The organism is Alteromonas sp. ABM1_013, from assembly GCF_056160505.1.
Map to the genome: position 1 here is coordinate 57,672 of NZ_JBSWXH010000004.1, position 115,343 is coordinate 173,014.

The window sequence follows — 115,343 nt, forward strand, 5'->3', positions numbered from 1 at the left end:
AACGCAAGCAGGCACACGTAAAAAGTGCTTATATTGGCTCGCACAATACAGCGATATGGCTATCTGAGAAGGTCTTAGTTCAGAGCTTTACGCTATCTTTGCAAAGCTTACTTTTCTTTGTATAACTTGACAGTTCGCAACCAGCAGCAACTTTTTGCAGAAGCTCTCTCGACGGGGGATGTATTGATAAAATGCTGGTAGAAAAGAAACAAAAAAGCCTGCAAATGCAGGCTTTGAAAGTATCGTTTGTTTACGGCGTTAGTTATTCATACGAGTATGAAAGCGTCACACCGCTATATGATGAGTATGCGCGGATACCTATGTGCCAAGTACCCGATGCTGGTGCGTCAAATGTACATACTTCGCTATTACCGTTTTGATAAGGGCGACAATCGTAGCTATTGGTTTCTGGCTGTGAGCCAAACTTCACATAAAGGTCAGCATCACCTGAGCCACCAGAGGTACGAATGGTCATTTGCGATACACCTTCTGGGATAGTCCAAGTGTAGCGATCCCAGTTTCTGCGAGTGCCTGAAAGGCCTGTTAATTGACCTGATACTGGCTCTACGCCTGGCTCAGAGCCGCCACCACCACCCGTGCCGCTTCCATCACAGCCATTAGTGTTCAAGTAGTTATACGCATCAGCTAACTGCATCAAACCATAGCCATAAAAGTTATCGCGTCCAGCACTGCCTTTGTCTTCGGCTGTTGCATTTAGCGCATTACGTATTTGATTGTTTGAACACTGCGGGAAGTAGCTCCACACCAATGCTGCACCACCTGCGACGTGTGGCGTAGCCATTGATGTGCCGCTTAAAGACGCGTAGGTATTAGTTGGGTAAGTAGACTGCACGGCACTTCCTGGCGCAGCAATTTCAACTTGGTCGTTATACTGGCTGTAGCTTGCACGGTTTTCGTTTGAGTCTACCGCTGCAACCGACATTACTGCATCGTAAGAAGCAGGGTAAGACTTTGCACTGTTACCATCGTTACCCGCAGCCGCTACCAATAACATGCCGGCATCAGTGAAGCTCTGCATAGCATTTCGTTCGGTAGTAGATGAGCTGCCGCCCCCTAAGCTCATGTTAACTACGTTTGAGCCCGCGTCTTGACACTGAGTAATCGCATCAATTAGGTCAGACGCATAAGTCCATTGGCCATTATCGTTAAAGATTTTAACGATATGCATATCCACGCCAGGGTAAACGCCAACAACACCTTCATTGTTATCATATGCCGCAATGGTACCCGCTACGTGAGTACCGTGTCCGTTACCGTCGTTATACCAGTTACCAACAGCACTGTTGTTAGCTTGACCTGTAACTCCATCGTTGGTTCCAGGCAGATCTGGGTGACCTAGGTTATAACCCGTATCGATGATACATACCTTGCGAGCTGTAGTATCTGACTGACCAAACTGATTTGCTTGTACCATGGTGTAGCCGTAAGGGGTAGTTTGCGCCATAGGCTTACGGCGAACATCTACTTCAATACTTTCTACATTAGGGTTTTTACGAAGCTTGTTTAGCGCAGACTTACTCATAGTAGCCGCCACCATTTTATGCTTCTTAAGCTCTTTCTTAATTGAACCTCCGGCTTTTCTAACTTCGGATTTAGCTGAAGCAATGCTGAAAGGCTTCTTGTTTTTCAGTTTAGTCTTAACCTTTGACTTGGCTTTGCTGCTGGTAAGCGTATCACTTGAACTGGCTACCTCTACCGTTTCACTTATCATTTCGTCTTTAAACTTAATGATGTAGCGTTCTTGGTCTACTGTAACAAGGCGGTCAACAGTTAGCCTTTTGCCTAGCGCTTGTTTAAGGGTTTGCGGTTTTTCTTTGACTTTTACCAGACCTTCGCCTGCTGCCATTGCAGAATTAGTCATTAAACCAAATGATACAGCTAGTGCAGCTGCTGTTAGACATGTGTGTTTCTTATTTAATTTTGAGTTCAAAACTTATTTCCTGTTTTATCTGTCTTTATTAACTTCAGCACTGTTTTAGTTCATGCTTTTGAAGCTATTTGTTATTAAATGACATACAGGTATAACCATTACCTCATACGAAAAGCTCATCCATGACAACCGACGCAACAGCGTTGCAACGACCTACCCGTTTGTCAGGTTAATAGCTAACCAGCGATAAGCAGGTTAGCTACAGAGCTCATATTAGGCGGCTAATCAAACAGTTGAGTATGTTGCCTTAACCCTGGTGAGTATTTTTTATACCTTTAAAAATACTAAAAAAAACACCACACTTGATGAAAAGCGCGCCAAATGCGTTCTACGAGCAAATTCATGTTAGGAATAAAATTTCATAATTAACATTTATTTTACAATACAAAATGTAACAAAATATTAAAACTCTTATTATTTTTACTTAAAAGCAAAAAGCGCGTGACCCTCTCGGATCACGCGCTTTTTTCATAAGTATTATTATATTAGTTGCAATAAGCCAGCTAATACAGGCCGCTAGTCTTTACATACTGCGCTGCCTTACGATTTCGTATAAACACACGCCAGTTGCTACCGACACGTTCAAACTTGTTACGCTACCAGCCATGGGTAACTTAACCAATTCGTCACAGGTTTCTTTTGTTAGTCGACGCATGCCCTTACCTTCTGCACCCATCACTAGTGCAGTTGGGCCTTTCAGGTCTACATCATAAAGGGTTTTATCGGTTTCACCGGCGGTACCCACAATCCAAAGCCCTTTGTCTTGAAGGTGTTTTAAGGTTCTAGCAAGGTTTGTAATTTGGATTAGTGGCATAACTTCAGCTGCCCCACAGGCCACTTTTCGCACTGTACCGTTTAAACTTGCCGACTTGTCTTTAGGTACAACCACAGCGTGTACGCCCGCACCATCAGCTGTACGTAGGCACGCCCCTAGGTTATGAGGGTCGGTAATACCGTCTAACACCAAAATTAGTGGCTGCGACTCTCGCTCAAGTATTTTATCAAGGTCAGCCTCATCCAATACGCGAGCAGGCTTTGCTTTGGCAACAACGCCTTGATGCTGTTCGCCGTTTACTTTCTCGTCTAACGCTTTACGCTGGCTGAACTGAACTGAAATTCCGAAACGGCGGGCTTGGTTAACAATGTTGGTCAAGCGTTCATCGTTACGCCCTTTTAAAACCCACACTTCCATTACACGCTCGGGCTCTTTTTCAAGTACCGACTGCATGGCATGTAAACCGTATAACCATTCTTGCTGCGCCATTTAACGCTTACCTCTTTTATTCAATGACAATGTTTTTCCGCTGCTACCGCCTTTTGCGCTGCCGCGACTTGACGATTTTCCACCGCTTCGACTAGACGAGTTTGTGCCGCCTTTACCTTTGCTCCCCTTCTTGTCCGAACGGGAGTCTTTACCAGAGCGGGATTTGTTATCAAAGCGAGTAGGTTTGTCTGAAGCCTTTTTAGCTGTCTTCACTTTTACCTTCTTGCCTTTAGTGCTGCGCAGCATAGACTTATCGAGTAATAAATCAATCTTTCTTTCATCAAGATTTACCGCCGCAACGGTTACTTCAACCGTATCACCAAGTCTAAACTGACGATGGCCCGACTCACCCACTAGCGCTTGTTTAACATCATCATAGTGATAATAGTCATCATCTAGTGAGGTTATATGTACTAAGCCGTCAATATGGTATTCAGTAAGACGCACAAATAAGCCAAAGTTTGTAACCGAGCTCACTACCCCTTCAAAAGTGTCGCCTACGTGATCAAGCATGAACTCGCATTTAAGCCAGTCAGCCACATCGCGAGTCGCATTATCAGCGCGGCGCTCTGTCATTGAACACTGTTCACCAAGCTGCTCAATTTCTTCAACAGAGTAGTTTTTAGCACCGCTTACCGCCTTTTTACCCTGCTGTTTAGCAATAATGCCTTTCAGCGCACGGTGTACCACTAAATCAGGGTAACGACGGATAGGTGATGTAAAGTGGGCGTAAGCTTCTAGTGCCAAACCAAAGTGCCCTACGTTTTCGCCATCGTAAACCGCTTGCTTCATTGAGCGTAGCAGCATGGTTTGAATAAGCTCTTCGTCTACTCGACCGCGGGTTTTAAGCACTACATCGGTAAACGCGGCTGGCTCAGCATCTTCTACAATGGCATGAGGGATACCAATTTCACTTAAGTAGCTGGTAAAAGCAGTAAGTCTGTCGGCGTCTGGCTTATCGTGTACACGATATAGCGCTGGCGCTTCATGCTTTTCTAACATCAACGCCGCACTTACGTTCGCCATAATCATGCATTCTTCAATAAGCTTATGCGCATCGTTACGCACTAAAGGCACGATATTTTCAATTTTGCGCTGGGCGTTGAATACAAACTTCACTTCCTGGGTTTCAAACTCAATAGCACCACGCTTGGCACGGGCTTTTTTGAGCGCGCGGTACAAGTCGTGAAGATTACGTAAATGAGGTACATGAGGCTCGTAACGCTGATGTAGTTCTTTGTCGCCTTGAAGAATATTCCACACTTTGGTGTAGGTTAAACGGGCATGTGAATTCATTACCGCTTCGTAAAACTGGAATTCTTCCAGCTTGCCATTCGCGCTGATGGTCATTTCACACACCATGCAAAGTCGGTCTACTTCAGGGTTTAGTGAACACAAACCGTTAGACAATACTTCTGGTAGCATTGGAATAACTTGGTCAGGGAAATACACTGAGTTACCGCGCTGCTGCGCTTCATCATCAAGGGCAGAGCCTGTTCTTACATAATGACTTACATCGGCTATGGCTACCCATAGTTGCCAGCCACCATCGTCTAGCGGTTCGCAATATACTGCGTCATCAAAGTCGCGAGCATCTTCACCATCAATGGTAACAAGGGGAAGCTGGCGCAAGTCGATGCGACCTTCTTTGGCTTCATCTGGCACCTGGTCGGTAAGCTTTTCGACCTGTTTAGTCACGCCTTTCGGCCACTGGTGTGGAATATCGAAAGTGCGAAGCGCCATTTCTATTTCCATACCTGGTGCCATATGCTCACCAAGTACTTCAACAATTTTACCCACCGGGTTCATCTTACGGCGAGGGCGCTGAGTAAGTTCTACCACTACTACCTGCCCCATGCGGGCGCCGTTGGTGCTTTCTGGAGGAATTACAATTTCATGCTGCAAACGGCTGTCGTCTGGCACTACCATGCCAAAGCCCTGCTCAACAAAATAACGACCAACAATAGGCTCGCTGCGCGGCTCAATAACTTGCGTTACAAACGCTTCTTTTCTGCCGCGACGATCGGTACCGCTAATTCGCGCTTCTACCACGTCATCGTGAAGGAACAAGTTCATTTGCCCTGCACTTATAAATAAGTCACCGCTTTTGTCTTCAGGACGCAAGAAGCCGTAACCATCTCGGTGACCAATAATTCTGCCTTTTATGAGCTCATCACGGTTTTGAAGTATGTACTTTTTCTGCTTAGTGAATTGCACCTGCCCTTCGCGCTCCATGGCACGTAGTCGGCGTTGAATACCAATTCGCGCTTCTTCATCGAACGCGTTCACCAAATTACAGATATCAAGAAACGACAACGGCTTGTCGTGTTCTTTTAATAAACTCATTAAATATTCGCGGCTGGCTACCGGATTTTCGTACTTTTCTTTCTCGCGCTGATAATGCGGATCATCACTCATGTATTTTTAAATTACCTTTAATTACTTTGTTCACAATGTCTTCGATAGAGGCTTTGTTCTACAAAGCACTATGGAAAACATTGAAATATATTTTTTAGACATATAAACCATTTTTGGTTCATGTGGTTATTTGCTGCACAGTATAACAGTATTTGCACTAAAAGATTGTGCGTTATTGTGGAATCACAACCTGACATCTCTATGTCACAAACACTCAGTATAAAAATGAGTTTTGGTTTTTGTTGCATGAGCGTTCAACAAAACAATGACATCACCAGTTACCTTACAAACCTATAAAGAGCAGGCATATGGATAGAAGAACGTTTATAAAGCTGTCGTCATTCGCAGGTGCGAGCGTGGCAGTGTCTACAGGGCTAGCGGGCTGCACAGTGAGCAATTCAGCAAATAGCCAACCGCAAACTAACGCTACCTTTACCCATGGTGTGGCTAGTGGCGACCCGTTAAAAGACGCCGTTATTATCTGGACGCGCGCCGTGCCAAATCCAGGTTCGGGTTTAGCGAAAGCCGATATTTTATGGGAAATGGCAAGCGATGCTGATTTTGCCAACGTGGTAAGTAGCGGTATTGTTGAAGCGAAAGCAACGCATGACTTTACCGTAAAGGTAGACGTGGCAGGTCTTAGTCCTGCTAACCGTTATTTTTACCGGTTTAAAAGCGCTGATAATACAAGCCCTGTGGGTGAAACCCGTACACTGCCTGAAGCTGATGTGTCTGATGTCACGTTCGGCATATTTTCTTGCTCCAACTACCCTGCTGGCTTTTTCACGCCTTATATGGAAGCAGCGAAAAACGACAACATCGACTATGTATTGCACCTTGGCGACTACATTTATGAGTACGATGGCAAAGGTTATGCGACAGAGCATGCAAAAGAGATTGGCCGAACCTATGCGCCTGATAACGATACCGAGCTTTATACGCTAACCGACTATCGCAATCGCTATGCGCTATACCGCACGGATGAAGGCTTGCTGTCGTTGCATCAAAACAAGCCATTTATTGTTGTGTGGGATGACCATGAAATCACTAACGACACCTATAAAGACGGGGCGGAAAATCATCAAGCCGATGAAGGCGACTTTTATGAACGTCGTGCTGCGGCCGTTCAAGCTTATTATGAGTGGTTACCTATACGCCCGCCGTTTGGTACTGAGCGTTTAGAGATTTATCGCCAGTTTACCTTTGGTAAGCTTCTTGATTTATACATGCTCGACACCCGCGTTCTCGCCCGCGACAAGCAGCTTGAGTACGGCAACTACCGTGATGCTGAAACAAAAGCGTTTGACCAAGCACGCTTTATGAAAGACATCGGTGACCCGAACCGCGGTTTACTCGGTGAAACCCAACGCAACTGGCTGCACTCTTCTATGCAGCAAAGCCAGGCTAAATGGCAGGTATTAGGCCAGCAGCTATTGATAGGTCGCATGCTATTCCCTGTATCTATTTTTAATGGCGTTGAACGTAAAGAAATACCTGCTCATGTACATAGGCTCGCGAATATCAAACGCAAACAAAAGCAAGGTGGCGCACTTAGCGAACAAGAACTTGCGCTTATCAATACGGTAATGCCCTACAACTTAGACGCATGGGATGGATACCCTGTTGAACGTGAACAGGTTCTGATGCAGCTAAAATCCATCGGCAAACCCGTTATTGCCCTTGCAGGTGATACTCATAATGCATGGCATAATAAGTTAACCCTGAAAGATGGCACAGAAGTGGGTGTTGAACTTGCCACCCCAGGGGTGACATCACCCGGCATGGAACATTATTTAAGTATGGATGATGAAATGGCAGAAACCCTTGCCGACGATCTTCCCCTTCTTATTGAAGACTTACAGTACTGCAATCTTCACCAGCGCGGCTTTATGACATTGACCGTCAGCGAAGACAGCGCAAAAGCCACTTGGCACTATGTGGATGCAATTTTAACCAAGGCAGGAAAAGTGGTTAACACGCATAGCTTTGAGATTAAGGCATAGCTTTCTACTATTTTATAAGCGTGTATAGGCTTGAGTCTATACACGTTATTTATACAAGAAGAAACCACAGACGCTACCTTACAAGTCTCACAACGAGCTTAGTGCTTTCCACAAATAGTGTGTTTTTAATCTGCGTTGGGCCATTGCTGAGCATCATGAAGAACACGTAGTATTTCGATGCAATTTGTAATGATGTTTTCTCGATATATTACGATAAAAGGCAGGCTATTTATCACAAGCTCCCGCGTATTTTTCAATCGACCTAGGCGACCCGCTCTAGGGTATTCTGATAAGATTAGGTGCGAACTATTAATAATGTTCATGACAACGTCGATAGCAACAGAGGGGCTATTTTCTTTAGCAATATGAACTTCAATTTTCTCTAAATCGGTATCTGCAAGATCAGTCCATTTGAGCTGCACGCTTAGCCTCCCACTTAGCTTTAACGTCAGTATGGTCGGTCAAGCGTCCCTCATCAGCGGACTTCACTCCTTTTTCCACCTCTCGGATAAACCATTCTTCGCGAGCAACATACTGCTTGATAGCTTCGGCCATCAGCCACGCCCTAGGCCTGTCCATCGCTTTAGCCATTTCGCCTACACGTGCAAGTGTTTCGTCATCTAATCTTACTGAGGTAGCTTTTAAAGGCATAAAGATTCTCCGAGGTTCTTTGAGAATCTTTATTGTAACTGCACTAGCATTAAATGTCTTCTTTTGCTTTTCATCAACAAAGACAGTTTGCATGACATTATAGTTAAATTGCACCAACTAAAATCAGAGTCTCTAATAGTCCTTCTTATAAGCCATATAATTTAAATTACGTCCTATTCCCATCAAAGCAAGGGCATGTTGACGGGAATAGGTAATCTCTCATTCTTTATTTTTTAGAACTCGTAATAAACGCGCACACCAGCAATGCGTGGCATACCGCGAACGAAGGTAGGAATGCCTAAACCACCGCCGGTGTTACCTGCATCAATCAAGAACTCTTTATCAAACAGGTTGTTTACGTAAAACTCGTAGGCAAACTTGCTATTGTCTTGAAGCAGCTTCACCGAAACATCGGTAAGCGAATAAGTATCTTGAGAAAGACCTGGGTAATTACTGCTTTCAAAGAACACTTCAGACTGGAAGCTGGTGAGCCAGTTAACATCAATGTCGAAGTTATTCATGTTGAATACTTTGTTGATGTTGATGGCACCGCTGACCTCTGGCGCAAGGCGGAATTTGTTACCGCCGTACTGGAACTCAGAACCATCAGCAGTACTGTCAGCAAATTCAGCGTCAAGGAAACCTAGGCTTGCTGTTAACGTGAGTGTTTCGCTGTAGTTATAGGTCGCCATGCCTTCAATGCCCGACATGGTCGAATCGCCTACCGTTACAGTAATAGACTGCAAGGTTTCCGCATCGGTAAAGCTTTGCTGATAGTCGCTGTATTCGTAGGTAAAAATGGCGCCCGAGAACAGGAAGTTGGCGCTTTGATACTTAACACCCAAATCGTAGCTATCTACAATTTCAGCTTTTGTCACGTTAACGCCACCCGCGTTTGCATCCACAACCGGTGAACGACGACCTTTGGCGTAGTTCGCATACAAGTTCCAGTTGTTGTTCACGTCATAGCTTACCGCGAAGCGTGGCAGAGTATCGTCAAAGTCGCGCTCGGCATCAAAAGTAAATGCACCATCTGCAGTGGTAAAGGTATTGCGGGTATAACGGGTTTCATCAATGTAGCGTACACCAGCCGTTACGTTAATATTGTCGGTAACAAAATACGACACTTCAGCAACATAAGATGCAATGTCTAACTCAGCTTCAAAGATAAACGGCCCTTGTGTCAATATAGACGGCAGCGCAGGGTTAGAAATAGGCGAACCATCTGCATTAAATAGCTGCGACACCAACATAGCACGTAGCGTTTCAATGTCTTCTAACGATGCGTCGGTAGCGATATTTTGGTTAAGTGGAATGTTCGAGGTGGACTCAAGCTGTGCTTTTACCGCATCGAAGGTACCACGTATAAATGGGTCTACCATCACATAGTAAGGCAAAATCGATTCATCTTGAGTAATAGACGCGCCAACAAACGCTGCAAGCTTGTCACCTGAGTCATACACCAAACGCATTGACGCACCTTGAAGTGTGGCATCGTTATCGAAATAAGCATCTTGAATACGCAGTGCAGAACCGTCTGCATCAAAACCTTCGCTTACTTCTACATCTTTATAGTAGGCATCGGCGTGTAGGCTAAGCATTTGGTTGAAATCGTAGTTTACAGTTAAGTCGTAGGCTTGAAGCGTACGCTCAATACCTAACTCACTGCCCAAGCTGAACTCAGCATCGGTAAAAGGGCTAGTATCTCCATCATTTGGTGCAATAGAACCTGACTTGAAAGCAATGCCCGGCTGGTCATTATACTCCATGGCCGCACGAGCAATAATTTCTAGCTTCTCATAGCTTGCAAGCCAAGTTGCGCGAAGTGCTTGCACCGACACCCCCTGAAGATCTTCGCTATTGCACGGTACTTCTTCACCTAAATGATTATACATGTTGGCATTACCGTAGTATGAATCAGCGCTACAGGCATTGTTTTCTACAATGCCGTCCATTTCTCGGTAAAGTCCGGCAATTCGGAAACTGTGGTTGTCGTTAATAGGCTGGTTGTACATAAACTCAACTTCTTGACCTTGCTCTGAGTTATAGCCAACCTGCACTTTACCTTCCTGTTCCAAGGTAGGAAGATTAGAGTGAATGCTTACCGCGCCGTTGGCTGCAGCCACACCAAATAGGGTCGGCTGCGGGCCTTTTAAAACCTCTACGCGGGCAATATCGTAAAGCGCCACACTGGCTACGGTTTTTTTACTGATATCAAAGCCATCTTGGTATACCGATATACGAGGCGTTGCCGCCACTGACGAAACATCATCGGTGACACCGCGAATATTAAAAGATGGTAGGCTTACGGCTTGTTCCTGAATTTGAACGTTTGGCAATATTCGAGAAAGCTCGTCAAGCTCCATAATGTTGGTGCGCTCTAAGAACTCACTTCCGATTACATCCATAGTAACAGGCACATCCATTACGGACTGCTCACGCATTTGGGCAGTTACTGTAATCTCTTCTATATAGTCAGTTTCGTTTTCTGTGTCGGGCGCTACTTCTTGTGCAATTGCTGCGCTTGATAGAGCAAACGCAATCGTTGTAGCAAGTAAAGAGCGTGAATAAACGGATCTAGGGTACAGAGGACGCATCAAATCATTCCTTTCGTGTGCTTAGTGGGTGTTTTATGTGTTTTTATAAGCAGTTCACCGGTAGATTGGCGACATTGCCTACTTTTTAGAATTATCGAAGCACAAGAATGTAGAACGCTTTTGCGAAGGTTCGATGAAGCATAGGTGACAAGTCAAAGGCACTTTTGTGACAGATATATACCATTCGAAAAATCTAAGCCGCGATAAATGGCTATTGCAATATGCCCCTTTGAATCATAGAGCAAACTAAGTACACTCATTCCACGTAGGACAGAATTAACGTTTAACTAAAAAGCGAAATGGAGACTGCAATGAAAAAATTAATGATGGCTACGGCTATTGGCGCTGCGACCCTATTAAGTGCTTGTAGTGCAGAGCATGGCACTACGCAGTGTACTACTGCACCTGAAGCTGAATGGCAAAACCAAGATGCGTTTCAGGCTCAGCTGTTAGCGCAAGGTTATAAAATTAACGAGTTTAAAGTAACAGGTGGTAACTGCTACGAAATCTACGGCTTCGACAAAGAAGAAAATAAAGTAGAAATTTACTTCAACCCAGTTGATGGCAGCATTGTTAAGAAAGAAATGCACTAAGTGTGTTTTAGCAAACGGCTCATAGCTCGTTTGCTTTGAGACTTGATAAAAACGCTGCAAACTATTGCAGCGTTTTTGTTTTACCTTAAGAAAGTGATGTAATGTACAGACCTAAAGATACGCCTTCGGATATTTATATTTGGGATTGGGTAGTGCGCCTGTGCCACTGGGGCCTTGTCGCTACCTTTGTGACCAACTATTTTATTGTGGAGCCAGGTCGCCTTTATCACGAAATAGCTGGTTACACAGCGGTAGCGCTTATATCCATACGGGTTAGTTGGGGCTTTTTATCAACCAAATTCGAAGCTAGTAAAAAGGTTGCCACTAAATACGCAAGCTTTTCTAACGTGTCATTGCATCAACAAGCCTTCGCTGAACATATACAACACGTAAAACAAAAGAAAGTTCCCACTCATCATGGCCATAACCCTTTCGGCTGGCTAATGATAATGGCCGTTATCACGCTACTGCTGGGCTTGGGTATTACCGGTTTTATGATGGAAGAAATAGATGCCATGTTCGGTAATAGTACGCTGGAATGGATACACAGCATTATCGCCGATGTGCTTTACACATGTGTGCTAGTGCATGTTGCTGCAGTGTTTGCTGTGCAATATATGGGAAATATTCAGTTAGTTCGCCCTATACTCACAGGCTGGCGAAGGCGTTAAGCCCCTTTTTGAGTGAAAATGCACTGAAGCCATAAATGCACAAAGGCTATCGCTATTGCAGAAGCCAGCTCATGCTAACTGCTAGCTTTTTCCTGTTGCTCGGATTGCCTGCTGCCCGTTGTGTTTAAATCTACTCTCGTAATCAATTAGGCGTTTGATACCAATTAGGTACTAATGTCATTTAGCTATCTAAAGGACGCTTTGCTTCACGCACAGCTTTCGGATGCATTAATTTTTCTAAGCGAGCGAGGTAAGACGATATTTGCTGATGCTGTTTTTTATCGTTGGTCACAGAGTTATAAAGCCAGTGGTAGGCATCTTCATAATCGTAAGGGCTGCCGTGACCGTCTAAAAACAACTCGACCAAACGAATCTGCGCTTTTAGGTTTTTAAGTGCCGCGGCTTCTCGTAAGTACACCACCGCGCGTGCTTTATCCTGCTGTACCAGCGTGCCCTTTGCATAGTAACGTCCAAGCTGCTCAAGTGCCGCTGGCAAACCTTGATTCGCTGCGTCTTCCATATAACCAATTCCACGAGCGGGTTCAGCATCTACGCATACCCCCCACGCCAGCATATCGCCCCATAAAAATTGGTAGGCTGGAATTTTTAGCACATCGGCGCGAGCTTCGATGTCTTGAACAAGCTGACATCTGTCTTCTACCACTTTATCTAGGTGAGTATTCGCGTTAATCATGTCGATGAGCGCGTCTTGACTGTAAAGCTGAACTGCACGCAGTTCTTCTATCGTCTCACCTTCAAGCGCATGAGCAGAAAACCCCGCTACGGAGGCACAGATTAATAAAGCGGTAGATATAATTCGTTTCATAGCTAAGCAATAAATGTTGATAACGCAAACTTAGTTTAGTTATCGACCTATTATAGATTAACTTAACCAAGAGACGCTTTTCTTTACGTAAATAATCGCGAGCGGCCAAAGCCTATTTCACTTTGGCCTATCTGCTAAAAGATATAGCAAAAAACGTTTAGGCTAATGACTACTTTTTCGCGGGCACATGGCGGATTGGATATGACGGGCGTGGTCGGCTAAATCAATACCTAAATCAGTTAGGTAACCACCGTCTGGCTGGGTAATTAAGCCTTTCGAGTACAGCCTGGATGCTGCGTTCACCATGCTTTGACTGGCATCGTGATGAATTTTCAGCCCCTGAAGTAGACTGTCTGCAGGAAACTTCAGTAGCAAATTTAACTCGTCTAGCATGTCCTGATCGAATGAACTCATGTAACCACCTTAGGCAAAAAAAGGGTTATTAGGGTTTTAATGCACGCGCATTACTGCGGCGTGTTATCGCAAAGCACTAAAATAGAAGGGCTAAGTAAGAATACGCACGCCGTGCGCTATTGGCCCGTAATTGTTAAATTTCATAACATATTGCTATATCACACTTAAATGGCGCCACTGTAAAGGTTAATTTGTCTGTAGAACGTTTAATGTTGGTTTCACACCGCTTACTGATCGGACTTTGCACTAAAATGGTATATTCTTGCCATAAATAACGTGTGTGGATACGCCAAACAGATGAAGTACAAAGATTTACGCGACTTTATTCGCCAGCTTGAAGCAAAAGGCGAGTTAGTGCGCATTAGCCAGCCCATTGATACCGACCTTGAAATGACAGAAATTGCCGATAGGACTTTGCGTGCTGGCGGCCCTGCGCTGTTGTTTGAAAACCCTAAAAACCACGATATGCCGGTACTGGCAAATTTATTTGGTACGCCAGAACGCGTAGCGATGGGCATGGGGCAAGACTCTGTGGAAGCGCTACGCGAAGTGGGCAAACTGCTGGCGTACCTAAAAGAACCAGAACCGCCCAAGGGGCTTAAAGATCTTTGGGAAAAGTTGCCTGTGTTTAAGCAGGTGCTGAACATGCCCGCTAAAGTGCTAAAAAAAGCACCTTGTCAGGAGGTGGTACTTACTGGTGACGATGTAGACTTATCAAAAATTCCGGTTCAGCGCTGTTGGCCGGGTGACGCTGCACCCTTGGTAACCTGGGGTTTGAGTGTTACTAAAGGACCACACAAAAAGCGCCAGAATTTGGGGATTTACCGTCAGCAAGTTATTGGCAAAAACAAACTCATTATGCGCTGGCTATCACACCGTGGTGGTGCGCTAGATTTTCGTGAGTGGTGTCAAACTCATCCGGGTGAACCCTACCCTGTATCTGTTGCGCTCGGTGCAGATCCCGCCACTATTTTGGGCGCGGTTACTCCTGTACCAGATACCCTTTCAGAATATGCTTTTGCAGGCCTACTGCGCGGTGATAAAACCGAAGTGGTTAAATCTATCAGTAATGATTTGCAAGTTCCTGCTAGCGCTGAGATTGTACTTGAAGGCTATATTGCTCAGGATGAAACTGCGCCTGAAGGCCCTTATGGCGATCACACTGGGTATTACAACGAAGTCGACGACTTCCCTGTGTTTACCGTTACCCATATTACGCACCGTAAAGATCCTATTTATCATTCAACCTATACAGGCCGTCCACCCGATGAACCAGCCATTTTAGGTGTTGCGCTAAACGAAGTGTTTGTACCAATTTTGCAAAAGCAGTTCCCTGAAATTGTTGATTTCTATTTGCCACCGGAAGGCTGCTCTTATCGAATGGCGGTGGTAACGATGAAGAAACAGTACCCAGGCCACGCTAAGCGTGTGATGATGGGCGTGTGGTCTTTTCTAAGACAGTTCATGTACACGAAATTTGTGATAGTGTGCGATGACGACGTTAACGCGCGCGACTGGAATGATGTTATCTGGGCTATCACTACCCGTATGGACCCAGCCCGCGACACGGTGATGATAGAAAATACGCCTATCGATTACTTGGACTTTGCGTCCCCGGTATCAGGGCTAGGTTCGAAAATGGGCATGGACGCCACAAATAAAATGCCCGGCGAGACCGACCGTGAATGGGGCGTGCCCATTGTGATGGACGAAGACGTTAAAAAACGCGTTGATGATATTTGGGACAGTCTTGGTATTATGTAGCGACTCGATGTAGCGCTATTAACGATTATTAAAGCATGCGCTTGTCTTAAAGCGCATAAAAAGGCGACACGCTAAGCAAGAAGGTTTAAAGAAAATACATGTCAGAGATTAAGTGCAAGGTTGCAAGCATCACGCCTTTAACCGAAGTGGTACAAAAAGTTGAATTAACGCCAGAAAGCCCTGTTGAATTTAAGGCGGGTCAGTACGCTATGGTGGTAATGGGCGAAAAAGATATGCGCCCATTTTCTATTGCTAATGCCGCCTTCGATAATAGCCGCATTGAATTACACATTGGTGCAGAGCCTGGCAACAGTTACGCTGGTGAAGTGCTAGAGCGCATGCGTGCAGATGGCGAAATTACTGTAAACGTAGGTAATGGTAATGCCTTTTTGCAAAGCAATGGCTTGCCTATGGTGCTAATTGCTGGTGGTACTGGCTTTTCGTATACCTACTCAATTCTGCAAGAGCATCTTAATAGTGGTGACAAAACACCCCTTACCCTATATTGGGGTGGAAAACACGCGGCTGATTTATATTTAGCTGACAAGCTAACTGAACTCGCTGAAGCTAACGATCACTTCACTTTTGTGCCGGTTGTTGAGTTTGCATGTGATGAGTGGAAAGGCAGAACGGGCTGGGTACACCATGCGGTAATGGCAGACCATGCTGACTTTGCCAATATTCAGGTTTATGTTGCAGGTCGTTTTGAAATGGCTAAAGTCGTGCGCGACGACTTTACACAGCGCGGCTTAAAAGTTGAGAACCTGTTTGGCGACGCGTTTGCCTTTATTTAGGCGCTAGCGTAAACCTCATATTGTGAAAGCCGGCGAATGCCGGTTTTTTCGTTCTTTGTTACAGATCGTTTTTTATACTCAGCGCCTTACTCCGCTTTTCAATCGCAATAACTTGCGATGACCAACCATTAAACAGGTTTACTCCAATTGTAGACAAGCCACGTATTGGTTATGGTGAAAAGATAAACACTGGAGAAAACAATGATAAAAAACCTATCCGTACTTGCTAACTTAAGCGCAAAAATAAGTAAAAACAGTCTGCTGGCATCTGCTGTATTATTGAGCGGCACCGTTTCTTTCGCTGCTCACGCACAAAGCGAACAGCAGCAAGCACTTTACGATATTGCTAAAAATGTCTCTGCCGAAAACATTGAAAAAGATATTACTACGCTGGTGAACTTTGGTACTCGCCATACCCTTTCTGAAACCGAGTCTGATACCCGTGGTATAGGCGCTGCGCGTCGCTGGATTAAATCTGAATTTGATAAAATTTCAGCTGAGTGCGGTGGTTGCTTAGAAGTGTACTACCAATCAGAAGTGATTAGTGGTGAGAAACGTATTCCAGACCCAGTGGAAGTGGTTAGCGTAATTGCGATTCAGCGTGGTAGTACTGATCCGGACCGCTATGTGATTATGTCTGGCGACATTGACTCACGAGTATCTGATGTCATGGATTTCACGTCTGACTCACCGGGTGCAAACGACAACGCCTCGGGTGTTGCCGGTACTCTTGAAGCGGCACGAGTACTATCAAAGTACAAGTTTAACGGCAGTATCGTGTATGCTGCACTATCTGGCGAAGAGCAAGGGCTTTTCGGCGGGCGTATTATGGCAAACCAAGCCAAAAAAGACGGCTGGAGAATTAAAGCCGTGCTCAATAATGACATGATAGGCAACATCGAAGGGGTTAACGGTGTGATTAATAACACCACCGCTCGCTTATTTGCCGAAGGTACACGCGTAACCGAAACGGAAAAAGAAGCGCGAATGCGCCGTTTCACCGGGGGTGAAGTTGACTCACCAAGCCGGAACCTTGCCCGCTATATTGATAAAATCGCGGATAAATACATAGAGAATTTAGACACTATGGTGATTTATCGCCTAGACCGCTTTGGTCGTGGTGGCCACCATCGCCCATTTAATGATTTGGGCTACCCGGGTATTCGTATTATGGAAACTAACGAAAACTACACCCGCCAGCACCAAGACCTTCGCGTAGTAGACGGTATTGCCTATGGTGATACCTTAGATGGCGTTAACTTTGACTACGCCGCTAAGCTTACCGGTTTAAACGCTGTTTCTCTTGCAGCAATGGCGTGGGCACCGAACCCACCTGCAAACGTAGAAATTGCCGGTGCAGTTCAGCCTTCAACCTTTTTAAAATGGGATGCACTAGATGCAAAACAAAACCCGCAGCTTAGAGGTTACAAAGTATATTGGCGTCATACTGATGCACCGCAATGGGAATACAGTAAATTTGTGGGTAACGTTACCGAAGCAATGCTTGAGAACGTGGTTATCGACAACTACTTTTTTGGCGTTGCCAGCGTGAACAAAGACGGTGTTGAAAGCGTTGTGGTTTATCCAGGTCCTGCGGGAAGCTTCGGCGAATAAACGTTTAAATTGAGCGTTTATATTACGCGTACTTACACGCATTCAATTACGCCCTCAATTACGCACCCAATCAAATTCGTGGCGTTAAGCTGGTAATGAAACTAGCTTATCGTCACGAATGACTTTACTCAACAAAAGCCTGCCTAGACGTCAGCATTGCGCACAATCTATTGATGCCGCTTACATTTTGTTAATTTAAACCAATGCGGGTTTATTGGAATTAAGTGACTAACTACATTACAGTGTAATAAATGCATGACGGCAGTTCGGAGTTCACCTTTGGTAAGATTTAGCGCATTTTCGCTCTCTTTTTTTGCTCGACGCCTTTCCTTGTTAGGCATCATCCTTGCCCTTTGTTTAGTCAACATTTCGCCTTTACAAGCCGCCCCCACGACTTTAGGTGCCGCTTCCTTTGAAACTTATATAAGCGATGATGGTGAGCCTGCTCGAGTTAATGCTTTGCTTGAAAAGGTGTTTGAAAAGGCAGAGTTGGATATTCAACTCCAGGTTATGCGACAAGCTTTTTTAGGTAGTTCCGTACTAACTGGGAAGCTAAACGGTGAATTTGCCTATATCAACTTGGGTGAAGACAGCAGCAATTATTTTCTATCCGACATTTACTTACCTGTTTATCTTTACGCAGTAAGTAAGAAGGCAAACGTAGAAGACATAAAACTTTTCCCTCACTTAAAAGGCAATCGCGTCGCCATAGAAAATCGCTTTGCCAATACCCCCTCGTTCAGACTACTTAAAGATATAAAGTGGTCGCGCAACCCCACAACGTTTGATGCCTTTCGCCAACTTGCCGATGATAGAGCACCTTACTTAATTACCACTCAGCTTCTCGCACAAGAACTAAATATACTGCTTGCCAACGATAACGAAGAAACTTTGCACTTTTCAGCAAAGCCTTTAGCCAAAACGGGGTTTCAAATAGCTATCAGTAAAAATGTTGCCAGTGCTGAAAGCATTATTGCGAAATTTAACCAAGCCCTATCGGCGTTACAGAATAACGGTGAACTTAATCAGCCTCTTGCATTGGCATGGCTAACGAAAGATGTGAATGGAGATGGCGTAGCCGACTATATTGGACATAGCAGCATAACTACAACTGCGGACTTATTAGACACAGTTTACTCGCTAGATGGTAAGCCTACCTCTGAAAGCAGCATGTTTTATGTTGATGGTAAGCAATATGTATCGTTAGAAGAGGCACGCGCAGTACTCTCAGCTAAAGAAAGCTTATCGGCCCGCGAGTCACTTTTAGATAAAAGTGTCTATGAACAGCTGCTTCGCCGCTGGTAGATGAATTTTGAAAGCCTAACAGATCCTAACTCGCTGTTGGGCATCAACGGAGCCTGATTTAAGACTCTGTATTCAGGTTGTAGTCAATACAATGCCACGCAGTATGCACTTATCCGCGCGCTGAAGGCTGTCTAGACCTACAGGCGCGGTTTTCAGCTATTAGAGTGACGTTTCTGGCATGTACATTTCCAAAATAGTCAGCAACTCTTCTCCGTCAACGGGTTTAGATACGTAATTATTGAAGCCGGCTTTAAGGGCTTTAACGCGGTCTGATGTATAGGCGTATGCAGTAAGTGCCACAGCGTTGAGCTTCGCAATCTCGGGGATTTCGCTAGCTCTTATTTTTAACACTAGACCTAACCCATCCATTTCCGGCATGCCAATATCCGACAGTAATAGATCGAAAGCTTCGGGCATATCGTTTAGCTCTTTCCATGCGAGCAGCCCGTTTTTAACTACGTTGACGCGGGCACCGTTAGACTCTAAAAACAGCTTTATAAAGTCACGGGCGTCTTGCTCGTCTTCTGCTACCAAGATTCGTAAACCGCTTAAACGCAAAGACTCGGTTAAATCACTGATTTCGCTATTCTTGGTTTCGATAATGTCATCGTGCAAACTAAGAGGAGCAATAGGCAAAGATACAAAGAAAGTAGTCCCGGAATTTAGTCCATCGCTTTCGGCGCGAATTTCCCCGCCGTGCATTTCAACTAGGCTCTTTACAATAGATAAACCCAGCCCCAAGCCAAGTTTGTTATGAGAGTCTTTACCTTGGTAAAAGCGTTCAAAAACCCGGGCTATCTGATCTTGGGTCATTCCTTTACCGTTGTCTTTTACACGAAACAAGTAGTTAGAATGTTCCCTTCGCCCCCGCACATGTACGGTTCCACCTTTTGCTGTAAATTTAAGAGCGTTACTGAGCAGATTATTTATCACCTGCTTAATACGCAAATTATCACCCAGAATTTGAGTATGCTCATCTTCGCAATTGATCGACAAATGGATATTTTTACTGGCAAAGCCCGCTTCAAATGATTTAGCCACCTCAGAAATAGATGAAGCAATATTAAGTGAATGCGTGCTGAGCTTCATGGTGCCGGAGATAATGCGCGATAAATCTAAGATATCGTTAATTAACGCGGCCTGTGTAGACGCAGCGCGTTTGATAACGCCTAATGCATCGGACATTCTATCGACATTCGTCACATCCATCAGTGCTAAGTCCGTCCAACCTACGATAGAATTAAGGGGCGAACGAAGTTCATGGGAAATACTCGCCAAAAACTGATCTTTAGCTTTATCTAACTCTTCTAATTTACTAATTTGCTTATCGAGCGACGCTTTTAAGCTTAGCGCGTAAGGTATAAATAGGTGATCAAAACCTTCTATTATAAGCTGATCATCCTCGCTCCACTCTACCGACTCATCAGCAACACTTTGTAAGTACATATCAAAGGAATTACGAGGCGTTAGTACCTTACCAATATCTTTGTTTGCGGCCTCGCGGCCCGCCCATCGTATAGTTTTGTCTTTTTGCTCTCTAAACCAAACCGTGTAGTAACCAAGCTTGGCGGATACACAGGAAATATACATGCCGCGAATGCCATTAAGGTCACATTGTTCCGACACTTCTTCCGCCAACTTGCTAATAGCAATTGACTCTTCAGAGTTTGGAATGACGAATTTGTCAAGAAGGCGAGTTAATGTTTGTTCAGAGGGCGTTTTTCCTACTAAATACTTATCTACAGGGGTAATAACCGCCATACCACATGCATTGGCAACATCCAAAAGGCCTTTTTCTTTTTGGGTTATCGCCTCAAGCGGGTTAGCAAAGCCAGTAAGCTGGTGAATAATAGTGTTTAGCTTACGTTGGCGAATTTGAAACTGCTCTTTCTTTTCATGCAAGGCTTTAGTGTGTAGCTGCCACGCATAGAGATGACCGAGGGATTCGCATACCAAACGCTTTTTTTGGTCGATATATTTAGGCTCGTTATTGTGACAAGCAAGTAACCCCCAAAGTTTACCTTCAAACACAAGGGACACTGAAAACGATGAACGTATACCCATGTTTTTAAGATAAGTAATATGAACCGGCGACACTGAACGAACCATAGACATGGATAAATCCAGTGGCGGTCGCTCTGCTTCTTGCACTGTTGGCTTTAAAGCAATAGGGTTTTGTTCTACGTCAAATACGCAACGTACGCGATTTTTTAAGTACAGAGCTCGGGCTTGGCTAGGAATATCAGATGCCGGAAATTTCAAACCTTTGAAAGAGCGTGAAGCTGGTAATTTTGCTTCGCCAATTACTTCTCCGCTATAGGTTTTATCGAACTGATAAACCATCACCGAATCAAACCCTATGTAGCGCTTGAATACGCCCGCAATGGCGTCTGCGACATCACCGATAGACTCGCACCCATCCACATCAGGAAGCAATGTGCGAATATCTACGTCCATCGGTACCCATTGTTGGGCAGCTTCATAGCTAAGCTGCGGGGTAGGCTCTAATTCAATAACAAGTAAACCGTTTGAATCGAACGCGACACCGCTCCCCTCTTTTTCCCAGTTGTCTAAATGAAGCGCGTTGTCGGCAAATTTCCATTGATACGCTCGGCGCGTGTCTCCGCCTTTTACGCTTTGATAAATACTTTGAAAAGTGGGAGCATCTTCGGAAGGGGTATCTATGAGCTCAGTGATGAGAGTTTCACCCGCAATGATACTGACTTTAAATAGCTCATTAATGTTTTCACTGAACACCTGAATTTTTTTAGTTTCAGGGTCTACCGCTATAACGTAACCAAAGCTTTGAACACTTTCGATTAGGTGAATAGCTTCATCTTCGCAGTTCTGAAGCGTCTTTATCTTTTTATCTGTAACGTGCTGCATTGCCTTGGCCGAGAAATTTTGAAAGCGAACTTTCATGAGGGTTTTAATTACACAACCACGATAACAACTTATTGCAACCAAAGCATGCAATATCGTTGAAACTTTCCTAATTAACTTTTATTAAATTATCAATAAAATTTAGCTTACAAAGCACTTTATTGTTGCCTTTTTTGATCCTACACAATAAACTTTCAATAATTTCTGAAACTTCTGGAAAATAAGAATGAAAATGACGCCTTTAATTACATCTGCAGTCATGCACTTCGGCGAAATGGGAAGCCGCTGGGGTTTTAATCGTACAGTAGGGCAAATTCTTGCGCTTATTGTATTAAACGAAGAGCCCATTTCGGCACAAGAGGTTGCCGATGCGCTCAATATCTCCAGAGGCAATACCAGTATGGGTTTAAAAGAGCTTCAATCATGGCGCCTAGTAAAACAACATCACGTTCCCGGCGAGAGAAAAGAATTCTTTATTCCCGCTGGCGATATCTGGACATTAGCAAACCGGGTTTTTGAAGAGCGCAGGAAGCGCGAAATAGACCCAACAATGAGCCTGCTTCGGGATCTGCTTCTTGACGCACCTGCTAATGAAAAGGAGGCAAACGCCCAACATAAACTGAACGAAATTCATGATTTACTCGAATCAATTACTGCATGGTCTGAAGAGCTTCAAAATCTTGGACCTGAAAAGCTAAACACCTTGATGAAGTTGGGTTCTGGCGTGGGCCGTATGCTTGAGCTTAAAGACAAGCTACTTCCGGGGAAAAACAGCGTTAACTAAGGGGGCTCTCTGTGGATGCATTCTTGCTGTCTCGTTTACAATTTGCGTTAAATATTAGTTTCCATATTTTATTTCCAACCATCACCATGGCGATGGGTTGGTTTCTTTTTTATTTTAAGCTGCGCTCTAACACCTCAGGTCACCCTGTTTGGATGCGCATGTATCGTTTTTGGGTCCGTGTATTTGCCCTAAGCTTTGCATTAGGCGTGGTTAGCGGCGTCACCATGTCATTTCAGTTCGGCACTAATTGGCCTGGATTCATGGAGAAAGTGGGTAACGTGGCCGGTCCGCTCTTAGGTTACGAGGTACTGACCGCTTTTTTCTTAGAAGCCACGTTCTTGGGGATCATGCTATTTGGGATACGCCGTGTTCCTAACTGGCTACATACAGCGTCCACCCTCATTGTCGCTCTTGGCACCACAACGTCTGCATTTTGGATATTAGCGCTTAATAGCTGGATGCAAACGCCACAAGGTTTTGAAGTAATTGATGGTGTGGTTTATGCCACGAATTGGAAAGAAATCATCTTTAACCCATCTTTCCCCTATCGCTTTGCTCATATGATGTTGGCGTCTGGATTAACCGCTAGCTTCCTTATTGCCGGTCTTTCAGCATACCGTATGCTAAAAGGTGACGATAAACTTGCCCCCAAACTAGCGCTTAAAACAGCTACCTACACGGCGGCCGTGCTAATTCCTTTGCAAATTTTTGCGGGTGACATGCACGGTTTAAATACCCTTGAGCATCAACCTCAAAAAGTGGCGGCGATGGAGGGTTTATGGGAAACCACTGAAGGTGCACCTTTATTGCTTTTTGCTATTCCAGATGAAGAAAGCAAAGAGAACCACTTTGAAATTCCCATTCCCTACGGTGCAAGTTTAATTCTTACCCATGAGCTCAAAGGAGAGATAAAAGGGCTTAATGAGTTTGAGGGAGAGCACCCACCTGTAGCCCCTGTTTTCTTCGGCTTCAGAGTCATGGTAGGTATGGGCATGCTAATGCTGGCTGTTTCATGGCTTGGTAGTCTTTACCTTATTCGCAAGAAAGAATTTCCTGTGTGGCTGAAACGCACGTTTGCAGGTATGGCATTTAGCGGCTGGATAGCAACGTTAGCAGGCTGGTACGTTACAGAAATAGGTCGACAGCCTTATTTAGTGAGTGGCGTATTGAGAACCGCTGATGCTGTTACCCAATTGCCACCGGCCAATATTGCTCTGTCGTTCACGCTTTACCTCGTCATTTACACGGTGCTCTTAATCGCATACATGGGAACGCTTATGTTGATGTGTAGAAAAGCAGTGGAAATCGAGGAAATAACGACGGAAGAGCGCGAAGTAGCGAAGGCTAAGATGCAACCCTCTGAACCTGACCCAAGCACGGTATAAGGAGAGCGAACATGTTTGAAAATGTATCAGCAGAAATGCTTGGAAACATCTACGTCGGCTTACTTGGTTTATCTGTATTACTGTACGCTATTTTAGATGGCTATGACTTAGGTGTTGGCGTATTAATACCGCCAAGAAAAGAGGCTTTTCGCGACGATATGATAGCCTCTATTGGGCCTTACTGGGATGCCAATGAAACCTGGCTTGTGCTTGCCATAGGCTTGCTGCTTATCGCTTTCCCTGAAGCCCATAGCGAGTTTCTGCAAACTCTGTACTTACCTGCAACTTTCATGTTGTTAGGGCTTATTTTGCGCGGCGTGGCGTTCGATTTTCGCGCTAAAGTTGTGCAAGTGAAAAAGCGGAAATGGGATTTGGTATTTAAATACGGTTCGCTTTTAACTACGCTCGCGCAAGGTTACATGTTGGGCATTTACGTGACGGGCCTTCGCACTGATATTTGGGCTCAAGGCTTTGCTCTACTTGCGGCATTTGGAGTAACAGCGGCCTATGCATTTATTGGCTCATGCTGGTTAATACTCAAAGGCGAAGGAGAGCTTCAAGAAAAAGCATATTATTGGGCACGCCGAGGGTTGGTTGTACTGGCTGTGGGAATTACTGCAGTAAGTATCGCAAACTTAACCTTACACGATGATGTGCGAGACTTATGGCTATCAGCGCCCTGGGGCTATGTGCTATTCGCAATACCCGTAGCATGTTTTGCGCTTTTAGCCTTATGTGGCGTGTTGCTTAAAAAGCTGCCTGACGCTCAAGGTAAAGGTGAATGGCTTCCGTTCTTTATAGCCTTGCTTGTATTTTTACTTTGCTTTTGCGCATTTGGCATTAGCTACTACCCGTTTATTATACCTGGGCAGATGACGGTGATGGATGCGCTCAGTGACGCTAACTCCCTGCGCTTCTTGCTAGTCGGTGTAGTTATTGTTGTGCCTATCATTCTTGCTTATACGGCCATGGTATATAAAATTTTCTCCGGCAAGTCAGAGAAGCTTTCTTACTACTAGTATTCATTAATGGGATCCCAGCGGATCCTAATTACTCAAAACAATAGTGAACATCATTGAAAGTCAGTGGTGTTCACTTTCTATTCAGCGCTATTATGAGCGCTTATACGTTGTTAGTTTTTGCTGCCTCCAACGCTCTCCTGCCCTGTAGCGTTTTCGGCGACGACTATAACCTGCTCGGAAACTCAATCTGAAAACCTTCAGATCAAAATATGATCCTTTCTCTCGAACAATGTATACCAATGAATAGAGGGTGCTCAGTTGTACTTAGTCTATCCTTATCATGTGAACGAGATATCTAAATTGTTTAATGACAATTATTTTGTTGACATCAAACTGTAATATTACTATATTTTATTTGGGGCAATTTTTACTAGAAGGAGCCAATACTATGGAAAATGTATTCCATTCGTTCTCACGGTTCTTCAAACGCGCGCACCCCTATACAGTCGCTCATTACATCGGCCGTAAAAATGCGCAGCGTATCTTAGGATGTAAAATTAAAAAGAAATCCAAGATATTTGCCGACCAGCACGTTGAAGACCAAAATCATTAATTTATATGGGGCCCGTAAAACCGGCCCCATTTTTTTTGGCGTATTAAATGTGGTTTAAAGGGACTGAGGTTGTGTACTTAATCTGTTCCATGGCAAAGCTAGACGTAACGTCTGAAAACTCTATACCGTTAACCAATCGCTTATAAAAGTGGTCGAAGCAATCCATATCGGTGACGAGGACTTTTAGCAGATAATCGTACTCGCCAGACATACGATAACATTCAACAACTTCATCAAATGACGCAGCGTGCTTAGCGAAACTTGCTAGCCATTTTCCATCGTGCCTTCCTGCTTTCACTTGAACGAAAACCGTCATTGCAAGGCCTAACTGCTTTGCTTGCAACAGCGCCACTCGCCTAGAAATTACACCCTTATCTTCTAGCTTTTGAATGCGTCGCCAGCAGGGCGTGACCGTTAGCCCGACTTGCTCGGCGATTTCTGCAACAGGCGTATCAGCATTATTCTGAAGCATGGCCAAAATGGCTTTATCTATTGCGTCTATAACGCTCATTTTATCATTAGCCATAGTTGAATCTGGCCCTTAATCCCCAACACTTTCAGTTGTACATTTGTTTTGTTGCTCATGCTTTATTTAAAGCCACCAAGGCTTTGAAAAATCAACGTTTTCATTAGCAATTTCATACTGATAGGGGGGTTTGAATAAATCCCAAAACGCTTCGCCTAGGTCTTCATCCGCTATGTTAAGTTTACCCACATCACGATAGCGAGAGAGCAATTCGTTGTAAGCATCAATAGGCATTTGCGGGTTAGACTGACGAAAAACGACACGACCGCCAAACTCTTCGAACATAGCTTTTTCAGCTTGGAATTGCATTACCTGCTTAACCGCTATTTCTTCGATAGATTTAGATGAAGTTTCGCTAGATACCTGACTCTTAAACTTATCGATAAACTTATTTACTAGCGCCTGGTCAAGCGTAATACCTTTTTCCTTAACGTAATCCTCTAACACTAGTTCGAAAATTTTGTTAGACGCGTTTACATGAGCGACATATTCGAGCATTTCGGCGTAGTTATCTTTCGCCTGCTCTTTCATGTTTTGACGCTTTTCTTCACTGGGCATTACATCTACTACTCGAATTTCGGTGTTGAGCACTGTTGCCAAAACATTCTCGCCAACGATTAGCCCATCTGCTTGGGCGGCATAAGTAGAGTTTGAACAAAGAAGAAGTAGTAAAGCAGCTAGTGTGGTTCGAATTATTGATGTGATGCGCATAAAGCACTCCCTGAAGGCGTATTCATCGTTATATCGAGTAAAGCATTAAACACCATGACTACGCAATACTGTGGCGTACTGATATTAGGAATATGCTGCGAGCATCAAATTTATTGGGGTGAACGTGTGCTTTTGTGATCTGGTGCGGTGTAAACAAGAAACGGTAACGATAGTTACGCTGAAGACTGGCAATTGAAGAAAGCGCTATTCGTTAAAAGTGAGTTATACCAAAAGCGTTATAGACTAAAAGTGTTATGCACTAAAAGCCTAGTCAAGCATTTAGCGTGAGCGTGGGAAATGCAGACAATAGAAAGAAAAACGGCGGTCAGATGACCGCCGTTTTTGAATTCTTAGATAGCTTGCACGTTAGCAGCTTGAAGACCTTTTTGACCTTCTTCAACTTCAAATTCTACTCGCTGACCTTCTGGAAGCGTTTTGTAACCGTCAGAGATGATCGCACGGAAATGAACGAAAACGTCCTTGCCGCCGTTATCTTGAGTTAGGAAACCGTAACCTTTATCAGCGTTGAACCACTTAACTGTGCCTGTAACTTTAGACATGTCGTATAGACCTCAAATATCGTATTAAATTGCGCATAAGCGCGTGTAACAAAGTTCTTTAGAGTCTTTAAATTGGCGGAGTATTGGGTCTTACTTACGAATGGACAAACAACTTACAACAAATTACCGGGTAACTCGAGTGGTTTTACATATAGCAAATAATACAAAATCGCGTCTATTTAAAGACTTTGGCTTAGAGCCGTATCCACTATAACACTCTTCGGGACGATTACTATACAAATTAATTAATTAACTACGGATTTCATAAATATTTCACCCCAACGTAACAATAATCACAGTCCTTTTCGCCACGCTAAATACCAACAAATTGCGCCAATTACACCTGTACTTGCAGGGAAATACCAGGATAAGTCATAAATTGGCAATATTGCTGACATCAGTACAAAGGTTGCACCTACTAGGCTCAAGTGAGTGGTCTGAGTTGTTTTCTTTTGCTCTTGAATCAGTGCCAAATGTGCCCTTTGCTGTTGCAATGGCAAGCGCTTCATTTGCTGTAAACTGTCGTACAGCAGGTCTGGCATTTCAGGTAGTTTTTCAGACCAGAAAGGTAAATTGTCTTTTACTTTCCCCATCATAGCCGTAAAGCCAATCTGCTCTTTCATCCAGTTTTCAAGAAATGGCTTGGCGGTTTTCCATAAGTCGAGCTGGGGGTAAAGCTGACGTCCTAGCCCTTCGATATACAGCAAGGTTTTTTGCAGTAACACCAATTGCGGCTGTACCACCATATTGAAACGTCGCGCCGTGTTAAATAGCTGTAGCAGCACATTACCAAAGGATATTTCTGCCAAAGGCTTTTGAAATATCGGTTCACAAACCGTGCGAATGGCCATTTCGAACTCGTCAATATTGGTATCTTGCGGCACCCAACCTGAGTCGGCGTGAAGTTGCGCCACTTTGCGATAGTCGCGGTTAAAAAAGGCGATAAAGTTTTCGGCCAAATAGCGCTTATCTTCGCGATTAAGCGTACCAACAATGCCAAAATCGATTGCGATGTATTTTGGGTTTTCAGGATGTTCCGTAGATACAAAAATGTTGCCCGGATGCATATCAGCATGGAAAAAGCTATCCCGGAATACTTGGGTAAAGAAAACTTCAACCCCGCGTTCTGCTAACTTTTTCATGTTGGTGTTTTGGGTTAACAAAGCATCAATATTGGAAATAGGTAAGCCGTAAATACGCTCCATAACCAATACATTACTGCGACAATAATCGCTGTAGATCTTAGGTACGTATAAGGCGTCTGAGCCCTCAAAATTACGTCCTAGCTGGATACCGTTAGCTGACTCACGGAGCAGATCAAGCTCATCTACAATGGTTTTGCGGTATTCCACTACCACTTCTACAGGGCGTAAACGCTTGCCGTCTGGCAACCAACGCTGTAGGACATTTGCTAGGCTAAATAAAAGCTCCATATCCGCCACTATGGTATCGCGAATATCCGGCCTTAATACCTTTACTACAACATCTTCGTTATTGTGCTTTAACTTTGCCGCGTGAACTTGGGCGATAGAGGCCGACGCGAGTGGCGCGGTTTCAAATTCGCTAAACAACTCGTTCAGATCAGAGAGCCCTAGTGCCTGCCTGATGATGTCTTGCGCTACGTCTGACGAGAAAGGTGGTACTTTGTCTTGTAAGCGGGCCAGCTCATTAGCAATAGCTGGGGGAAGCAGGTCGCGGCGTGTAGAAAGCATTTGACCAAACTTGATAAAGACTGGACCAAGGTTTTGCAATGCAAGAGTAATGCGCTCGCCAGGAGATTTCCCTTTATGCTTATTGCGCACCCAAAAAATGGCATGGCGCATAATTCGCGCGTACCAGGGTAACCACTTTGCTGGAATAAGTTCATCTAAGCCGTGTTCCAACAATACCTTGTTAATTCGGTATAACCTAACAATACGCATTTATGAGCCTGTTTCTCTCAATCTTACTTAAATTTTTCTTCTAAACGGCGCAGTCGCGCATCGGCACTTTCTGCCCTGTCGCGAAGCGCATTCACTTCATCACTAAAGTGCATTACCGCAAGCTTATGTGCAGCTAGCTGTTTTTCTTCTACTACGGCATTGCCGAAGACTTTCGCCACAGACGCTAGCGCCGTCATCGATTTTTCATGCACTGTTTTTACCGTTTTCACGGTTTGGTGTGCGATAACGTCATTGGTCTTTTGAGCAATCAACTCTTCAATATCGATGTCGAGCTGCTGAAACAAAGCACTGACTTGCTGGGCAACGTTAAGCTCCCCTTCTAAAAAGAGTGCTTTTTGTTGAATAAGGCGGGTCAGCTGGCTGGTTTCTTTTAACTCAGGCAAGGTCTGTAGCGACGTTTTAATACAACAGTCTTTCGGCCCAAGGGACGCGACGGCGTCTTCAAACGAGCCTTGCTCGCTGAGTACGTCGACTCGGTCAGAAAAAGACAAGGTGATACCGTAAGGCAGCGGCGAAATAAACGCAGTGAGTCTGGCGCCGTTAAGGGCTTTTAACCTTTTTTCGCTGTCTTCATCTAAAGACAGCAGTTTGTTTAGAGCCGATTCAACCGTAGCGGTAACAAGCGCTGAAGTAGGCATTAAAACTTGTAGCCTCTATGCAGAGCCACAATACCGCCGGTAAGGTTCTGGTAATCACATTGTTCAAAGCCAGCCTGTTCAAACATGCCTTTTAATGTTTCTTGATCAGGGTGCATGCGAATACTTTCAGCAAGATATTGGTAGCTTTCTGCATCATTCGCCACCAGCTGCCCCATTTTCGGCAAGATGTGGAAAGAATACATGTCGTAAAGCTTACTTAGCTGCTCTGACGTAGGCTTAGAAAACTCTAAAACCAGTAAGCGACCACCGGGTTTTAACACACGAAAAATAGAATTCAGTGCATTTTGCTTTTCCGTCACGTTTCGAAGACCAAATGCCATGGTCACCACATCGAAATGGTTGTCAGGAAACGGCAGCGCTTCTGCGTCTGCTTGTACATAATCAATATTGCTAACCAAACCGCGGTCACGCAATTTATCACGCCCAACCTTAAGCATAGACAAGTTAATATCAGCTAACGTGACGCGGCCTGTAGGGCCCACCAAACGCGAAAACTTAGCGGTTAAATCGCCAGTACCACCTGCAATATCCAGTACTTTATTACCCGCACGCACACCGCTGCAATCAATGGTAAATCGCTTCCATAAACGATGTACTCCCATTGACATAAAGTCGTTCATTACGTCGTACTTCGCAGCAACGGAATCAAAAACATTAGCAACCAAAGAGGCTTTTTGCCCTTTATCTACCTGCTTAAAACCGAAGTGTGTCGTATGCTCGTTAGCATTGTCGATTGCAGAGTCTGCTTGCGTAGCGGGAGTTTGATTGTCGCTCATGACAGTCCTGTAATTTGAATATTTTTATTAATGCCGAAGTGTATAGGATTGTGTGCTGAAGCAAAAGCTTTATGCCTGTCTGCCTTAGCTTGAAAAGCAAACCGTTGGCTTGCTCTTTGCGTGAACCTGCGAGGCACATACCTGTTTACTAAATACATTAGAGGGCCCCATTCAACGCTAACCTGTATTAAGCAGTAAGATTATTCGTGCCCCAGCTAAATGCCACAATGGCACTGATTTCTTGTAGCGAACGGCCACTTTCTTTATGCCATTGGGCAAACGCTGAATTTGCTGCAGACAGCGACTTTTTCGATGTTAACCCGCCATCAATAACTTCGTTTTTTCGCAAGTAATCTTCAACGTCACGAGAGAACAAGAAAGTATCAATGCCTATTGCCCGAAGCATGTACGGGCCTGTATTTCCACCTAATCGCGCGCCGCGCTTTTTCAAAAACGCCCATAGTTCGGTGATGTTGTCTTTATCAAAGCTGGCGACAAACTTGCCAAAGCTACCGTGCTCCATAGCCACGTCTTTAATCATCATGGCGTTATCTCGCACAGTCATCACTTTTTTATAGTTGCGAACAATGCGCTTATCCGACGCTTTTTGTTCTAGCATCTCATCTGGCATCAGCAACACTTTATCCACGTTGAAACCGAAAAATACGGTTTCAAAATCTGGCCATTTTTGCTCGATGACTCGCCATACAAAGCCAGATTTGAAAACTTGCTTAGTCATAGCTGCTAAAAAGCGATCATCACTAATGGCTTCAGTTTGCGCTTTAGAAAGCGGAGCTTGAAGCATTGCCTCAAGCTCCCTCTCACCGCCTTTGCGCTCGCACGCACGGCGGTATATAGATTGGAAAGACTCTAACTTCGACTCTTTCATGTATGCCTAGCCCTTTATACCGCTATGACGAAGCAAAGCGTCAACCTTCGGCTCGCGCCCTCTGAAGGCAACAAATAAATCCATAGGAGGCTTGCTGCCGCCCATTTCTAGAATGTTTTCTAAAAAGGCTTTGCCTGTGTCGCGATTGAAGATGCCATCTTCTTCAAACTTACTGTAGGCATCGGCAGAAAGAACCTCAGCCCACTTATAGCTGTAGTAACCCGCTGCGTAGCCACCAGCAAATATGTGACCAAAGCCGTTTTGGAAACGGTTAAACGATGGAGGAATAACTACGGCAACTTCTTCACGCACTTTATCCAATGTGCCCTGTACGTCTACCTCGCTGCCCTTTTCGCTATGCAGTAAGAAATCAAAAAGACTAAATTCAAGCTGACGTACCATCTGCATAGCAGACTGGTAATCCCGAGCGGCAAGCATGCGATCGAGTAAATCAGCTGGAAGCGGCTCTCCAGTCTCATAATGACCAGAAATAAAGTTTAGAGCGTCTTCTTCCCAACACCAGTTCTCTAAGAACTGACTTGGTAGTTCAACAGCATCCCAAGGCACACCGTTAATGCCAGATACGCCAGCCACACTCATTTTTGTAAGCATGTGATGGATGCCATGACCAAACTCATGGAAAAGGGTGACGACTTCATCGTGAGTAAACAGCGCAGGCTTATCGCCAACAGGGGCATTGAAGTTACAGGTCAGGTACGCCACTGGTAGCTGTAGCTCGCCGTCTATCATTTCACGTCGTACTCGGCATTCATCCATCCATGCCCCGCCACGTTTTTTAGCACGGGCGTACAGATCTAAGTAAAAGCTGCCACGCAATGCGTCAGCATCGTCGGTTATAGTGAAATAACGTACATCTTTATGCCAGGTATCGATGCCAGGCTGCTCAATGATTTTCAAGCCATATAAGCGATGCACTACTTCAAAAAGACCTGATAGCACTTTGTCTTCAGGGAAATAAGGGCGCAGCATTTCATCAGAAATGGTGTACTTTTCTTGCTTCAACTTTTCGCTGTAATACGGTAAATCCCATGCTGCTAATTCGGTAACACCATGTTTGTCTTTGGCGTACGTTCTTACTTCTTCAAGCTCTTTTTCCGCCTGAGGTTTAGACTTAGCCGCCAAGTCGCGTAAGAAACCTATTACCTGATCGGTAGAGTCTGCCATCTTGGTAGCCAGTGAACGCTCTGCATAGCTAGCAAACCCTAACAATTCAGCGAGCTCTGTGCGCAGCGTTAAGGTCTCTTTAATAATGTCGGTGTTATCCCACTTACCCGCATTCGGACCTTGGTCAGACGCTTTTGTGGCATACGCACGATACATTTCTTCGCGTAGCTCACGATTATCCGCGTACAGCATAACAGGCAAATAAGACGGAATGTCTAGGGTAAATAACCATCCCTGCAAGTCTTTTTGATGCGCAGCTTGCGCTGCCGCTTCAAGTGCTGACTCTGGCATACCTGCAAGCTCAGTTTCATCGGTAATGTGTTTGGTCCAGCCCATGGTGGCGTCCATCACATTGTTTGAGAAGGTTGACGATAACTCACTAAGCTTTGCCTGAATTTCTGCAAAACGTTTCTTTTGTTGTGCAGGCAAGGCAACACCTGAGAGCGTAAAGTCGCGTACCGCGTTCTCAATGACTTTCTGTTGTTCTTCGCTTAGGGTGTCAAACTCGTCAGACGCTTTTAGTGAAGCATAAGCATTATAAAGGCCTTCGTGCTGGCCTACCCAAGTACCGTATTCAGATAAAAGCGGCAAACACGCATCATGCGCCTCTCGCAATTCATCGCTGCTTACTACGCTGTTCATATGAGACACAGGTGAGAACATTTTACTTAAGCGGTCGTCTACCTCTTCAAGGCGTAATACTAAATTCTTGTAAGAGTAATCATTCGACGCTACCACTTCTTCTATTTCACTTTTACAAGCTTCAATGGCTTTTTCGATAGCTGGCTTAATAGAGGCAGGTTCAATAGCAGAAAAAATTGGTAGGCCGTCTACCATCTCGATTGCAGGGGTTGTCATAATCTTTTTCACTCTTAACACGTTGATAGAATAATGATGGGGTTTCGTTGACTAAAAGCAAGCTATTGTTTAAGCCGCAGTTGACCTATCTTGAAGTTACTTCTAGTTTGAAAGTAAGGATCACGAAGATTTGTTGAGGTTAGTGTGCTTGAAGCGTACCTTAAATAAATATAAATAAGGTGGTTAGCCACTTGTGACCTCACGAAGCCCTCTGTCACAAATGTCACATTTCATCCTTTTGTCTACTTTGTCTCCATGTAGTACAACAGCTATAATTCTGATTAATAAATCTACAAGGCTTAGATATGAAAACCTTAACCTCTGGCGAAATAGCGTCGTATTGCGATGTGAACCTTCGCACTGTAATTCGATGGATTGAAAGCGGGAAGCTTAAAGGCTTTAAGCTTCCAGGGCGTGGTAACAACCGTATTCTAGTTGAAGACTTTATCGAGTTCCTTGAACGCCACGATATGCCTATTCCTGACGCACTCAAAGGCGTTGCTTCGCCATCTGTTCTTATTGTTGATGACGAGATGCCGGTAGCGAAATCAATACAGCGTGTGGCTAGACGTGCAGGGTTCGATTCATACATTGCGACCGGCGGATTCCAAGCCGGGATCATGTTAAGTCAGTACGAACCTAAAGTGATGACCCTCGACCTGAGTATGCCAGGCATGGATGGCTACAGTGTTATTGAATTCACTCGAGATCAGAGCAAGCACAAAGATTTAAAAATTATTGTTATCTCTGCCTTGGACGATATCAGTCTTGAGCGTGCGCTAGAAATAGGCGCTGACGCAACGCTTCAAAAGCCTTTCTCAAACCATGATCTAACGAATGTCTTAGAACAATTCATGTCGATGTAATTTTGATGAGAGGGTGTGCACTATGTCGCGGCTAGCAATGTTCATTTTAACAGCTCTATGTCTTACTGTTGTTACGCTCTCTTCTAACGCAAAAACGCTTACTTTCGCCGTCGTTCCACAGCAGTCAGCCAAAACTTTGGCTGAACGGTGGCAACCGCTTATTGATTATGTGAGTAATTATACTGGGCTTGCCATCGAGTTTAAGACAGCTAAAGATATACCCACTTTCGAAGCAAACTTGACTGCTGGGCTTTACGACATTGCCTACATGAACCCCTATCACTTTGTAGTTTTTAACGAATCTGCAGGCTATCGTTCTCTCGCGAGACAACGTGACAAGAAAATTCGCGGATTAATCGTGGTTCATCAGGACAGTACTATTCAATCAATTGAAGATCTAAATGGTGCCGAAATAGCCTTCCCAGCGCCCGCGGCATTTGCGGCCACTATTATTACCAGCGCCCACCTGCGAAACAACAATGTTGCATTCATTCCGCGTTATGTAAATTCGCACGATTCAGTGTACTTATCGGTTCAGCGCGATTTCTTTAAAGCAGGTGGAGGCATTCTTCGAACGCTAAACATCTCACCCGAGGCAGTGAAAAGTGATTTACGAGTACTTTGGGAAAGCAAAGGTTACACGCCACACGCTATAGCCACCCACCCCAAAATGGCGTTAGCAGATAGACAAGCTATTCTTAATGCATTGATTGCATTATCTAATGACACTAGCAAGTCATCAATTCTTCGCAAAATTGGGTTGAGTGAATTTGTTGAATCTAACGACAGCGATTGGAATGACGTTAGAGAGCTGGGTATTGCATCGCTTTCTAGACCACATCTATGAGAAACGAGCAGATGAAGCTGTCGTTACGATTTAAAACAATAACTGGCATCGCTAGCATCGCAGCACTCTTGCTGCTAGTGCTAATTGTGACCATATTCCAATTATTAAATGATCTTGTTGATAGCAACATTAAAAAGTCTGCCGATACCACTGTAGCGCTTTTCGTTTCTACAACAAAAAATGCTTTTTTAAGTTATGACCTAGCTTCACTCGACGCAGATGTGTCTGAAATTCTAACTAACCCGAATATTTCCTACGTGAAGGTAAAAGATAAACTTGGCAATGTGTTTGTAGAGAAAGGCAACGAGGTCGCGCTTAGCCGCCCTTTTGAGGCGGACTCGTCGGTGGCGGCAGCTGACGATGGGGTATACGATACCCGCGCTCCAATTATGGTCAACGATACTGTTTACGGCTATGTAGAAATTGGTTTAAACATCGCTTCTGTAACAGAGTCGGTCTCAAGAGTGAGAAACTGGACCGTAACGCTTGCTTTGATGGAGTTCGTTCTAGTTGGATTGTGTTCGTATTTGCTTGGTTCATTTTTAATGTCTCAGCTTCAGCAGCTTTTGAAGGGTGCTAAACACCTTGGTGAAGCAGTTCAACACAATAATTACAGGGAAGTCTTTGTTCCAGTTAGAGGCAACGATGAGTTAAGCGAGCTCGCCGAAGCTTTTAATCAACTTGTAGAGCGGTTAAAAGAGGAACACGAACAACGTCAGCGTGCGCAGGATGAACTCAAAGAGTTGAATACGCTGCTTGAAGAAAAAGTGCAAGACAGAACGGCTTTACTTAATCAGAAAAACTATCAGTTAGAAGAAACGAACAAAGATTTAAAAGAAACACAAGTGCAACTTCTTCAGGCAGAAAAGATGGCATCAGTAGGCCAGCTTGCCGCTGGCGTTGCCCATGAAATTAATAACCCCGTCGGTTTTGTAAGCAGTAATATTTCAACACTTAGTGAATACGTTGCTACTTATCAAATGATCTTTTCTCAAATTCAAGTTGTTATAGGCGAGAAAGATGAAAACAAACGGGCAGCATCACTGATTGAACTAGAGAAATTGCTAGATAAACAAGATATGGCCTTTATAAACGAAGACATTTCAGATTTACTGAGTGACTCTCGTGAAGGCTTGCAGCGCGTGGCTGAAATAGTTAAAGGACTTAAATTGTTTTCACGGGTTGATAGCGATCAAATGCAAAAACACAATATTAATGATTGTGTACGTACTACTTTGGCGATGGTTAACAATCAACTGAAATATATCTGTACGGTAGAAACCCATTTAGGAAGGATCCCGGATGTAGAAATGAACGTTGGTAAAATATCTCAAGTGATTACCAACCTGCTCATTAACGCCGGACAAGCTATAGAAGCCACCGGCAAAAACGGAAAGATAATTATCACAACGTGCACGGTTGGCGAGTTTGTAGAATTGCGGGTAGAGGATTCAGGCTGCGGTATTCCGCCTAGTCACCTTGATAAACTGTTTAATCCTTTCTTCACGACCAAGCCAGAAGGGCAAGGGACGGGGTTAGGTCTTTCAATTTCATTTGGTATCGCGCAAGAACACGGTGGGTCATTATCTGCCACCAGCACGGAAGGAGACGGCAGTACCTTTACGCTAGCGCTCCCTATCAACCCCGTATCCAAAGACTTACAAAGTAATGGTAACGCTGATAATGCATAAAGTAATAGTGTTAAAACATGCCATTGCGTGTGATAGTTGTTACGTCGCGTATAAGGATAATTTTTATGACAGAGCCTACTGAACAAGCTACAACCTATACCGTCCTATTTGTCGACGACGAACCTAATATTCTTCGTGCAATTAAACGTGCGCTCTTCACTATGGATATTACACTGCTGCTTGCTGATAGCGGTGCTAAGGCACTGGAGTTGATGAGCAACAACGAAGTCCACGTTGTGATCTCAGATATGAAGATGCCTCAAATGTCTGGCGCTGAGCTTCTTGAACAGGTGGCTATTAATTATCCCGATACATTTAGAGTAGTACTTACCGGCTATGCTGATATCGAATCCACGATTAAAGCAGTCAACCAGGGAAAAATTCATCGCTACCTTCAAAAGCCATGGGATAACGAAGAATTAAAAGCAGTAGTTGAGGAAGGGTTAGAGCGAGTTAAATTAAAAGCTGAAAATACGCGTCTTCAAAAACTTACACGCCTTCAGAATAGAAAGCTCAGAGATGTGAATGCATCGCTAGAACAAGTGGTCCAAAAGCGTACTCGTCAAATTAAAGCTGCACTTAACAAAATTGAAAAGCACAATATTGCCATGGAGCAAGTGCTGTTCAACGTGATTAGTATTAACCCGAACATTAACGGGAAATTTGCCATAGAGGTAAGTGATTTGTCTTCAAAGCTTGCGCGTATTGCACGTTTGGAGAAAGACGAAATAAAACAAGTTCGCTACGCAGGTCTCATATGTGAGCTTGGGCTATTAGGGCTTGAAACCGAAGATTTTAAAGCGCCGTTTTCAAAGCTTAAATATCAGCAGCAACAAAATTATTTATCGCAAACCAAACAGGCTGCGTTAATACTTGCTCCAGCTCACGAGCTGCATCAAGTTTCAGATATCATCGAGTTTCAATTCGAGCATTACAATGGCTCAGGTTTGTATAACAAAGTTGCTAAAGAAATTCCCGCAGGCGCGCGTATTTTAGCTATAGCCCGAGATTATTGGCGCTTAGTAACCGGCAGAATGAGCGGCGTTGAAATGAGCCCCCGCGATGCCAAATTAGAAATGAAAAAGCACCGAAATACCCGCTATGATGGCGAGTTTTTGGACCTTTTACTCGAAGCAGAAGATGTGACTACGTCAAAGCTACTTTCGACATCATTGAAAGCTTCACAGCTTAAAGCAGGCATGGTGCTTGCTCAAAATTTGTATAACGATAGTCACATCCTTATCCTTCCCGAGGGACATGTATTTAGTGACGCTACCATTCAAAAACTCGTGCAATTTGAAGAAGAGCGTGGAAAAGCGTTTAGTATTCAAATAGAACCAGAAGAGCTTTCTGCTACTATAAGTGAGTAAGTTCTGAAGGCATTGAGCTTAAATGGGGCTGGCGCAACATAAATTAAGGCGGGTTGCGCCACGCCCTTTTATTTAATCTGCATTGTCCCCATTGACTAACTAATTGAAACACTATTAGGCAAACCTCGGTCTTTTAATTAATCTTACAAACAGAACCGTTTAAAAATGATTTGCTGTGCGAACGTGTTTAAGCATTTGTGCTTAAGGTCACGATCGTAAAACCGATAAAGAAGGCTTTTTGAATGACACATTTTGATTATATTTGTATTGGCGGTGGCAGCGGTGGTATCGCATCTGCAAACCGTGCAGCTAAACACGGAAAGAAAGCCGCCATCATTGAAGCTAAAGATATTGGCGGCACTTGCGTAAACGTAGGCTGCGTACCTAAAAAAGCCATGTGGTACGGAGCCCAAATTGCTGAAGCTGTTCACCGCTACGCGCCTGAATACGGGTTCGATTTGTCGGTAAATCACTTTAGTTGGGATAGCCTTATTGCCAGCCGCCAAGCCTACATTGAGCGTATCCATGCCTCTTATGACCGCGTGCTCACTGCAAACGACGTTACCTTAATCCGCGGTTTCGCGAAATTTATCGACAACAACACGGTAGAAGTAAACGGCGAAAAGTATACGGCTGACCATATTACGATTGCCGTTGGCGGTCACCCAGTAATTCCGGATATCGAAGGCGCCGAGTACGGCATTGATTCTGATGGTTTCTTTGCATTAAAAGAGCAACCTAAACGCGCTGTTGTGGTTGGTGCTGGATACATTGGCGTCGAGTTAGCTGGTGTACTTCATGCGCTAGGAACAGAGTCACATTTGGTGGTTCGCAAACACGCTCCGCTTAGAAATTTTGATCCCATCATTCATGAGACCTTGGTGGATATGATCCACGCTGAAGGCTGCAAACTGCACGACCATGCCAGCGTAGAGAAGGTGGAAAAGGCTGACGATGGCGAACTATCAGTACATTTAACCAACGGTGAAGTGCTAAAAGCTGACTGCTTAATTTGGGCAATTGGCCGTAAGCCGTCTACCGACAAAATTGATATCGAAAATACTGATGTTGCATTGAGTGAAGACGGTACAGTTAAAGTAGATAAGTACCAAAACACCACAGCTAAAAACGTGTACGCGGTAGGTGATATTACTGGCGAGGCTGAACTTACTCCAGTAGCAGTAAAAGCGGGCCGCTTGCTAAGCGAACGCTTATTCAACGGCCAAAAAGACGCTCACATGGATTATTCAATGATTCCAACCGTAGTCTTTAGCCACCCACCTATTGGCACAATCGGCCTAACTGAACCAGAAGCTATTGAAGAATACGGCGAAGACAATATTAAAGTGTACACCTCTAGCTTTGCGTCTATGTACACCGCGGTAACCCGCCACCGTCAAATGACCAAGATGAAGCTAGTGTGTGCAGGTAAAGACGAAAAAGTGGTAGGTCTACACGGTATTGGCCACGGCATGGATGAAATTTTACAAGGCTTTGCCGTTGCCATAAAGATGGGCGCTACTAAAGCTGATTTTGATGCGTGTGTGGCAATTCACCCTACCAGCGGTGAAGAGTTTGTTACTATGACTTAAGTGTGTGCTCTTCACTGTTTGATTTAGTGTAGAAAAGCTTTTTTAGCGTTACTCTTTCAGGATAGCTACATAAAAGTTCACAGGTGAACGCACAATGAGTAGAAGACCTACTTGTTGAGCATACCACTGAAAAACGGCATTTACTTTTAAGTAGATGCCGTTTTTTTATATGTTTAACTTACTTTTTCTAGCTCAACGGGCACACCATTTAACACTGCATTACCAGACAGTTCATCAACCTGCATGTCGTCAGTAAGTATGTTGGTGTTAACCCCTGGGTGCTGACTTGCCACAGACAACTTTATGCCGTTTTTGTTGTGTCCCCATCCATGGGGAATAGATACCACGCCGGGCATAATTGCATCGGTTATCTCAGCCTCTATGGTTAGTTGGCCAACTCGCGATTTCACGCGTACCTCATCGCCATCTGCAATGCCGTATTTTGCCCCGTCATCAGGATGAAGCTGCAGCGTACAGCGGTTGTTGCCTTTCACCATGCGGGGGCTGTTATGCAACCAAGAATTATTGGTTTTAATATGCCGGCGCCCTATCAAAACGACGGACTGATTTTGCGGCGCAACACGGTTCGCTTTTCCAAAGAAATGCGTGTTAACCCTGTCTAAATCAGCCATGAAGTAATCAAAATCTAAGTGAATCTTCTTATCTTCATGGAACAAGGCGTGAGGCAAAGACGGCTGTAGCGGCCCTAAGTCTATACCATGAGGGTGTGCTTTAAGCACATCAATCGACAATCCATTTGTGGGACTAGCCTTTGAAATTTCGCTTGAGTTAGCCTCCGCGCCTTGGTTTTTATTTGCGCTTCGACCATAAAGACCTGCTTGCAACAAATCATCAACCACACCTTTAGGTTGCTTGTCCCAAAGTGCAGCATAGTGTGCGGTGCTTTTTCCATTTAACGCATCGAGCCTTTCTGCTAACGAAAGGTATATTTGCCAGTCGCTAAGCTGGTCTTCGTCAATGTCCACCACCGCTTCCGAATACTTAGCGAAATTTCGCACGGCAAAGTTGTGAAAAACAATGTCGTAGTGGTCGCGTTCTAGCGCGGTTACTGGAGGAAGAATGATATCAGCATGACGGGAAGTTTCGGTAACATAAAAGTCTACGGCAACCATGAAGTCGAGTTCTTCAAATGCTTTATCAAGCTGCTCTGCGTTGGGCGTAGTAACCACGGGATTACCTGCACCAATTACCATAGCTTTAATTTGCCCATCTCCGGGGGTTAAGATTTCCTCGGCTAAACACGCCACCGGATACTCACCAGCAAACGCCGGAAGCCCTCTTACGCGAGAGGTAAATCCGCCCATGCTCCCCCTACCCGAAACTGGCAGTACGTCAGCCGCTGGCTGAGTAAACATCATGCCACCCCGCTTATCTAGGTTTCCGGTGAGCATATTAAACAGCATGATGAGATACTGAGTGAGCGTACCAAATGCTTGTACGCTAGCCCCCATCCTTCCATAACAAACTGCAGACTCAGCATTGCAGAAGTCCAAAACAAGCTGAGTGATTTGTGAAGCTGTAATACCGGTAAGCTCACTCACCTTTTGTGGTGAATAATCGCGAACGTATTTTTCGACCGCTTTTATATCCTCGGCATAAGGTAAAATTTCATCCGCCTTGTATAACTGCTTTTCAAACAATACATGCAGCATAGCTAGCAGTAACAGCGCGTCACTGCCTGGTCGAATAAAGTAATGTTCACAGCTAATATCGGCAGTTTCGCTGCGTTTAGGGTCGATAGCGACGACCTTCCCCCCACGTTTTTGAATGCCCTTTAAACGCTTTTTCACGTTTGGTACGGTCATAATGCTGCCATTAGAGGCCAGTGGATTTCCGCCGATGATCATAAAGTGCTGCGTGTGATCAATGTCAGGAATGGGAATTTGGGAGATATGACCAAAAAGTCGTCGACTAACAATATGATGTGGCAACTGGTCAACGGAGGTAGCGGAGTAGCGGTTGTGCGACTTGAGGGCACGATAGAAATACGGTCCGAATAATATTGAGCCCATATTGTGCGCATTAGGATTTCCTAAATACACACCTACCGCATTATTACCGTGCGTCTGCTGGATGTGGTGTAACTTGCTTGCGACCAAATCAAAGGCTTCATCCCACCCGATCTCTTCCCAGGTGCAGTCTTCCGAGGTGCTGTCTTCCCAAGCACTCTCTTTTCCGTCGAGTCGTACCCTTTTTACCGGGCGCTTCAAGCGGTCGGGGTCCTCGTACAAATCTTTTAGCGCACTGGCTTTCGGGCAAACATGGCCTTGGCTAAAGGGGTTATCTTTATCCCCTTTTATTGACAGTATTTGACGGCCTTTCGTCGCTACCTCAATACCACACATTGCTTCACAAAGCGTACAAGTAGAATAATGCAATTGTTGTTCAGCGTTGCTCACGGTAATTCCTACACAATTCATTGTTAATGACTTGTTACGAAATTAGCGATTATTGCTGTAATAGACAAGCATCACTGAAAGTGATGGTGCATTCGTTGAACGTTAAATTTATACCCACGATCGCATTAGGTGAGTGAATCTATCCTACTTTGCAGTAAGATTAACCTTAGTTTTACAATTCAAGAGTACGTATCTTCATGTTAAGTCATGTACTCTGATGTAGACAGAAAATAAATAACAAGCGGTTGGAAACACCATTATGATAACGACAAAGAAAAGTTTACTGGCCATCACGCTAGTAAGCGCCCTGGGCTTGGGCGTGGCACCTACTTTATACGCCCAAACCGACAGTGAAGAAAAAACAGAATCCGAAGTCGAAAAGTGGGAAGTCAGCAACCCACCTTATGCATTAAACGAAGTCACTATCAAAACAAACGAAACCACCTGGTCTAGCTTAGACGTTGCACCAAACGGCGAGTTTATGGTTTTTGACATGCTGGGCGACTTGTACAAAGTGAGCATGAGTGGTGGCGATGCGACCCCGCTTACCCAAGACTTCGCATGGAATATTCACCCTTCAATTTCTCCTGACGGCAAACACATCGCATTTATCTCGGATAAAGATGGGTTAAGCAACGTATGGGTTATGGATATTGACGGCAGTAATCTTCGTCAGGTAACCAAAGAGAAAAGTAATCTTATCCACTCTCCCAAATGGAGCCCAGACGGCGAATACCTAGTGGTAACCAAAGGCATTATGTCTAGCCGTAGTATTCCGGCAGGCGAGATTTGGATGTATCACAAGTCAGGTGGTGACGGTCTACAGATTAAAGCTCGTAACAGCGGAAAGCGCGACCAACAAAACATTGCCGACCCTGTATTCTCTCATGACGGCAAGTATATTTACTTTACCGAGAATACAGTGCCGGGCGCCCGCTTTGAATATAACCGCGACCCGTTAGAAGGCATTTTCGCTATCACTCGCTACGACCGCGAAACCGGCGAAGAAAGCCGCTATATAAGCGGGACAGGCGGTGCGGTAGTGCCCACCCCTTCACCAGACGGTAAGTACATCGCTTTTGTGCGTCGCGTTAAAGATAGAACCGCGCTTTTCATCAAAGACATCAAAACAGGTGTAGAAACACCGCTGACGTTGGAATTAGAGCGAGATATGCAGGAAGGCTTTGGTTCGGAAGGTTACTTTGCCTACTTCGACTGGATGCCAGACAGCAGCAAAATCGTATATTGGACAGGCGGTAAGTTCCACACCATCAACGTGAAAGATAAAACCACCAGCACAATGAACGTGACCGTTGAAGGTACCGTGAAATTTGCTGATGCGCTTCGCTTTGACGTTGATGTAGCCCCTGAAGAATTTGACGTTCGTATGATCCGCTGGTCTCAAATGTCGCCCAACGGTAAATCCGTGCTTTTCCAAGCGTTAGGTAAACTATATGTGCGCGATGTGAAGTCGGGCAAAATTAAGCGTTTAACAAAACAAAACGATCACGACGAATACTATCCGCGTTTTTCTAACGATGGAAAGTCGATTGTTTATACGACGTGGAATGACCAAGATTTAGGCACCGTTCGCGTGGTTTCTGCTCGCGGCGGTAAAGGAAAAGTCATTACCCAGCAGCCAGGCCACTACATCGAACCGTCGTTCTCTGCCGATGGCGAGAAAGTAGTTTTCCGCAAGTTTACAGGCGGCTACCTGCTAGACCCGAAATATTCGGTTGAGCCAGGTATCTATGTGGCTGACCTTGAAGACGACACGGTAGAAAAAGTATCCGAAGGCGGCTACAACGCGCATTTCGCGGGTAACGACGACCGAGTGTATTTCACCGAATCAGCGGGCGGCGAAGCTTACTACGAAACCCAGCTTTCAAGCGTAAATCTTAAAGGTAACGACAAGCGAACTCATCTTTACGGCGCAGATAAGGTAAGTGAGTACAAACTTTCACATGATAAGAAATGGGTTGCGTTTGTTTACCAGTTCAAAACCTACGTGGCGCCTTTCGTCGAAAATGGCAAGCGCATTACCATAGGCCCGAACATGACCTCACTGCCGGTAACGCAGCTTTCAAGCCGCGCAGGTGAATACTTAACGTGGTCGCCTGATAACAAAACCCTAAGCTGGTTTAACGGCCCTACGCTATTTAGCCGTTCACTTGATGAAGCCTTTGCCTTTGTAGATGGCGCAGCGGAAACCTTACCTGAGCCGGTAGCTGAAGGTATGGATTTGTCGTTTACCACTAAAGCTGACAAGCCATCTGGTTACAAAGCTTTGGTTGGCGGTAAAGTGGTAACCATGCGCGATGCCGACAACACCCAAGAGGTGATTGAAGATGGTGTTGTGCTGATTAAAGACAACCGCATTGAAGCAGTGGGTAAACGTGGTGATGTGACCATTCCTGATGATGCAATGCAAATAGATACAACGGGTAAAACCATTATCCCAGGGCTTGTTGATGCGCACGCTCACGGCTCACAGGGCCGCAATGAGATTATTCCTCAGCAAAACTGGAGTCAGTACTCGAACGTGTCATTCGGTGTCACTACCATTCATGACCCATCAAACGACACGACAGAAATTTTTGCTGCGGCAGAATTACAGCGTAGAGGCGATATTGTTGCGCCGCGTATCTACTCCACCGGCACGATTTTATACGGTGCAGAAGGCCTAGGTTACAAAGCGATTATCAACAATTATGAAGATGCCTATTTCCACGTAGAGCGCTTAAAAGAAGCCGGTGCTATTTCAGTAAAAAGCTACAACCAGCCCCGTCGTGACCAGCGCCAGCAAGTGCTGTGGGCGGCAAAAAATCAAGAGATGATGGTAGTGCCTGAGGGTGGCGGTAAGTTACAACAAAACCTGACTATGCTAGTAGATGGCCATACGGGTCTTGAGCACAGCATTCCTGTGGAAAAAGGTTACAGCGACATCACTCAACTATGGAAAGCGACAGAGTTTGGCTACACGCCGACCTTCGTTGTGTCGTACGGCGGCATGATGGGTGAAGAGTATTGGTACGATAAAACAGAAGTGTGGAAGAACCCGCGCCTTCTTCGCTATACCCCGTCGACTATTCTAGACAGCCGTGCGATCCGCAGACCTACTGCGCCAGAAAATCAGTACAACCACCAAAACGTTGCAAGCTACGCCAAAGAGCTTCGAGATAATGGGGTCAGTGTACATATTGGCGCTCACGGCCAGCGTGAAGGCTTAGCAGCGCACTGGGAGCTGTGGATCATGGAACAAGGCGGCTTCACGCCTTGGGAAGCACTACGCGGCGGTACTATTGATGGCGCGAAACACCTAGGTATGGGCAAAGATCTGGGCAGTATCGAAAAAGGTAAACTTGCCGACCTAGTGGTGATTGATGGCGATGTACTAAGCGACATTAGAAAGAGTGAATTCGTAGAATACACTGTACTAAATGGACGCGTATATGAGTCGGCCACCATGAACGAAGTAGGCAGTAAGAAAAAACGTAAACCGTTCTTCTTTGAACAAGACAATGCGACCTTTATGCCGCAACAAACGGCTGATGAAGTGGAAGCGAAAGCGCACCACTATCATTGGGAGCATTAGTAAATGAACCGCTAAACAAAAGGGGCTTCACATAATGTGAAGCCCCTTTTTACTTTCCGTTAGTTAAATTTACTTGCTACCGGTTACGCCCATACTGTTCGTGTGACGACACCCAGTCTGACGAACTAATGGCTGACGCTAGCGATATCTCACCGGCCAGCACAACCGACGCCACGATTTCTGCAAATTTATACACGCGATCTCGCCCGTAGCAGTCTAACAGTTCCAAGCACTCTCGCTGGGTACCAATACCAGTACCACCGCCATAGGTAGCCACAATAAGCGATGGTATGGTGATAGACACATATAAGTCGCCATCGTCGGTAAGTTCGGAATACATCATGGCCGCTGACGATTCAGATACGTTGGCTACGTCTTGCCCTGTTGCTATAAACATAGCGGTAATACCGTTTGGCGAATGAAGACCGGTGTTATTTACACCAGATAAGAAAGACCCTACTCCAGCCACACGGCCGTGATAATCTATTTGTTTAGGGTCGACGCGCATTACCTCTAACAAATGCTCTCGTTTAATAGTGGCTTCAGCTGTCACCCGTTTACCACGGGTACGCATTATGTTTATTTGAGAGGCTTTTTTGTCGGTAGCAAAGTTAGATTCAAGATAGAAGTTTTCTATCCCCTCGTAATGGTCGAGTATCCATCCGCAGGCAGCAAAAGTTGCGCGCCCCACCATGTTCTGACCTGCAGCATCACCGGTTTTAAAGTTAAACCGTAAAAACGCAAATTTGTTAGACAGAAAGTGGTCGATATAGGTTAGCTTAGCCACGCTTGAGGTCGCTTCAGCTTCTTCTTTAATCTTTTCGAAGTTTGCTTTAATCCATTTAACGAAGTCTCTGGCACCTCGCGCATTTTCAAAGATAAATACCGGCGCGCGCTGCATGGCATCATCAACTACTGTTGCCGTTACGCCACCACTCATGTTAAGTAGCTTCATACCGCGGTTGTACGACGCTACCAATGTGCCTTCAGTAGTCGCTAGTGGTACTACAAAATCACCTTGAGCGTGTTCGCCGTTTATAGTCAACGGCCCAGCAATACCGATAGGAACCTGCGCCACGCCAATGAAATGCTCGATATTGCCTTTAAGCGCTTGCGGGTCGATTGAGTACTTACCTACGTGGTCAATTTTCTTGCCTGTAGCGCTTTCAAAATATTCTTGGCGTGTTTTTATAATGCTTTCGCCATAGTCGTCCATATCGTCACGGGGAATAAAAGCACTGCGTTGACCTGGCGCCGTAATATTATCTTCTACTTCAAATTTAAGCTTTCCAAAAGGTGATGCCGAAAAGCAAATACCCAATTTTCGTTTTTCAGGGCAAGGTGCTTCATCAATATCCAAGTGCACGGTAATAGTTTGACGCAATCCAAACGGCTCTCCGTCCGACTTATTTAACGCTTCAACAGAAATACAGGAATCGGGGGTAAGCTGGAGTGAAATTTTTTCTTCAGGGATTTTCTCTCCATCAAGGGAAATCCATTTTACTTCCTTGATTGTCGCGTCTTTTAATCTGTTTTTAAGAGAAAAAGATAAGCCTTTATTAGTTTTTGTAAGGCTTGCACGTGTGTAAAGTTGTTTTAAAAGTATGCTGGGTACAAACATCTTGCTTCCTTTTACGTATTCTTACCGTGTTATTTTCATATTTCCTTGTTTTTTATAGCACATTCTTTAGACACTTCTATGACTTCTTTGCATCTCTTCGCCGTTTTCTTGTGCAATATCAACTTTCAAATTTAGGCCAAGCGCTTTCAAAAATGCGCCAAGCCCAATGAGGCTGCATGCTACAGAAAAATAGACCTTAAGCACCATTCATCAAGTTCTCACTCCGCCTAAAGTAAATACCGTCACTGCAGTAACGTTGACCACAAGGTATCTGGTAGTAACAAAACGGAGGCGTCACGGATTACGATGCCAAGGATTAATCGCCGATATGGAAGCGGCAGCCAGATACTCTTTATGTGCAAACTAGCACCTAGAAAAAGGGTTGCTTTAACAGGACCCCAAGCGCAAGTAGCGAATTATATAGGGATGAAGATGAGAACAGGGTTGTTTAGAAAAGAAGTTATTGATGAGCAATCAAATGCCGTTGAGGGGAGCTTTTTAATGACCCCTAAACCAGCCTATTCAGCAATAGCAGGGCTGCTTGTCGTGTGGATTGTGGCGGTTGCTGCTTACCTGAACATGGAAAGTTATGCGCGAAAAGCTTCGGTAACTGGATGGCTAGAACCCAGCCATGGTGTTTTCAAGCTTTATTCAGACGCAAGGCGAGGAAAAGTGCTCGACGTTATAGTCAGTGAAGGTCAATTAGTCGAAAAGGGCGCACCGCTAATAAAAATTAGCTACAGCAGCGAGGATGCATTAGGCCATAGAGTCAGTATCCAGTTACTTGCCGAACTAGAATCGAAACAAAATCGCACTCACCAAAGTATTAAGCGCCTGCGCACTTTGCACCTAGCCCAGCAGCAGCGCTTGGAAGAGCAGCTTTCCCAGGCTAAACATACCTCAGAAACGTTGAAAGACATTATTGCTCTAACCCAATCACAGTGGCTTCTAGCATCTAAACAATGGGAAAAAGCACAAACCTTACTTAAGCAGGGACATATTAGCCGTGCCGACTTTGAAACCCATTCGCTTAATCGCTTAAATGCAGAGCAGAAACTAGCTTTAGCAAAAAAGGATTGGAATAGCGAGCAAGCCAACATAGCAGCAATAAATCATGAACTCGCTACCTTGCCTGAGCAACAAGCCAACGAGCTGGCAAATATAGAGAATACTTATAGCGATCTCACCCAACAAATTGTGAGTCACAAAAGTAATGCTGAAGAGATAATTTATGCCCCTCGCAGTGGCGTGATATCAGGCCTTAATGTTAAGACGGGATATACCGTTGACAGCGCTCGCCCTCTACTCACTCTACTCCCTCAAAATGCTGACATTCAAGCGCGAATCGCAGTACCCGTGCGCTCAGCAGGATTTTTACAAGAAGGCCAAGCCCTACATATACGATATGACGCCTTCCCTTATCAAAAGTTTGGTGTGCAGTTTGGCGAGATAGTCAATATTTCTTCGTCGCTTGTCTTACCGGGAGAACTTACCGATGTACCTATTTCAATTAGCGAGCCAGCCTACTTGGTTACTGCCACCTTAGATACAAACGAAGTATTGGCTTACGGCAGCAGTATTTCATTGAAAGCAGGCATGACATTTTCGGCAGATGTTCAATTAAGTCAACGCACGCTTATGGAATGGTTAATGGAACCGCTTTATAGCATTAAAGGGAAGCTGTAATCATGATGAGTTTAACACCCCCTCTTTCGGCACAGCTGTTTCATACAACAAGCAGGGTACCGGTTATTCTGCAAAGCGAAGCGGCTGAATGCGGACTTGCTTGTATGGCAATGATTGCACAGTACTACTCCGATAAGCGCGACCTTAACACTTTGCGTCAAAGCATATCCGTGTCATTACGAGGAACGACCTTAAAAGACGTAATGCGAATTGCCAGTGACCTGGGCTTTCAAACCCGAGCAGTTAAGATAGAAATGGAGCATCTTGCGCAGTTATCTTGCCCAGCCATTTTGCATTGGGATATGAACCACTTTGTTGTTTTGACAAAAGTGAGAGGGAAGCATATTTTCGTTCATGACCCCGCCCTAGGTAAAAGAAAGCTCAATTTTGAAGAAGCCTCAAAGTACGTTACGGGGATTGCGCTTGAGGTCTCACCAAGTGACACATTTAGCCCCAAAAAGTCTGCGCCTCAACTTGGGCTTACTCAGTTTTTCTCCCGTGCCATCGGCTTCAAACGTAACCTACTAACGCTTTTCGCATTATCAATAGTGCTGCAACTTTTTGCCCTTGCTGCACCTTACTACATGCAAACAGTGGTTGATGATGTATTAATTTACAATAACGAGGCCTTGCTCAAAGCTCTTGCTATTGGCTTTGCCCTATTACTGGTTATAGAAACCTTTACAAGCGGTATAAGAAAGTTCGTTATCTTGTCCGTTTCATCCCGCCTACAGCTACAGATGTCTGCATCTGTATTCAAGCATCTTTTAGCTCTTCCCTTAGACTATTTTGACAAACGTCATATTGGTGATGTGGTATCGCGCTTTGGTTCCCTGGCTAGCATTCGGGAATTTTTAACCACTGGGGTCGTTACCGCCATGCTAGATGGAATAATGGCAATCGTCACCTTGGCCGTGATGAGTTTATATTCCTTCAAGCTTACTTTAGTGGTCGTGGTGATAATGCTTATCTATCTGGCCATTCGTCTGGGACTTCTACCATTCATTAAAAGGCATACCACTGAGCGCATTGCCCTGGCCGCTACTGAACAGAGCCACTTTATGGAAAGTGTGCGGGCAATTTTACCTATTCGCGTGTATGGGCAAGAGATACAGCGCCATGGCCTATGGCAGAACAAGCTAGTTGCAACACTCAATAAAGACATCATCTTAGGGAAATTTAACATAGGTAGCACACTGGCAAACCAATTTCTGTTTGGCGTTGAAAACCTAGTCGTTGTTTATATTGGCGCGAACCTTGTCATGCAAGGTACCCTTTCAATAGGCATGTTGCTGGCCTTTATGGCATATAAGACAAGGTTTGTAGGTGCTATCGACGGTATAGTTAATAAGCTTATTGAGCTTAATATGCTAGGCGTTCATTTCAACCGCTTAAGCGATATTTTACTTACACCAGTAGAGCAAAAAACTAAAGTTCAGCCGCTATATAACACTGAGCGTTCGCTCGGCGTTCAAAGTACACAAACGCGTAACCGCTCGGCCTCTACCTCAGGTTCACCTAACTCTCGTCTATTCAACCTGTCCAATGCTGACTCGCCGGAAAGTAGCACATTCGATGGTAGCGCTTTTTCAGGAACTACCGCGCTTAGGGTGAAGTCACTTAGCTACCGCTATGGGGAAAATAGCGAGTGGGTATTTAAAAATCTGACACTTTCAGTAAAAACCGGTGAAATCGTGGCCATTATCGGCGGCAGCGGCTGTGGGAAAAGCACTTTGCTTAAGTGCTTAATGGGCCTTTATCCAGCTTCACAAGGCAGCATAGAGCACCCTAGTACTGTAAATCCTGTCATCGCTTCTGTGCTTCAAGAGGACGCCTGCTTAAGCGGCACTATAGGCCAAAATATCTGTTGTTTTGAAGAAGCCCCAAACCTCAAGAAAATGGTTTATGTAGCACAACTTGCCTGTATCCATCACGACATTATGCATATGCCTATGCAATATCACTCGCTAGTAGGCGATATGGGTAGCAGTTTGAGCGGTGGGCAAAAGCAGCGCCTGCTTTTAGCAAGAGCGCTATATCAAGAGCCTGACATTTTGTTCTTAGACGAAGCGAGCAGCCATCTAGATATGGCCAATGAAGCTCAGATAAATCATCACCTCAAATCCCTGAATATGACCCGAATTATTGTGGCACATCGCCCCCAATCTATCGCCATGGCAGACAAAGTTTATCGTCTGGAACAAGGCACATTACAACCATGCTCTCCCTCTGAAGTAACAGGAAGCGCAACATCTGGTAAACACGGAGAAACATTATGAAAAACCATGAAGTAAGAGAACCCGCAGTATTGATGACAACTGCTGAGCGCATGCAAATAGATGCAAGTGGCATAACCGCTCGTGGCGCCGTTATTCCCATGGACTGTTTGTCGAAACGTGAGCTACAGGTAGTACACAAAATAATGGAAGGCCGCTCTAACAAAGTGATCGCTTCGGAGCTATTTATCAGCGAGCGAACCGTTAAGTTTCACTGCGCCAACATTTATAAAAAACTCAATATCAGCAGCCGTTCAGCACTTATCGCCTGCTGTTTTCGAACCCTTTACCGAGAAGTGGTTTCGCTTTAAGCGCACCCACTTCTTCACTCAACACGCCACTACAAGGAGCGTACTTTATGAAACACCATCAACTAAATCACAACCAACCAAATCTAAGCCCACCAGCAAGCACCGAGCCCGTTGCTTTAGCGGAAGCGCAACTGTTTGAGGTATCCGGCGGTCTACGCGTTCGTTTAAGCGATACCTCACCGGTAGTTGGCCCTGCCCCCAAAGAACCGGTTTATATCACCATGGCCATTGGTGAAGGCGGCGGCAAACTACCAGATATTTTGTCATAGCTTTAACCCCCTTAGCGTCAGCATATGGATAGCCGGTGTTTACGAACTGTCTATATGTTGCGCTTTTTAAAAACAATACTCTTCACCCATAACCCGCTAGCAAGGAATGCGAATGCACGTTGCACTTTTAGGAAGTGAGCAAGACCCACAAATTCAACACGTAGCGAAGGCGCTTAGTCAAACAGCTACCCCTTTTTATATCGCTAATACGCAACAGTTCGGTTCAGCTTGGAGTATTAGCTATGACCCTGATTTTGATGACGGATTAGTCCATTTCAATTCACCGACACTCTGCGACCAACCTAGAGTGACTTTTTCGAACACCAAAGCAGCCTACTGGCACGAATATTTGCCGGGAGCTTCGTGGACAGCATCAGGTGAGAATAGTCGTCCCAAACGCGCCGTGAATAACAACATTAAGACCGAAAAGCCGAATGATAATCCATCTAAACTGCTAGCTGATGCAACTTGGACCGAGCAAGAACGGGCGAGCACATTACTTTGTTGGTTTAGCTATAGCGACATCAAGTGGGTCAATTCTATCGATGCCGTGAGAAGCCACCAATGTAAGCCTTATCAATCACGCATTGCTGGCAAGTTAGGTGCACATATACCCTACACCTTTGTTGGCAATGCCCCCGAAGTCGCCTCTCAGTTTTGCAACAACATGCGTGATGTTGTTTATAAGCCCGTGCGCGGCGGTCGCACGGTACAATTTGTAAATAAACTACCTAATATGCGCCCGCTCCTAAATTCACTTTTAAATGAGCGCCCTGTGACCTTCCAAAAATACATTGTGGGCGAAAATGTACGTAGCTATGTACTAGGCGATGATGTGCTAAGCGTACAAATCGACTCAAGCGAACTAGATTATAGAAACGACGACAATGCCAGTGTGTCTGTGACTATTATCCCAAACGAGGTGCAGCGTATGGCTATTAAAATTTGCCAAGCGTTAGGCATGCATTGGTGCGCAATCGACTGGCGCAGAAGTGCGAAGGGAAAGTACTTTTTTCTAGAGGCGAACCCGAGTCCCTACTTTTTAAAGGTAGAAAACGATACCGGTCTAGATATAACAGGCAAATTGGTGGCACTGCTTGTGGAGGTTTAGTTTTTATAACACTTTAATAAAGCCATTTGCTTCTAGGCGCTTTTGTAAACTGCCCTAGATGTTATCCACATCACTTTTGAAGATGCATATTGACAATACCCACCAAACCTATCAATATGATAGGTAATGGATTAATAATTATGGCCCTAAAGCCCCCCAAAGGCGTTAAGGAATTCCCTCTTAGCGCGGAAACTGCAAGGAAGAAAATGAGCGACCTTGCAGAAAACCATACTCATAGGATTCGATGGAGTAAACATGTTAAACAGCGTATGCATGAGCGAGGAGTAACTACAGGTCAGGTGATGACTTTACTCAAGAGTAAATACTCAGTTTTTAGGGAAGGACCATATCTTGAAATTACCGGAGATTGGAAATTTAATCTGAAAGGTTTGGCAGCGGGGAAAGTTATCGAACTAACCGTAGCACTAAAGAACCATCATGATAATCCAACTTCAGTTCTAGTTACTGTTTGGATAGTTTGAGAGGTTTATATGTACCATTACACTGAAAGTGGGTTATCAAATGTGTTTTTGAAAAATGGTGTTACTGTTGAGATTGTCGACGGCGAAGAATACACAAGTATTGACGACATGAACGGCCTCCATAGCGCGATCGCTCAAGCGATTGTAGACACCAGCAGACCTCTTGCACACGATGAGTTTAAATTCTTACGTATTGAATTGAATCTTTCTCAAAAAATACTCGCGACTCGGTTTGGTGTAGATGAACAGACCATTGCACGTTACGAGAAAGGTCAAACGAAAATTCCAAGGACGACAGATGCGGCTTTGAGAGCCCTTTACATGGAAAGCCAAGAGAAGAATAACCCTGTGAGTTACTTTCTTGATCTACTTGCCGATACTCAAGCTGAAGAAGCTGCGAGTATAATTCGCCTTGAAGAAATTGAAGCTCAATGGGAAAAAGTGAAAGACTAAATCTTATTTTTTCACATAAAAAAGCCGACTACATTCATAGAGTCGGCTTTTTACTATCTGTTTGTGTAGAAGTGAGCATTCACAACCGAACTACAGGAAGAGGCCTCTACTTAGCATTTATTTAAAGGATGAAACGCGACAGGTCTTCGTTATCTACCAAGGTTTCTAGGTGGCTATTAACGTAGTCTGCATCAATCACGAACGACTCACCACTTTTCTCTGAAGCATCAAACGAGATATCTTCCATAAGGCGCTCAAGCACTGTATGCAAGCGACGCGCGCCAATATTTTCAGTGCGCTCATTCACCTGCCACGCTGCCTCGGCTATACGCTGAATGCCAGAATCGTCGAAACTGATATCAACTCCTTCCGTTTTCATTAACGCAACATACTGCTGAGTTAATGATGCGTTTGGCTCGGTAAGAATACGTTTAAAGTCGCCCACTTTCAGCGCAGCAAGCTCAACACGAATTGGTAGTCGACCCTGAAGCTCTGGGATAAGATCCGACGGCTTGCTCATTTGGAATGCACCTGAAGCAATAAACAAGATATGGTCGGTTTTAACCATGCCGTGTTTTGTCGACACCGTAGAACCTTCTACAAGTGGAAGCAGGTCACGCTGCACGCCTTCACGAGAGACATCGCCTGAGGTATTGCCTTCACGCTTACAAATTTTGTCAATTTCGTCTACAAACACAATACCGTGCTGTTCTACTGACTCAATGGCTTTTTCTTTCAAATCTTCTTGATTTACAAGGCGTGCCGCCTCTTCTTCAATAAGCAGTTTGAACGCTTCTTTAATTTTCAGCTTCTTCTTTTTCTTTTGCGAACCCGACAAATTCTGAAACATGCCTTGAAGCTGATTAGTCATTTCTTCCATACCAGGAGGCGCCATAATTTCTACGCCCATCTGTGGAAGTGCCACATCAATTTCAATTTCTTTGTCGTCTAAGTCGCCTTGACGAAGCTTTTTGCGAAATGCTTGGCGGGTCCCGCGATCTTCAACGTCTTCTTTGTTGCCCCATGCGTCTTCTGGAGGAGGAAGTAAAACGTCTAAAATGCGCTCTTCCGCTGCTTCTTCAGCGCGGAATTTCACTTTCTTCATTTCGTTTTCTTTCGTCATTTTTACCGCGATGTCGGCAAGATCACGAATGATGGTTTCAACTTCTTTACCCACATAGCCCACTTCGGTGAACTTTGTCGCTTCAACTTTAATGAAGGGCGCGTTAGCAAGTTTAGCTAAACGGCGAGCGATTTCGGTTTTACCCACCCCCGTTGGACCAATCATCAAAATATTTTTTGGGGTAACTTCTTGGCGCAGCTCAGGCTCAAGCTGCATACGACGCCAGCGGTTTCTAAGTGCAATAGATACAGCGCGCTTGGCATCTTGTTGACCGATAATGTGTCGGTCTAACTCGTGAACAATTTCTCTTGGTGTCATCTCAGACATGAATAAACCCTTTTCTAACAATACTTGTTGTACTTGCTACGCAAACGAGCGACAACAAGCCAATAACAGCGTTCGCTATTACTTAGTAATCTAGTACATCAACCGTTTGGCTATGGTTAGTGAATACGCAAATATCACCGGCAATGGTCAGCGATTTTTCAGCAATTTCCTTAGCGCTTAGCTCGGTATTGTCTAAAAGTGCAGTAGCTGCCGCTTGTGCATAGTTACCACCAGAGCCAATCGCGATAAGATCTTGCTCTGGCTGCACTACGTCCCCGTTACCGGTAATGATAAATGACGCGGTTTCGTCGGCTACGGCAAGTAGGGCTTCGAGTTTGCGTAACGCCCTGTCGGTCCGCCAGTCTTTGGCAAGTTCAACCGCCGCCTTGGTTAAATGGCCTTGGTGCGCTTCAAGCTTGGCTTCAAAGCGCTCAAATAGCGTAAATGCGTCGGCCGTGCCGCCGGCAAAGCCCGCTAAAATTTTGTCGTGGTATAAGCGGCGCACCTTGCGCGCATTCCCTTTCATTACGGTGTTGCCCAGTGATACCTGTCCGTCACCGGCCATTACCACTTGATTCCCACGTCGTACAGATACAATCGTTGTCACGTTAATTCCCCGTTTAGCTGGGCGCTGCTGCGTTTTATATGTACCTTTTTCGCGGAACTAAGGCAGCAGCGTAATAATTCAATAACAAATAAGTGGGGGAAGGCTTTTTAATTTCAAGGGTAATACAAAAGAATGTGCCTTCAGAGGGGCCTACTATATGGGCTTTACACATACGTTGTTTATTGAATACGCTGTTTATAGAGTGCATACTCGCGGCAACACACCCTAAGGCCAATTGAGATAATGCCTAGGTGATAAAATGCAGATAAAGTAGCAATACTGAAGTCACTACATAAATGCAGCTCGCCTAGAAGCGAGCTCGTTCTTTGCTGTCTGATAGCGCTCTGGAAAGAACTGCTACAAATTCCAGTACCAAATTTGGCATGTGGCAATGTTTACTTTACGCAGACTATGCTTGGCTTTTTCCGCATCGCGCTTAGATTCATATGGGCCAAGAATAACGCGGAACCAATCGCCGTTGCTGCCGGTGCTGTGTCTGATAAGCGCTTCTAAACCCTGAAATGCAATTTTAGCTTTCATCTCTTCAGCCTGGGCGCGGGTTCTAAATGAGGCGCACTGCATAAGATAGCGTTTGTCAGACTTTTCCTGCTCTCTTACTTCAACTTCTACTTCATACCCTGGCAGGGTCTTAATGTACTCCCACTCTTCTTCAGGCAGCTCAGGTAAAGACTCTTCTGTTGGCGCAACAGGTCGTGAAGCTTGAGTATCTACGTCATCCTCTACATTGTCTTTTATCGACCATAAAAATACACCGAAGCCAATCACTAAAGCGAAAATGCCTATAAGGCGCACGATAGGAAGCTTCCCAGAAACTGGGGCGTTAGCTTGTGCGTTTGATCGCGTATTTGTGGCTGGCTTTCTACCTTTACCAGCGGGCTTCTTTTTTTGAGGAGAGCGTCCACGAGAGACATAATCGCGTTGAGCCATAGTCGGCAATATTCCTACTTGTTATCGTTGTTTGTATGCGTAAGAAAACGTCATATACCAAGTCTATTAGAAGGACTGGTGTTTCAGCCTCTTCAATCTTGTTAAAATTTTAACGTATTGCTACCTAACAAGCTAACTGAAATCGGTAGGATCGATATCAATCGACCACCTTACCTTCATAGCCTGTGGCAACGCCTGTAAAAATGGCAGCGCCAAACGCAGCGCATTGTGAAGCGGCGCACGCTTTTCATGGCTGCATACCAGCATAAACCGAAACCTGCCTTGCCGCTTTTCAATTAAACAAGGAAACGGACCGTTTATATCAATGGCGTGTTGTTGATTAAACACCTGCTTACTTTCCTGTAGGAAGCGATAAACTAAACTACTATCGGTAGCCTCTGCGCGAATAACAAACTGGCTAATAAAAGGGGGCAACCCTGCTGCCTTACGCTCCATTAAAGCGTGTCGTGCGAAATGCCCATAGCCATTGTGCACTAAATCTTGTAGCAAAGGGTGGTGAGGATTGTGGGTTTGAAGCCACATTTCACCAGGTTTGCTGGCGCGCCCCGCTCTTCCAGCAAGCTGAGTAACAAGCTGAGCGAGCTTTTCTGGCGCTCTAAAATCGGCACTAAAAAGGGCACCATCACAATCTAGCACTGCTACTAGAGTGACATGAGGAAAGTGATGACCCTTTGATAGTATCTGGGTTCCTACCAGCAACTGGAACTCCTGGCGATTAATAGCATCAAGGGTTTGGTGAAGCTTGTCTTTACCTCGCACAGTATCGCTGTCTATTCTTACCTGTTTAACGCCGGGAAATAAGCTTGCTAGCCCTTGCTCAACTTGCTCTGTCCCCGTACCTGCGGTAACTAATTCATTGTGATGGCACGCTTCGCAGTTTGATGGCATTGAACGCATGCCACCGCAGTGGTGGCACTGTAACCGGTTTTGGGCTTTGTGCACGGTATAAGGGCGATCACAACGCTTACACATTGCGGTCTCACCGCAGTGATGACAGAGTAGCGCTGGCGCATAACCTCTTCGGTTTACAAACACCAATACCTGATTCCCCGCGTTAATATGCTGACGCATTATCGTTAGCAGGCCTTGTGAAATCCCGTAATGAATAGGTTGGTCGCGTGCGTCCAGCACATGCTGATGTGTGCTTTTCGCCCCCCCTGCTCGCTTAGTTAGCTGTAAATGAGCATAGCGGCCGTTTAGTGCATTATTGAGTGTTTCAAGCGCGGGCGTGGCACTGCCTAGTAAAAGAGGAATATTGTGCTGCTTGGCACGCATGGCTGCTAAGTCACGAGCGTGATAGCGCAACCCATCCTGCTGTTTAAAAGACTCGTCATGCTCTTCATCCACAATTAACATGCCGGGGTTGTGTAGCGGCGTGAAAATAGCCGAACGAGTACCAATGATAATACCGAGCTCACCGGCTTTAGCACGCTGCCAAACATGTAAACGTTCTTTATCAGAGATCTGAGAGTGTAAAACACCCACCGCAATGCCAAAGCGCTTCTCAAAACGAGATACCGTCTGGGGCGTAAGCCCAATTTCAGGCACAAGGATTAGCACCTGTTTACCTTCACGCAGTAAGGGTTCGATAGCCTGAAGATAGACTTCCGTTTTACCGCTACCGGTAACCCCTTCAAGCAAACTTACGCCAAAGCTGCCTTGCTGGCGATTAAGTGCAGCAATGGCAACCGACTGCTCAGTGTCTGGAATTGGCTTTTCAGAAAGCGATAACGAGGCAAGCCAGCTGCCTGGCTTAAATTCAGGTGTTATTTCTTCGATACGTACCAAAGACTTTTCAACAAGCGCTTTAGCTGCAGGTGCACCATACTGTTTTCGCGCTTGCGACGCTAATAACGCTCCACCAGCCAGTGCAGCAAAGCAAGCTTGTTGCTTAGGCGCTCGCGATAGCGTTTCTGCAGCCGTTTGCATACCTTCTTCGGTAAGCATTAACATGTCTTGTGGCGTGGGCGCCGCCGACTCGCCTTTGCGTAATAAAACAGGCAACATGGCGTGCAGTACTTCACCCGGCGCATGGTGATAATACTGCCACAGCCACTGTGCCATTTTCAGCAACACATCATCTATAATGGGGCTATCGTCAAGTACCGACTCGATAGCTTTTAACTTGTCGACGTTGTCAATTTCACTTTCTGGTTTTTGGAGGGTTTCAACGACCACACCCACCAGTTTGCGGGGGCCAAAAGGCACAACCACTCTTACACCCGCACGGAGTGCGTTGTTGTGGGTATATGTGAAAAGTTGGCGCAGTGGCACTGGCACGGCAACTTGGATAAAGGCCATTGCGAACGTTCTACCTTACTTGATGGCTGTTACAGCGCGTAATGCGCTTACTAAGCTTCTTATATTGAAACTAATAATACTGAAGCTACTTGTAGACCTATATATTACAGCAGTTTGCGCTGCTAACAGTTAGCTACACATTTTGCTATAGCGCACAATTTTACTATTGACGCTAATGGGCCTAGCCTTGAAAGACAAATATTTAAACATACTTTACGATAAAGCATAAAAGGAATGTTTTTTGTTTAGCTCTCTTGGGTAGCCTTCTTGCCAAGCTGCTTTGTTTAACAATTGGGCAAAAACCACTTGATCATGCCACATCCATCCTATATTATGCGCCGCTCTTTTTGCGATGGGTTGTTCGTTGAACGACTCATCATTTGAATTATGTAACGTATGGTGTGCGACTTCGGGTTGTATAGCGATACGGCCTTATTATTTGAGGTAACCCAATGAAACAAGATATCCACCCTAAATACGAAGAAATCACAGCAACTTGCTCATGTGGTAACGAAATGAAGATTCGCTCTACGCTTGGTAAAGACATTAACCTAGACGTATGTTCTTCATGTCACCCATTCTACACTGGTAAGCAACGTAACGTTGATACTGGTGGTCGTGTTGATCGCTTCAAGAAGCGTTTCGGTGCATTGGGCAAAAAGTAAGCCTGATATCGAGTTCGAAAAAAGCGCCTTCTTGGCGCTTTTTTATTGTCCAGAGAAAACTATTCACGTTAGTAAACTAACATTGAATAGCTCTCACTTATGCAAGCACCTCTAATCAAAGCTAATTGATCATATCAATAACGCTTACACTTAAGATCAAAACACTCATTATAATTAATGAAGTTTTTCGACTCCTGACAAGTGTTTATCCCAGTCCCCTCTACTTTGTTTTTCACACGCTTCCTCACTGTCGAAATAAATTCCAGCTGGAATAGACTTTATCGATTCTAGGGCTATATTCACCTGGTTTATGAAGTCCATATCCCAACCGTTAATCAATGCTTGCTGCTTCTCTTGCTCCGTATTAAATACGGCAATAACTTTCGGCGCTTTCCAAGATCCTAAATGCGTAAGCCATACGAATCCATTATCGTCAGATTTTACGTTTTCACACACATCTGTTAGCACTGCGATTAGTTTTTTCTCTGTCATATTATTTATCTTCAAAACGGGTTTGAGAGGCCATTTATCGTATTTTATCAGAAAAACAATAGTGAAAATAAAGAGGTCTATCTTTGTGAAATATTATCCAAAGCTGTTTTTTCGAATATAAATCGATAAGCATCTTAGCATCCGCGCCTACATTTTAGCACCCGCGCCTATAATACACCTTCAAAATGAAATGAGACTTCAAAATAAATTTTATGAATGACAATTATAGACTTATTTTACTGGTCTAATTAGTATGCCTAACCTACATTGGTAATTGAGAATTCTGATCAGATATGTACACAGTGATTGGCTGTGTTAGAGTTGCGATCGGCACCTTAATAGTGAGCATTAACTTTATGAATAGTGCTTTACTGCTAAGGCTTGTGGCGCTTTTGGATATAAATTCAGGTCTAAATGTTAGACCTAGTATCAACAGCGATATGTGAGGGAAATCAGGAAGAGTTAACGCTAGGTCTGCAGTTTCCAACGTACCACACTGGTGCTAACAACTATTTATAATCACTTTTGTCATTAGTTAGTTGTAACGCGCTTATGTTTATCTATCTATAACTACAACGATAATAAAATAGCTACAGAGCGTGAACAAAAATACCGATGAACCCTACATCTAAGGATACCTTTTTACATGTCAGATTTTAGACAACGCGCACTCGACTATCACGCCAAACCCACACCTGGAAAAATTCGCGTAGAGCTATCTAAGCCAGCCGATAGCGTCGACGACCTTGCTCTTGCCTACAGCCCGGGCGTTGCCGAGCCGGTGAGAGAAATCGCCGAGGATGCAGATAACGCTTACAAGTATACGGGCAAAGGTAACTTGGTCGCTGTTATCAGTAACGGAACTGCGATTTTAGGCTTAGGTAATTTAGGCCCATTAGCTTCAAAGCCAGTAATGGAAGGTAAAGCACTTCTGTTTAAACGCTTTGCTGGTTTAGATGCCATTGATATTGAAGTGAAACATCGTACGACCGAAGAATTCATCAATACTGTAGCCAATATTGCTGATACGTTTGGTGGTATTAACCTAGAAGATATCAAAGCGCCAGAGTGCTTTGAAATTGAGCAAGAACTCATTAAGCGCTGTAAAATCCCAGTATTCCATGATGATCAACACGGTACCGCTATTGTAACCGCCGCAGGTATGCTTAACGCTTTAGAAATTCAGGGCAAAAATATAGAGAACGCTAAAATTGTTTGCATGGGCGCTGGAGCAGCAGCGGTTGCCTGTATGGAGCTACTGATTAAGTGTGGTGCCCAGCGTGAGCGTATCTACATGTTAGATAGAAAAGGCGTTATCCACACTCGTCGCGAAGATTTAACTGAGCACAAGAAGCTGTTTGCTAACAATACTGATAAGCGCACCCTTGAAGATGTAATGGAAGGCGCAGATATCTTTGTCGGTGTATCAGGCCCTGATGTTTTACCGCCAGAAGCGCTTTCCTTGATGGCTGAAAACCCAATTGTATTTGCATGTTCTAACCCAGATCCTGAGATAAAGCCTGAGCTTGCTCACGAAGTGCGTAAAGACCTAATTATGGCTACTGGCCGCTCAGACTATCCTAATCAGGTAAACAATGTGCTGTGCTTTCCGTTTATTTTCCGCGGTGCTTTAGATGTTCGCGCAACAGCCATTAATGATGAGATGAAAGTGGCGGCGGTTGAAGCTCTTCGTGCTATTACGAAAGAACCTGTACCACAGGAAGTATTGGCAGCGAGTAAAAGCGATAGTCTGACATTTGGTAAGGAGTATATTATTCCTAAACCTATGGACCCACGTCTGTGCGAGCGTATAGCTACCGCCGTATCTAAGGCGGCTATTGAGTCGGGTGTTGCACGAGTACCTGAAAGACCAGAAGAATAAAGTTCTGGCGCACAAGGCTAAAAAAGGTTGTGTTAACGCTCAACCAATATTTGCTAAAAAGTGCGCTTAAAGAATACAAGTACATAAAAAACGGCGCTGTGTTGTAGGCTATAAACTAGTAAAGTCTTACAACACAGCGCCGTTTCTCTTTAATACTAAATATCAGTCGTCTTCAGACACATCATTTTCGAAGCTTGGATCAATGCCCATTTCTTCCATAATGCGCCTAGCTTCAGCCGGCACGCGATTAGGATTGTCTTTACGCAGGTCATCGTCGTTAGGCAATGGCTGGCCAGTAAACGCGTGTAAAAACGCTTCACACAATAGTTCCGAATTAGTGGCGTGGCGCAAATTATTGATTTGGCGGCGGGTACGCTCATCAGTAAGTGCTTTAAGCACATTAATAGGTATAGAGACAGTGACTTTCTTTACCTGCTCGCTCTTTTTCCCATGCTCTGCGTAGGGGTGAATATATTTACCGTTCCATTCTGCCATTGTACTAACTCGGTCTACTCTTTTTATATTATGAAGAGAAATTCTAAACAAGTTCACGAAAAGGTCAATTGAGCAGTGTAAACCTCTTGACGTCTAGACATATATTCTTTAATTTAGACGTCTAAACGTCTATAAGATAACATTTTTGAGAGTATAAACCATGGTTTCTTACGCACAAGGTATCGATGCATTAAACCAGTCCCTGTCGGAACTGCGTGATATTGATGTATCTTTTGAATTCTTTCCGCCTAAAACGGAAGCCATGGAGCAAACCCTGTGGAAGTCGGTTGAACGCCTAGCACCGTTAAAGCCCAGCTACATGTCGGTTACTTACGGCGCCAATAGCGGTGAGCGTGACAGAACCCACGACGTGGTAAAACGGATTCAACAGCAAACTGGTGTGGCGGCAGTTCCTCACTTAACCTGTGTTGACGCTAGCCGTGATGAATTAAAGCAAATTGCAAAAGACTACTGGGATTCTGGTATTCGCCGTATTGTCGCCCTACGTGGCGACCTACCCAAAGGGGTAGACAAAACAGAGATGTATGCCTCTGACTTAGTTGCCTTACTAAAAGACGTTGCCGATTTTGACATTTCAGTTGCCGCCTACCCGGAAAAACACCCTGAAGCGCCAAATGCGCAGTTCGACTTGCTAAACCTTAAACGCAAAGCTGAAGCTGGCGCTACCGAAGCGATAACCCAGTTCTTCTTCGACACCAGTGTTTACCTGCGATTTAGAGACCGTGCAGCCGCCGCAGGTGTAGACTTAGACATAGTTCCAGGCATTTTACCTGTGACTAACTACCAAACGTTAGTAAGGTTTGCAGGCTTTACAGATGTTCACGTACCGGGATGGTTACACAAGATGTTCGACGGTCTTGATGCAGACGATCAAGCCACTCGTAACCTAATAGGCGCTAATATTGCTATGGATCAAGTGAAGGTATTGGCAAAAGAAGGGGTGAAGCACTTTCACTTTTATACCTTAAATCGCAGTGAGTTAAGCTATGCTATCTGCCACATGCTGGGTGTGCGCTCCGGCGACTGATTTCGTATAGCGGTAACAAAGCTATACAGTTAGATAATTAAAGGCGCATTCATGCGCCTTTGTTGTATAAAGATTGCATTAACCTTTTGCCACTGACGCCTTCGCCAGTTACCATTTGCTGCAATATGAATTGAACTATTGATACCGTAAGGTCTCCCATCAAAAGATCACGCTGTTTATCTGCCAGAGGGTATCGCCAGGAGAAGTCGAGTGGATTTAGACAAGGTTAAAACCTTATATAACAATGTTACCCCTCAACTAAGAGAGCTCTTCAGCATCTTTATAAAGCGCTGTAGAGAAGATAATATTACTATTTCTGCTGGGCACTTGGCTTATGTAACTTTGTTATCTTTAGTCCCCTTTATTATGGTGACCTTTACCATAATGTCGGCCTTTCCTGCCTTCGCTTCAGTAAGAAGTAAACTTGAGCATTTTGTTTTCAGTAACTTTGTACCTACCGCCAGCGATGTGGTGCATAAATACATGAGCGATTTTGTTGGCAACGCCTCGCAAATGAGCGCTATTGGTATTTTGTCACTGCTGGTCGTAGCGCTAATGCTCATATCAAACGTAGATAAAACCCTGAATAGAATTTGGCGCACGCAAAGTGACAGACCCATAGTGTACACTTTTGCTATCTATTGGATGGTGATCACTTTAGGGCCTATGCTTATTGGCTCTAGCGTAGTAGTAAGTTCCTATTTAACTGGCCTTGCTGCTTTTACCGAAGAGTACACGCCTGGATTGGGAACCTTCTTACTCAGCCTTGTGCCAAGCGGTGCTGCCATGCTCGCATTCACTATTTTGTACATGGTAGTGCCAAATAGAAGAGTGTTTGCCCGCCATGCATTTATAGGCGCGATTGTTGCCACTATAGCTTTTGAAATTACTAAATCAGGCTTTGCATTGTATGTAACAAACTTTCCTTCATACGAGTTAATTTATGGCGCGCTTGCGGTGGTACCTATTCTGTTTTTATGGGTGTATTTGTCGTGGATAATTGTGCTGTTCGGTGCAGAATTCACGTGCAGTTTAGGCGAGGCTTTTGAAAACCGTAAAGCAGAGAACGAGCCGCGCAAAGTTCCAAAAGAGTAGCCGACCTAAAGTATAGACGGGCGTAATTATGATTAACCTTACGCCTCGGCTTTCAAAAAAATGCATAAAACGAAAGAAGGGAGCTACAAGCTCCCTTCTTTATAATTAATGCCTAACTAACGGCTAGTTTTTCATCGAAGATATAAAAGCGTCAGACTCAGCGATAGCTGAATTCATTTGTCTGATAAGCTGAGCAACATTGTTTTCAATAGTAGAAAGTTCGCCCTGCAGTGCGCCAATGGCGCTAGCATTTAAGTTGTGCTTCAGGTACAACACATTATCTTGAAGTGCACTTAACACTGGCGGCATTTTGCTTTCAGCTTTGCGCATTGCTGTCATTAATGAAGAATAGCGACGCTTGGTTTCGCGAAGCTTCGCTGCGCTATCCCGTTTCAACGATGCGTTCTCATATTTTTCAAGCTCTTCAGCCCACTCATCAAATAAAGCTTCAGCAACGCTTTCCACTTTATCGATGCGTGAACTCACTTCTTCTGAAGCGGCAACGCTGTCTTCGTACTGACCGTTCAAGCGGTTGTAAACGTCTTCTAGCTCTCCCCCGTCAAACACAACTGCAGCACTGAATGCTTCTAATGCAGAGTTAAACTGCTCCTGTGCATCTTCCTGTGATTCTTTTGCGTTTTCAACGCGGTCAACTAAGATATCGCGCTTTTCAACGCCGACCTTTTCCCATGCTGCGTAATATGCAGACTGGCACCCACTAAGGGCAAGCATAGCAACAAATGCTGATGCGATTAACTTCATGCGGTTACTCCACCTCTAAAACGTGCTGCGCTTATAATACAAATTAAATGCAGAAGAGCCCCTAACGGCCAAAAGACAATGGCAAGCACCACAGTTGCAGCTAAGGCATAACACACGCCTACCGTGATAAAAAAGAACAATGCGCCTAAAATTCTTCCTTGGACTAGGTGTCCTAACCCAGGAATAAAGAAGTTACAAATTGCGGCGATTACGTTACCGCCCGATCCTTGACCTGCCATATAAACATCCTCGCATTTATGACTATAATATGATTAGCTAGCACGTAATGACACTTGTTCTATAGTATAGACTTAACGTTTATTACTTAATTTAAAAGCAAAAACGGCGTTGAAGCAGTCAGCACGCAAACGTTTGTATAACAATAAACTAAACTAAAACAGGCACTCACACAACGCGCAGAAACAAAATGAAACGACTTTACCCCGATGTTACCTACTATGAAAACGGATTTATCGAAGTGGGAAGTGGGCATTCGCTTTACTTCGAGCAAAGTGGCAATCCAAACGGTATCCCCGTGCTTTTTATTCACGGCGGGCCTGGCGCAGGCTTACCCCCTAACTACAAATGCTTTTTTGATAGCAACAAGTATCGCATTATAGGTTATGAGCAACGTGGTTGCGGCCGCTCTACCCCACTCGCCGATACATTAAACAACGACACTTGGTCTAACGTTGAAGATATAGAAGCACTACGAACTCACCTTTCTATACCAAAATTTTTACTATTCGGCGGCTCATGGGGCTCTACGCTCGCCTTACTTTATGCGCTCAAGTATACCCCGCGAGTAACAGGTCTCATTCTTCGCGGCGTATTTTTAGCCCGGCAAGAAGACAGAGATTGGTTTTTATCGCCAGATGGATGCGCTGCTCAGTTATTTCCTGAGTACTACCGCAAATTCACCAAGGATGTGCCTACACCGGTGACCTCAAGCGCAGTCTGCAGTTTTTATAGCGCTATGGTACGCTCTAGCAATGATGTACTGCGACACGCAGCCTTAAAGCGCTGGTATCAGTGGGAAGAGCGATTGTCGCGCATTACTTTACCCCCCGGCGTAGGTGATTCCACTGACAATTACCCCATGCAACTGGTCACTTGCCTTGCAACGTTGGAGTGCCACTTCCTTTCTAACAAATGCTTTTTAGATGAAAACTACATTCTTGAAAACATTGACAAAATAAGTCATATTCCGGGCACTATTGTTCATGGTCGCTACGATATGATTTGTAAAACCGAAGCCGCTGAAGCACTTCACAAAGCATGGCCTCAGAGCCAGTTACAAATCATCCCAGATGCGGGGCACAGCACATCCGAACCCAGTATAGGTTATGCCCTTTGCCGCGCTACTCGCGACATGTCACGTTTTATTCAGGAGTCATCTAAGTGATAGGACTTATCCAACGGGTATCAGAAGCTAATGTAACTGTAGACGGTAACGTTATTGGTGAGATTGGCAAAGGCATGTTGGTGCTGTTAGGTGTTGAAAAGGAAGACAGCGAAGCGCAAATAGAGAAGCTTGCGAATAAACTCTGTCGGTATCGCATGTTTAGCGACGAAGATGGCAAAATGAATTTAAATATTGAGCAAGTCGATGGCGAAATACTGGTGGTATCTCAGTTCACGCTCGTTGCAGATACTCAAAAAGGAAATCGTCCAGGCTTCTCTCGCGGAGCATCCCCAGAGCATGGCCAAGCTATCTATGAACAATTTGTGCAGGCCCTTAAAAATAAAGGCATGAAAGTAGCCACAGGCGAGTTCGGCGCAGACATGCAGGTTGGCCTTATTAATGACGGGCCTGTTACTTTTCAGTTTAGTGTCTAAGAGCTCAAAGGGGCGCGTCTCGCTGCACTAGGCGGCTAAACCTTTCTTTTTCCAGCTATGCGAAAGCAATTCGGGCATTCCTTGCTGTTTAGTCCGTAACTATTGGGCCCTTCGATTTACTGGTGACTGTGTACTTCTTCGGCATTCCAAGTTTGCTTACATAATTAAACTTGTACCTCATGGGTTCTTACGTTTAAATACTCCTTCATTCATTTAAGAAGGTCGGTTTATTGTGTACAAGGTAGTTACGCCTAAAAGCGACGCCGAATTTGAAGCCTATTTTCATTTTCGATGGGAGCACTTGCGCCAACCATGGAATTTCCCTCCTGGCTCTGAAAAAGACGAATATGAACAGGTCGCCGAGCATCGGATTATTACCAACCGTAAGAACGAAATCGTAGCCTGTGGCCGTGTTCATTTGAACACTGCTGAGGAAGCACAAATTCGACATATCGCAGTACACCAAGACCATCAACGTAAAGGCTTAGGTCAGATGATAATGGCAGCGCTGGAAAACGTTGCCAAAGACTTGGGTGCTGAGCGCGCAGTGACAAATAGCCGCGAAATATCTATCGACTTTTTTAGTGCCTGCGGTTTTGAGATTGAGCGTGAAGCCCCTAATGAACTAGGCATGCTTAAACGCCAGCAAATGGTTAAGAAATTCACCGAAAACAATTCCTTAATACTACACCCTAAATGGTGTAAATCGCTGCAGGAAACGTGGTCAGAGACCATACCTATTACTGAGCACATGGGTATAAAACTATACCAGTATACTGGGCGTACTCTGGAAACCCGCGCCTCACTGAATAAAAATATTAATATTCACGGCACCATGTTTGCGGGCAGTATTTTTTCTTTAGCTACACTGACCGGCTGGGGTATGATTTACTTGCAGCTTAAAGAGCGTGGTTTAGACGGTGATATTGTATTGGGCGATGGTGATATCCACTACCATAAACCTATCACTATGAAGCCAAGGGCCATCTGTAATATTGAAACCCTATCGGGTAAGTTCAAGCCCCTTGAAAGCGACAACAAAGCACGTTTTGAATTGAGCGTGGCTATTTTAGACGGCGATACACCGGTAGCGGAATTTGAGGGTGTCTTCTACGTTCTTCCCCCTTCAAAAAACGAAGAAGAGTAGCATTAGGGTTTAACGCCTAGTTGCTTACATGTAATTCCCAACATATCGATACATATATGACAGCTTCAACTGTGAATTGAGAGGTACTCTCCATTCTTTGCAAAGTGCTTTCATTACAATGAAAATCTACACATAAAAAAAGCGCCTTTAAGGCGCTTTTACGTAACTAAGCTGTTTGTAAGCTATGTACTGAGTCTACTACGCGACCATTGCAGCTTGAAGCTTTTTCATCGCGTTCTTTTCAATTTGACGAACACGCTCTGCAGAAACTTGATACTTATCAGCTAAGTCCTGCAGGGTGATTTTGTTGTCTGCCAACCAACGGGTTTCAATGATGTCTTGGCTTCGCTCATCTAGCGTTTTAATGGCTGAATACAAACGCTTGCTCGCTGCTGTATCCCAGTCATTGTTAATCACGTCAGTTTCAACATCTGAAGATTTATCTTCTAAATATTGGACTGGTGCGAAATTGCCTGTTTCATCTTCATCCGCAGTTAAGTCGAACGCTTGGTCTTGAGAACTCATACGCGCTTCCATCTGAAGCACCTCTTTTGTACTCACGCCCAATTCGTCCGCCACCGTTTGCACTTCAGCATGGGTAAACCAACCAAGACGCTTTTTCGCCTTACGAAGGTTAAAAAACAGTTTACGCTGCGCTTTAGTTGTCGCAACTTTAACTATTCTCCAGTTTTTAAGTACAAACTCGTGAATTTCTGCTTTGATCCAATGTACCGCGAAAGAAACCAAACGTACGCCCACTGTAGGGTCGAAACGCTTAACGGCTTTCATCAGACCAATGTTACCTTCTTGAATTAAGTCGGCTTGTGGTAAGCCATAGCCTGAGTAAGATTTTGCAATGTGCACTACAAAACGAAGGTGTGACATTACTAGCTTACGAGCGGCTTGTAAGTCTTCGTCTTCGCGAAGGCGCACTGCCAACTCGCGCTCTTCCTCAGCGCTAAGCATATCAATGCTGCTTACAGCTTGAATGTAGCCTTCAATGCTACCGCTGTGTGGCACTGACAGGGCCATAGATTGCAAATTGTTGCTCATTGTTCACCTCATTTATTGCCGCTTCATATTAGCAAAGTAACTGAAGCTGCGCGAGACCTAATTAAGATATGAAGTCTAACCGATATGTAGGTATAGTGACTATTTCTACAATATCAAGACCTAGAATAAGAAAAAAAGTTCAACTTCAAGAAAGAACTATGCATTTAGCGCTCTTTCAGTCAAAACCTCTCGCCATTCCTTATGAGCGCTAGCTCTTTTGACTTCATACTCCACTAACTCCACACCCGTTTAATGACTGGCCTGCACTTAGTGGTAGTTGGGTAGGTCATTTAACTACAAGACTATTATACTTTAATTACATAGCAAGAGTTAAAAGCTAATCTCACCGGTATGAATTCTAACGTTTATACGCTACCTACATTAGCGAAAGCATAAACATTAGCAACCTGCACTCTTAGCGCTTTTCAAGTTCTTGCAGTACCACCATACCCTTGCGATATTAGTATTTTAAACCTTGCTTTTCTGTTCGGAAATTGAAAATATTAGATTGTATTAATCGATTTTGCACTACGACCGCTGCATGGCATTTTCCAGACAACAATAATAAAAAACTGGAAGGGAAATACTTAAGGAAGGAGTAAGGCAAGTAAAGCAAAGAGGAACTCGATGTTTGCTTACGTCGCTAGACAACCCATATTTGATGTAAATCGAGAGGTTTATGCTTACGAACTGCTTTTTCGCGTGGGCGAGGAAAATTGCTTTCCGGATATCCCCCCCGATGAGGCCACCTCGAAAATTCTCACCTCTACTCACTTAAGCTTGGGCATTGAAGAAATTACCGGAGACAAAAAAGCGTTCATCAATTTTCATCGAGATACGCTAATGTTTCGCTTTCCCACGTCGTTAGATGCTGACAAAGTTGTGATTGAAATCGTCGAAACAGTAGAGGTGGATGACGCATTAGTTGCAGCGTGTAAACATATTCGAGGATTGGGTTACCCAATTGCTCTAGACGATTATGACATGAAAGGTAAATGGGAAGCCTTCATTCCATTTACCAGTGTGGTAAAAATTGATATCACAGAAATTTCTCACGATAAAATACCCGCCCTGGTAGCGCGTTTTAAATCAAACAACATTAAGCTTGTAGCTGAAAAGATTGAAACCTATGAAGAATTTCATAAATTCAAAGACATGGGCTTTGATTACTTCCAAGGCTATTTCCTAGCTAAACCAGAAATTGTTAGGCACAGGAAGTTGGGGCCAAGCAGCTTAACTATGATGGAGCTGCTCACCTTAAGCAGCCAACCCAAGCTTAATTTCGATGATGTGAATAAGATTATTGAAAGAGATCCATCGCTTACCTACCTGCTGCTGCGCTTTATCAATAACCCGATGGTAAATAAGCGCCATAAGATAACGTCACTTAAGCATGCGCTAACCTTTATGGGTGAAGTAGAAGTGAAGAAATTTATATCTTTACTTGCTCTTGCAAACTTAAGCGATGGTCAACCCACCGAATTGATGCAGATGGCACTGGTTCGTGCGAAATTTTGTGAGTTAGTGTTTACCCAACTTGAGACGTCTGACAATTCGCTGAAAGGCTTCCTTACTGGACTATTGTCTTTACTTGACGCCATGATGGAGCAACGTATTGATGATTTGGTAAGCAAGGTACCAATCAGTGATGATGTTAAGGACGCGCTTTGCGGTACTCCCGGTATGCTGCGTAACTGCTTGACGCTTATACAATATTTTGAGCGAGCTAAATGGGCTGGTGTTAAACAATTTGCGGCAAAATATGAAATGAAACAAAGCCTATTACACAGCTACTACAATGAAGCAATAAAGTGGGCAAAACACATTCATAACTCAGCATTGAAAGATGACTAACGAGCTCAATAAAAGAATAGGTTTTCAAAATAATCATTGATTTGTTGTTAGATTATACCTACATATCATAGACTAGGGTGTGGGCTTAATTTTTTCTAAGCCCATTTGATACCAATAAAAACCTCGTCAAACCATGTTGCCTCAGGATTAGTTTATGTTTGCGTTCATAGCTCGCCAGCCTATTTTAGACAAAAGCAAAAACGTATTTGCCTATGAACTCTTGTTCAGGGATGGTAAATCAGGCGCATACCCAGAACATAGCGACCAAAAAGCTAAGTATATTTCAGAGCACTTTCATCCACTAGGGCTTGACGATATAAGCGGTGAGAAAACATCCTTTATCACTTTCTCATCTGATACCATTATTTCACGCTTTCCAACTTCGCTTAACCCTGAGTCGGTTGTTGTTGAGCTGGCCGACCCTACCGATAACGCCAACGGCCTGTTCGAAGCATGTCAGCACATCAAGCAGCTTGGTTTCAAGCTCGCTATTGACGACCCTATGATGGTAGGCGCGACACATGATATCTTCCCGCTAATTGATATAGTAAAAGTAGATGTCACTAAGACCCGTTTTGAAACCATCGAAAAGCATATCCCCCGCTATCATGACGCGAATGTGAAACTTGTTGCTGAGCAGGTCGATACCCAAGATAACTTCTCTACGTGTGTAGACTTAGGCTTTGACTTCTTCCAAGGCTATTTCTTTTCACAGCCTGAAGCGCGCATACTTAAGCAGCTTCCAGCCTCTAAAATGAATATCGTAGATTTGATGGGAGAGAGCTCAAGTACTAGCTTTGATGTTGAGCGCATTAGCCAAATTATTGAACGCGACGCCACGCTTAGTTTCTTATTGCTAAAGTTTATTAATAACCCAACCATCAATAAGCGTTACAAAATTACATCGTTGAGGCATGCCCTGAATTACATGGGTGAAGTTGAAATTAAGAAATTTATCGCGTTATTAAGTCTGACTAATTTAGGCGATGAAAAGCCCCTAGAAATCATTCATATGTCGCTTGTACGCGCCAAGTTTTTTGATTTACTGGCCGAGCGCAGGGGCATTAAGAATAACCCGCCCATATCTTTCTTAGTTGGGCTATTTTCGTTACTTGAAGGTTTACTCGACCAGTCTATGACAGACATTGTGAAACAGCTTCCGCTGTCTGAAGAGGTGAATGACGCCTTGTTGGGCAAAAACCTAGAAATGAACAACTACATGACGTTAGTTCGCGCCTTCGAAAGTGCACTTTGGATGAACGTCATCAAGCAAGCAAAGTTGCTGAACATTGACCAAAAGCAACTACATATGCTGTACAACCAAGCTATTACATGGGGCAACGGTGTACGCAGTGCAATTTCTGCACACTACCCGCGCGCTACTGCTTAATTATTTAGGCTCGATCTCTTTTACGTGACGTTGCACTGAGATTAGAGATCCAAGCAAGCCTAATAGTACTGAAAGCCCTAGCATGGTTAGCAATGCTGAACCAGTCAGCCCAGTAATATTAAAATCTTTCTGATACATAGCAGCAAATGTGGTTATGCTGCTATCCATCCACCACAAAATAATAATTACGGCAAACCACGCCATTAATCCGCCTAGTAAGCCATACCAAAAACCTGTGTATAAAAAAGGACGGTGAATAAACGCATCGGTAGCTCCCACCAGCTTCATTACTACAATTTCATCGTATTTGTTGAGTATATTCAGTCGGATAGTGTTACCAATAATAAGCACTACAGCAATAAACAAGAGCAGGCCAATTAAGGTAACTAAGTCTCTTGCAATATCAATAACCGCGTACAAACGTTCTAACCACTCGATATCAAGCTTTCCGATGTCTACCTCGCGCTGCTGACGAAGCTTGTCTAACAGCGCTTTAGCAGCGGTAGGTGATGCGTGTTTTTCACCAGGCGTCACCAGTACGACATCCGGCAGCGGATTTTTCTCCAAGTATGCGATAGCATCGCCCAACCCAGATAGGTGCTGAAACTCTTTAAGTGCGTCATCGGCAGGAATGTAAACTACACTGTCTATTTCAGACCAAGTATTCAGTCTTGCGACCAGCTGTTGTGAGCTTGCAGCGTTAATACTAGGCTTTAGAAAAAGGGATATTTCTGATGCCTGATCCCAGCCTGCGGTAATTTTCTCTGTGTTTTTTACCATGATGTATAGCGTACTTGGCAAAGTTATACTTAAACCCAATACGCCAATTGTCATTAACGAGGCTAGGGGCTGCCGCCAAAGCTCACCAAGGCTAGACAAAGCTTGTCGCACATGGCTAACAAAGAACATGATAATAGTTTGTACCATGCCTACTTTTGCTGAAGATGCGCCTTGGGCGCGCCCTTTAAATAAAATGCTCACGACCACTCTCCTTCGCCATTACCTGAGCTCGCACCATCTATATCGTCGGTTAAACCATCAGTAATCATTTGTCCGTTTTTAAGAGTGAGCGTACGATAGCGCATACGAGCGATTAACCCTAAGTCGTGAGTTGCTATAAGCACGGATACTCCCGCTTGGTTAAAATCTTCGAACAAGCGGATAATTTCCATTGAAAGTTTAGGGTCGAGGTTACCGGTTGGCTCATCGGCTAGCAGTAAGGGAGGTTTATTTACCACTGCTCGCGCAATACCCACCCGTTGTTGCTCACCACCAGATAACGTAATGGGTAAGCAACGGGCTTTGTCTCTAAGCCCCACCATTTCAAGTGCGGCTTCTACACGCTTGCGAGTTTCTTTATGGGTGTACCCTTCAATGACAAGAGGTAACGCTACGTTGTCAAAAACCGATTTATCCATTAACAGCTGGTGACTTTGGAAGATCATCCCGATATCGCGGCGAATGTAAGCAATATCTCGACGGGAAATGGCGTTGAGGTCGTGGCCATTAATAAGAACGCGCCCTACTGTAGGGCGCTCCATTAGGCTGATAAGTTTAAGTAGCGTACTTTTTCCTGCACCCGAGTGCCCTGTTAAAAAGGCCATTTCACCCGGGGCGATATGAAAATTAACCTTACTAAGCGCGCGTTGCCCGCCCGGATAGGTTTTGCTTACCTGCTCAAACTTTATCATTATTTTTCCCTACCGCTTTGCTGGTTTTAGCTTTCAGGTGTGTCCATTTCGCTAAACAACGCATCAATAAATTCTTGTCCGTCGAACTGGCGTAAATCATCGATACTTTCGCCAACACCTATATACCTTATAGGAATTTTAAACTTATCGGCAATAGAGAATATAACACCGCCTTTTGCTGTACCGTCTAATTTGGTAAGGGTGATACCCGTTAAGCCCACGGCTTCATTAAACAACTTGGCTTGGCTAATGGCGTTTTGCCCGGTACCAGCGTCTAGTGTAAGCATAACTTCGTGAGGCGCGTTCGGGTTGATCTTTTTCATTACGCGAACCACTTTCTTAAGCTCTTCCATCAAGTTGTTCTTGTTCTGCAAACGCCCTGCGGTGTCAGCAATAAGAATATCTGTGCCCCGAGATTTTGCCGCTTCTAGCGCATCGTAAAGTACCGAGGCACTGTCCGCGCCTGTGTGCTGTGCGATAACGGGAATGTCATTGCGTTCGCCCCATACTTGAAGCTGTTCAACGGCAGCAGCTCTAAACGTATCACCCGCAGCAAGCATCACTTTCTTACCTTCTTGCTGGAACTGCTTAGCCAACTTACCAATAGTGGTGGTTTTACCTACACCATTTACGCCAACCATTAAGATAACAAACGGACCTTCACTTGAATCGTGCGCTTTCATGACTTCAGAAAGCGGTTGGTTAACTTCAGACAGCATACCCGACATTTGCTGCTTCATGATCTCCAGCAAGGCTTCCGCGTCTTTAAGATCTTTACGAGACGCACTATCAGTCAAGTGGTCAATAATTTTCTGAGTGGTATCCATGCCCACGTCGGCCACTAAAAGCTGTGTTTCAAGATCCTCGTACAGCTCATCATCAATGGTTTTGCCTTTAAATAAGCTAACGATACCACTGCCTAAATTCTCTTTTGTGCGAGATAGGCTTGCTTTTAAGCGTGCGAATAGTGACTTTTTCTCTTTTGGCTTTTCTTCCGCTTGCGCTTTAGCCTGTACTTCGGCTTCTGCCTTTACGCGAGCCTCTTCTTCCGCTTGCGCTTTCGCCTGTGCTTCGGCTTCTGCCTTTGCGCGAGCCTCTTCTTCCGCTTGGGCTTTGGCCTGTGCTTCAGCTTCTGCCTTTGCGCGAGCCTCTTCTTCCGCTTGGGCCTTAGCCTGTGCTTCAGCTTCTGCCTTTGCGCGCGCCTCTTCTTCCGCTTGGGCTTTCGCCTGTGCTTCAGCTTCTGCCTTTGCGCGCGCCTCTTCTTCCGCTTGGGCTTTGGCCTGTGCTTCAGCTTCTGCCTTTGCGCGCGCCTCTTCTTCCGCTTGGGCTTTAGCCTGTGCTTCAGCTTCTGCCTTTGCGCGCGCCTCTTCTTCCGCTTGGGCTTTCGCCTGTGCTTCGGCTTCTGCTTTCGCGCGAGCTTCTTCTTCCGCTTGGGCTTTAGCCTGTGCCTCAGATTCTGCCTTTAAGCGAGCTTCTTCTTCCGCTTGGGCTTTCGCCTGTGCTTCGGCTTCTGCCTTTGCGCGAGTCTCTTCTTGCGCTTTCGCCTGTGCTTCAGCTTCTGCCTTTACGCGAGCCTCTTCTTCAGCTTGCGCTTTAGCCTGTGCTTCAGCTTCTGCCTTTGCGCGAGCCTCTTCTTCCGCTTGGGCTTTCGCCTGTGCTTCGGCTTCCGACTTTAAGCGAGCTTCTTCTTCCGCTTGTGCCTTTTGTTTCTCTGCTTTCTTGTTCTTACTGAACCAGCCAAAAAGTTTCGACATCGTTAGGACAAATCCTTATAAATTCTTAGCAATTTCGGCTACACTTGCCGCCTAATGTATGAACGCATGATACCACTGTCGGCCACTATGAAGCGAGTTTCTCGCCCTACTCGGGCACCATCTTCTGCAAAAAAACCTCATTCACCAAAAAATGGTAGAGCCCAACGTGCAAATAGCACCGGTCAAATACGTATTATTGGTGGTCAATGGCGCGGTAGAAAGCTACCTGTATTGAATGCAGAAGGGTTAAGGCCCACTACCGACAGGAATAAAGAGACCTTATTTAACTGGCTAATGCCTTATGTTAACGACGCACGCTGTCTAGATGTATTTGCGGGTTCGGGTGGACTGGGCTTAGAAGCATTATCGCGCTATGCAGCGCATTGCGATTTTATTGAATTAGATAATCAGGCTGCTTCGCAGCTAGAAAGTAACCTTTCTTTACTTAAAGCAAATGAAGTAGCGTCAGCCAATGTCCATAAAGGTAATGCGCTAAACATCTTGAAGGGGCTCAACGGATCACCCTACGATGTAGTATTCGTTGATCCGCCGTTCGGCAAAGATTTAGTAGCACCTTCGCTTATATCGCTTGCAGAAAATAACCTAGTGCAAAGCGGCAGCGTAGTTTACTTAGAGCATGAGAGTACACTCACAACACCCACATTACCTACCCACTGGCAAGTGATTAAAGAAAAACACACCAGCGCACTGCGCTATATGTTAATAGAAGTGGGCGAATAAAACGTACCTACGTTTAGCGTAGCGCGAAGCCGTGAACTTACCTAGAGTGCACGGCCTAGCTCCTTTAAAGTTCAAGGCCTATGTTTGAGATACCCGCTTCCAGCGCGAGGGCTTTCATTTCGTCTGCTGCTTTTGCAGGATACTTACCCTGCTCAACGTAATCGAGCAGTTCGTTTTGTACCTCTACTTCAAATTCCATAAGCGGATGACCTTTCACTGTCTCATCATCAGCTTCTTCGCTTTCTAATAAATAAGCTTCAACGCTACCTTGAGATAGTTTGCTGATTACCACAGCACCTTGGGGGTCGTCACCTGCTATTAGGTTGAGTAGGCCAGCTAATCCGATGGCTGCATCAATAGCAGGGTACACGCCATAGTTATCGTGTTCGCTGGTATCCGGGGTGGCAACTTCTACTTTTTCAAGCTGTACCGCAATATTAAATTTACTTTTAGGAGACTTAAGTGTTTCCCAGACCAAGTTTAAGCAGTTGCGTAAGGCATTCGCATCACCACTTTCTGTAAGCTCACAAAACAGCGTGTAGTTAGGCAACATACGTTCAAGTAACGCAGCGCCGAATGCAACGGCTTTCCAGCCTTCCAAGGCGCGGACACGCCCAAAGGTATTAAGTTTTTGCTTTGCCATTTAAAGGGCTCCAGTGGCATGCATGAAATATTTGGTAACGCCATCTAACAACATTTGGATAGCGATCATAACGAGGATCATACCCATTAATCGCTCCATCGCAACTAGGCCACGTTCCCCTAAAATCTTATGAAATACGTTTGAAAATAATAAGATCACTGCGCTAATCGACCAAGAAGCGGCAAGCGCTAGTGACCAATCCACCATTCTATCCGGTGCTTGATTAGCAAGTAGAATTAACGCAGCTAACGTTGATGGACCTGCGATCATAGGAATAGCAAGAGGCACCAAGAAAGGTTCTTCACCCACAGCAAGTCCGCTAGGGTTACCAGACGACGGAAATATCATCTTAAGCGCGATAAGAAATAGAATAATGCCACCGGCAATACTTACAGTTTCTTGCTCTACATTTAAAAAATTGAGTACCGACTGACCGCTGAACAGAAATAAGAATAAAATACCAAGCGCAAACAATAACTCTCGAATAAGAATGAATTGTCGTCTTTTAGGCTCAATGGATTTAAGCACCGACATAAAAACCGGCAGATTACCGAGCGGATCCATGATCAAAAAAAGCATGACGGCAGCGGACCAGGTATCCATTTTTTTATTGTCTCCGATTGAGAGCGTAAGCCCAATTTATAGCGTGAATCGTAAAGTATAACTCAAGATTCATGCAGATAGGTGGTTATGGCGCGCAATGGTAAACCAAGCAGAGTGAGTAAAAAACACCTTTTAACACTCGACTGCTGCACTTTATATCTATCTAACGCCGATTTTTTAAATAATAAGCACGTGCCCATCATTGGCGAACATTAAAAGAATCGGGAAAAAAGACTCGAAAAATGACAAAAATGGGCTTAACTAAAACAATAGGAAGCAGTATGTAACAGGCGTAGCAACGATGACCTTATCTAACCTTTGGTTTATGCAATGCGTAAATAGGACCGCTTACCATAGCTGGAGGTTTAGTTTTTTATTCGCCTTTTAGGTAATGTCTTGTACACAGCGCTTCTGATGTAATGACAAGACCACACAGCCTTGACCAAAGTAGAGGCCTGGTTAAAACCTAACAAAAACAACCACAATAGGAAAAATTGTAATGAGTTTGATGACGGTAAAAGAAGTGGCGGCATTTCTGGGTGTGCAAGAAGTACGCGTTGAGCGTCTAGAGCGCGAAAGCCTTTTAGTATCAAAAGACAAAGATACCGACGGTAACCCACTTTTTGATAGCGGTGACGTTGAACGTTATAAGAAACTAGCTGAACGCTTAGGCGGGATCTAGCTAAATAAAAGGGGCGACACCCTGTGAAGCCCCCCTGTTTTTTTATTTATGCAGTGAAATCTTTCAGCATTCTGGCTATTGAACGAATGCCTTTTGCTGTAGCACCTACCGGCATTTCAGCGGTTGCACCACCGTGATAGGCCGCAGCCAAATCTAAATGCACCCAGCCTTCAGGCTTAACAAAGCGCGATAAGAAGCCCGCAGCGTTTGACGCACCGCCGCCACCACCACCTTTCATCGGTCGGCTATTTGCCGTGTCAGCAAACGCTGAAGGGCAACGGTCTGCGTGAAAGCCTTCAAGGGGTAATGGCCAAAAGCGTTCATTTTCTGCTTTTGCGGCTTTAAGCATTTGCTCGCGTGCATTATCATCGAGCGAGAATACGCCGTGATAATCAGAACCCAGTGCAACCACTGCTGCACCCGTTAACGTTGCTGCATCGATAATAAGCGGTGCGCCAGTTTCCGTGGCGGCCATCAAACCATCAGCCAATACTAAACGTCCTTCAGCATCGGTATTAACAACTTCAACGGTTACCCCATTTTTGTAGGTAAGTACATCACCCAACTTATAAGCGTGACCGCTAATTAGGTTTTCTGCACAGCACAAAATAAGCTGAATACGCTTTTCGCTGCCTTGAGAAATAGATAGCCCTAATGCCCCTGTAACAGTCGCTGCGCCACCCATGTCACATTTCATGTCTAGCATGCCTTCGCTAGATTTAATGCTGTAACCGCCGCTGTCGAACGTGATGCCTTTCCCTACTAGCACGGCATCGACGGGAGCATCTGCGTTGCCTGTGGGGTTGTAATCAAGAACTAACATTGCAGGCGGGCGTTCACTACCACGACCTACGTTATAAATACCTATCCAGCCTTGCTCTTTAAGGTCTTCACCTACAGTCATTGAGTAAGAGACTTTGTCCCCACCCAGTGATTTAAGCCACTGGGCAGCACGTGTCGCTAATGTCTCAGGGCTAAGGTCTTCCGGCGTTTCGTTTACCAGCTGTCGGGTAAATAATAATGCCGCATACTCCTGCTCTAAGGCGGCTTTGTCAGCCGTATCCGCCCATTGGATAGAGGCAGGCTTAAGTGCACGTGTAAAGCTAAGTGCAAAAGCCCACTGTTGCTCTTTATGCCAACTACCCTTAAGCGCAACGGCAGGCAACCCTAGACCATCTAACTTTCTCGCTGCTTGCTGAATTAATCGCTCGTTAAGCTTGTCATCTGGCAGGTGAATAACTGCGCCTGATTCAGTGAAAGAAAGCTTAGCGCTTTCGCCCCATACAGCTTCAGCACTATTGGTTGAAAGGCTTACGGTAAATTCTGCCATCGCGTTTTATTCCTTATACATCGTTATATTTTCGATAAGCGCTTTTTGCGCTTGCTCAAATCTTTGTTACTCTCTTTTGCCTGCATACCGCGAACATGTTGTGCGTTCCCTATAAACCCTATGCCATAGCACACGAGTATTGGCAGGGAGCGTCTACGCGGTGAACCTAATTTTCATAAAAAAGGCGATACATGAAGTTTTCACCTTCGTTACAACGTGGCACCTTGATTAAAAGGTACAAGCGGTTTCTTGCCGACGTCGAGCTAGACGACGGTTCAATCGTTACTGCTCATTGTCCAAATACAGGTGCAATGACCGGCTGCGCTGAACCGGGGTACACGGTTTTCTTAAGTGAGTCGACAAACCCAAAGCGAAAGCTTAAGTATACATGGGAACTAGCCCAAACGTTTGATGGTCACTTCATCGGCATTAACACACACAATGCTAATAAGTTGGTGGCAGAAGCACTAGATAACAAGGTGCTAGGTGAATTTTCCGATATCGGCGGTTGGAAAGCAGAAGTAACACCGCCAACTGCCAACAGCCGATTCGACTTCGCGTTAACAAGGGAAAACGCGCAGCGTCAAGAACTTACAGAATACATGGAAGTAAAATCCGTCACTTTAGCGGATAATAGTAAAGGCTACTTTCCCGATGCGGTAACCCAGCGAGGTGCAAAACACTGCTTGGAACTGGCTAGCCTAGCACAAGGCGGTATAAAGACCAGCTTGTTATTCTGCGTGCAACATACCGCTATTGAAAGTGTTCAAGTTGCCAAGCATATTGATCCAACTTATGCCGAAAGCGTACAGATTGCCGCTAATGCAGGCGTAACTGTACTTGCCGCAGGCTGTATAATTGATGAACAAAAAATCCTATTAAATCAATCACTCCCTGTGATTTTATAAAAAATAGGTTGATTTTTTTCATTTCGTCTTCATATTTGCGCCTTGTTTTAGTGGTAGAACGCACTAATGCGTTTGCTGGTAGCCAGTCGTATAAATGATTAAACATCTGGCAAATGTTAGAAACAACACACCAGCATAATAATTACATAGACACGATCGATTGCCTGAAGCTGTCGAGTCTGATATAGATATCGGTCCAATCAGGACAAGATGGATGTCGTAGTGTAGGAGATGTGGCAGATGCCAACAGGAAAAGAAACAAAATCCCTAGGACTATTAGCGCTGGCAGGTTTGCAGCCGTACGAGCCAAAAGCTGACGAAGAGTATATGGGCGAGCCCCAACTTGAGCATTTTCGTCTATTGCTTAAAGCGTGGCGCAATCAACTTCGTGAAGAGGTTGACCGTACGGTAACGCACATGAAGGATGAAGCAGCAAACTTCCCTGATCCTGTAGACCGTGCAGCTCAAGAAGAAGAGTTCAGCCTTGAGTTACGTACACGTGACCGTGAGCGTAAGCTAATAAAGAAAATTGAAAAAACGCTTAAGCGCATTGAAGAAGACGATTTCGGCTTCTGCGATTCTTGTGGTATCGAAATTGGTATCCGTCGCTTAGAAGCACGTCCTACAGCTGATTTGTGTATCGACTGTAAGACCATGGCTGAAATCAAAGAAAAACAACTTCAAGGTTAAGCTAATAACCGCGAGTATGTTGATATAGAAAGCCTCATCCCAAAAAGATGGGGCTTTTTGTTAAACCTTAATTATGCATAACCACTATGTAGGGCGCTTTGCTCCCTCACCCTCCGGCCAATTACATTTCGGTTCACTCGTTACTGCTGTTGCCAGCTACCTAGACGCGAAAAGCCATAACGGCAAGTGGTTGCTTCGCATGGAAGACATCGACGAACCACGCTGCATAGCGGGCGTCGACAAGGACATTCTTACCACGCTAGAAGCCCATGGTTTGTATTGGGATGGCGATGTCATTTACCAAAGTCAGCAACATCCTCGTTATCAAGCGATACTAGATGATTTACTTGCTCAAGAGCGAGCTTATCGTTGTACCTGTACACGTAAGCAAATTAAAGCTATGGGCGGTATCTATAACGGTAATTGCCGAGACAAGTTGTTGAGCATAGATACACAGGACTGTGCACTACGGTTAAAAGTAGATACACCACTTGAAGCTTTTGAAGATGTGCTCATTGGTAAGGTTACGCCTTCTAGTTCAAACGCCGAAGATGTAGTACTTAAGCGACGTGACGGTTTGTTTTCTTACAATCTTGTGGTCATTTTGGATGATGTATTTCAGCAAGTTAACTGTGTAATCAGAGGGTGCGACCTAATTGATGTAACGCCATTGCAACGCGCGGTGTATAAAACACTTGGTTACACCGCCCCTCAATACGGGCATGTGCCGGTAGCGGCTGTCGTGCCAGGCAGAAAACTCAGTAAACAAAACCGAGCAGCCCCCGTTAACAACAATACCGCGCTAAATAATGTTGTGCGTGTGATGGACTTTTTAGGCTTTTCCTTTCCAATTGCATCAGAATTTGATGATATTGATTCAGCGCTTAAAGCGGCTATTTCGATGTGGGATAGGAAAAAAGTAGTGAAAACACCCGAAATTATTGTTCCACAGCATGAATCCACTTATTATAGCGAACCTTTATAGTCTGCGGAGATACCATCATCATTCATCGTGTTTTTAAATCTGTTAAGCGCGCTTTTTCAAAAGAGAGCTCGTCCTCTGACGCTTTGAAGCCAAGGACAATGACCCGTGGAGAACACGGCATTTCTCGTGAAGATGTAAGCGCAAATGCATTGAAAGTAATGTATCGCCTTAATGGAGCTGGCTTCGAATCCTATTTGGTCGGAGGCTGTGTACGCGATATTTTGATGGGTCACGAACCAAAAGACTTCGATGTAGTGACTAATGCTACACCTGAACAGATTAAAGGTTTATTCAGAAACTGCCGCCTTATAGGCAGGCGCTTTCGCTTAGCTCATATTGTTTTTGGTCGAGAAATTATTGAAGTTGCCACATTCCGTGGTCACCACCAAGAGTCCGACGAAGACGAAAATCTGCCTAAGGGCAAAGCTATTGCTAAGCGTGACGCACATGGTCAACTAGTACGCGATAACGTTTTTGGCTCTATCGAAGAAGATGCTGAGCGCCGTGACTTTACCTTTAATGCCATGTATTACAGTGTGGCTGACTTTACGGTGAAAGACTTTGCAAATGGTCTAGCCGCCATAGAAAAGCGTGAAGTTGAGCTAATTGGCGACCCAGAAACACGCTACCGTGAAGACCCAGTGCGAATGCTACGCGCGGTACGTTTTGCCGTTAAACTTGGCATGAGCATCGAAGAAAAAACCGCGGCACCGATGAAATCTCTGGCGAATCTTCTTCAGAACATACCACCAGCACGTTTGTTTGAAGAAACTCTTAAACTGTTTTTATCGGGTAAGGGGGAAGAAACCTTCTTAATGCTGCACGAATACGGTTTAATTGAGCCTTTATTCCCTCAGCTTACGCCTTTTTTAAAAGATGAAAACAGCCGTGAGATGCAGTTTGTGCGCCGTGTGCTTGCCAATACCGATGAACGCATTAACAACGATCAGCGTGTTACGCCCGCTTTCCTTTATGCGGCACTATTGTGGTATCCGGTTGAAGAGCAGTCACAGCGCTTGCAAAGTGAGTCTGGCTTAAACGCACACGACGCATTTAACATTGCATCAGGCGAAGTTATTGCCCGTCAGACGCAACGCATTATGATACCTAAGCGCTTCTCTACCGTGGTACGTGACATCTGGATTTTACAGCAGCGTCTTCCTAAACGCTTTGGTCGTCGCGCGTTTCAATTGCTTACTCACCCTAAGTTCAGAGCTGGCTATGACTTCTTATTGGCTCGAGGTCAAATAGAAGGCGGCGATCTGCTTGAGCTAGCTCAGTGGTGGACGCACTTCCAGCACGCTGACAATGGTAAACAAAAAGGCATGCTTAACGCACTTCGCAAAAGCGAGGGTGGCGGAAAAGGTGCACCGCGTAAACGCAAGCGTAAACCAGCAGCGAAACGAGGTCCAGATGCATAAAGAGCACGTTTACATTGGCGTAGGTAGCAACCTTGGCAATAGCCAAGAAAAAGCGCAGCGTGCGTTTGATGCCATTAACCAATTAGAAGATACTCGCGTACTTAAAACCTCTTCACTTTATTCCAGTAAGCCGATGGGGCCGCAAGACCAACCTGACTATATTAATGCAGTATGCTTAATAGAAACGTCGCTTAAACCTCACGGACTATTAAAACAACTTCAGCGCATCGAGCTAGAAGAAGGCCGCGAGCGTAAGGGTGAACGCTGGGGCCCGCGCACGCTGGACCTAGATATACTGCTATACGGCAGTGAAACTATCGATACTGCAGATTTGATTATCCCTCACTACGGTATGGCAGAGCGTGAGTTCGTTATGGTCCCCTTGTTTGAAATTGCCCCTAATATGGTAATGCACGACGGTAAGCCTATTTCAGCGTGGGTTGCTAACTGCTCGCTAGACGGACTTAGTCGTCTGCGAGACTTCCAATTAGCAACAAAATCCGTATAGTTCGCCACACGATATCAACAAATATCAATCTGAGACATGTCATGAAGAAAGTAACAGTATCTGGCTTGCTTAAGAAAAAGCAGGCTGGGGAAAAGATCACCTCTTTAACCGCTTACGACGCCAGCTTCGCCAAAATGTTTGATGAACAAGGCGTAGACGCCCTTCTTATCGGCGACTCTTTAGGCATGGTTCTTCAAGGAGAGGACGATACCCTTCCGGTAACTATCGACGATATTGCCTACCACACAAAAAGTGTACGACGTGGTACCGAGCGCGCTTTCGTTTTAGCTGATATGCCATTCATGTCTTACGCTACACCAGAGCAGACCTACACTAATGCAGCAAAGCTAATGGCTGCCGGTGCTAGCATGGTAAAGATGGAAGGCGGAAGCTGGTTATGCGACACCATTAAAGGCTTAAACCTTCGCGGCGTGCCCGTGTGCGGACACCTAGGCTTAACACCGCAGTCAGTTCACGTATTCGGTGGGTTTAAAGTACAAGGCCGTGAAGCAAGCCAAGCGGAAAAGCTGCTTAGTGAAGCAAAAGCATTAGAAGAAGCCGGTATTCAGCTACTGGTACTTGAATGCGTACCTTCATCACTTGGAAAAGCAGTAAGCGAAGCCTTAACCATACCTGTAATAGGCATAGGCGCAGGTAAAGATACCGACGGCCAAATTCTAGTGATGCACGATATGTTTGGTATCAGCGCCAACTACATGCCTAAGTTTTCCAAGAACTATCTTGTAGAAACCGGTGATATGCGTAAAGCAGTGTCAAAATACATTGAAGATGTGCAAAGCGGTGCGTTTCCTTCTGCTGAACACAGCTTCGAATAACGGGGTAAAATATGAAGGTGCTTGATAGTATTTCAGCATTGCGCGACACCGTAAATACGTGGCGTCGACATGGTGAAACCGTAGGTTTTGTTCCCACGATGGGCAACCTGCACGACGGTCATCTTAAACTAGTCAAAAAAGCAAAAGCACACAACGACAAAGTGGTGGTAAGCATTTTTGTTAACCCCATGCAGTTTGGTGCGAACGAAGATTTAGACGCCTATCCACGCACTATTGAAGAAGATAAAGCTAAGCTTATTTCGGTGGGCGCAGATGCCGTATTTTTACCAAGTGTTGCTGAGATGTACCCGGCAGGTCTAGACGCGCAAACCTTTGTTGAAGTGCCTGGTATATCAGACTCTCACTGTGGGGCAAGTCGTCCAGGACATTTTCGCGGCGTGGCAACCGTGGTTACTAAACTGTTTAACATGGTACAGCCAGACGATGCCTTCTTTGGCGAGAAAGATTTCCAACAACTACAAGTTATTCGCGCTCTAGCGCGCGACTTGTCGATGGCGGTAACAGTTCATGGCGTACCTACCGAGCGCGAGACGTCAGGTCTGGCAATGAGCTCTAGAAATGGCTACCTGACAGAGGCAGAAAAAGCCACAGCAAGCGCTATTTTTGAAGAGATGCAGCGTATTAAAGCGAGCATCGAAAATGGTAATACTCACTTTGCTGAGCTTGAAAATATTATGGTTGCTAACCTTGAAGCGAAAGGCTTTAAGAAGGACTACTGTCAGGTAGTTAACGCCGCCACCTTTGAAGCGGCTAGCGATAGCGACAAAGAGTTAGTATTGCTAGTTGCTATGTTTATGGGTAAGACGCGCTTAATTGATAACATGCAAATTACTCGACGTTAAGCGAAAGTCAGTTATAAACGAAAAAACGCCCGATGCAACACTCTTAAACAGAGCCAGCACCGGGCGTTTTTGTTTGTTCGCTTTGAAACATTAGCTTTTTCGTTAGCCTAGAAACTACTCGAATTTAAAAAGCTAACACCTTAGAGGCTAGCATTTAAGATGCTTCACCTATGAAGCTAGAGTTTCTGTTTCACTAACAAAATCCATTAGCTCTTTCCAAGCCTGTGTCTCTTTCGCAATTAAGTGTTGCTCAGCCAAAATTGCTGCCAAGTCGTTATGGCTAGTAAGCGGATTCGCTAACACTACGCGAAATACGGTAATACACTGAGATGGGTAATCTGGCGCTTCTAAACGAGTACGAGATACGAATGACTTACCAGCTTCACGCTGCTGCTTTTGAACTGCGACAACGAGCGCGTCAACTTTTTGGTTAATTGCGTTACGCGTTTGGGCGTTAGCGTGCTTTAACTTTTCCTGTACCTCTTCAGGGCACACTCGATAGGTCAATAGCGATAACGTTGGCGTAGTAGTTAATTCAAAGTCACTCGCCTTATCTATCATTTGTGAAAAGTCTTTGGCTTTATCGATGCTGCGATCAATAAGGAGTTCGTAACCTTTGCGACCAAATATATGCAGCGCCGAGTAAACCATCATAGCCATACCGTTACGGGAGCCCTCTAGCGTGGTAGCACCTAAATCTTTAGAGCCTGCACGCAGAATATACTGAGCATGATGTCTTACCGCGTTGGCATGTTGTGGGTCTTTAAAAAGGGCCATGCCCGCGCCCATAGGCACATACATTTGCTTGTGAGCATCAATGGTGACTGAGTCTGCTCGCTCAATACCCTTTAATCGGTCGCGATAACGCGCAGAAAATAAGGTAGCGCCGCCCCAAGCTGCGTCTACGTGGAACCAGCAGCCAAGCTCTTTTGCAACGTCAGCAAGCTCATCCAGTGGGTCGACGTGACCGGTCTCAGTGGTACCGCCCACGCCAACGATAGCAAGAAGCTTATTCCCTTCCTCTTGATAACGTTTACCAATGCGAAGGGCTTTCGCTGGATCTAGGGTTTGTTTCGGCGCAGCGACCGTTAGTAACTGCTCACGACCTAAGCCTAGTACGTCTACTGCTTTTGATAATGAGTAGTGGCCGCGTTTGCTGCACATCACCCCTAAGTTATTAATATCGTAGTGACGATAAGCAGCGGCAAGACCCGCTTTAGCCACGCCTGAAAAGCCTTTTTGCGGGCCGAGTAATTTATTACGAGCTACCCACAAAGCAGTGATATTAGCGATAGTACCGCCTGAACAAAATGCGCCTAATGAGTGTGCTGCACTGTGCAAGTGCTCATCATAAAAACCTTGAGGCTGGTCATACACAAGGTTGTGCATCATCCCCAGCACTTGACGTTCTAGTGGCGTGAAGGCTTTAGAGGTCTCTATTTTAACCAGGTTCTGATTAAGCCCTACCATTAGCTTAGAAAGCGGTAGGTGAAAATAAGGTAGCGCAGAGGTCATGTGACCAATAAAAGTAGGCGAGTAAGTATTTACAGAGTGTGCAACGAGCTTATCAAGTAAGCTTTCAGCATGAGTAGACACAAACTCAGGCGACTCAGGCACTTTGGAGTCTGAAAAATCTTTTTCAATTTCTTCTAACGACGTTTTTTTTGTCACTACATGCTGCGACAAAAAATCTAAGATATTGTCAGATAAATGCTGCTCTATTTGAGCCAGCTTTGAGTCTTTGTGTTCAGGTTTGGTAAAGACCCTAAACAGGTGCTCTAAACTAACTTGCGCTTCACCCACTCAACACACCTCATACTTTAAACAATCACACATTTCGCTTACATTTATTGGGCGAAATAAACAGGCGGTTTTGTAGGATACCGGCCTGACACTTACTTTTCCTTTCAGCCATTTAGCATGCTTCTTAAACAGCAGCTATTTAACCCCTATACCTCGTTGCTATAAAAACTAGATATCGGCTAGGCTAATGCGCGTTGACGCGGTCCATTCGTTGCCAAACCTGAAACTTATCACAATACTTTCAGGGTGTGGCACTTTACATCAGATTGCAATGCTCGCCAAGAGGCAGAAACCGCCAATTCACTGTCTTATGTGAAACATTCAGACTAGTTAGTCAATTTTCATGGACATGACGGACACACTATACCTTTAGCTGTCTAGTGATGTGACCTGCAAGGATAAACAATACTTCTTTCAAATTAGTACCGCAAAATTTTGCACTCTCAACTATATTTAATTTATGAATAGTGCGAATGCGCAGTCTGCTATAGCTGTTAAGTACAGGTGTCAGCGACGTATCAGTCACTATTAGATACATTATTGCAAGGAGGTCGGTTTATGCCCATACGCGAAATATCCGAGGATTTCTCCATAGAAGATATTGTCCCCTACTTTCAACCCATCGTTGATTTAAATAGCCAAGGGGTATGGCGATACGAATGCTTGGCGCGCCTGATTACACGAGGGGATAAAACCTTTCTGCCCAGCGAATTTCTTTATCTTATTGAACGAGAGCAACATGTAAATTCACTTGCAGCAAGTATGTTCGTTCAGTGTGCCAGTTACTTTCACGATGTGAATATTCCTTGGAATATTAATATAAGTGCCAAAGATTTATATAACCAGGAACTTACCAACACACTTATAACCCACTTAGCGAGTTACCCTGCGCCAGAGCGAGTGAGCATTGAAGTCAGCGCATCTACCGCACTGTCTAACCCTAAAAGTTTAACCGCGTTTATAGAAAAAAGTATGCATGCCGGGCTTGGCGTGTTCATTGACAATGTCGGCTCTTGCCCAGGAAATATACGGGCGTTGATGAACCTGCCAGTTCGAGGCATAAAGCTAGCCGGTGGACTCATTAAACATTACGACGAACAAGAGGCAGTAAGAGAGTATGTGGACTATTTATTGTCGCTGTGTGAACGACATAGCGTAAGCACCATAGCTGAACACGTTGAAGATGAAGCGCATTTAGAACGCGTAAAGCGCCTGCCCATTCGCTATGCACAGGGCTATGTGTTTAGTCCGCCCATGGCGAATGTGCGAAGTGCCACAGCACGGCATTAATAGGCTAGTCGTTTAGCGATATAGACGAAAAAAGGGCGAGGTATTGAAGTAAGCTCCCCGCCCTTTTATCCAAAGTAAGCTGCCGCTCAAATATTGAGAGCCTTATTAACTTTCTTCGCTGCGACAATTTAGCTGCCAGCACGACTGCCCACTACCTCGGTACTTTCGTTCAAACGGCGTCATGTGATTGTCGCCGGTGACTTCAGATAAGTCTGACACCATGCCGTAGTGTTTAGCCGCTTGCGCAAATTCCATCAGGTAGATAAGCCAATTGCTTCGCACCTCTATGTTAGGGGTGATCGCCATCAAATCCACCATGGCCGCACTGCCGTGCCAACGCTTTTGAACCTGGGTCTTTTTGGGGTACGGGTTAGGGTACAGTAAAAAGTGCTGCGTCACCTTCCAGTTAGACTGTTTTACCAAGCGCCAAAAGTCATTTACATCAGCACGGATCACCCGATAGTTATCCTGCTGCGCGCTGTAATGCTCATGCTTATCTACCCGTAAAGCTGACTTATCAATGCCGATAACACGGGCATCGGGGTTAGCTCTTGCTATGTTTGCCGTACTTTCGCCAACACCACAGCAAGAGTCTAGAATAACCTCGCCGTTGAAGCCGTCGCCAGCATCAAGCCACACACTTACCTCGTCAAAGGCGGCTTGTGTATGCTCGCTAATGGGCCTCTTGTTTTCACTGACTTGGTACTTTTTTACTAAGTCGTCTAACTTATCGTGAATACCCACCTGCGATGTAGTGATTTCTCTAGAGTTACCGCTTGCCATTAGCTACGAATACCTTTACCGGTTTTAAGTAAATAGTACGCTACGCTAAATAGCAACGCGTTGAAGCCCACTAACAAAGTAAGCGATAGTGTCACGTTCACGTCAGATACACCTAAAAAGCCATAGCGAAACCCGTTTACCATGTATACAACAGGGTTCGCTTTGCTCACCCATTGCCAGAATTCAGGCAATAGAGTAAGAGAATAAAACACGCCGCCTAAATAAGTTAACGGCGTTAAAACAAACGTTGGCACCACGCTGATATCATCAAAAGTTTTGGCAAACACCGCATTAATCAGGCCCGCAGTGGCAAACAAGGTAGAAGTAAGTAATAACGTCAGCGCTATAATGCCTAAATGATGTATTTGTACATCAACGAAAAATAGCGATACCAAGGTAACAATAATGCCAATAAGAATAGCGCGAGCCACGCCCCCGCCAACATATCCAAGAATAATGACTGAGGTAGGTACCGGTGATACCAATAGCTCTTCAATATTGCGCTGGAACTTTGCGCTAAAAAATGAAGATGACACATTGGCGTAAGAGTTTGTGATCACCGACATCATAATAAGACCTGGCACAATAAACTCCATGTAGGTAAAGCCCCCCATTTCGCCAATACGGTTACCGATAAGGCTACCGAATATAACGAAATACAGGCTCATAGTAATAGCCGGTGGCACCAGGGTTTGTACCCATATGCGCAAAAAGCGCGTGCATTCTTTTATCCAAATAGTGGTTAGCGCCACATAGTTTTGCTTAAACCAACCCACGTTTTCTTCTGTGTTCATTTGTGTACTTTCAGTTTTCATGTTCTTCACCTTTTCCTGCTGTGGGCTTAGCTAGCTTGTTTAGCTGATTCAACTAAACGCACAAACAATTCTTCAAGGCGATTAGATTTGTTGCGCATGCTCATTACTTGAACGCCCTTTTCACTTAGCTGGGTGAAAACAGGGTTTAGTCCTTCGGTCTTCTCTACGTCAACTTCAAGGGTATGGTCGTCAATCAAACGGTGTTCAAAGCCTGTTAATAGGTCATCTGTTGTCGTCATGCCATCTGGGATTTTGATATCTAACACAAAGGTTTCTACATTAAGCTTAGACAGCAGCGCCTTCATACTGGTGTTCTCCACAATGGTGCCCTTATTTATAATGGCGATATTGCGGCACAGCATCTCTGCTTCTTCAAGGTAGTGAGTAGTGAGGATAATGGTAATCCCCTGACGGTTTATCTCTTCTAAGAAGCCCCACATAGAGCGCCGAATTTCAATATCTACGCCTGCAGTTGGTTCATCTAGAATAAGCAGCTTTGGTTCATGCATTAACGCACGAGCAATCATTAAGCGGCGTTTCATACCACCTGATAACTCACGGGCGCGGGCATCGCGTTTTTCCCATAGATCGAGCTGAGCAAGGTATTTTTTAGCGCGCTCTTTCGCAACACTGCGCGGTACGCCATAGTACCCAGCTTGGTTAAGCACAATTTGCAGCACGGTCTCAAACTGATTGAAGTTGAACTCTTGTGGTACCAGACCAATGCAGGCTTTAGCTTGTTCTTTTTGCGTGGTGAGATCATAACCAAACACCGAAACGCTGCCGTTAGTTTGATTAACAAGTGAGCTTATAATGCCAATGGTGGTCGATTTTCCTGCCCCATTTGGGCCAAGTAATGCAAAGAAGTCTCCTTCTTGTACTGTAAGGTCGACGCCTTTTAGTGCCTGTACGCCACCTTTGTAGGTTTTGGTTAACCCTTTAATGTCCAACGCTTTCATGATTTGCCCGTAGTGAGAGTGTGACTACTAAGACATACTGACCTTTGATAAAAGCCAAAGGTCAGTACGCCCTAACCAACTTTAGTGAGATGTCGTTATCTGTCGCTAACAATATATAGTCAACGAAGTGTAACCTAGTTCATGCTATTAAATGAATACACTCGCGTTTAGTGGTTGCTTTAAACAGTTAGAAAATGAGTGCGAAAAGACCTTTTTCAACCCTAATAAAAAAGCGCTGCGTACCGTTGGGGGAGCACGCAGCGCAAAGGGTAGCTTTATACCAGTCTGCATGGAAGTTCAGCCTTACCGCTTCCACGGTGCTGTTTGTCACTCTCTTGAGAATAAAAGAGACGTCAACAGCACAGTCTGCTTTAACCACATTGCACTTGCTAAAACAGACTAGGTATAGAAGCCTGTTTTGAAGCGATGCGCACTGTGTTCGACAGACAATATTTATTTAACACGGTACAAATGGCAGAAAAGGCGCCTAATTGTGGAAATGTAATGACGGTTTAATACCAGTCCACACAGACAGTACAATAGAACGCTAAGCCAGATAGAAGCTCGCGTTGCAGAATGCTCTATTTATAAAAATTTCGCTCAACGCTTCTCAAATATGGCGCAAATGAGGCAAGTTTGAGGATTTTATGTCGAACTTAGGCAATAGCTTTTGTTCATAGGTATAGTGTGCGTTCTATTAGAATTATAATTGTGGGTTAATGTATGCCAAAGACAATTGCATTAGTGGAAGATGACGCGGCCATTCGCGAAAACTACATTATGGCGCTTAAAGCGCAGGGATATAGCGTAAATGCCTATGAAGACAGACCATCTGCGGCCGAAGCGTTTAACCACACCCTACCCGACTTAGCCATTATCGATATTGGTTTGAAAGATGAAATTGAAGGTGGCTTTATGCTGTGCCAGCAACTGCGAGGCCTTTCTCAAACCCTTCCCATTATCTTTTTTACTGCGCGGGATAACGATGTCGATACTATTAGTGGCCTTAGAATGGGCGCTGATGATTATCTAACTAAAGATATCAGCATGGCCCACCTGCTAGCCCGAATTGCCGCACTGTTTAGACGTACAGATTTGCTTGCTGCTCCCACAGAGCAAAAAGATGAGCTAAAAGTAGGTGACTTAAAAGTAGATGTATCGAGAATGACGGTAAGCTGGCAAAATCAACCTGTTTTACTGACGGTAACAGAATTTTGGATGCTGCACGCACTCATCAAACGGCCAGGTCACGTGAAAAGCCGTCAACAGCTTATGGATGAGTCGAGAATGGTAGTCGACGACACCACCATTACGTCTCACATAAAACGTATGCGCAAGAAATTTGTGCAGCTTGACGCAAACTTTGATCATATCGATACCGTGTACGGTATGGGGTATCGCTGGCAGCTTTAAAGTACGTGGGTTTAACGCTGTGTATCATCAGTAAAAAATAGAGGCAACCGACTACACACATGGGATTTCGCTTTTCTATCCGCCTTCAGCTTATGGTGCTGTCGTTGTTCCTATTTACCATTCCCTACTTGGGCTATAACTACGTGTGGGAGCTTGAGCAGTACCTTAGAAATGGTCAAGAGCAAACCATGATAGGTACGGCGCGAGCCGTTGCCACTGCTCTTCACGAACGACCCGCTTTATTTGATAGTCAATCAGCTTATCTTCAAGACGTACGCCCCGGTACAGACCTTTACGCGCCGCCTATTCCTTATCCTATTCAGCTAGATGGCGAACTTAATGACTGGCAGCAAGTTAGCGAATTAATGAGCGAGTATGGCAGTAATGAAGTCATTGAGTATTACAACGGCTTTGCTGGCGAACCCACTAGCTTGTCATTTAAACATATGGTGGGACGCTACGGACAATTTCTGTATGCCATGTTTGAAGTGAGCGATGACGCGCTGTTATGGCGGCAACCCAATAGCTTAAGCGTAGAAACGGGCGACCATTTACTTATCGGCATGGAAACCCCAGAGGGCGAACTAGCAAGATACGTTGTTGCGCCTTATGAAAGTGGCTGGGTAAACGCGTACAAACTTGCGAGCAACACGTCTACAACGCGGGCAATAGAGAACGCCCTCTCAATTCAAGGTCGCTGGCAGGAAACCGCCAATGGCTACAATGTTGAACTGCGCTTCCCGCTGTCTATGACGACAGGCGGCTTAGCATTTTCACTCGTCGATGTTGATGATGAGAACAGCAGGTTGAAGCAATACGCGCTTGGCACGGCAAATACAAAAGTACTCGCCGAACTGGGTACTGTCATAACACCCTCCCCTGAAATTGAGCGTATTTTGGCAGGCTTGAAATATGCCGACTCAAGGGTGTGGGTTGTGGACAAGCACAAACGCGTGCTCGCTCGCGCTGGTGATATTCAATCGGCTACAGGCATTAAAGTCGATGAAAAAGAAGCCCCATCTAATGCGGTTTGGCATTGGATAGAAAGTGAGTGGTTACTTCCACTTTACTACCAAATTCTCACGCGCCCACCTGCCGACTTTATCGATGAGTTAGACGATGCCTATGCACTGGTGGGGCAGGATTTAGGTACGGCGTTAAATGGTCAGCCTGAATCATTGTGGCGCTTGTCACCCGATAACAAAGCCATTGTACTTTCTGCTGCCTACCCTATTTTTATTGAAGGCAATGTGATGGGGGCGGTAATTGTAGAACAAACTACTAATGGCATTCGCACATTGCGAAACCGAGCCCTAGAGCAACTTTTCCACGTTATTTTAGCAGTAATGACCATAGGTACATTAGGGCTACTGCTATTTGCTACGCGAATTTCAAATCGTATTCGGTCCCTTCGTGATAACACCGAAGCTGTTATTGATGACAATGGTAAAATTATTGGCACACTGCCGGTATCTAACCAACGTGATGAAATTGGCGATTTATCCCGTTCATTTGCTGACGTCCTTTCACGCTTACAGCAATACAACTCTTATCTAGAGAACATGGCCTCTCGTTTGTCACATGAGCTAAGAACACCTATCGCTGTGGTGAAGTCATCGTTAGATATGCTTTCTCACGTTAATGATGCTGACCAACAAGCGGTGTTTGTAGAAAGAGCTCAATCGGGCGTAAATCGTCTAAGTACCATATTAAACAGTATGAGCGAGGCTACGCGATTAGAGCAAGCGATTGAGCAGGAAGACTTAGAAACCTTTAATATTATCAAGGTGATTGACGGATGTGTTCAGGGCTATCAGCACGCTTATGCGCAAAGAAAATGGACCTTTATTTCCACTGACAATAGTTTGCTTATTAAGGGGTCACCCGAACTTATTGCCCAGCTTTTCGATAAAATCGTGTCAAACGCTGTGGACTTCAGCAAAGACAATGATGAAATCATCGTCAAACTAGAAAAGCAGGACAAATCCGTGCGGTTGTCGGTGAGTAACCCTGGGCCTTTACTTCCCAAAGGAATGAAGAGTCAGCTTACCCAATCCATGGTATCGGTAAGAAAAGAAAATGACGTGCAAAACGCTACTCACTCTCCTCATTTAGGGCTAGGACTTTATATCGCAAACATGATAGCCATTTTTCATAAAGGTCAGCTCTTATTAAATGACAGAGGAGATGGCACGGGTGTCATCGTTACCGTTACTCTGCCGCTTTAATTCTGATATAAGCCATTTTTGGCAAAGTTACTTGTTATAAATAGTCGGAGAATCTAATAGCAAAGCAAAAGTCTCTCCTCATGAGACGTCCTTTTTGTTAAGTGGCAAGCTATCTCACAAAAACAACTAACAGAAACATAAGGAATATTTAAATTAAGCGTTACTAAAAACTCTTTTAAATATATCAAATGAGAATGTTTATCATTTATATTTACATTGCTTTACATATTTCATAGACTTCGTCCTCCTTACACACACTCAAGGGAAACAGGATGAAAAACACTAAGTTAACTATGGGCGCACAGACTATTGCCGCTGCACTGGCATTTGGTAGTGGTGCAGTAATGGCGCAGGAAGAAGTAGAAACCTGTAATGGCACTACTTCAGCAGAATGTGAGGCTATAACTGACGAAGCAATAGAACTGATTAAAATCCACGGCGTACAGCAATCTATCTACCGCTACAATAAATCTGGCGATCCTCGTCGCTTAGCAGACCTTGTTGATACACCACAAACCATTAGCGTTCTTACTCAAGACCAAATTCAAGAAAGCGGAAGAACAGATCTTAGAGATATCTTGCAAGCACAGGCAGGTGTAACTTTAGGTACGGGTGAGAATGGTAATGCTTTTGGTGACCGCTATATAATTCGTGGTCATGAAGCACGTAGCGACGTATTCGTTGATGGGCTTCGCGACCCAGGTATGACAACCCGTGAAAGCTTCGCTACCGAACGCGTTGAAATTACCAAAGGTCCTAGCTCTACCTTTGCAGGCCGTGGCTCTTCAGGTGGTGCGGTTAACTCTATCACCAAAAAAGCGTCTACCGCTTATAACTTCGGCCGTATTGATGCCGCAGTAGGTACCGACGAGCACAAGCGAGTAACCGTTGATTTAAACAAAACGCTGACTGAAACCAGCGCTGTGCGCTTAAATGGCCTTTATTCTTCTGAAGATAAACCTGGACGTGAGGGTATTGAGCGCGATCGTGAAGGTGTGCAGCTTTCTTATGTGAATCAGCCTACTGACCGCTTGTCGTTCACTGGCGACTTGTATTACCTCAATGCAGAAGACATTCCTGACTTAGGTAGCTATTACGATCGTGATGCAGGCTACCCGCTTGAAGATATTCCTGTGTACGCACAAGATGAAGACTTCCAAGACTCGGAAGTAACCACATTCACCTTGCGTACTGAGTATGATATTAGCGATAACGTGCGTTTTTATAACGCTACCCGTGTAGGTAAAACGGAAAACGAATATATTACCACAGGGATGCGAGGCACAAACCGTGACGCAACCGACCCTACTGCGCCAGGTGCTTACACCCTATCGCTAAGCAACCACCAAGGTTGGCAGGAAGTTGACTATGTAACTACCCAGTTTAACTTATTCTGGGATACGGCTTTCGCAGGCGTTGATCACCGCTTTGTATTCGGTTTTGAATATACAGATGAGTCGGTAGACAACGGCGTGTTCAATATGGACTACACTAATCCATCAAACTGTTTAACCAGCGGTCGTCGCGGTGTATCTGAAAGCTATTGCTTACTAGATGGTGAAGGTAACATGGTCGATAACATTAACTCGCTAATGGGTAAAGCTTATACCCGTGGAGATGCTGATGCCCTATTCGACATTGAAACATACTCACTATACGTTATGGACACCTTTGAGCTGACCGATAACTTTAATGTTTTCGCCGGTCTTCGTGTAGACAGCTATGACTATAGCAACCAAACCTCTAGCGACCTTTACGAGTTCTCGGATGAACTATACAACGGTCATTTAGGGCTAGTTTATGATGTGACCGAGAACGGTAACATCTACGCTTCGTATAGCACGGCAACCAACATAAACGGCGGTGAATCAGATCTAGGTGCTAACTGTGGTTATGGCGGTATTTGTGGTACGCCAGAGCAAGCGTCTCAAGCTAACCCAGAGCAGGTTGAAAACATTGAGTTAGGTACTAAGTGGTCACTATTCAATGAAAAGCTTGTAGCAAATGCCGCGCTATTCCGTATCACTAAGAGCGACGTACACGAGAGTGTAGGCGACGCTTACTCAACACTAGGTACATTAAACACAGGTGAAAACCGTGTAGAAGGTATTGAGTTCGGCTTAAGCGGTGATATCACTGATAAGCTTAGCATTCAGGCGTCTGCTGCATTTATGGATTCAGAAATTCTTGAGTCTTACAGCGAAGATAATATCGGCCTTGCGCTAAGTAACTTCGCAGACGAAAGCTTCTACATTCAAATGCGCTACCAGCCTAATGAGAAGTTTGCCTTTGGTGGAGACTACAGCTACCAGTCAGAAATGTATGGCGGTCAACCAGATACTGCAGCGGGCTATAGCGCCGAAACCGGTGAGTACTCTATCGTAGTTCCTGACTATCAGGTGGTTAACCTATTCGCTAATTACTATCACTCAGAGTCACTGACTTTCCGTGTTAACATAGGTAACTTGTTTGACGAAGAATACTGGACGGCAGCCTACCGTTCTGGCGCCTTCATGTATATCGGTGATGGTCGCAACATTACAGGTACCGTTAGCTACGAATTTTAATGCTAGCATGACCTAGGCGGGCAACTGCCTAGGTCTTTTTATATTAAAAACACTCTCAAAAGCGTTGAAAACATGATTATTATTGATGACTTATTGACGAAAAATGAAGTTGCGCAGTTTCGTCAGCAGCTTAACGATGTGCCCTTTGTTGACGGTAAAAATACGGCGATGGGCATGGCTGCAGGCGTCAAAAATAATGGTCAGGCAGATGCACAGGACAAACGTGTTCAGCAGCTTGCTAACCAATTGCTGGGCAAATTAGGTAACCACCCCAAAGTTATCTCTGCTGCCCTACCCCAACGTATTTTTCCACCTTGCTTTAATCGCTACAGCGAATCGCAAACCTATGGCTATCACGTAGACGCCGCCATCATGCGTATCCCTAATACGCCCGATGTCTTACGCAGCGATATGTCGATGACGATTTTTCTTACAGATAAAGGTGACTACGAAGGCGGTGAACTTGTTATTCAGACAGGATTTGGCGAGCAAAAAGTTAAATGCGATGCCGGAAGCGCCATACTCTATCCATCTTCAAGTCTACACAAGGTGACGCCTGTCACTAAAGGCGAGCGCATTGCCGCTATCACCTGGCTGCAAAGTATGGTGAGTGACCAGCAAATGCGTGAAACCCTTTTCCAGCTTGACCAAAGTATACAGTCACTGGTTAACGCGGGCACCGCAGAGCGAGAGCAGCTTGATGGACTTCATCATGTTTACCATAACTTGGTAAGAAAGTTTTCTCAGCTTTAATTGCGATTAAACTCAAGCATAATCTGACACAAGTACAATTTGTCACAAGCATTAGCGCGAAGCTTTCTTGAAAACGAAATAAAGTCTCAGTCGATAGGGTCCTATACTAAAGGTGTAACGCAGTTGTATATTACTGGGTTTATTCTATGACTAATACCAATCCGCATAGATAAGTGCCCACTCAGAAGGCGCTGGCAAGTTTCCTAGCGAAGCGTGGGAATGCAGGAATGGCTGCTCCCTTTCAAATTCCCAGAATGAAGCTAGGAAGCTTGCCAGACCTTCCCGAAGGGCGAGTTTAAAATGTCCGTACTCTTTGTTGTGTCACCTTGATGTAGAGCCACTATACCTGCGGTAACACGCCGCGATTACGAACATTTTAACTCTCGCTGAGTGGGTAATTATCTATACGGACTGGTATATTCAACTGACGCTTTCTTTTTATGCTTTGTGCTGTGGTACTTGAATGAAATATAAAACACTTTTTACCGCCCTTCTTTTTATGGCTTGTTCAAGTATGGCCTTAGGACAAAACGGCGAAACCGCTAGCTTTTCTATCACACTGAATGATAGCGATGGTGAGCCTGTCGTTAACGGCGTATTTCTATTTGAGCCCCAGTTTGAGGTGGATGAGCATCAAATGCCACACCAAAAACCAGCCGTAATGAATCAAATAGATAAACAGTTTGAACCTCACGTGCTTGTGGTAAAAGCGGGTACTGAAGTGACTTTCCCTAATGCGGATAATTTGTTTCACCACGTCTATTCATTTTCACCTACGAAACAATTCGAACTAAAGCTCTATAAAGAGTTTACGGCAGAGCCTTTACGCTTTGAAAATGCAGGTATTGTGGATATTGGCTGTAATATTCATGATTGGATGCTGGGCTACATTGTAGTCTCAGACTCTCCTTATTTTGGTAAAACTGATAATGAGGGGCAGTCTTCAATTTCACTTCCTCATGGTGAGTACACCGTCCGTTTTTGGCACCCGCAAGTGGAAGGTGAAAAAGCGCTCCCTGCACAGTCCATTTCTTTGTCTGCCGATACTCAAGTAACATGGGCACTTAATACAAACATAATTAAGGATGACGGATTCGATTCTGGTTTCGGCGACTATTGATGCGGTTTGTCACTCAATCATTAGCCTTATTGTCGTTAGTTTTCTCTATCGCAAGCTACGCAGAAACAGACTTTTTGTTGCGCGGAACCTGGGCGCTGAAAGAAAACACACAAAGTTTTCAAGACTTTGGCCAAAACCACCAGCGATTCGAAGGTGATGGCTTACACCTTTCTCAAGCAGTTATCTCAACCAACCAGCGTCTGTTTGACGATTGGACATTATCTGGTGTTTTAAACGCTTACAGTGACGGTGAGGAACGACTCAACTTTTCTCAGCTCTATTTAAAATATCGGCCACTTAGCGCCTCATCTATAAAACCAGAAGTAAAAGTAGGTGCATTTTATCCTGCTATTTCAGCTGAAAATACAGACATTGCTTGGCTATCACCTCACTTCCTCACTAACTCAGCCATAAACAGCTGGATAGGTGAAGAACTAAGAACAGGTGGGCTTGAGATGAGTTTTCGGCAAAATGGCAGACAAGTACGAAGCAACTGGTCGTGGAAAGTATTGGGCAGCGTTTTTAAAGGTAACGATAGCACTGGAACACTACTCTCTTGGCGCGGCTTTGCACTTCACGATAGACAGTCACTTTACAACGATAGGGTGAATTTCCTGCCCATTCCGGGTGTAATCGATGAAGATAAACTAAATGCCCCTGCATGGACCGAACCTTTTAGGGAAATAGACAATCGCTTTGGCTATTACTTCGGAGCGCATTTGGCGTACAAGCGCAGCGCTGAAATGCGCTATTACTATTACGATAATAACGCAGACGCAAATGCAGTCGACCCCGACCGCATCTACGCATGGCATACACGCTTTCATTCGTTAACACTGCGCTATCTACCCCGCCCCGAATTAACGCTGTTTTCTCAATTTTTGTATGGCGACACCTTAATGGGCGAAAATATTGTCGATAATGGCTTTGCGAGCGCTTATGTTGCCGCTGCCTTAGATTTGAATGCGGTGGGACTAAAAAACTTAACCGCGGCAGCACGCATAGACTGGTATCGCGTGAGTGATAATGACAACACAATGTACGACCCAAATGGTAGTCGAGGTAACGCCTATACAATTAGCGTAAAGTACGACATTACCTCTCGCTTTTCAGTAACGACAGAATGGCAATTAAACTCAGGTGAGCAAGAAAATTTGCGCTTTTTTCGGCCTAGTGAGAATTTCACAGAACACCTTTTTCAAGTGGCGTTAACCGCAACACTCTGAACTATAGCTTTTTAAAGCTCAGTCTGGCGAAATCTAACTTTCGGCAACCTCGATTAAGTCAAATTTCGTCTCACTGTCTCCTTTAACCATAACCTGACATTGCCCCCAGCTTTGTGGGATGTGCCAAACATGAGCTTCGGCTACGGTGAACTTTTCTCGGTGGGAGTCACAGCGAACTTCCACAGTATCAAGTTCGCCTTGTATGTTATTAAAAGCAAACTTGTTTCTCACCAGCGTGTGGAACCAACGTCCGTTATCTCCCATGTCCACAGGTACCTGAAGATTCTTTTCAGACGCAATGAATGTTTCAATCTGATTTATTACGGCGGCAGTTTCTTCGATACGCTTTTGTTGTTCATCCATTTCTTGAAGCCTGCTATAAGACTTTAAGGCATCTGCAAAATACCCCCGCTGCGTATCTAGAAGGATTTTTCTTTGAAGCACGTAAGCCACGTAGTCGTCATCGAACACCGCATTGTCAAGGCGCTTTTGTCCATTGCTAGCAAGCAACCGCGTTAAGCTTGTCGCTTCTCTTTCGATGTCACCTTTAGCACCTGCAATCTGTGACTCCAAGTTGAGTAACCACGCATTCTCGTACCGATTTAACGTATCCCAGCTTAATAGCTCTTTAAGAGCTTCATCTGCCGCCTCTACGTCTCCGGCGTTAAATATTTCATCTACGTTTTTATAAGCTTTAATAAATTTACGAGTTGCGCCCGTTTTTCCGACTAATGCGAAATCCATTTGAACAGCTTGATGACACTGTTGTGTAGGTTCGCCGTCTTTTATTGCTGGATCATACTGCCACTTCTTAACGGCTGATAGTGCACTGCGCTTGAAAGAGGGGCTTCCGAAGAAATCTTCTACTACAGGGTCTTTCACCCTGCCTTCTTCATCAATAACATAGCTCAGCCTAACCCAGCCTTCACGGCCTTTTCTCGCTGCAGAAGAAGGATATCTAGGGTCAACGCGCTCTAACGGGGTCGCGGGTTTAAATGCACTTATCCGCTCCACTTCGTTAGTCTTGGCTTTTGCTAATGCTTTCTCTTCAACTTCATCACAGGGAATGCTCAACTCTTGTGCAGTTGCGCCAGCCATATAACCAGAAGTGAGTAAAACAGCTACCATAAAGGCGAGCGGTTTTTGCTCAGTCCTATACTTGTACATGGGTAGGAGCAATGGTGGGGCTTCACGTCGTTTAGCTTTTTTCAATATCGCTTTAAACATCACTATCATCCTTAATAACGGTTCAGGCCTTTGTTGCAATATAGGTTATTTTTTCCTCGATGATTTTTCAAGTGACGCATCGGGAACATTTTTAATCATCATCTGCTCCTTACGCTTTGTCATCATCTTCGCTAACCGACGCATACTCACTGTTGTATCTTTTTCGTCTACAATATCTACGCCCAATAAGCGTTCAAGCAAATCTTCTAAGGTTAAAACGCCTTCTAAGCCACCGTACTCATCTACTACCAACAACATGTGTACATGCTTATTAATGAAGTGCTCAAAAGTTACCGATAAAGGCATGGTGTTTAATACTGTGACCAAGTCTTTGGCGTATTCAGAAAGCGGCTTATCAGTGTTACCTCTCGCCTGCGCGACCAACAAGTCAGAGCGCATTACGTAGCCAGTAATGTTCTCTGAGTCACTATCTTCAAATACAGGTATACGTGAAAACTCAATATTGGCGTGTTTATGGAAAAACGCTTCCACCGTCATCGACTCTGATACTTTAAATAGCGCCGTTCGGTGGGTAATAGCATCTTTAACTCTAAGCTCGTGCAAGCTTAATAAGCTCTGCAGAAACGCCGCTTCATGATTAGCTAACTGCCCTTCCTGCCCTGACAGTTCAGCCATAGCGTGAAGCTCGCTGCGGCTCAATCCGCGAAGTGGGCTGTCTTCCTTAAACCCTTTAGTCATGAGCTCAGACATTTTAACGAACGGCATAAGCACAATTGAAAGGTATTTGAGAAAGTACGCTGTTACGGGCGCAAGTGTTCGCCAATAAGTAGCGCCAAGTGTCTTTGGAATTATTTCTGAAAAAATTAGAATAAGCAGAGTAAGGACAGCTGAAATAACACCTAAATAGGCGTCGCCGAATACGGCCGCTGCTTGCGCACCTGCGCCGGCAGCCCCCATGGTATGGGCAATGGTGTTCAGCGTTAAAATAGCAGATAGCGGAGTATTAATATTATCGGTTTGTTTACGAAGTAATGCACCGCTGGCTTTGCCGTCTTTTTCCAATACCGAGATATACGCTGACGAAACGCTCAGAATTACAGCCTCTGCGATTGAGCACAAAAAAGAAAAGCCCAGTGCAATGAAGACGTACACAATAAGTAAAAGCATGTAATTATTCCAAGCGTCCCTGTAGGTTTAAACGCGTTTTAATTTAAAGAAGTTGAGCGACTATTATGGATAATAGAGCGGGATATACAAGCGCTCTGTAAATAACATTCGAGCGCTTGAATGAGGAGAAGCAACTGCAGCGTTAAACCTAACCACAGCATGCCGAGTGCTGTTCGTGATTATGGCGATATTGCTGAAGCTTTTTCACACCCAGCCTTAACATCAATCCCGCCAGCAAAATTGCACATAAACCATAGATTATTTGAACATCTGCGCCGTGCTCATGAACGTGGCTGGCTGTTTTGATCATCGAAGATAGAGAAAACGAGGACACTAGGTAGTTTAGTGCGTAACCAAAGCCTATGCTTGCCGAGATAACGCTGAACAAATAAAGCGCAAGAGTTCGCGTACCCATTTCTTGTTTAATCATGCCCATAGTAGACACGTTAGTGGCAGGGCCTGCCATCAAAAACACAAGCACGGCACCAGGAGATAACCCTGCAGCCAAAAAGCCAACCGCAAGCGGTGTAGACGCGGTAGCGCATATGTACATAGGAATACCAATAAGTGCCATAACAAGCATAGCGACCACACCATCTCCCCACTGGGTAAGAAAATCGGTGGGCACCCAAGTTTTAATGGCGGCGGCGAGGGCTAAACCAATAAGTAGCCACACCACAATATCTTCTAGCAGCTTGCCACTTGCATAAGACAATACCTTAGCCACCTGAGATGATTTGCGCGGTAGATTATGATCATGCTGGCCAGCACGGTGATCGTGCTGATGGACAGACTCGCTGTCACAGCATTGGGTCTTATTTTCTGGTTTCTTAGCAGGCTCTGCTTTAGTGCTGCAACACGATGAAGTGGCTGAAGCAGGTACAGGTTCACTCTGCACTGCTAGCTCGCTGCGCTCCGCAAAAAAGCGTACCATCAAACCTGCGTAGATTGCACTCACCACCGCTGAAACAGGCCTAACTATAGCGTACAAAGGCCCCAACAATGCGTAAGAAACTGACACACTATCCACCCCCGTCTCCGGTGTAGACACTAGAAAAGATATCGTTGAAGACTTGGATGCGCCGCTTCGGCGCAAACCAAGTGCTGCCGGAATAACGCCACATGAACAAAGTGGTAAAGGCGCGCCGATAATAGCAGCTTTGCTAATAGAGCCAAATGATGCGCTACCCATATGCTTTTCTAAAAAAGATACAGGCACTAGCTCATGCATCACTCCTGCGACCAGTAAACCCAATAGCAGCCATGGCGCTGATTCCATGAATAGCGCTATAAAGTTTTGCCCTAGTAAAATGATATCTGACACATAGCCTCTCTTGTAACCTTGCCTTAAGCTTCAATGCTCATAGGCATACACTGCTTGCAGACAAAGTCACGTTGTCTTGAACACTATAGATAGTAACAGATATAAGGTGTGACAGAAAATCAACAAAACTGATTAGGTTGATTGTAGAGGCATAAAAATGGCCAGTACAAATGTACTGGCCGAATGTTGACTGTCTCGTGAGTGTGCTTTTTAAACTCAGAGGTCAACCATGAAAAATCGGATAATTGTTCAGTTAATCATTAAGCTGCTTATTCTTGTGTAACCTTATGTTGCTTCTCTTTTTTAAGCTTAGACACCACAGAGAAAGCTTCGAGCATTACGAGTACTGAAACCACCAGCACTACTGCGTCTAAGAAGACCAACAGATAGTTTCCTTCTACGTAGTACTCTTTAAGCTTTATCAGGCCAGCAAAGAAAGCCATGATAAGTACAAACACCATTGGAATGAGCGTATATTTCGCTGGTCGGCCTAATTTAATCAGCATCACCGAGATTACTAACAGGGTTAAACTAGCTAGTATCTGGTTAGTAGAGCCAAATAAAGGCCAAATAATCATACCGCCACTGCCTGACGCACCACCTGCGCCGAAGGCCAGCAATAGGCAACATCCAACGGCTACAAACGTCGCAACTACGCCATTTTTCAGTGCACCAATAGAATAAATATCACCCCATTCTTGTATGATGTACCGCTGTAAGCGTACACCTGAATCCATAGTAGTGCCTGCAAATAGAACAACCATTACAGCAAGGATCGTTGAAGAAAAGTCTACTGGCAGCCCCCAGCCCTGCTGAATTAAGTTCGCACCACCTGTGATAAATGCACCGACACTTCCAGCGCCTAAGTGGCTATAGACTTCGTGCCATTCTTCAGGTGACGCAGCGAACGCTACACCGCTAACCGCGACAATAGTAATAAGCGCAAGTGAACCTTCGCCCACGGCGCCAAGGTAACCTACGAAGCGTGCGTCTGTTTCTTTATCAAGCTGCTTGGAACTAGTACCTGATGACACTATGCCGTGGAAGCCAGAAACCGCACCACATGCAATGGTAACGAACAGCAATGGAATCAGGCTTGGTGAATCTACCGCCGTTTGCGTGTTAAACGCTGGCGCAGTGATGTCTGGCATAGCAAAGAATACCGCACCGTAAAGCAAAAATAGGCCCACTAATAGCTGCATGCCGTTGATGAAGTCACGCGGCTGAAGCAACATCCAAACTGGCAGTAGGGAAGCAATAGCGGCGTAAACAAAGAGAATAATGATCCAATTAGCTTTATCGGCTAAACCAAACATGGTTTCCGGTAGACTCAGAGGAATATAACTGCCTGCATATACCGATGCGTAAAGCACGATAATGCCGACAAGACACAAAGGAATAAGGCTGAAGTTACGCTTTAGTAGCTGACCAATAACTAATGCAACGGCAATCGCCATCCACGCAGGGAAAACCGCATTAGGTTGGGAAACAAAGGAATTAGCGATAACCACGCCGAAAACGGCATTAACCATTAAGAGTACAAGGAAGATCACTATCATGAAAAGAGAGCGAGACCGTTTACCTATAACGCTCTCAGAGAGCGCGCCCATGGATTTCCCTTTGTGACGTGCGCTGGCCCACAAGGCGCCCATATCGTGCACACCAGCAAACAAAATTGTTCCAAATACAACCCACAGAACAGCGGGAACCCAGCCCCAATAGACAGCAATAGCTGGACCTACTATGGGCGCTGCACCTGCTACCGAGGTAAAATGGTGACCCCATAACACTACTTTATTGGTGGGTACAAAATCCACTCCATCTTGCATGGTATGGGCTGGTGTTACAAAACTATCATCCAACTTAAAAATGCGGCTCGCAATAAACTTCGAATATACGAACCAACCGAGCAACATTCCGATGATGCCCAGTATAACAATGGCAATAGACTGCATACTGTCGTCCTAATTTTTTATCAATGAGCACCTAGCCGATTGATTTTCTTATTTTCAGTTCAAACATTACACCAATTACCGGTGCCGAAAGGTCATACCTGAATAAGAAAACACCTATTTAAGGTATGCCCAGTGTACTGCTGTGCATATTTAAACATGCGACAAGGCAAGGGCCTGGCACATTAGACTAAAGTCTAACTCAAAGTTTGAGATTTAGCTGTAAGGCTTTTGAGGTTTATTAGCGATGGTTCAGCGGTGAAACAGGAAAGCGTAAGGCAGACATTAATTACTGGTTGTTCTACACATTAGTAAAGGTCGCGGTGATAACGTCCTTCGTCAGCTAACGCATTGTAGGCTTGCGCTTCGAGTATGGATTGCAAAGCCATGTCTACGCCTTGACCCATTCCTTCAAAATGCCCACATACATATACTTGTCCCGTGTCGCCTAAGAAGGATTTGACTTCATCTCGCTGCTCAACGAGGCGCTGTTGAACATAGCCACCGTTTTCAAGTCGGGAGAAAATAACTGACTTTTTAAAAATACAGTCACTATTGTGGAAAGGCGATAGCGTTTTATCTAGCACGTCATCTTGCGTGGGATGACGCTCACCATAAAATATCCAAACTGGCCCAGCGTTCTCAAGCAATGCGCGTTTTGCAAGCTGAGCGCGTACCCCCGCAATGCCGCTACCCGCAGCAATTAATAACAATGGGCACTGAGTACTAGTAATAATTGCGCTGGTATTTTTACGAATGTAGGCCTGTACTGACCGAGATAAAGGTAAAGAACGGGTAAGTAATCCAGAACCTAGCCCAAGTTGGCCGTTGTCTTTAACCAGCTGTCGAACTACAAGCTTTACATCGTGCTCTTGTGGTACCGACGCAATGGTGTAGCTTCGGCTTACGATCGGTGACTGCCCTTGCTGAGGAATGAGTACTTCCAACACGTCACCCGCTTCCCATTGTTCATGTAATTCTTGTGTATGATTTAAATGGTCAACGCTCAAAGACAAGCCGAACAAGCCTGGCGACGCTGGGTTTGAAGGTTTGCTCTCAGAGTGGTTGGCGGGTTCGTTTGAAGTCTCGCCAGAAGCTAGACTTACTTCATTTAATTGAACCCGATTTTTCAGTGTGAAAGCATGGGTGGGATGCTGCTCATCCTGTGGCAATGAACCAAGCAAAGACAAATGCTCACCTTTCCCTGAATCTAATGTCGTTAGCGGAGAAAGCGCACGTGCACCTAGTGCACTGATATTATCGAACAGAGTGACTGCGAATTGGCAAAACGCGGCGTATTGCTTATCGCCTAACCCCACCACTTCAAAAGACAAATGGGACAGGTAGTCAGATTGATTCGACGACGCCTTTTTAAGCGCTTTACTAAAGGCTCTACCCGCATCAGGAGGCTCTCCTTCACCGTAGGTACTCACAACAAAAATGACTTTCGACACACTACTTAACGTGTTGAGTTTCAAAGATGCCATAGACACTACCGACGTTTGCTCTTGCTGTGATAGCGCCGCGGCCTTCGCGCGGGCAATTTTTTCAGCCGTACCGGTTTGACTTGCGTATACGACAAGGGTCTCCTCGCCTGATACCGCATAGTTGTTTTGCTTTCTATGTTTAAAAAATAACACCGCTACCCACAGCATATACAGGCCAATGCTTACTATTGCTATGAGTAGACGGTGTGTTTCTGTCATGTGCTTAACTTTTATGCCGTTGTATTGAAATGGCTAGAGACTTAAGAAGCTGTTGCTCTTTTAGTATTCAAAGAACGTTTACCGCCCCTAGCTGCGCAATAACACACGGTTATTACAGCGGAAGTACTTCAAATGTACCTGAGTAGCTACCGTTACGAGACGTTGCAGGCTTTTTCGCTTTATCGTCTTCATAGCCTATTTCTACAAAGTACATTCCGGCTTGTGGCCATGTAATTTCAATCTGGCCATTTTTGTCTGACGTAACTTTAATCGTTTCCTGATCATTTCTATAACGCATACCACCACGCACAACTTCCACCTCGGCGCCAACCGCAGGCTCACCGTCAATAAGTAGCTTGAACGTTGCAGTTTCGGTGGCGAATAAATCATTAGGGTGAGTCACTGGCACTAGCTCTAAACCCACGTTGTCAGGCGTAAACACCTTATTTGATGGCGCACCAAGAGTAACAAACGTCTCTACACGGCGAGAGCTTTGCGTTACACGAAGATCTTTTGCTTTCTTAGGCACGGCTGCTGCGAACTCTTCCAGCTTATATTCTTCACCACGGCCGGGCCACATCTTGCGCTTGCCTTCTTCATCTCGCCAAAAAGCGCGAATACCGTTGCTGGCAGACGTCAGTTTGTATGTACCTTCTTTATTTAACTTCAAATCAAAGGTAGTTCGATACTTACCGCGTGCCATATTTTCTACGTCTACGGCTTCACCTTCTGGCGATTGAACCACTAAGTTACTGGCATTCATTGCGAAGTGGTCAGGGTGAAAAATAGTATTTGAAATAGCAGCATCAAACGTCACGTAAGCTTCTTCACCTGATAGTACGGTAGAGCTTGGAAGTAACCACGCCCGATGCGCACTGGCTGAAAATGACACGGCAAGCGTTGCTGCTAGTGCAATGGCTGAAGCTTTTACTGATAGTTTTTTCATAATGTCCTCTTATTGTTACTCTACTGAGTGAGCGTTGAATTAGCGTCTCAGCAGATTAATCTTCCAGACGCAGTACTACACGCCCAAGTTCTGAATTTCCTTTCACTTCTACCGGTAGTGACGCAGCAGATAGCGGTAATGAAACTGGCAGTGACAGTACTTCTCTTCCGCCTACTTCTCGTGATGCCTCAACGCGAAGCGTGTAATCGCCCTCTGGCAGTTCTGCTAACGCTTTATTTAACTGCGAATCAAGGCTGTAATCACCTGGGCCTTTTGTTGCACTGGTAAGTCCATCGTACGGCAAATCAAGGCTGCGCCCACCACGACGCCACCATTGGCGTAAATCTTTAAGCCACTCTTTACCTTTGTCTTCACGCATTTCAACGTCGTACCATACTGCGACCTGAGTCGCCTTACGTTTACTGTCTTCAATCCACACCGCTAGATAAGGTTTGTGATATTCAGCCACATCAAGTTGAGGCAAGGTCACGTCTAATTTAGCTTGGCTCGCCGCGTGAATAGCACCAGAGGCAAATGTCATACTTAATAAAGTCGATGCGATAACTGCGCCTATTCGCACTTTCATGTAAACACTCCTTAAAATTGTGTAGGTAAGTGCACTAGCGTCGCGCTAGTGCACAAACAGTAAAATAATGACAAACGGGATGAGCACACCGAGCATAGTAATGGGCCAGGTAGACGCGCGCGTTTTCGAGTGGCGCATTAATAATTGCAGCCCAGTTACACTAAAAATAATGCAGGCAACAGCAAAGATATCGATAAACCAGCGCCAGGCATTTCCTGTATTCCGCCCTTTGTGCAGGTCATTGAAATAAGATACCCATCCTCTATCAACGTTTTCATAAGTCACGGTGCCAAGTTCAGCATCTAAGGCAATCCAACTGTCGGCACCGGGTCCAGGCCAAGCGGCATAAAATTCAATACCATCCCACTCTCCCGTCACCGATGAAGGTAGTAAAATGCCCTCTTGCGACTGCATAAACGCGACGAGTTCGCTAGGAATGGCTATTTCACCTGTGTCCAGAGAAACCAACTGTTCAACAACCAATGATGGTACACTTGATTCTGCTGACGTTACGGTTCTGTTGGCTGAAATATCTGCAGCGTGATTTAGCGTAATTCCCGTTATCGAGAATAAAATCATCCCGACCAGACAGACTGCGCCACTCATCCAGTGCCATTGGCGGATGCCGCCTAAAGAAAAACTCATAATTTCGTTGCTAACTCTCTGTATTACTCGGTGATATTGATTTATTTCAACGGGCTAAATAATACAGATATTTCCACCCTTTTCAATGTAAATGAGATTAATTCTCATTATTGTGTTTTTTGCTCAACGACCTTTAAGGATTACTTCACTTTTCGCGGAAACGAGGGCCCTCAAAAAAGCCGCGAGCAACAGATAATTACACAGCGCTTCATATTGTGTTCTTGACTAGGTTTTCCAGTGACTGGATGTTGCCAAGCAAATCAGAACGGGATGGGTACGATTTATAAACCTGTCGTAGAAGCGTAAGTGCATCTTGGTACTGACTCTGATCTATGGCAATTTGCGCACGCCCGAGCATGGCGCGTTGTTTAACGTCGGCGAGCGACTCAGCTCGCAGATAGGTCATTTTGGCACGTTCGACGTTATTCTGTTGCCGATAGAGTGAAGCAAGAGACAACAGCGCCTCACCATTGTCAGGGGCGTCAGCAACGGCTTTGGTTAACAGGGAAATTGCCGTTTTACTCTGCCCTTTGCCCATAGCCAACTGAGCTTTAAGTACATTAAGCGTAGCTGCTTGAGAGGTCGTGAGTTTTTTCACATTGTTGTCGGCAGCTTGTGTTAATTTACTTAAATCAGACCATTGCTCGTTGGCCGCTAAGTAAGCCGCTATTTTAGAATAAGCCTCAAAGCCTTCCCCTTCTTTGTCGGTGATGAAAGTCTTCGCGTGGGTAGCCAGTATGGCTGCGGCGCGGCGCGGACTGCCGTCAGATACGTGTAATTTCGCCACTGAAATTAAGTTCGACAGCGAGCGGTCGCCCAAAGAAAGCGCCGTCTCTAAACTGCTCAGAGCCTTGACCATGTCACCCTGCTTTAACGCTATTTGCCCCCGTTGGAGCCAAAGCTGCTGATTGCTTTCATCATCGACCAACATTTCGCTTAATAAGCTTTCAGCCTGTGCAAGTGCATTACTTTCAATAAGCGCGAACAGCAAACCTTGATACCATTGCTTGTTATCAGGTTCGAGCATCAACGCATTTTGATAAGCACTAATGGCAGTGACAGGTTTGCCAAGCTGAACATTGGTATAGGCTAGCTGCCCGAAAAGTTGGGCATCTTGAATACCGAGCTCAACGCTTTTAGTTAAATGAGTGCGTGCTTTGGCTAATTTATCTGTCATTAAATACGCCATGCTCAAACTTCTGTGCGCCGATGGAAGGTTTGGCATAGCGTCTATAACGTCTAACAGCACTTTTTCGGCAAGTGCGTAGCTTTTCTCATTCAATAGCACTTGTCCGTAAAGCTCACGTAAGCGTGGACTAAATTGAGAAATATCCTGCTTCGCAAATGCGCTGGCAACGTTTGAATAATTACCAGCTTGCAAGTCGGCCTGAATAAGCCCAATGAACTTACCTTCTTCGCGGGAAATACGTTCACGATGGTCATCTCTATGGTGATGACGCAGAACAAACTGCCAATCGGGTTCTTCCAATTCCATCGATATTTTTGCACTTACCGGCTTAATAAAAGCCAGCGCGCTCACTATACAGCTGAGGACAGTTACGGCTGTAATTTTTTTTAACATTGTCACAATCAACCTCTAAATTCTTTAGCTTCTATTTCGCTCTGTTACGCCAGACTAGGCCTCAATAACTACAGGCCAAATAAATCGGGCCTTCACCGCTTCATCTTCTTTGTAGGGCGACGTAAATTTGCTGGCTTTAACAAAGCGCATTATTTCCCTATTGAGCTCGTGATGCGGATTCTCGACAATATCCATCAGCTTTACGTTGCCATTTTCATCAATAATGACGTCGAGCTTTACAATCACCTGCTTGACCCCTTGCTTTTTAAGTCGCTTGGGGAAACGTATTTTGACCGGTGTAAGCAAAGTAGGCTTTGAGTCCAGTTCGCTTAGCCCAAAGGCATCTAACTCAATGTCAGGCATATCCCATTGGGTGTCGGTCACTTTGACAGTTGGCATATCGGGCTTTGGCACTTGAATATCCGGCTCAACACTTAAATCAGCCATTGTCATAGCTGCGCCACTGCCTTCTACCTGCATAACGAGTTCAGTTTCTTCTACTACGTTTTGCGTTTTAGGAGGCGGTGGTGGTGGAGGCGTTACCGCAATGTCTAATTTGCGCACTACCATAGTGTCGGGCTGCAGGTTAGACAAAAAGTGTCCTAGCCACATAACGCCAAGTGCACTAACGAGCACCGCACCGCTAAGTAGAGAAGGTTGAAGATTGTATTTCATTGAATTTTGCCTCGTTCGCTATGGCTTCAAAGTGGCGATATTTACCGTGTCGGCACCCGCCAGTTTGGCTTCATCTATGACTTCTACCAGTAATTCAGAGCGAACGGCTTTATCTACCTGAATGACTACTGGGCGCTTTTCTTTCATCAACAATTGCTCAACGGTAGAGCGCACACCGCTCACGCCGATATTGGCACTGTCATACACCACTTCACCGGTTCGGGTAATTGCCAGCATAATGGCCATTTGATCGAGCTTTTGTGCTGATATTGCCTGTGGTTTATCTACCTCTACCCCAGTCTCTTTTACAAACACTGTCGAAACGATAAAGAAAATTAAAAGTATAAAAACCACGTCTAGTAGCGGAGACATATCAATGCCTTGCGCTTGCTGGTTTTCAAGGCGTCGCTGTAATCGACTTGCCATGTTTACGCCTCCCTTGCTACGGCGCGCTTTACCGCACCATTAACAAACATCAACAAAAGCCAGCCAGGAATAGCCAAGGTTAAGCCAAGCTGAGTGGTAAAAAGTGCATCGGCAATGCCACCAGTGACGACTTGACTATCGACACCTAACGACATCATTCCGGTAAAACTCACTTGTAAGCCTGAAATCGTGCCTAATAGCCCCATCAAAGGAAGGGCACTGACCAATACGGCAGGTACCATTTCTCGCTTTTCTAGCTCTTTCTCTCCATCACGAAGCTTTTCATTACCACCACATTGAGCTATCTCTTTGCGCGAAGTAAACAACACAAAGATTTGCTGGTAAGCAAACCATGCCACCAGCAGCATCAACCAACACAGTGCGTTCCCCGCTAGCTGTTCAATCATTAGCTTGCGCTCGCTTGCTGTTGACCATCACTCTTTTGGTCGGTGTTCTTGCCAACGTCAGGCTCGTCATTGCTAAGTACAAGCGCGAAACTTTCGAGCTCTTCGTAGTAATGTCGCGCTTTGCGAGAGAGTACAGCATTTAAAATTAATGCCGGTATGGCCACAACTAAGCCTAACTCTGTCGTAACCAAGGCTTTAGCGATCCCGCCAGAAATAACTTCAGGATCGCTCGAACCAAACGCCGTCATCATTCTAAAGGTTTCAATCATCCCGCTTACCGTACCTAGAAGACCTAGCAAGGGGGCAACGGCAGCAGTTACAGCAATGGTGCCGTTGTATTTTTCTAGCTTGATTTTGTCTTGCTGGAGTGCAGAAAACAGTTCATCGTCGCGTTCAGTTGGCGTGCTTGCACGCTTAGTTATGTCATACAGCTCGCGCTGCATGCCATCAAAGAAGCCCACACCTGAACTGCCCACCATGTTTACCAGAGCTTTGCCTGATGCTACTTGCTTAACCATCGGTAGGCGCCATAGCTGAATAACTTTAAACAGTGCGATAAGCGTAGCGAGAAGGGCAAACAACACGATAGGGATCACCCACACTCCGCCTTTCACAACATGTTCAATTACCCCTTCTGACGCTTGCTCGCGTGTTGCTGCGCGGCCAAGGGTAGGATCTATTTTAATGCTTCCATTGCCGCTGCTTGCCAAGCTTGCAAGGCTTTCGATATCCGTATCTGAAAACGTGGACGTAGAGGTAAACAGATCTTGCTTACGCTCTGCCGTACCCGCAACGTTTTGTGCTTGCGCCAGATACCACGTCACCGGGCCAAGAGTAAGCACTTTTGCTTGGGTCACTTCGCCATTCGCCAGTACAACCTTTCCTGCAC

Annotated in this window: 101 protein-coding genes (1 of these 101 only partly in view); 50 read left to right on the plus strand and 51 right to left on the minus strand. The window is 44.9% G+C overall.

Annotated features, from left to right (window positions below; translation table 11 throughout):
- Positions 1 to 262: 262 nt before the first annotated feature.
- The 3 genes from ACXAGK_RS12180 to rnr all read right to left on the minus strand — a co-directional run bounded on the left by ACXAGK_RS12180 (position 263) and on the right by rnr (position 5,633).
- Entirely contained in the window at positions 263 to 1,951 is a 1,689-nt protein-coding gene (locus ACXAGK_RS12180; RefSeq protein WP_474804423.1) for a S8 family serine peptidase, read from the minus strand.
- Positions 1,952 to 2,474: 523 nt separating this feature from the next.
- Positions 2,475 to 3,215 (minus strand): 23S rRNA (guanosine(2251)-2'-O)-methyltransferase RlmB, encoded by a 741-nt coding sequence (gene rlmB, locus ACXAGK_RS12185; RefSeq protein ID WP_474856444.1) that lies wholly within the window; start codon positions 3,213 to 3,215, stop codon positions 2,475 to 2,477.
- Positions 3,216 to 5,633 (minus strand): ribonuclease R, encoded by a 2,418-nt coding sequence (rnr, locus tag ACXAGK_RS12190; protein WP_474856445.1) that lies wholly within the window; start codon positions 5,631 to 5,633, stop codon positions 3,216 to 3,218.
- Between the two features lie 308 nt (positions 5,634 to 5,941).
- Between rnr and ACXAGK_RS12195 the strand changes: the two genes are divergently transcribed.
- On the plus strand, positions 5,942 to 7,636 hold the full coding sequence (locus ACXAGK_RS12195; protein ID WP_474856446.1) for an alkaline phosphatase D family protein: 1,695 nt from the start codon (positions 5,942 to 5,944) through the stop codon (positions 7,634 to 7,636).
- Positions 7,637 to 7,761: 125 nt separating this feature from the next.
- On the opposite strand, the gene ACXAGK_RS12200 is transcribed toward ACXAGK_RS12195, so the two are convergent.
- The 3 genes from ACXAGK_RS12200 to ACXAGK_RS12210 all read right to left on the minus strand — a co-directional run bounded on the left by ACXAGK_RS12200 (position 7,762) and on the right by ACXAGK_RS12210 (position 10,884).
- Positions 7,762 to 8,058, minus strand: a complete 297-nt coding sequence (locus tag ACXAGK_RS12200) for a type II toxin-antitoxin system RelE/ParE family toxin (protein ID WP_474856447.1) — start codon at positions 8,056 to 8,058, stop codon at positions 7,762 to 7,764.
- Positions 8,039 to 8,287, minus strand: a complete 249-nt coding sequence (locus ACXAGK_RS12205) for a CopG family ribbon-helix-helix protein (protein ID WP_044583914.1) — start codon at positions 8,285 to 8,287, stop codon at positions 8,039 to 8,041. Before ACXAGK_RS12205 ends, ACXAGK_RS12200 begins: the two co-directional genes overlap by 20 nt.
- Before the next feature lie 233 nt (positions 8,288 to 8,520).
- Positions 8,521 to 10,884 (minus strand): TonB-dependent receptor, encoded by a 2,364-nt coding sequence (locus tag ACXAGK_RS12210; RefSeq protein ID WP_474856448.1) that lies wholly within the window; start codon positions 10,882 to 10,884, stop codon positions 8,521 to 8,523.
- Positions 10,885 to 11,195: 311 nt separating this feature from the next.
- On the opposite strand from ACXAGK_RS12210, the gene ACXAGK_RS12215 reads away from it, so the two are divergent.
- Both ACXAGK_RS12215 and ACXAGK_RS12220 read left to right on the plus strand, forming a co-directional pair.
- The gene (locus ACXAGK_RS12215; RefSeq protein ID WP_014950922.1) at positions 11,196 to 11,477 is read left to right on the plus strand and encodes a PepSY domain-containing protein; all 282 of its coding nucleotides are present in this window, start codon (positions 11,196 to 11,198) and stop codon (positions 11,475 to 11,477) included.
- Positions 11,478 to 11,578: 101 nt separating this feature from the next.
- Complete coding sequence (locus ACXAGK_RS12220) at positions 11,579 to 12,148, plus strand: cytochrome b/b6 domain-containing protein (RefSeq protein WP_474856449.1); 570 nt, start codon at positions 11,579 to 11,581, stop codon at positions 12,146 to 12,148.
- Positions 12,149 to 12,329: 181 nt separating this feature from the next.
- Here the strand turns inward: ACXAGK_RS12220 and ACXAGK_RS12225 are convergent, their stop codons facing one another.
- Positions 12,330 to 12,974: a tetratricopeptide repeat protein gene (locus ACXAGK_RS12225; protein ID WP_474804399.1), complete on the minus strand. Its 645-nt coding sequence runs from the start codon at positions 12,972 to 12,974 to the stop codon at positions 12,330 to 12,332.
- Between the two features lie 162 nt (positions 12,975 to 13,136).
- A complete protein-coding gene (locus ACXAGK_RS12230; protein WP_118491853.1) occupies positions 13,137 to 13,388 on the minus strand; it encodes a TIGR02647 family protein in 252 nt (83 codons plus the stop codon).
- Positions 13,389 to 13,685: 297 nt separating this feature from the next.
- On the opposite strand from ACXAGK_RS12230, the gene ubiD reads away from it, so the two are divergent.
- The 4 genes from ubiD (at position 13,686) to ACXAGK_RS12250 (ending at position 18,865) form a co-directional block, all read left to right on the plus strand.
- Positions 13,686 to 15,152 carry a 4-hydroxy-3-polyprenylbenzoate decarboxylase gene (gene ubiD / locus ACXAGK_RS12235; protein ID WP_179984729.1) on the plus strand — a complete coding sequence of 489 codons (1,467 nt, stop codon included), beginning with the start codon at positions 13,686 to 13,688 and terminating at the stop codon, positions 15,150 to 15,152.
- A gap of 98 nt (positions 15,153 to 15,250) precedes the next feature.
- On the plus strand, positions 15,251 to 15,946 hold the full coding sequence (gene fre / locus ACXAGK_RS12240) for an NAD(P)H-flavin reductase (protein WP_039226708.1): 696 nt from the start codon (positions 15,251 to 15,253) through the stop codon (positions 15,944 to 15,946).
- Positions 15,947 to 16,147: 201 nt separating this feature from the next.
- A complete protein-coding gene (locus ACXAGK_RS12245) occupies positions 16,148 to 17,560 on the plus strand; it encodes a M28 family metallopeptidase (protein WP_474856450.1) in 1,413 nt (470 codons plus the stop codon).
- Positions 17,561 to 17,839: 279 nt separating this feature from the next.
- Positions 17,840 to 18,865, plus strand: coding sequence for a substrate-binding periplasmic protein (locus ACXAGK_RS12250; protein ID WP_474856451.1), 1,026 nt, complete (start codon positions 17,840 to 17,842; stop codon positions 18,863 to 18,865).
- A 159-nt stretch (positions 18,866 to 19,024) separates the two neighbouring features.
- Here ACXAGK_RS12250 and ACXAGK_RS12255 read toward each other — a convergent pair whose 3' ends face one another.
- A complete protein-coding gene (locus ACXAGK_RS12255; RefSeq protein ID WP_474856452.1) occupies positions 19,025 to 21,751 on the minus strand; it encodes an ATP-binding protein in 2,727 nt (908 codons plus the stop codon).
- A 223-nt stretch (positions 21,752 to 21,974) separates the two neighbouring features.
- Between ACXAGK_RS12255 and ACXAGK_RS12260 the strand changes: the two genes are divergently transcribed.
- The 4 genes from ACXAGK_RS12260 to ACXAGK_RS12275 all read left to right on the plus strand — a co-directional run bounded on the left by ACXAGK_RS12260 (position 21,975) and on the right by ACXAGK_RS12275 (position 25,492).
- A complete protein-coding gene (locus tag ACXAGK_RS12260; RefSeq protein WP_136783374.1) occupies positions 21,975 to 22,532 on the plus strand; it encodes a GbsR/MarR family transcriptional regulator in 558 nt (185 codons plus the stop codon).
- A gap of 11 nt (positions 22,533 to 22,543) precedes the next feature.
- Positions 22,544 to 23,917, plus strand: a complete 1,374-nt coding sequence (locus ACXAGK_RS12265) for a cytochrome ubiquinol oxidase subunit I (protein WP_474856453.1) — start codon at positions 22,544 to 22,546, stop codon at positions 23,915 to 23,917.
- Between the two features lie 11 nt (positions 23,918 to 23,928).
- A complete protein-coding gene (locus ACXAGK_RS12270; protein WP_474856454.1) occupies positions 23,929 to 24,936 on the plus strand; it encodes a cytochrome d ubiquinol oxidase subunit II in 1,008 nt (335 codons plus the stop codon).
- Between the two features lie 391 nt (positions 24,937 to 25,327).
- On the plus strand, positions 25,328 to 25,492 hold the full coding sequence (locus ACXAGK_RS12275) for a hypothetical protein (RefSeq protein WP_014950935.1): 165 nt from the start codon (positions 25,328 to 25,330) through the stop codon (positions 25,490 to 25,492).
- Between the two features lie 43 nt (positions 25,493 to 25,535).
- Here the strand turns inward: ACXAGK_RS12275 and ACXAGK_RS12280 are convergent, their stop codons facing one another.
- The 8 genes from ACXAGK_RS12280 to prlC all read right to left on the minus strand — a co-directional run bounded on the left by ACXAGK_RS12280 (position 25,536) and on the right by prlC (position 33,599).
- A complete protein-coding gene (locus ACXAGK_RS12280; protein ID WP_474856455.1) occupies positions 25,536 to 26,018 on the minus strand; it encodes an Lrp/AsnC family transcriptional regulator in 483 nt (160 codons plus the stop codon).
- A 66-nt stretch (positions 26,019 to 26,084) separates the two neighbouring features.
- The gene (locus ACXAGK_RS12285; RefSeq protein ID WP_474856456.1) at positions 26,085 to 26,729 is read right to left on the minus strand and encodes a hypothetical protein; all 645 of its coding nucleotides are present in this window, start codon (positions 26,727 to 26,729) and stop codon (positions 26,085 to 26,087) included.
- A 350-nt stretch (positions 26,730 to 27,079) separates the two neighbouring features.
- Positions 27,080 to 27,289: a transcription antiterminator/RNA stability regulator CspE gene (gene cspE / locus ACXAGK_RS12290; RefSeq protein ID WP_012519905.1), complete on the minus strand. Its 210-nt coding sequence runs from the start codon at positions 27,287 to 27,289 to the stop codon at positions 27,080 to 27,082.
- A gap of 293 nt (positions 27,290 to 27,582) precedes the next feature.
- A complete protein-coding gene (gene ubiB, locus ACXAGK_RS12295; RefSeq protein WP_474856457.1) occupies positions 27,583 to 29,211 on the minus strand; it encodes a ubiquinone biosynthesis regulatory protein kinase UbiB in 1,629 nt (542 codons plus the stop codon).
- 23 nt (positions 29,212 to 29,234) lie between these two features.
- Positions 29,235 to 29,870, minus strand: a complete 636-nt coding sequence (locus ACXAGK_RS12300; protein WP_474856458.1) for a ubiquinone biosynthesis accessory factor UbiJ — start codon at positions 29,868 to 29,870, stop codon at positions 29,235 to 29,237.
- On the minus strand, positions 29,870 to 30,667 hold the full coding sequence (gene ubiE / locus ACXAGK_RS12305; RefSeq protein WP_118491819.1) for a bifunctional demethylmenaquinone methyltransferase/2-methoxy-6-polyprenyl-1,4-benzoquinol methylase UbiE: 798 nt from the start codon (positions 30,665 to 30,667) through the stop codon (positions 29,870 to 29,872). Before ubiE ends, ACXAGK_RS12300 begins: the two co-directional genes overlap by 1 nt.
- A 187-nt stretch (positions 30,668 to 30,854) precedes the next feature.
- The gene (locus tag ACXAGK_RS12310; RefSeq protein ID WP_474856459.1) at positions 30,855 to 31,556 is read right to left on the minus strand and encodes a DNA-3-methyladenine glycosylase I; all 702 of its coding nucleotides are present in this window, start codon (positions 31,554 to 31,556) and stop codon (positions 30,855 to 30,857) included.
- 6 nt (positions 31,557 to 31,562) lie between these two features.
- On the minus strand, positions 31,563 to 33,599 hold the full coding sequence (gene prlC / locus ACXAGK_RS12315) for an oligopeptidase A (RefSeq protein WP_474856460.1): 2,037 nt from the start codon (positions 33,597 to 33,599) through the stop codon (positions 31,563 to 31,565).
- Positions 33,600 to 33,904: 305 nt separating this feature from the next.
- On the opposite strand from prlC, the gene ACXAGK_RS12320 reads away from it, so the two are divergent.
- The 5 genes from ACXAGK_RS12320 to gorA all read left to right on the plus strand — a co-directional run bounded on the left by ACXAGK_RS12320 (position 33,905) and on the right by gorA (position 39,965).
- Entirely contained in the window at positions 33,905 to 34,465 is a 561-nt protein-coding gene (locus ACXAGK_RS12320; RefSeq protein ID WP_474856461.1) for a response regulator, read from the plus strand.
- A 22-nt stretch (positions 34,466 to 34,487) separates the two neighbouring features.
- A complete protein-coding gene (locus tag ACXAGK_RS12325; RefSeq protein ID WP_474856462.1) occupies positions 34,488 to 35,312 on the plus strand; it encodes a phosphate/phosphite/phosphonate ABC transporter substrate-binding protein in 825 nt (274 codons plus the stop codon).
- Positions 35,313 to 35,323: 11 nt separating this feature from the next.
- Entirely contained in the window at positions 35,324 to 37,003 is a 1,680-nt protein-coding gene (locus tag ACXAGK_RS12330; protein ID WP_474856779.1) for a sensor histidine kinase, read from the plus strand.
- 65 nt (positions 37,004 to 37,068) lie between these two features.
- On the plus strand, positions 37,069 to 38,373 hold the full coding sequence (gene nosR / locus ACXAGK_RS12335; RefSeq protein WP_474856463.1) for a response regulator c-di-GMP phosphodiesterase, NosR family: 1,305 nt from the start codon (positions 37,069 to 37,071) through the stop codon (positions 38,371 to 38,373).
- Positions 38,374 to 38,615: 242 nt separating this feature from the next.
- The gene (gorA, locus tag ACXAGK_RS12340) at positions 38,616 to 39,965 is read left to right on the plus strand and encodes a glutathione-disulfide reductase (RefSeq protein WP_474856464.1); all 1,350 of its coding nucleotides are present in this window, start codon (positions 38,616 to 38,618) and stop codon (positions 39,963 to 39,965) included.
- A gap of 173 nt (positions 39,966 to 40,138) precedes the next feature.
- On the opposite strand, the gene ACXAGK_RS12345 is transcribed toward gorA, so the two are convergent.
- Positions 40,139 to 42,385, minus strand: a complete 2,247-nt coding sequence (locus ACXAGK_RS12345; RefSeq protein ID WP_474856465.1) for a molybdopterin oxidoreductase family protein — start codon at positions 42,383 to 42,385, stop codon at positions 40,139 to 40,141.
- A gap of 259 nt (positions 42,386 to 42,644) precedes the next feature.
- On the opposite strand from ACXAGK_RS12345, the gene ACXAGK_RS12350 reads away from it, so the two are divergent.
- A complete protein-coding gene (locus tag ACXAGK_RS12350) occupies positions 42,645 to 45,980 on the plus strand; it encodes an amidohydrolase family protein (RefSeq protein WP_474856466.1) in 3,336 nt (1,111 codons plus the stop codon).
- Between the two features lie 76 nt (positions 45,981 to 46,056).
- Here ACXAGK_RS12350 and ACXAGK_RS12355 read toward each other — a convergent pair whose 3' ends face one another.
- Entirely contained in the window at positions 46,057 to 47,601 is a 1,545-nt protein-coding gene (locus tag ACXAGK_RS12355) for a hydroxymethylglutaryl-CoA reductase (RefSeq protein ID WP_474856467.1), read from the minus strand.
- Positions 47,602 to 48,033: 432 nt separating this feature from the next.
- Here ACXAGK_RS12355 and ACXAGK_RS12360 point away from each other — a divergent pair, with 432 nt between their 5' ends.
- From ACXAGK_RS12360 to ACXAGK_RS12390, 7 genes are all read left to right on the plus strand, one after another.
- Positions 48,034 to 49,287 carry an HlyD family secretion protein gene (locus ACXAGK_RS12360; protein ID WP_474856468.1) on the plus strand — a complete coding sequence of 418 codons (1,254 nt, stop codon included), beginning with the start codon at positions 48,034 to 48,036 and terminating at the stop codon, positions 49,285 to 49,287.
- Between the two features lie 2 nt (positions 49,288 to 49,289).
- Positions 49,290 to 51,566 carry a peptidase domain-containing ABC transporter gene (locus ACXAGK_RS12365; RefSeq protein ID WP_474856469.1) on the plus strand — a complete coding sequence of 759 codons (2,277 nt, stop codon included), beginning with the start codon at positions 49,290 to 49,292 and terminating at the stop codon, positions 51,564 to 51,566.
- Positions 51,563 to 51,874 (plus strand): helix-turn-helix domain-containing protein, encoded by a 312-nt coding sequence (locus ACXAGK_RS12370; protein ID WP_474856470.1) that lies wholly within the window; start codon positions 51,563 to 51,565, stop codon positions 51,872 to 51,874. Before ACXAGK_RS12365 ends, ACXAGK_RS12370 begins: the two co-directional genes overlap by 4 nt.
- A 47-nt stretch (positions 51,875 to 51,921) precedes the next feature.
- Positions 51,922 to 52,143 (plus strand): hypothetical protein, encoded by a 222-nt coding sequence (locus ACXAGK_RS12375; protein ID WP_474856471.1) that lies wholly within the window; start codon positions 51,922 to 51,924, stop codon positions 52,141 to 52,143.
- A gap of 112 nt (positions 52,144 to 52,255) precedes the next feature.
- Positions 52,256 to 53,254: an ATP-grasp domain-containing protein gene (locus tag ACXAGK_RS12380; protein ID WP_474856472.1), complete on the plus strand. Its 999-nt coding sequence runs from the start codon at positions 52,256 to 52,258 to the stop codon at positions 53,252 to 53,254.
- A 206-nt stretch (positions 53,255 to 53,460) separates the two neighbouring features.
- Complete coding sequence (locus ACXAGK_RS12385) at positions 53,461 to 53,736, plus strand: DUF4258 domain-containing protein (RefSeq protein ID WP_474856473.1); 276 nt, start codon at positions 53,461 to 53,463, stop codon at positions 53,734 to 53,736.
- 9 nt (positions 53,737 to 53,745) lie between these two features.
- Positions 53,746 to 54,189 (plus strand): helix-turn-helix domain-containing protein, encoded by a 444-nt coding sequence (locus ACXAGK_RS12390; RefSeq protein WP_474856474.1) that lies wholly within the window; start codon positions 53,746 to 53,748, stop codon positions 54,187 to 54,189.
- A 121-nt stretch (positions 54,190 to 54,310) separates the two neighbouring features.
- Here the strand turns inward: ACXAGK_RS12390 and hslU are convergent, their stop codons facing one another.
- The 4 genes from hslU to priA form a co-directional block, all read right to left on the minus strand.
- Entirely contained in the window at positions 54,311 to 55,639 is a 1,329-nt protein-coding gene (hslU, locus tag ACXAGK_RS12395; protein ID WP_118491788.1) for an HslU--HslV peptidase ATPase subunit, read from the minus strand.
- Between the two features lie 82 nt (positions 55,640 to 55,721).
- Complete coding sequence (hslV, locus tag ACXAGK_RS12400; RefSeq protein ID WP_025257580.1) at positions 55,722 to 56,246, minus strand: ATP-dependent protease subunit HslV; 525 nt, start codon at positions 56,244 to 56,246, stop codon at positions 55,722 to 55,724.
- A gap of 357 nt (positions 56,247 to 56,603) precedes the next feature.
- Complete coding sequence (locus tag ACXAGK_RS12405; protein WP_474804324.1) at positions 56,604 to 57,194, minus strand: SPOR domain-containing protein; 591 nt, start codon at positions 57,192 to 57,194, stop codon at positions 56,604 to 56,606.
- A gap of 132 nt (positions 57,195 to 57,326) precedes the next feature.
- The gene (priA, locus tag ACXAGK_RS12410) at positions 57,327 to 59,516 is read right to left on the minus strand and encodes a primosomal protein N' (protein ID WP_474856475.1); all 2,190 of its coding nucleotides are present in this window, start codon (positions 59,514 to 59,516) and stop codon (positions 57,327 to 57,329) included.
- 452 nt (positions 59,517 to 59,968) lie between these two features.
- On the opposite strand from priA, the gene rpmE reads away from it, so the two are divergent.
- Positions 59,969 to 60,181, plus strand: a complete 213-nt coding sequence (gene rpmE / locus ACXAGK_RS12415; protein WP_120963305.1) for a 50S ribosomal protein L31 — start codon at positions 59,969 to 59,971, stop codon at positions 60,179 to 60,181.
- Between the two features lie 174 nt (positions 60,182 to 60,355).
- Here rpmE and ACXAGK_RS12420 read toward each other — a convergent pair whose 3' ends face one another.
- Positions 60,356 to 60,673 carry a hypothetical protein gene (locus ACXAGK_RS12420; RefSeq protein ID WP_474856476.1) on the minus strand — a complete coding sequence of 106 codons (318 nt, stop codon included), beginning with the start codon at positions 60,671 to 60,673 and terminating at the stop codon, positions 60,356 to 60,358.
- A 646-nt stretch (positions 60,674 to 61,319) separates the two neighbouring features.
- Here ACXAGK_RS12420 and ACXAGK_RS12425 point away from each other — a divergent pair.
- Positions 61,320 to 62,555: a malic enzyme-like NAD(P)-binding protein gene (locus ACXAGK_RS12425; RefSeq protein WP_474856477.1), complete on the plus strand. Its 1,236-nt coding sequence runs from the start codon at positions 61,320 to 61,322 to the stop codon at positions 62,553 to 62,555.
- A 162-nt stretch (positions 62,556 to 62,717) separates the two neighbouring features.
- Here ACXAGK_RS12425 and metJ read toward each other — a convergent pair whose 3' ends face one another.
- Positions 62,718 to 63,050 carry a met regulon transcriptional regulator MetJ gene (gene metJ / locus ACXAGK_RS12430; RefSeq protein ID WP_014950979.1) on the minus strand — a complete coding sequence of 111 codons (333 nt, stop codon included), beginning with the start codon at positions 63,048 to 63,050 and terminating at the stop codon, positions 62,718 to 62,720.
- Between the two features lie 160 nt (positions 63,051 to 63,210).
- Between metJ and metF the strand changes: the two genes are divergently transcribed.
- Positions 63,211 to 64,098 (plus strand): methylenetetrahydrofolate reductase, encoded by an 888-nt coding sequence (gene metF / locus ACXAGK_RS12435; RefSeq protein ID WP_269918543.1) that lies wholly within the window; start codon positions 63,211 to 63,213, stop codon positions 64,096 to 64,098.
- Between the two features lie 210 nt (positions 64,099 to 64,308).
- A complete protein-coding gene (locus ACXAGK_RS12440) occupies positions 64,309 to 65,193 on the plus strand; it encodes a virulence factor BrkB family protein (protein WP_474856478.1) in 885 nt (294 codons plus the stop codon).
- Positions 65,194 to 65,316: 123 nt separating this feature from the next.
- Here the strand turns inward: ACXAGK_RS12440 and ACXAGK_RS12445 are convergent, their stop codons facing one another.
- Both ACXAGK_RS12445 and ACXAGK_RS12450 read right to left on the minus strand, forming a co-directional pair.
- Positions 65,317 to 65,955, minus strand: a complete 639-nt coding sequence (locus ACXAGK_RS12445) for a DUF2959 domain-containing protein (protein ID WP_474856479.1) — start codon at positions 65,953 to 65,955, stop codon at positions 65,317 to 65,319.
- The gene (locus tag ACXAGK_RS12450) at positions 65,952 to 66,194 is read right to left on the minus strand and encodes a hypothetical protein (protein WP_025257569.1); all 243 of its coding nucleotides are present in this window, start codon (positions 66,192 to 66,194) and stop codon (positions 65,952 to 65,954) included. The genes ACXAGK_RS12445 and ACXAGK_RS12450 overlap by 4 nt, the downstream gene beginning before the upstream one ends.
- 188 nt (positions 66,195 to 66,382) lie before the next feature.
- Here ACXAGK_RS12450 and pip point away from each other — a divergent pair, with 188 nt between their 5' ends.
- The 3 genes from pip (at position 66,383) to ACXAGK_RS12465 (ending at position 68,941) form a co-directional block, all read left to right on the plus strand.
- Entirely contained in the window at positions 66,383 to 67,360 is a 978-nt protein-coding gene (gene pip / locus ACXAGK_RS12455) for a prolyl aminopeptidase (RefSeq protein ID WP_474856480.1), read from the plus strand.
- Positions 67,357 to 67,794, plus strand: a complete 438-nt coding sequence (dtd, locus tag ACXAGK_RS12460; RefSeq protein ID WP_474804305.1) for a D-aminoacyl-tRNA deacylase — start codon at positions 67,357 to 67,359, stop codon at positions 67,792 to 67,794. The genes pip and dtd overlap by 4 nt, the downstream gene beginning before the upstream one ends.
- A 232-nt stretch (positions 67,795 to 68,026) precedes the next feature.
- Entirely contained in the window at positions 68,027 to 68,941 is a 915-nt protein-coding gene (locus ACXAGK_RS12465) for a bifunctional GNAT family N-acetyltransferase/hotdog fold thioesterase (RefSeq protein ID WP_474804303.1), read from the plus strand.
- Between the two features lie 198 nt (positions 68,942 to 69,139).
- On the opposite strand, the gene rpoH is transcribed toward ACXAGK_RS12465, so the two are convergent.
- Complete coding sequence (gene rpoH, locus ACXAGK_RS12470; RefSeq protein ID WP_179984771.1) at positions 69,140 to 69,994, minus strand: RNA polymerase sigma factor RpoH; 855 nt, start codon at positions 69,992 to 69,994, stop codon at positions 69,140 to 69,142.
- A gap of 627 nt (positions 69,995 to 70,621) precedes the next feature.
- Here rpoH and ACXAGK_RS12475 point away from each other — a divergent pair.
- Both ACXAGK_RS12475 and ACXAGK_RS12480 read left to right on the plus strand, forming a co-directional pair.
- Entirely contained in the window at positions 70,622 to 71,848 is a 1,227-nt protein-coding gene (locus ACXAGK_RS12475; RefSeq protein WP_474856481.1) for an EAL and HDOD domain-containing protein, read from the plus strand.
- A gap of 154 nt (positions 71,849 to 72,002) precedes the next feature.
- Complete coding sequence (locus ACXAGK_RS12480) at positions 72,003 to 73,238, plus strand: EAL and HDOD domain-containing protein (protein WP_474856482.1); 1,236 nt, start codon at positions 72,003 to 72,005, stop codon at positions 73,236 to 73,238.
- On the opposite strand, the gene ftsX is transcribed toward ACXAGK_RS12480, so the two are convergent.
- Genes ftsX through ftsY form a run of 3 tightly spaced genes read right to left on the minus strand, consistent with a single transcriptional unit; the run spans position 73,239 to position 76,683 of the window.
- Positions 73,239 to 74,219: a permease-like cell division protein FtsX gene (gene ftsX / locus ACXAGK_RS12485; protein WP_474856483.1), complete on the minus strand. Its 981-nt coding sequence runs from the start codon at positions 74,217 to 74,219 to the stop codon at positions 73,239 to 73,241.
- Positions 74,216 to 74,929, minus strand: coding sequence for a cell division ATP-binding protein FtsE (ftsE, locus tag ACXAGK_RS12490; protein ID WP_474856484.1), 714 nt, complete (start codon positions 74,927 to 74,929; stop codon positions 74,216 to 74,218). The genes ftsX and ftsE overlap by 4 nt, the downstream gene beginning before the upstream one ends.
- 26 nt (positions 74,930 to 74,955) lie before the next feature.
- Positions 74,956 to 76,683, minus strand: coding sequence for a signal recognition particle-docking protein FtsY (ftsY, locus tag ACXAGK_RS12495; protein ID WP_474856485.1), 1,728 nt, complete (start codon positions 76,681 to 76,683; stop codon positions 74,956 to 74,958).
- 66 nt (positions 76,684 to 76,749) lie between these two features.
- Here ftsY and rsmD point away from each other — a divergent pair, with 66 nt between their 5' ends.
- Positions 76,750 to 77,424 (plus strand): 16S rRNA (guanine(966)-N(2))-methyltransferase RsmD, encoded by a 675-nt coding sequence (gene rsmD / locus ACXAGK_RS12500; protein WP_474856486.1) that lies wholly within the window; start codon positions 76,750 to 76,752, stop codon positions 77,422 to 77,424.
- Between the two features lie 64 nt (positions 77,425 to 77,488).
- On the opposite strand, the gene ACXAGK_RS12505 is transcribed toward rsmD, so the two are convergent.
- Together ACXAGK_RS12505 and ACXAGK_RS12510 are read right to left on the minus strand one after the other, a co-directional pair.
- A complete protein-coding gene (locus ACXAGK_RS12505) occupies positions 77,489 to 78,067 on the minus strand; it encodes a YjaG family protein (protein ID WP_474856487.1) in 579 nt (192 codons plus the stop codon).
- Positions 78,068 to 78,670, minus strand: coding sequence for a YhgN family NAAT transporter (locus ACXAGK_RS12510; RefSeq protein WP_118491750.1), 603 nt, complete (start codon positions 78,668 to 78,670; stop codon positions 78,068 to 78,070).
- 499 nt (positions 78,671 to 79,169) lie between these two features.
- Here ACXAGK_RS12510 and ACXAGK_RS12515 point away from each other — a divergent pair, with 499 nt between their 5' ends.
- The gene (locus ACXAGK_RS12515; RefSeq protein WP_118491748.1) at positions 79,170 to 79,352 is read left to right on the plus strand and encodes a helix-turn-helix domain-containing protein; all 183 of its coding nucleotides are present in this window, start codon (positions 79,170 to 79,172) and stop codon (positions 79,350 to 79,352) included.
- Between the two features lie 46 nt (positions 79,353 to 79,398).
- Here the strand turns inward: ACXAGK_RS12515 and pepB are convergent, their stop codons facing one another.
- Positions 79,399 to 80,682 carry an aminopeptidase PepB gene (pepB, locus tag ACXAGK_RS12520; RefSeq protein WP_474856488.1) on the minus strand — a complete coding sequence of 428 codons (1,284 nt, stop codon included), beginning with the start codon at positions 80,680 to 80,682 and terminating at the stop codon, positions 79,399 to 79,401.
- Positions 80,683 to 80,873: 191 nt separating this feature from the next.
- On the opposite strand from pepB, the gene sfsA reads away from it, so the two are divergent.
- The 7 genes from sfsA (at position 80,874) to panC (ending at position 86,893) form a co-directional block, all read left to right on the plus strand.
- Positions 80,874 to 81,590, plus strand: a complete 717-nt coding sequence (gene sfsA, locus ACXAGK_RS12525; protein ID WP_474856489.1) for a DNA/RNA nuclease SfsA — start codon at positions 80,874 to 80,876, stop codon at positions 81,588 to 81,590.
- 240 nt (positions 81,591 to 81,830) lie between these two features.
- Positions 81,831 to 82,280 carry an RNA polymerase-binding protein DksA gene (gene dksA, locus ACXAGK_RS12530; RefSeq protein WP_012519849.1) on the plus strand — a complete coding sequence of 150 codons (450 nt, stop codon included), beginning with the start codon at positions 81,831 to 81,833 and terminating at the stop codon, positions 82,278 to 82,280.
- Positions 82,281 to 82,353: 73 nt separating this feature from the next.
- Complete coding sequence (gene gluQRS, locus ACXAGK_RS12535) at positions 82,354 to 83,265, plus strand: tRNA glutamyl-Q(34) synthetase GluQRS (protein WP_474856490.1); 912 nt, start codon at positions 82,354 to 82,356, stop codon at positions 83,263 to 83,265.
- 98 nt (positions 83,266 to 83,363) lie between these two features.
- Complete coding sequence (gene pcnB, locus ACXAGK_RS12540; protein WP_179984782.1) at positions 83,364 to 84,686, plus strand: polynucleotide adenylyltransferase PcnB; 1,323 nt, start codon at positions 83,364 to 83,366, stop codon at positions 84,684 to 84,686.
- Positions 84,679 to 85,194 carry a 2-amino-4-hydroxy-6-hydroxymethyldihydropteridine diphosphokinase gene (gene folK, locus ACXAGK_RS12545; protein ID WP_474804270.1) on the plus strand — a complete coding sequence of 172 codons (516 nt, stop codon included), beginning with the start codon at positions 84,679 to 84,681 and terminating at the stop codon, positions 85,192 to 85,194. Before pcnB ends, folK begins: the two co-directional genes overlap by 8 nt.
- Positions 85,195 to 85,235: 41 nt before the next feature.
- Entirely contained in the window at positions 85,236 to 86,030 is a 795-nt protein-coding gene (gene panB, locus ACXAGK_RS12550) for a 3-methyl-2-oxobutanoate hydroxymethyltransferase (RefSeq protein ID WP_014980494.1), read from the plus strand.
- Positions 86,031 to 86,041: 11 nt separating this feature from the next.
- Positions 86,042 to 86,893: a pantoate--beta-alanine ligase gene (panC, locus tag ACXAGK_RS12555; protein WP_474856491.1), complete on the plus strand. Its 852-nt coding sequence runs from the start codon at positions 86,042 to 86,044 to the stop codon at positions 86,891 to 86,893.
- A gap of 168 nt (positions 86,894 to 87,061) precedes the next feature.
- Here panC and panP read toward each other — a convergent pair whose 3' ends face one another.
- On the minus strand, positions 87,062 to 88,696 hold the full coding sequence (panP, locus tag ACXAGK_RS12560; RefSeq protein ID WP_474856492.1) for a pyridoxal-dependent aspartate 1-decarboxylase PanP: 1,635 nt from the start codon (positions 88,694 to 88,696) through the stop codon (positions 87,062 to 87,064).
- A gap of 558 nt (positions 88,697 to 89,254) precedes the next feature.
- On the opposite strand from panP, the gene ACXAGK_RS12565 reads away from it, so the two are divergent.
- On the plus strand, positions 89,255 to 89,986 hold the full coding sequence (locus ACXAGK_RS12565) for an EAL domain-containing protein (RefSeq protein WP_474804260.1): 732 nt from the start codon (positions 89,255 to 89,257) through the stop codon (positions 89,984 to 89,986).
- 105 nt (positions 89,987 to 90,091) lie between these two features.
- Here ACXAGK_RS12565 and trmB read toward each other — a convergent pair whose 3' ends face one another.
- From trmB to ACXAGK_RS12580, 3 genes are read right to left on the minus strand one after another with little or no spacing between them, the layout of a single operon-like run.
- Positions 90,092 to 90,769, minus strand: coding sequence for a tRNA (guanine(46)-N(7))-methyltransferase TrmB (trmB, locus tag ACXAGK_RS12570; RefSeq protein ID WP_474856493.1), 678 nt, complete (start codon positions 90,767 to 90,769; stop codon positions 90,092 to 90,094).
- Entirely contained in the window at positions 90,769 to 91,584 is an 816-nt protein-coding gene (locus tag ACXAGK_RS12575; protein WP_474829535.1) for an ABC transporter permease, read from the minus strand. Before ACXAGK_RS12575 ends, trmB begins: the two co-directional genes overlap by 1 nt.
- Positions 91,585 to 91,610: 26 nt before the next feature.
- Positions 91,611 to 92,543: an ABC transporter ATP-binding protein gene (locus tag ACXAGK_RS12580; protein ID WP_474856494.1), complete on the minus strand. Its 933-nt coding sequence runs from the start codon at positions 92,541 to 92,543 to the stop codon at positions 91,611 to 91,613.
- A gap of 151 nt (positions 92,544 to 92,694) precedes the next feature.
- On the opposite strand from ACXAGK_RS12580, the gene ACXAGK_RS12585 reads away from it, so the two are divergent.
- The 7 genes from ACXAGK_RS12585 (at position 92,695) to ACXAGK_RS12615 (ending at position 101,850) form a co-directional block, all read left to right on the plus strand.
- Complete coding sequence (locus ACXAGK_RS12585; RefSeq protein ID WP_474856495.1) at positions 92,695 to 92,946, plus strand: hypothetical protein; 252 nt, start codon at positions 92,695 to 92,697, stop codon at positions 92,944 to 92,946.
- Between the two features lie 320 nt (positions 92,947 to 93,266).
- Positions 93,267 to 93,956 (plus strand): proteobacterial dedicated sortase system response regulator, encoded by a 690-nt coding sequence (pdsR, locus tag ACXAGK_RS12590; RefSeq protein ID WP_179984790.1) that lies wholly within the window; start codon positions 93,267 to 93,269, stop codon positions 93,954 to 93,956.
- Positions 93,957 to 94,015: 59 nt separating this feature from the next.
- Entirely contained in the window at positions 94,016 to 96,184 is a 2,169-nt protein-coding gene (pdsS, locus tag ACXAGK_RS12595) for a proteobacterial dedicated sortase system histidine kinase (RefSeq protein ID WP_474856496.1), read from the plus strand.
- Between the two features lie 272 nt (positions 96,185 to 96,456).
- A complete protein-coding gene (locus ACXAGK_RS12600; RefSeq protein ID WP_474856497.1) occupies positions 96,457 to 98,751 on the plus strand; it encodes a TonB-dependent receptor in 2,295 nt (764 codons plus the stop codon).
- Positions 98,752 to 98,823: 72 nt separating this feature from the next.
- Entirely contained in the window at positions 98,824 to 99,504 is a 681-nt protein-coding gene (locus tag ACXAGK_RS12605; RefSeq protein ID WP_474856498.1) for a Fe2+-dependent dioxygenase, read from the plus strand.
- Positions 99,505 to 99,967: 463 nt separating this feature from the next.
- Positions 99,968 to 100,624 (plus strand): methylamine utilization protein, encoded by a 657-nt coding sequence (locus ACXAGK_RS12610; protein WP_474856499.1) that lies wholly within the window; start codon positions 99,968 to 99,970, stop codon positions 100,622 to 100,624.
- Positions 100,624 to 101,850: an outer membrane beta-barrel protein gene (locus ACXAGK_RS12615; RefSeq protein WP_474856500.1), complete on the plus strand. Its 1,227-nt coding sequence runs from the start codon at positions 100,624 to 100,626 to the stop codon at positions 101,848 to 101,850. The genes ACXAGK_RS12610 and ACXAGK_RS12615 overlap by 1 nt, the downstream gene beginning before the upstream one ends.
- A 33-nt stretch (positions 101,851 to 101,883) precedes the next feature.
- Here ACXAGK_RS12615 and ACXAGK_RS12620 read toward each other — a convergent pair whose 3' ends face one another.
- From ACXAGK_RS12620 to ACXAGK_RS12680, 13 genes are all read right to left on the minus strand, one after another.
- The gene (locus tag ACXAGK_RS12620; RefSeq protein WP_474856501.1) at positions 101,884 to 103,077 is read right to left on the minus strand and encodes an energy transducer TonB; all 1,194 of its coding nucleotides are present in this window, start codon (positions 103,075 to 103,077) and stop codon (positions 101,884 to 101,886) included.
- Between the two features lie 45 nt (positions 103,078 to 103,122).
- The gene (locus ACXAGK_RS12625) at positions 103,123 to 104,205 is read right to left on the minus strand and encodes a CNNM domain-containing protein (RefSeq protein ID WP_179984797.1); all 1,083 of its coding nucleotides are present in this window, start codon (positions 104,203 to 104,205) and stop codon (positions 103,123 to 103,125) included.
- 148 nt (positions 104,206 to 104,353) lie between these two features.
- Entirely contained in the window at positions 104,354 to 105,529 is a 1,176-nt protein-coding gene (locus ACXAGK_RS12630; RefSeq protein ID WP_474856502.1) for an SO_0444 family Cu/Zn efflux transporter, read from the minus strand.
- 269 nt (positions 105,530 to 105,798) lie between these two features.
- Positions 105,799 to 107,484 (minus strand): carbon starvation CstA family protein, encoded by a 1,686-nt coding sequence (locus ACXAGK_RS12635; RefSeq protein ID WP_474856503.1) that lies wholly within the window; start codon positions 107,482 to 107,484, stop codon positions 105,799 to 105,801.
- 305 nt (positions 107,485 to 107,789) lie between these two features.
- Complete coding sequence (locus ACXAGK_RS12640; RefSeq protein WP_474856504.1) at positions 107,790 to 109,187, minus strand: flavodoxin domain-containing protein; 1,398 nt, start codon at positions 109,185 to 109,187, stop codon at positions 107,790 to 107,792.
- A gap of 112 nt (positions 109,188 to 109,299) precedes the next feature.
- The gene (locus ACXAGK_RS12645) at positions 109,300 to 110,133 is read right to left on the minus strand and encodes a DUF4198 domain-containing protein (protein ID WP_474856505.1); all 834 of its coding nucleotides are present in this window, start codon (positions 110,131 to 110,133) and stop codon (positions 109,300 to 109,302) included.
- Positions 110,134 to 110,188: 55 nt separating this feature from the next.
- Complete coding sequence (locus ACXAGK_RS12650; protein WP_474856506.1) at positions 110,189 to 110,719, minus strand: DUF2271 domain-containing protein; 531 nt, start codon at positions 110,717 to 110,719, stop codon at positions 110,189 to 110,191.
- A 45-nt stretch (positions 110,720 to 110,764) separates the two neighbouring features.
- Positions 110,765 to 111,364, minus strand: a complete 600-nt coding sequence (locus tag ACXAGK_RS12655) for a PepSY-associated TM helix domain-containing protein (protein ID WP_474856507.1) — start codon at positions 111,362 to 111,364, stop codon at positions 110,765 to 110,767.
- A gap of 208 nt (positions 111,365 to 111,572) precedes the next feature.
- Positions 111,573 to 112,946, minus strand: a complete 1,374-nt coding sequence (locus tag ACXAGK_RS12660) for a tetratricopeptide repeat protein (RefSeq protein ID WP_474856508.1) — start codon at positions 112,944 to 112,946, stop codon at positions 111,573 to 111,575.
- A 54-nt stretch (positions 112,947 to 113,000) separates the two neighbouring features.
- Positions 113,001 to 113,621, minus strand: coding sequence for an energy transducer TonB (locus tag ACXAGK_RS12665; RefSeq protein ID WP_474804218.1), 621 nt, complete (start codon positions 113,619 to 113,621; stop codon positions 113,001 to 113,003).
- Positions 113,622 to 113,639: 18 nt separating this feature from the next.
- On the minus strand, positions 113,640 to 114,047 hold the full coding sequence (locus ACXAGK_RS12670; protein WP_474856509.1) for an ExbD/TolR family protein: 408 nt from the start codon (positions 114,045 to 114,047) through the stop codon (positions 113,640 to 113,642).
- Positions 114,048 to 114,049: 2 nt separating this feature from the next.
- The gene (locus ACXAGK_RS12675) at positions 114,050 to 114,454 is read right to left on the minus strand and encodes a MotA/TolQ/ExbB proton channel family protein (RefSeq protein WP_474804213.1); all 405 of its coding nucleotides are present in this window, start codon (positions 114,452 to 114,454) and stop codon (positions 114,050 to 114,052) included.
- On the minus strand, positions 114,454 to 115,343 hold the 3' portion of the coding sequence (locus ACXAGK_RS12680; protein WP_474856510.1) for a MotA/TolQ/ExbB proton channel family protein. Its footprint extends 487 nt past the window's final position; only the last 890 of its 1,377 coding nucleotides appear in the window; the start codon falls outside the window, past its right edge; it ends in the stop codon at positions 114,454 to 114,456. Before ACXAGK_RS12680 ends, ACXAGK_RS12675 begins: the two co-directional genes overlap by 1 nt.

What these genes read in the sequence shown, in the direction of transcription:
- gorA (WP_474856464.1), top strand. Translation starts at nt 38,616, where the DNA reads ATGACACATTTTGATTATATTTGTATTGGCGGTGGCAGCGGTGGTATC.
- ACXAGK_RS12365 (WP_474856469.1), top strand. Translation starts at nt 49,290, where the DNA reads ATGATGAGTTTAACACCCCCTCTTTCGGCACAGCTGTTTCATACAACA.
- cspE (WP_012519905.1), bottom strand. Translation starts at nt 27,289, where the DNA reads ATGTCTAAAGTTACAGGCACAGTTAAGTGGTTCAACGCTGATAAAGGT.
- ubiD (WP_179984729.1), top strand. Translation starts at nt 13,686, where the DNA reads ATGAAGTACAAAGATTTACGCGACTTTATTCGCCAGCTTGAAGCAAAA.
- ACXAGK_RS12215 (WP_014950922.1), top strand. Translation starts at nt 11,196, where the DNA reads ATGAAAAAATTAATGATGGCTACGGCTATTGGCGCTGCGACCCTATTA.
- ACXAGK_RS12280 (WP_474856455.1), bottom strand. Translation starts at nt 26,018, where the DNA reads ATGGCTAATGATAAAATGAGCGTTATAGACGCAATAGATAAAGCCATT.
- ACXAGK_RS12350 (WP_474856466.1), top strand. Translation starts at nt 42,645, where the DNA reads ATGATAACGACAAAGAAAAGTTTACTGGCCATCACGCTAGTAAGCGCC.
- ACXAGK_RS12360 (WP_474856468.1), top strand. Translation starts at nt 48,034, where the DNA reads ATGAGAACAGGGTTGTTTAGAAAAGAAGTTATTGATGAGCAATCAAAT.
- ACXAGK_RS12575 (WP_474829535.1), bottom strand. Translation starts at nt 91,584, where the DNA reads ATGAAAACTGAAAGTACACAAATGAACACAGAAGAAAACGTGGGTTGG.
- ACXAGK_RS12675 (WP_474804213.1), bottom strand. Translation starts at nt 114,454, where the DNA reads ATGATTGAACAGCTAGCGGGGAACGCACTGTGTTGGTTGATGCTGCTG.
- dksA (WP_012519849.1), top strand. Translation starts at nt 81,831, where the DNA reads ATGCCAACAGGAAAAGAAACAAAATCCCTAGGACTATTAGCGCTGGCA.
- ftsE (WP_474856484.1), bottom strand. Translation starts at nt 74,929, where the DNA reads ATGATAAAGTTTGAGCAGGTAAGCAAAACCTATCCGGGCGGGCAACGC.
- ACXAGK_RS12375 (WP_474856471.1), top strand. Translation starts at nt 51,922, where the DNA reads ATGAAACACCATCAACTAAATCACAACCAACCAAATCTAAGCCCACCA.
- ACXAGK_RS12585 (WP_474856495.1), top strand. Translation starts at nt 92,695, where the DNA reads ATGAATACACTCGCGTTTAGTGGTTGCTTTAAACAGTTAGAAAATGAG.
- ACXAGK_RS12205 (WP_044583914.1), bottom strand. Translation starts at nt 8,287, where the DNA reads ATGCCTTTAAAAGCTACCTCAGTAAGATTAGATGACGAAACACTTGCA.
- metJ (WP_014950979.1), bottom strand. Translation starts at nt 63,050, where the DNA reads ATGGCAGAATGGAACGGTAAATATATTCACCCCTACGCAGAGCATGGG.
- ACXAGK_RS12255 (WP_474856452.1), bottom strand. Translation starts at nt 21,751, where the DNA reads ATGCAGCACGTTACAGATAAAAAGATAAAGACGCTTCAGAACTGCGAA.
- ACXAGK_RS12380 (WP_474856472.1), top strand. Translation starts at nt 52,256, where the DNA reads ATGCACGTTGCACTTTTAGGAAGTGAGCAAGACCCACAAATTCAACAC.
- ACXAGK_RS12480 (WP_474856482.1), top strand. Translation starts at nt 72,003, where the DNA reads ATGTTTGCGTTCATAGCTCGCCAGCCTATTTTAGACAAAAGCAAAAAC.
- ACXAGK_RS12670 (WP_474856509.1), bottom strand. Translation starts at nt 114,047, where the DNA reads ATGGCAAGTCGATTACAGCGACGCCTTGAAAACCAGCAAGCGCAAGGC.
- sfsA (WP_474856489.1), top strand. Translation starts at nt 80,874, where the DNA reads ATGAAGTTTTCACCTTCGTTACAACGTGGCACCTTGATTAAAAGGTAC.
- pdsS (WP_474856496.1), top strand. Translation starts at nt 94,016, where the DNA reads ATGGGATTTCGCTTTTCTATCCGCCTTCAGCTTATGGTGCTGTCGTTG.
- ACXAGK_RS12510 (WP_118491750.1), bottom strand. Translation starts at nt 78,670, where the DNA reads ATGGATACCTGGTCCGCTGCCGTCATGCTTTTTTTGATCATGGATCCG.
- prlC (WP_474856460.1), bottom strand. Translation starts at nt 33,599, where the DNA reads ATGACAACCCCTGCAATCGAGATGGTAGACGGCCTACCAATTTTTTCT.
- ACXAGK_RS12275 (WP_014950935.1), top strand. Translation starts at nt 25,328, where the DNA reads ATGGAAAATGTATTCCATTCGTTCTCACGGTTCTTCAAACGCGCGCAC.
- hslU (WP_118491788.1), bottom strand. Translation starts at nt 55,639, where the DNA reads ATGTCTGAGATGACACCAAGAGAAATTGTTCACGAGTTAGACCGACAC.
- nosR (WP_474856463.1), top strand. Translation starts at nt 37,069, where the DNA reads ATGACAGAGCCTACTGAACAAGCTACAACCTATACCGTCCTATTTGTC.
- ubiE (WP_118491819.1), bottom strand. Translation starts at nt 30,667, where the DNA reads ATGAGCGACAATCAAACTCCCGCTACGCAAGCAGACTCTGCAATCGAC.
- ACXAGK_RS12505 (WP_474856487.1), bottom strand. Translation starts at nt 78,067, where the DNA reads ATGGCAAAGCAAAAACTTAATACCTTTGGGCGTGTCCGCGCCTTGGAA.
- rnr (WP_474856445.1), bottom strand. Translation starts at nt 5,633, where the DNA reads ATGAGTGATGATCCGCATTATCAGCGCGAGAAAGAAAAGTACGAAAAT.
- ACXAGK_RS12330 (WP_474856779.1), top strand. Translation starts at nt 35,324, where the DNA reads ATGAAGCTGTCGTTACGATTTAAAACAATAACTGGCATCGCTAGCATC.
- ACXAGK_RS12320 (WP_474856461.1), top strand. Translation starts at nt 33,905, where the DNA reads ATGAAAACCTTAACCTCTGGCGAAATAGCGTCGTATTGCGATGTGAAC.
- ACXAGK_RS12220 (WP_474856449.1), top strand. Translation starts at nt 11,579, where the DNA reads ATGTACAGACCTAAAGATACGCCTTCGGATATTTATATTTGGGATTGG.
- folK (WP_474804270.1), top strand. Translation starts at nt 84,679, where the DNA reads ATGCATAAAGAGCACGTTTACATTGGCGTAGGTAGCAACCTTGGCAAT.
- ACXAGK_RS12565 (WP_474804260.1), top strand. Translation starts at nt 89,255, where the DNA reads ATGCCCATACGCGAAATATCCGAGGATTTCTCCATAGAAGATATTGTC.
- ACXAGK_RS12445 (WP_474856479.1), bottom strand. Translation starts at nt 65,955, where the DNA reads ATGAAGTTAATCGCATCAGCATTTGTTGCTATGCTTGCCCTTAGTGGG.
- ACXAGK_RS12580 (WP_474856494.1), bottom strand. Translation starts at nt 92,543, where the DNA reads ATGAAAGCGTTGGACATTAAAGGGTTAACCAAAACCTACAAAGGTGGC.
- ACXAGK_RS12615 (WP_474856500.1), top strand. Translation starts at nt 100,624, where the DNA reads ATGCGGTTTGTCACTCAATCATTAGCCTTATTGTCGTTAGTTTTCTCT.
- pcnB (WP_179984782.1), top strand. Translation starts at nt 83,364, where the DNA reads ATGACCCGTGGAGAACACGGCATTTCTCGTGAAGATGTAAGCGCAAAT.
- rpmE (WP_120963305.1), top strand. Translation starts at nt 59,969, where the DNA reads ATGAAACAAGATATCCACCCTAAATACGAAGAAATCACAGCAACTTGC.
- ACXAGK_RS12325 (WP_474856462.1), top strand. Translation starts at nt 34,488, where the DNA reads ATGTCGCGGCTAGCAATGTTCATTTTAACAGCTCTATGTCTTACTGTT.
- ACXAGK_RS12655 (WP_474856507.1), bottom strand. Translation starts at nt 111,364, where the DNA reads ATGAGTTTTTCTTTAGGCGGCATCCGCCAATGGCACTGGATGAGTGGC.
- ACXAGK_RS12245 (WP_474856450.1), top strand. Translation starts at nt 16,148, where the DNA reads ATGATAAAAAACCTATCCGTACTTGCTAACTTAAGCGCAAAAATAAGT.
- rpoH (WP_179984771.1), bottom strand. Translation starts at nt 69,994, where the DNA reads ATGAGCAACAATTTGCAATCTATGGCCCTGTCAGTGCCACACAGCGGT.
- pdsR (WP_179984790.1), top strand. Translation starts at nt 93,267, where the DNA reads ATGCCAAAGACAATTGCATTAGTGGAAGATGACGCGGCCATTCGCGAA.
- pepB (WP_474856488.1), bottom strand. Translation starts at nt 80,682, where the DNA reads ATGGCAGAATTTACCGTAAGCCTTTCAACCAATAGTGCTGAAGCTGTA.
- ACXAGK_RS12600 (WP_474856497.1), top strand. Translation starts at nt 96,457, where the DNA reads ATGAAAAACACTAAGTTAACTATGGGCGCACAGACTATTGCCGCTGCA.
- ACXAGK_RS12625 (WP_179984797.1), bottom strand. Translation starts at nt 104,205, where the DNA reads ATGCTTTTACTTATTGTGTACGTCTTCATTGCACTGGGCTTTTCTTTT.
- gluQRS (WP_474856490.1), top strand. Translation starts at nt 82,354, where the DNA reads ATGCATAACCACTATGTAGGGCGCTTTGCTCCCTCACCCTCCGGCCAA.
- ACXAGK_RS12390 (WP_474856474.1), top strand. Translation starts at nt 53,746, where the DNA reads ATGTACCATTACACTGAAAGTGGGTTATCAAATGTGTTTTTGAAAAAT.
- metF (WP_269918543.1), top strand. Translation starts at nt 63,211, where the DNA reads ATGGTTTCTTACGCACAAGGTATCGATGCATTAAACCAGTCCCTGTCG.
- ACXAGK_RS12635 (WP_474856503.1), bottom strand. Translation starts at nt 107,484, where the DNA reads ATGCAGTCTATTGCCATTGTTATACTGGGCATCATCGGAATGTTGCTC.
- rlmB (WP_474856444.1), bottom strand. Translation starts at nt 3,215, where the DNA reads ATGGCGCAGCAAGAATGGTTATACGGTTTACATGCCATGCAGTCGGTA.
- panC (WP_474856491.1), top strand. Translation starts at nt 86,042, where the DNA reads ATGAAGGTGCTTGATAGTATTTCAGCATTGCGCGACACCGTAAATACG.
- ACXAGK_RS12195 (WP_474856446.1), top strand. Translation starts at nt 5,942, where the DNA reads ATGGATAGAAGAACGTTTATAAAGCTGTCGTCATTCGCAGGTGCGAGC.
- ACXAGK_RS12450 (WP_025257569.1), bottom strand. Translation starts at nt 66,194, where the DNA reads ATGGCAGGTCAAGGATCGGGCGGTAACGTAATCGCCGCAATTTGTAAC.
- ACXAGK_RS12355 (WP_474856467.1), bottom strand. Translation starts at nt 47,601, where the DNA reads ATGTTTGTACCCAGCATACTTTTAAAACAACTTTACACACGTGCAAGC.
- fre (WP_039226708.1), top strand. Translation starts at nt 15,251, where the DNA reads ATGTCAGAGATTAAGTGCAAGGTTGCAAGCATCACGCCTTTAACCGAA.
- ubiB (WP_474856457.1), bottom strand. Translation starts at nt 29,211, where the DNA reads ATGCGTATTGTTAGGTTATACCGAATTAACAAGGTATTGTTGGAACAC.
- panB (WP_014980494.1), top strand. Translation starts at nt 85,236, where the DNA reads ATGAAGAAAGTAACAGTATCTGGCTTGCTTAAGAAAAAGCAGGCTGGG.
- ftsY (WP_474856485.1), bottom strand. Translation starts at nt 76,683, where the DNA reads ATGTCGAAACTTTTTGGCTGGTTCAGTAAGAACAAGAAAGCAGAGAAA.
- ACXAGK_RS12285 (WP_474856456.1), bottom strand. Translation starts at nt 26,729, where the DNA reads ATGCGCATCACATCAATAATTCGAACCACACTAGCTGCTTTACTACTT.
- ACXAGK_RS12385 (WP_474856473.1), top strand. Translation starts at nt 53,461, where the DNA reads ATGAGCGACCTTGCAGAAAACCATACTCATAGGATTCGATGGAGTAAA.
- ACXAGK_RS12610 (WP_474856499.1), top strand. Translation starts at nt 99,968, where the DNA reads ATGAAATATAAAACACTTTTTACCGCCCTTCTTTTTATGGCTTGTTCA.
- ACXAGK_RS12270 (WP_474856454.1), top strand. Translation starts at nt 23,929, where the DNA reads ATGTTTGAAAATGTATCAGCAGAAATGCTTGGAAACATCTACGTCGGC.
- ACXAGK_RS12420 (WP_474856476.1), bottom strand. Translation starts at nt 60,673, where the DNA reads ATGACAGAGAAAAAACTAATCGCAGTGCTAACAGATGTGTGTGAAAAC.
- ACXAGK_RS12210 (WP_474856448.1), bottom strand. Translation starts at nt 10,884, where the DNA reads ATGCGTCCTCTGTACCCTAGATCCGTTTATTCACGCTCTTTACTTGCT.
- ACXAGK_RS12405 (WP_474804324.1), bottom strand. Translation starts at nt 57,194, where the DNA reads ATGGCTCAACGCGATTATGTCTCTCGTGGACGCTCTCCTCAAAAAAAG.
- ACXAGK_RS12300 (WP_474856458.1), bottom strand. Translation starts at nt 29,870, where the DNA reads ATGCCTACTTCAGCGCTTGTTACCGCTACGGTTGAATCGGCTCTAAAC.
- ACXAGK_RS12660 (WP_474856508.1), bottom strand. Translation starts at nt 112,946, where the DNA reads ATGTTAAAAAAAATTACAGCCGTAACTGTCCTCAGCTGTATAGTGAGC.
- ACXAGK_RS12230 (WP_118491853.1), bottom strand. Translation starts at nt 13,388, where the DNA reads ATGAGTTCATTCGATCAGGACATGCTAGACGAGTTAAATTTGCTACTG.
- priA (WP_474856475.1), bottom strand. Translation starts at nt 59,516, where the DNA reads ATGGCCTTTATCCAAGTTGCCGTGCCAGTGCCACTGCGCCAACTTTTC.
- ACXAGK_RS12515 (WP_118491748.1), top strand. Translation starts at nt 79,170, where the DNA reads ATGAGTTTGATGACGGTAAAAGAAGTGGCGGCATTTCTGGGTGTGCAA.
- rsmD (WP_474856486.1), top strand. Translation starts at nt 76,750, where the DNA reads ATGATACCACTGTCGGCCACTATGAAGCGAGTTTCTCGCCCTACTCGG.
- trmB (WP_474856493.1), bottom strand. Translation starts at nt 90,769, where the DNA reads ATGGCAAGCGGTAACTCTAGAGAAATCACTACATCGCAGGTGGGTATT.
- ACXAGK_RS12370 (WP_474856470.1), top strand. Translation starts at nt 51,563, where the DNA reads ATGAAAAACCATGAAGTAAGAGAACCCGCAGTATTGATGACAACTGCT.
- ACXAGK_RS12640 (WP_474856504.1), bottom strand. Translation starts at nt 109,187, where the DNA reads ATGACAGAAACACACCGTCTACTCATAGCAATAGTAAGCATTGGCCTG.
- ACXAGK_RS12260 (WP_136783374.1), top strand. Translation starts at nt 21,975, where the DNA reads ATGAAAATGACGCCTTTAATTACATCTGCAGTCATGCACTTCGGCGAA.
- ACXAGK_RS12475 (WP_474856481.1), top strand. Translation starts at nt 70,622, where the DNA reads ATGTTTGCTTACGTCGCTAGACAACCCATATTTGATGTAAATCGAGAG.
- ACXAGK_RS12645 (WP_474856505.1), bottom strand. Translation starts at nt 110,133, where the DNA reads ATGAAAAAACTATCAGTAAAAGCTTCAGCCATTGCACTAGCAGCAACG.
- ACXAGK_RS12665 (WP_474804218.1), bottom strand. Translation starts at nt 113,621, where the DNA reads ATGAAATACAATCTTCAACCTTCTCTACTTAGCGGTGCGGTGCTCGTT.
- ACXAGK_RS12310 (WP_474856459.1), bottom strand. Translation starts at nt 31,556, where the DNA reads ATGAAAGAGTCGAAGTTAGAGTCTTTCCAATCTATATACCGCCGTGCG.
- ACXAGK_RS12425 (WP_474856477.1), top strand. Translation starts at nt 61,320, where the DNA reads ATGTCAGATTTTAGACAACGCGCACTCGACTATCACGCCAAACCCACA.
- ACXAGK_RS12605 (WP_474856498.1), top strand. Translation starts at nt 98,824, where the DNA reads ATGATTATTATTGATGACTTATTGACGAAAAATGAAGTTGCGCAGTTT.
- ACXAGK_RS12650 (WP_474856506.1), bottom strand. Translation starts at nt 110,719, where the DNA reads ATGAAAGTGCGAATAGGCGCAGTTATCGCATCGACTTTATTAAGTATG.
- ACXAGK_RS12620 (WP_474856501.1), bottom strand. Translation starts at nt 103,077, where the DNA reads ATGTTTAAAGCGATATTGAAAAAAGCTAAACGACGTGAAGCCCCACCA.
- pip (WP_474856480.1), top strand. Translation starts at nt 66,383, where the DNA reads ATGAAACGACTTTACCCCGATGTTACCTACTATGAAAACGGATTTATC.
- ACXAGK_RS12225 (WP_474804399.1), bottom strand. Translation starts at nt 12,974, where the DNA reads ATGAAACGAATTATATCTACCGCTTTATTAATCTGTGCCTCCGTAGCG.